The following is a 113976-nucleotide window of genomic DNA, read 5'->3' as shown; positions in this document are numbered from 1 at the left end:
CCCCCGCCACCGGAGTCGAGACGGGCCGACGAGCCGCTCGGTCGCAACACCGACTGGACGAACCTCGACCTCGCCGACGTCATCTCGATGCCTGACGACTGGGAGTACCCATGGTTCGCAGCCTGGGACCTCGCGTTCCACTGCGTCGCCCTGGCCCACATCGACCCTGCCTTCGCCAAGAACCAACTGCTGCTCATGTGCCGCGAGTGGGCCCAACACCCCAACGGCCAACTCCCCGCCTACGAGTGGCGGTTCAGCGACGTCAACCCACCCGTGCACGCCTGGGCGGCCTTCCAGGTCTACCTGGCCGACGGGGCCTGGGACCGTGCCTTCCTGGTGCGGATCATGACCAAGCTGCTGCTCAACTCGGGCTGGTGGGTCAACCGCAAGGACGAGGCCGGCAACAACCTGTTCGAGGGCGGTTTCCTCGGCATGGACAACATCTCGCTGTTCGACAGGTCGACACAGGTACCCGACGGCTGGCGGCTGGAGCAGTCCGACGCCACCAGCTGGATGGCCTTCCACACCCTGGTGATGATGCGCATCAGCCAGGAGTTGGCGCGCACCGACGCTGCCTGGGACGAGACGGCCACCACGCACTTCCACCGTTTCCTGTCGATCTGCCAGGCGATGGAGCGGTTCGGCACCGGCTGCGCCTCGCTGTGGGACGACGACGACGGCTTCTTCTACGACACCCTGGTCGGCCCCGACAACCGGGTGGAGCGGGTACCGGTGCGCTCCTTGGTCGGACTGGTGCCGCTGTTGGCCGTGGCCAACACGCAGTCGTGGGTGGCCGACGAACTGCCGGAGTTCACGCGGCGGCGACGATGGCTGGTCGACAACCGGCCCGACCTCGCCCGCTGGATCCTCACCGAACGATCGGACGACGGCCACCTGCAGACCCTGTCGCTGGTGGACCCACCGCGTCTGCCGCGGGTGCTGGCCCGGGTGTTCGACCCGGGCGAGTTCCTCTCCGACCATGGCATCCGCTCCCTCTCGGCCGCCTACCGCGACGGCCTCACCGTGCGACTGCTCGACCAGGACATGTCTTTGCGCTACCTGCCCGGGGAGTCGGACAGCCGCATGTTCGGCGGCAACTCCAACTGGCGAGGACCGATCTGGTTCCCGCTCAACTGCCTGCTGATCGAAGCCCTCCGTCACCGCGGAGACGGGGTCGGCGGCAAGAACCCGGTGGAGTTCCCGACCGGGTCGGGTCGCCACCTCACCCTGGCCGAGATCGCCGACGAGCTCTCCGACCGGCTGGTGGCCCTCTGGGCCCCCGGCCCCGACGGACGGCCCGCCAGCACCCCCCGTGACCGCGGGGACGGACCGCTCTGGCTCGACCACCCCACCTTCTCGGAGTACTTCGACGCCGACACCGGTGAGGGGCTGGGCGCCAGCCACCAGACCGGCTGGACCGCGATGGTCGCCCACCTGGTCATCGAGCGCGCCACCCACCAGGTGCAGCAGACCGAGACCCGCCACACGGGCGCCGCCCGCACCCGGCCCCAGCCACCCACCGTCCAACCCTCCTGAAGGAGCACCCATGGCAGCCAGGCTCGTCCCCAACGTCTACCCCAGTCTCGCCGGGCGCACGGTCGTCGTCACCGGGGGCAACACCGGCATCGGTGCCGCCATCTGTCGGGCCGCCGGGGGCCAGGGCTGCAACGTGGTCATCGACTTCGTGGGGGACGACTCCCCCAACGCCCGCCTGATCGCCGACGTCGAGAAGGCCGGCGGCCGGGCGATCGCGGTCCGGGCCGACGTCACCCGTGTCGACGACCTGCAACGTCTGGTGGGCGCCGCCGTCGACCAGTTCGGGAGACTCGACGTGTGGGTCAACAACGCCGGAGTCGAGACCCGCAGTTCACTGCTCGAGGCCACGGAGGCCCACTACGACCTCGAACTGGCGGTGAACCTGAAGGGCGCCTTCTTCGGTGCCCAGGTCGCCGCGAAGCGGTTCATCAAGCAACGCAGCCGCGGGGTGATCGTCAACGTCTCGTCCGTGCACGAGGACTGGCCCATGCCCGGCAACGCCATCTACTGCTGCAGCAAGGGAGGCATGCGCATGCTGGCCCGCAACGGCGCCGTCGAACTCGCGGGCCACGGCATCCGCATGGTCAACGTCGCCCCGGGCGCCGTGCGAACGCCCATGAACGCCGTCACCCTCGACGAACCCAAGCTCGCTGAGGCCCTCGAGGAGGCCATCCCCCTGGGGCGGGTGTCCAGTCCGGACGAGATCGCCAGTGTCGTGCTCTTCGCGGCCAGCGACGGCGCCAGCTACCTGACCGCCGAGACCATCACGGTCGACGGCGGCGTGAGCCACGAGTCACCGGGGCTGTGAGGCGATCATGCGACTGAGAAGGGTCTCGAGCCACCAACCCGGCTGGGAGCGCCGCCGATCGGGGCGTGGGTTCCGCTACCTCGACGAGTCGGGTCGCCCCCTCGGCGCCGACGACATCGCCCGGGTGAAGTCACTGGTCATCCCGCCGGCCTGGCGCGAGGTGTGGATCTGCCCTCTGCCCAACGGCCACCTGCAGGCCGTCGGCACCGACGACGCGGGGCGCCGACAGTACCTGTACCACCCCGACTGGAGGGCGGGACGGGACCGGGCCAAGTTCCAGCGCGTCGCAGCCGCGGCCCACCACCTGCCGGAGGCCCGTGCGCAGATCACCCGTGACCTGCGATCCGAGGGCCTCACCAAGGAGCGAGCGTGCGCCACCGCCGTGCGGCTGCTCGACGTCGGCTACTTCCGTGTCGGCAACGATGCCTACACCGATGCCAACGGCTCCTTCGGCCTGACGACTCTCGAGCGGCGCCACGTGCGTCGTCGGGGCGACGACCTGGTGTTCTCGTTCGTCGGCAAGTCGGGGATCGTCCACACCATCGAGGTGTCCGACCCCGACGCGGTCGCAGCCCTGGCCCAGATGCGCGCCCGCAAGGGTGGCATCCGACTGCTGGCCCACCATGACGGCAACCACACCTTGGCCTCGGGTGAAGGCTGGCGCGACCTCACCAGCGCCGACGTCAACTCCTACCTGGCCGACCTGTTCGACGGCGAGTTCACCGCGAAGGACTTCCGCACCTGGCACGCCGGTGTGATCGCCGCCGAGGTGCTCGCCACCACCGACGAACCCGGCACCAGCGAGGCCTCACGCAAGCGCGCCGTCAAGCAGGCGGTGATGGAGGTCTCGTCCTATCTGGGCAACACGCCGGCGATCGCGCGTTCGTCCTACATCGACCCGCGCATCATCGACCTCTACGAGTCGGGCACCACGATCGGGGACGCGGCCCGGGCCAGACACCGCTCCCCGACGGCCCGCCAGACGGCCCTGGAACGGGCCCTGCTCGACCTGCTGGACTGAGTCGCACGACATTCTGGTGAACGCGCCCCACGGTCGGCTCGACTGCACCAGAGTGGGGGCATGAGCAGTGACCAGGACCTCGCCCAGGAATTGTCGCAGTTGAGCGACGACGACCTCGCCACCGTCGACGCGTGGTGGCGCGCCAACAACTACCTCACGGTGGGCCAGATCTACCTGCAGGCCAATCCCCTGCTGCGGGACGACCTGGCACCCGAGCACATCAAACCGCGCCTGCTCGGCCACTGGGGAACCTCCCCGGGCCTGGCCTTCATCTACGCCCACGCCAGCCGGCTGATCCGCCACACCGGTCAGGACATGATCTACCTCGCCGGACCCGGTCACGGTGGTCCCGCACTGACCGGGGCCAGTTGGCTCGAGGGCAGCTACACCGAGTACTTCCCCCACATCCACCGGGACGGCGAGGGGCTGGAGGCCTTCTTCCGCCAGTTCTCGGCCCCCGGCGGCATCCCCTCCCACGCCTCGGTGACCACCCCCGGCTCGATCCACGAGGGTGGCGAACTGGGCTATGCCCTCATCCACGCGTTCGGTGCCGTGTTCGACAATCCCGACCTGATCGCCTGCGCCGTCGTCGGCGACGGCGAGGCCGAGACCGGCCCCCTCGAGGGCTCCTGGAAGGGGATCAGTTTCCTCAACCCGGTGCACGACGGAGCGGTACTGCCGGTGCTGCACCTCAACGGCGGCAAGATCGCCGCTCCCACCGTGCTCAGCCGCAAGCCGCCCGAGGAGGTGCGCAGCCTGTTCGAGGGCCACGGCTACGAGGTGATCGAGGTCAACGGCGGCGACCTTCCCGGTATGCACGCCCGGTTCGCCGAGGCACTCGCCCACGCATGGGGCCGAATCCGCCAGATCCAGGCCGAGGCACGCTCGGGTGGTGGGGGGCGGACGGGTCGTCCACGCTGGCCCATGATCATCCTGCGTTCACCGAAGGGTTGGACGGGTCCCCACGAGGTCGACGGCACCCTGATCGAGGGCACCTGGCGTGCCCACCAGGTGCCGCTGGCCGGCGTCAAGGAAGATCCTGAGCACCTGCGCATGCTGCAGCAATGGTTGGAGTCGTACCGGCCCGAGGAACTGTTCGACGAGTCGGGTGCACCCGTCGAGCTCGTCACCCGCAACAACCCCGTCGGGACGAAGGCGATGAGCCGCCAACCCCACGCCAACGGTGGGCTGCTGACCGAACCCCTCGACCTGCCCGACATCGACGACTACGAGGTGAAGGTGCCCGCACCGGCGACCACCCGTACTGAGTCCACCCGAGTGCTGGGTGCGCTGATGCGCGACCTGTACGAACGCAATCCCCACAGCTTCCGGTTGTTCTGCCCCGATGAGACCAACTCGAACCGGCTGGGTGCCGTCTTCGAGGTGTCCGACCGGGACTGGCAGGAGGCCGTCACCGAGGACGACGTGCACCTCTCCTCGGAGGGCCGGGTGATGGAGGTGCTCTCGGAACACAACTGCCACGGCTGGCTCGAGGCGTACAACCTGACCGGGCGGCACGGGCTGTTCGCCACCTACGAGGCCTTCGCGATGGTGAGCGCCAGCCAGACCATCCAGCACGCCAAGTGGCTCGAGGAGGCCAGTCACCTGTCATGGCGCGCGAAGGTGCCCAGCCTCAACATCCTGTTGTCGTCCACGGCCTGGCGCAATGACCACAACGGGTTCTCCCACCAGGGGCCGGGTCTGATCAACAACGTCATGCAGCACCGGGGCGACGTGGCCCGCATCTACCTGCCGCCGGACGCGAACTGCCTGTTGTCGGTGGCTCGCCACGCCTTCTCGAGCCGCAGCCACGTCAACCTGATCGTGCAGGACAAGCAGCCGCAACTGCAGTACCTCACCCTGGCCGAGGCCAACGAGCACTGCCGCCGCGGCGCCAGCGTGTGGGACTGGGCGGGCAACGAAGACCTGTCGACCGAGGCAGCCCCCGACATCATCCTGGGGTGTGCCGGTGACGTGGTCACCATGGAGACCGTCGCGGCGGCACACCTGTTGCGCACCCGGCTCCCGCAGCTCACCGTGCGGGTGGTGAACGTGGTCAACCTGATGACCCTGGCCCGTCCCAAGGACCACCCCAACGGGATGACCGCCGAACTGTTCCGGGAACTGTTCACCGACAACGTCGACGTGGTCTTCAGCTTCCACGGGTACCCGGGCACCATCCACCAGTTGGTGCACGGACGCCCCGACGTCGACCGGTTCCACTGCCGCGGATTCATCGAGCAGGGCACGACCACCACCCCCTTTGACATGGTGGTGCGCAACCAGGCCAGCCGGTACCACCTGGTGATCGACGCCATCCACAACTCCAAGCGCAAGGTGCGCGGCATGGCCGAGCTGAAGGCCTGGTGCGAGCGCCAGCTCGAGCGGCACTCGGAGTACATCGTCGACCACCTCGAGGACATGCCCGAGGTGCGTGACTGGGTGCTCGACCAGACCAGCTGGGACGAACTGGCCGAGGATCTCTCCGAGCAGTGAGCGCTCGTCCCAGCAGGGGGACGAATCGGGGGCGACCGGCCGGCTGGGGCCTAGGGTGCGAGGCGTGAACCACGCCTTCGACACCCGCCGCAGCTGGTCGGTCTACCTGTTGGCCGTGGTCGTCTACATCTCGGCCATCTGGCAACGGTCGTCCTTCGGGGTGGCCGGCGTGGTCGCCACGGAGCGGTTCCACGTCCTCGCCAGTGTGCTGAGCCTGTTCGTGGTCGTGCAGCTGCTGACCTACGCCGCGATGCAGGTTCCTGCCGGGTTGTTGGCCGACAGGTTCGGGTCGCGGGTCGTCATCGGCTCGGGAGCGGCCATCATGGCGCTGGGCCAACTGAGCCTGGCGAACTCGACGTCGCTGGTTCCGGCAGTGGCTGCCCGGGTGCTGATCGGCATGGGGGACGCCATGACGTTCACCAGCGTCATCCGGCTGCTGCCGTTCTGGTTCAGCGCCCGCCGGGTGCCGATGCTGGTTCAACTCACCAGCATGTTCGGGCAGGTCGGGCAGTTGATCTCGACCATCCCCTTCGCGGCCTTCCTCAGGCAGCGGGGGTGGACGCCCGCCTTCACGCTGTTGGCGGTCGTCTCCCTGGTGGCCGCGGCGACCTCCTGGTCGCTGCTGCGCAACCGGCCCGACGGACAGCGAGTGCACTCCCACGTCGACGGCGACTTCAGCTTCATCGACACTGCCCGGCAGGTGTGGCGCAACCCCGCCACCAAGCTCGGCTTCCTCCTGCACGCAGTCGCCGGTTTCCCCGGGCTCGTGTTCGCCATGATGTGGGGCTACCCGTATCTCGATCGCGGTGTCGGCCTGGGTGCCGGTGAGACGTCGTTGTTGTTCGCGCTGCTGGTCGTCACCGGCATGGTGTGCGGGCCGCTGATCGGCTGGTTGGCGCCGCGCCACCCGCTGAGGCTCTCGAACTTCTCCTTGACCGTGGCAGCGGCCAACGTGGTGGCGCTGGGGGTCGTGCTCTCCTTCGAGCGTCCACCCCTGTGGGCCCTGGTGCTGTGGATGGTGGCCCTGTCGGCCAATGCCGCCGGTTCGAACATCGGCATCGAGGTCGCGCGCACCCGCAACCTGGCCAGCCGGATCGGTACCGCCACCGGTGTGGTGATCATGGGGGCGTTCGTCTTCGGAGTGGCAGGCATGTTGCTGTTCGGGGTGGTGCTCGACCTGGCGGGTGGCTACACCCCCGCCGCCTTCCGGGTCGCGTGGTCGACCCAACTGGTGCTGTTCGCCATCGGTTTCGTCGGCGTCTATGCCCTGCGGCCGAAGGTGCGTCGGCTCAACGCCGCCGAGGGACGAGTGGTGCCCCCGTGGCCCGATGCCCTGGCACGCGAGTGGCGTCGCTGGCGGGAGCGCCTCAGCCGCAGGTGACCGCTGCCATTGGTAGCGTCAAGCATCACGTCCGCCGCGGTCGTGATCGCTTCGAGGAGGATCGGTGTCGCAGTACGGTCAGGACCCCGGCTGGGGTCGGGCACCAGGTTCGGAGGATCCGTGGAACCAGGCCTGGTCAGGCCGTTCCCAGCCCTCGGCCGGTCAGCCTCCCGCAGGTCAGCCCTCGGCCGGGCAGCCGACGTGGGGCCAGGCCCCCTCGGTCCAGCCGCAGTACGGGCAATCGGGCTACGGGAATTCGGGATACGGGCAGCCGACGTGGGGCCAGGCCCCTCCGGTGCAGCCGCAGTACGGGCAACCCGCGTACGGGCAACCGGCGTATGGGCAACAGCCCTACGGGCAACCCACCTACGGCCAACCGACCTACGGGGGTCGGGGGCTGTGGAACGTGGTGAAGCCGGGCATCCTGGCCCTGAAGCCGCTGGAGTTCAGTGACTTCTTCACCGGCCCCGTCGCGGTGATCAGGCACAACCCCAAGGCGACCATCCTGGTCAGCCTGCTGATGCAGGTGGTCGCCCTGCTGGTCGCCGTTCCGGTCACCCTGGGCATCCAGCAGGCGGTCGCCACCTCGTCCGCACTGGGCCGCGACGTCGCCGAGTCCATCGGACTCGTCGTGGGATCCATGGTCAGCGCCGTGCCCATGGCCATCGGTACCGCCTTGGTCGGACCGATGGTCATCCATGCCACCCGCGAGGCCGTCCTGGGCCGCAAGCCCGGCATCTCGCAGGTGTGGGCGGCCGTGAAGGGCCGAGTCCTGCCCTACTTCGGCACCAGTCTGCTGGTCTTCCTTTTGGCCAGCCTGCCGGCCCTCCTCGCCGGGGGTGCGGTGGCAGCGATCGTCGTCGGCTTCGTCCGATCGACCACCCCCGACAGTGGCACCGTGGCGATCATGGTGATGGCCGGCATCGTGGTCCTGCTGCTGGCGCTGGTGGGCACCATCTTCGTGAGTGTCAGGACGGTCGCCGCCGGAACCGAGACCGTCTGGTCGTCCCGTTCCCCGGGTGCCGCCGTCAAGCAGTCCTGGGAACTCACCCAGGGCTACTTCTGGCGGGTGTTCGGTGCCCTCTTCCTCGTGCAGGTGGTGCTCTCGATGGTCACCGGCATGATCTCCTTCCCCCTGCAACTCGTCCTCGGTCTGGGGCTCGAAGGCGTCGGCTCGGCCTCCTCCGGCGACGCCAACCTCGGGGTCTACGGGGTGGCCCAGGTCGCCGCCAACGCGATTCCCTCGATCGTGAGCGCGCCCGTCGTGGCCGCGCTGGTGGCGCTGATCACCCTCGACCTCAAGATCCGCCGGGAGGGCTACGACGTCACCCTGTTGAGCCAACTCGACGACGTCAGCGGCCGCTGAGCCCCGATGCTCCCCCTGCAGGCACCCGTACGTCCCTCGCCCGACGAGGCTCGGCGCTGGCTCGCCGAGGAACTGGCCCACCGCGGGTACGAGCGCCCCATCTCGTGGCTGGAGCGATGGCTGAACGATCTGTTGCGGCGCCTGCTCGACCAGTCCCTGCCGAGCCCCGACACTCAAGGCGTCAGCGTGGTCGTGGCGTTGCTGGTCGTCGCGGTGCTGGCACTGGTGGTGGTGCTGGTCTGGCGGGCGCGTCCCGAAGCCCGGCGTCGGCGGGCCACGGCGGCATCGAGCGCATTGGTCGACTCCACGCTCTCCGCCGACGACTACCGACGCCTGGCAGCTGAGTTCCTGGCACGAGGCGAGGTCGACCAAGCACTGATCCACGCCTTCCGCGCCATCGTCGCCGACATGGTCAGGCGCACGGTGCTCGGGCGTCGTCCGGGTGACACCGCGCAAGAGGTGGCTGCCGCAGTCGCCCGTGTGTTCCCCGCCCATGGCCAGGGTGTCCATCGTGCCGCAGACCTCTTCGACCAAGCGGCCTACCGCCACCGGGAAGGGCTGGCCTCCACCATCACCCCGGCCGACGTCGGCTCGGTGCAGGCGCTGGACGAGGGCCTGGGTTCGGCCCGTCCCCAGCACCACACCGCCGCAGACCTCGCTGCCACCACGGGGGTCGCCCCATGAGTGCCGCCTCCGGGCGGGCGACAGCGCACGCCGGCTTCCTGCGTCGCCACGGTGGGTCACTGGCCTTCTGGTTGATCGCCCTGGCGGCGGCCGCCACCGTTGCCACCGTCCTGTTGTGGCCGGCACCGTCGTGGGGGCCCAACGACCCCGAGAGCCAGAGCCGGGAAGGCATGCAGGCCCTGAGCAAGGTGCTGCAGCACCACGGTGTCGAGGTGACGGTGGTTCGCACCGGTGCCCAGTTGGGTGCGCTCGAGCCCCAGCAGCCGACCACCCTCGTGCTCACCAACCGGTCGGGCTACATGACCCCCGAGACCAGCCGACGGGCAGCGGAGGTGCAGGGTCGCTACCAGCGGGTGGTCATGCTGGGACAGTCGACCGAGGTGCTGCGCGCGTTCGGCGTGACCGGGGTCGGCTCGATCGGTCTGCCCACCCTGACCACGTCGGCCGCCGACTGCGCCGACCCGGCGATCGGGCAGGCGGTGACGGTGGGGGCTGCCAGTGGCCAGACGGGGTGGACGACCGTCTACACCCTCCCGTCGGAGCCCACGCCGGGGGTGCAGGGCTGCTTCCCGGTCGACGCCGGTGCGGGGCGCAGCCACCTGCTCGTCCATGCCCAGGGGAACCCCGAAGTACTGGCCTTCTCCGACGAGTCGATGTTCACCAACGAGCAGGTCCTTGTCGCCGACAACGCGGCCTTGGCCCTCACCCTGCTGGGCAACAACCAGCAGCTGGTCTGGTTCTCCACCGGGGTCGAGTCCGACGACCCCGCGAAACCTGCCAGCACCGGGCTGGCCTCGGTGCTCCCACCCTGGTGGGATGCCGTGCAGCGACTGGTCACCTGGACCCTGGTGCTCGCCCTGGTGTGGCAAGTGCGCCGGTTCGGACCCCTGGTCTCCGAACGGATGCCGGTCGTGGTCAAGGCGATCGAGACGACGCTGAACCGCGGTCACCTCTACCATCGGGCCGGCGCCCGCGACCGAGCCGTGTCGTCACTGCAACGGGGTACCCGCCAACGTCTGCGGCAAGCATTGGCGCTGCCCCGGGACGCTCCCGACGAGACCGTGGCCCGCGCCGTCGCCCTGGCCACCGGACGAGACCCCCGCGAGGTGCAGCGTGTGCTCAACGACGCTGGCGATGTGCACGATGACCAGACCATGGTGCTGCGAGCGCAGACCCTGGCCCAACTGGAAGAAGAGGTACGACACCCATGACCCAGCTCCACGCGTCGGCCCCGCCCGCCACCCGCGGCGACCACGAGGCCCGCGACGCCTTGAGGCGCGTCCGCTCAGAAGTGGCGAAGGTGGTGGTGGGGCAGGACGAAGCGGTCACCGGACTGCTGATGGCGCTGCTGACCCGCGGCCACGTGCTGCTCGAAGGGGCACCCGGAACGGCCAAGACGTTGCTGGTGCGCGCGCTCTCACAAGCCCTGTCGGTCGAGCACAAGCGGGTGCAGTTCACCCCTGACCTGATGCCCGGCGATGTCACCGGCTCGCTCGTCTTCAACGCCTCCACCTCTGATTTCAGCTTCCGTCCCGGACCCGTGTTCACCAACCTGCTGCTGGCCGACGAGGTCAACCGCACCCCACCCAAGACCCAGGCCTCGCTGCTCGAGGCCATGGCTGAGCGCACCGTGACCATCGACGGCCAACCCCGTGACCTGCCCAATCCGTTCCTGGTGGCGGCGACCCAGAACCCGATCGAGTACGAGGGCACCTACCCGCTCCCCGAGGCACAACTCGACCGCTTCCTGCTCAAGGTGGAGTTGCCCGCGCCCCCGCGCGACGCCGAGATCGAGATCGTCTCCCGCCATGCGGCAGGGTTCGACCCCTCCGACCTGCAGGCCGCCGGGCTGCGAGCCGTCGCGACCGCCGAAGACCTGCAGGCCGGCATGGCGGCCGTCCGCCGGGTTCAGGTGCACCCGCAGGTGGTCGCCTACATCGTCGACATCGCCCGCGCCACCCGGCACTCCCCCAGCCTGGCGCTGGGCATGTCACCGCGGGCTGCCACGGCGCTGATGTCGACCGCTCGCGCGTGGGCCTGGCTGAACGGACGCGACTTCGTCACCCCCGACGACGTCAAGGTCATGGCGCCCAGCACCATCGCGCACCGACTCACCCTTCGTCCCGAGGCCGACCTGGAGGGCGTGCGCGTGGGTGCGGTGCTCGCCAGTGCCGTCGACTCCGTCGTCGTGCCCCGCTGACCGTGGTGATCACCGGACGACCGGTGCTGGCCATGCTGGTCGGCGTCGCTGCCTGCGTCGTGTGGCCCTCCTGGACCACCGCAGTGTGGTGGACGGCGGCGGTGCTGCTGGTGGTCCTGGTCGACCTGCTGCTGGCACCGAGCCCGCGAGCGATCACGATCGAGCGGGAACCGTCCGCACCGGTGCGGGTGGACGAACCCACCGAGACCAGCCTGCTGGTCACCAACACCGGACGACGACGGCGACGGGGAATGCTGCGGGACGCCTGGCAGCCCTCCGCCGGGGCCTCGCCGAACCGGCACCGGTTCGCACTGCCCGGCGGGGAGCGCACCCGACTGACCACCCCACTGCTGCCGACCCGCCGGGGCGACCTCGTCTGCCGCCGGGTGACGATCAGGGTGTGGGGTCCCCTGGGATTCGCCGGGCGCCAACTCGGCTTCGACTCCCCCGGCACCCTACGGGCGCTGCCCGCCTTCCCCAGCCGCAAGCACCTGCCCAGCCGGCTGGCCCGCCTGCAGCAACTCGACGGACGTGCGCTGACGCGGACCCGCGGCCAGGGCACCGAGTTCGACTCGCTGCGCGACTGGGTCGACGGCGACGACGTCCGCTCCATCGACTGGCGTGCCACCGCGCGCCGGCAGGACGTGGTGGTGCGCACGTGGCGTCCCGAACGTGACCGCCGGATCATGATCGTGCTCGACACCTCCAGGGTGTCCGCAGGCAGGGTCGGGTCCGTGCCCCGCCTCGACACCGCCATGGACGCGGTGCAATTGTTGTCGGCGCTCGCCGTCAGGGCGGGTGACCGGGTCGACCTGCTGGCCGGCGACCGCGAGGTACTCGCCGCCGTGAAGGGAGTGCAACGCGGCGACGCGTTGCCCCGGATCACCCATGCGATGAGCCAGGTGGAGCCCTCCCTGGTCGAAGCCGACTGGACCAGACTGGCGGCGGCTGTCTCCGCCGCCGGACGCCGCTTCTCGCTGGTGGTGCTGCTGACCCCGCTGGAGCCGGCGGCGGTGGAGGAGTCACTGGCACCGACCCTCGAGGTGCTGGCCAGGCAGCACCGGGTGCTGGTCGCCTCGGTGTCGGACGACGAACTGGTGGCGCTGCGTGACCACCGCGACGACGCCCGCGAGGTGTACCGGGCGGCAGCAGCCGAGGACACCCTCGCCCGCAGGCAGCGGGTGGCGCTCGGGCTGCAGCAACTGGGGGTGACCGTGCTGGACGAGCCTCCCGCGCGGCTGCCGGTGGTGCTCGCCGACCACTACCTCGCCCTCAAGTCGCGCGGACTGCTCTGAGACCAGCCGGGCTCAGTCGACGCTGATCAGTTCCTCGCCGCGGTCCTCGGCATCGAGGTCACCCGTGGCGCCGGTCGCGGCGGCAGCTCGTCCCACCACCAGGGCGTAGTACAGGAAGGCGAGCCACACCACTGCCCCGATCGCCACGCGCGCGAAGCTCGGCAGCGGGCTGGGCGTGATGAACGCCTCGAGCACCGCGCTCACCGCGAACAGCACGACCAGTCCCAGCACCACCCCGAGGCTCTGCCGCCCCACATGGGCCATGGACGACATCCGGGTCCTGGCACCGGGTGCCACCCATGACCAGAACAGTCGAAGTCCCACCCCACCGGCCACGAAGATGCCGGTCAGTTCCAACAGCCCGTGGGGCAGGATCAGACCGAAGAAGAGACCGGCGCGCTGGTGGTTGACCATCACCGCACCGGTGAACGCGACGTTGTAACAGTTCGACAGCAGCACTGACAGGGTCGGGAAGCCCAGCACCCCGTAGGCGATGCACTGGGCGGCCACCCACGCATTGTTGAGCACCAACCGCAGGGCGAAGCTGCGGGCGGGATCAGAGGAGTAGTAGTCCTCGAAGTCGTGGTCGACGAGTCGTTGCAGTTCGGCGGGGGTGCCCAGCCGGACCATCAGCTCGGGATGGGCCACCAGGTAGCCGCCGAGGACGAACGCCAACCCGATCCACGCGAGCCCCGTCAGGATCCACCAGCGACGCATCAGGTACAGCGAGGCGGGAAACGACCGGGTGAAGAAGCGCAGAAGGTCGCCCCAGACGAACGCGCGCCCGGCTCCGGCGCGCCGACGGGCACGGGCCAACAGGTTCGACAGCCCCATCACGAGCTGTGGGTCGGGGCTGCCGGAGCGGATCACCGAGAGGTGGGTGCCGACCCGCTCGTAGAGGTCGACCAGGCGGTCGACCTCGTCGGGCGACAGGCGTGACCTCTTCACCAATTGCTCGAGTTCACGCCACTGCTCGGAGTGCGCATCGATGTAGGCGTCGAGGTCCACGGGGTGAGACTATCCAGCCAGTAGGGTCGTGCCATGGCAACCGAGGTGTTCGTCCCCACGGGCCCGGTCACCGGGGATGCCGTCGAGCTCGAGATCCGCGCCGCGAACCTCGGCGCGCGGATCCTCGCCCAGTTGATCGACGTGCTCGTGCAGGTCGCGCTGTTGGCCGTGCTGATCTTCTGGCTGTTCTCGGTGGGGCGCCACCAGCTCACCGATTCCTCCCTGCGCATCGCGGCTGTGATCGTCATCCTCGTCGGCGTGATGGTGGTCGTGCCGGCCACCGTCGAGACCCTGACCCGGGGCAAGTCCCTGGGCAAGTACGCCCTGGGTCTCCGGGTGGTGCGTGACGACCACGGCACGATCCGCGCCCGACAGGCCATCGGTCGGGCCCTGATCGGATACGTGGAACTGTGGATGACCGCCGGGGTGCCGGCCGTCCTGTCCGCTGTGCTGACCTCGCGCGGCAAGCGCCTCGGCGACCTGGCGTCGGGAACGGTCGTCGTCTCGGAACGGGTTCCCCTGAAGTGGCCCACGCCGATGCCGATGCCGGCGGGGTTGGCCCGTTGGGCCCTCAGCGCCGACATCGGTCCCCTCGACCCGCGCGTCACCCTGGCCGCGAGGCAGTACCTGCTGCGGCGCACCCAGTTGTCACCCACCGCGCGGGAACGGCTCTCGCACCAGCTGGCCGACAACCTGCGCCGCCAGGTCTCACCGCAGCCGCCGCCGTCGACCGCCGACGACCTGATCATGGCGATCATCGCTGAGCGTGGCCGCCGCGACCGCCAGCGCCTGCGACACCATGACGACCTGCGGACCCGGCTGTTCGGTTCCGTCAGGCCTTGACGGTGCGCTCGGCCGCCTCGACGACATTGCGGAAGAGCATGGCGATGGTGGTCGGCCCCACCCCTCCGATCCGCGGGGTGATGGCGGACGCAACCTCGGCGCAGGACTCGTCCACGTCGGGCAGCAGCTTGCGGCCCTCGTAGCGCACCCCGCCACCGACCACCACGACCCCTTCGCTCAGGTGCTCGGGACGAAGGATCCCCGGTACCCCGGCTGCCGCGATGACCACGTCGGCGACCTTGGTGTAGCGGGACCAGTCGGGCACCCCGGTGTGGACCAAGGTGACGGCCGCGTTGGCCGTGGGCCGCTTCTGGGTGAGCAGCATGGCCAGCGGACGACCGAGGGTGGTCCCCCGGCCCAGCACGACGACGTGCCTGCCAGAGATCTCCACACCGTGGAAGGCGAGCAGGGCCTCGATCCCGGCGGGGGTGCAGGGCACCGGACCCGGCATGCCCAGGGCCAGTCGGCCCATGTTGAGCGGGTGGAGTCCGTCCACGTCCTTGTCGGGATCCATCAGGGCCATGGCGGCATCGAAGTCGATCTGGGGAGGCGGCGGGTTCTGCACGAGGATCCCGTGGACGTCGTCGGCCCGGTTGAAGTCGGCGATGACCGCCTCCACATCGGCCTGGGTCGCGTCCTGCGGCAGGTGGACGTGAGGTGCGGTGAAGCCCAACGATTCGGCCTTCTCGATCTTCATGCGGATGTAGCCGGCGCTGGCCGAGTCGTCCCCCACCAGCAGGGTGGCGAGCCCGGGCACCACACCGACCTCGGCGAGGGCGGCGACCCGTGGGGTCAGATCGGCGAAGACGGCGTCGGCGACCGGGCCGCCGGGAAGGAGTCGAGCAGTCATGGGTTGCTTCCTGCCAGTGGGGTGACCAAGTGGTCGTGACCCGCCCATTCAACCAGCCCTCACCCTGCCGGGTCACAGTTCGCCGAGCGCATAGACTCGAGGTTCGAGGAACATCGCCCCGGGTCATCGCGTTGACCTGCTGCGATCGTGGTGAATGTGAAGCCGCCCCTCGCGGGCGTGGTTGATGAGGAAGGACGCCGATGTTGGACCCAGCAAGCCTGTACCAGATCGAGCCGCGGGTCGATCCGCGCACCATGCGCGCCCGCACCCTGGTGGTCACCCTCACGAGCTTCATGGACGCCGGACGAGCCCAGGGCCAGTTCGACCACCACGTGCTGACGACCCTCCCCCACCAGCGGGTGGCGGAGTTCGATCTCGACCAGTTGGTCGACTACCGCGGGCAGCGTCCCCCGATCACCTTCGACGCCGACCACTTCGTCGACTACGAGCCCGGACGCATGCTGCTGCACCACCTGCTCGACGAGCAGGGAGCCCCATGGCTGCTGTTGTCGGGTCCCGAGCCAGACCTGCAGTGGGAGCGACTGGCGAGGTCGATCGCGCAGCTGGTGGAACAGTTCGACGTGCAGACCGTGGTGCTGCTGTCGGCCATCCCCATGGCTGCCCCCCACACCCGTCCCGTGTCGGTCACCCGCCACGCCTCCGACCCCTCGCTGATCCCGGGCAACGTGCCGATGTTCCCGCGGGTGCAGATGAGCGCCTCCTTCCCCAGCATGCTCGAGCTGCGGTTGGCCGAACTGGGTCACAAGGTCGTGGGTCTCACCGCCCACGTGCCGCACTACCTGGCGCAGGCGGAGTACCCCGATGCCACCATCGCCCTGATCAGGGCGCTGTCGGAGACGACCGGCCACATCATCCCCACCACCGCCCTGGCCGTGACCGCCGAGCAGACCCAGGCCCAGGTGGCCGACGAGGTGCAGGGGTCGGACGAGGCCCAGCAACTCGTGCAGGCGCTCGAGGAGCAGTACGACCAGGTGCACCAGCACCGGCCCAGGCGTGGGCTTGCCGCCCAGCCCGAGGACCTGCCCGACGGGGATGCCCTGGCCCGTGAGGCCGAGGCGTTCCTCCGCGCCCACAACGCCGGGGACGAGGGCGAACAACCCGATCGTGACCAGCCCGAAGGATGGGACGGGCCCGGGGTCTGACACCCCGGGGCCCATCCCCCCTCGGCTGATCCCGACGTCCAGGACAATCCTGGCGTCCAGGACGATCCCGGCGACGAGGACTCAGCCCTTCAGACCGCTCGAGGCGACCCCCTCGATGACGTATCGCTGCAGGATCACGTAGAGGATCAGCACCGGTACTGCGGCCACCGTCGCACCTGCCATCACCACGGGATAGTCCGTGACATAGGCGCCCTTGAGGGTCGCCAGTCCCGGGGCGAGGGTCAACTTCTCGGGACTGAACAGGACGAACAGCGGCCAGATGAAGTCGTTCCAGTGACCCAGGAAACTCAGTGTCGCCAAGGTCACCAGCGCCGGTTTGCTGAGCGGCAGGATGATGCGGGTGAAGATCGTCCACTGGTTGGCACCATCGATCAACGCGCTCTCCTCGAGTTCCCTCGGGATCGAGAGGAAGAACTGGCGCAGGAAGAACACCCCGAAGGCACCGGCGGCGCCCGGGACCACCAGCGCCCAGTAGCTGTCGAGCCACTGCAGTTTGTCCATCGTCAGGTAGTTGGGCATCAGGAAGATGAAGCCCGGGATGAACATCGTCGCGATCAGGGTGCCGAACAAGAGGTTCCTGCCACGGAACTGCATCCTCGCCAAGGGATACGCAGCCATGGCCGCCACCACCAGGTTCCAGATGGTGCCCAGTGTCGAGACCACCAACGAGTTCAGGAACCACCGTGGCACCGGATTGGCGCCGGCCGAATCACTGGCCGGGTCGAAGATCATCCGGTAACCCCGCAGCGAGAAGTGTCGCGGGATCAGCTGGATGGGAATGGCCCTGGTCTCCTCCGAGACACGGAACGAGGTCAGGAACATCCACAGCACCGGCACGATGAACAGCAGCGCGATCAGCACCAGCACCACGTAGAAGATCGGTCCGTTGCGGTCGCGGTTGTACGACCGCTTGTGGGTCATCCGTCGGCTGGACTCGGACCCCACCGACGTCTGCTGGGTGGGGTCATCGACGGTCGTGGTCATGAGCGCTCCCTCATCACGAAGAAATTGGCCACCGAGACCACTGCGAGGAACAGTGCGAGCACGTAGCTCATGGCCGAGGCCGACCCCATCCTGAACTGGCGCAGGCCCTCCTCGGTCATCACCATGATCGCCGTGCGGGTCGAGTCCCCGGGCCCCCCGGAGGTGATCAGGTAGGACTGCCCGAACATGTTGGCGCTCGCCAGGATCGTGGTTGTCAGCACGAAGATGAAGACGTTGCGCAGTCCGGGGATGGTGACATGTCGGAACTTGCCCCAGCCTCCTGCCCCGTCCAGTTCGGCCGCCTCGTACTGCTGGGCGCTGATCGCCTGCATCCCTGCCAGGAAGATGATGGCGTTGAAGCCGATCGTCCACCAGATGGTGACGATCACCAGGCCGATCCACGCCGCCGGCTGGGTGGTCAGCCACCCGATCTCGGGCACCCCCACCCAGCTCAGCATCTCGTTGATCAGGCCGTAGCGGGCGTCGAACAGGTAGGTGAACAGCAGCCCGATCACTGAGATCCCCAGCACGAACGGGGCGAAGATCAGCGCCCTGAAAACGGTCCTCCCCGGGAACTTGCGGTTGAGCATCACCGCGAGCGCCAACGGGATCACCACCAGGAACGGCACGCTGATCACGGTGAAGATGAACGTGTTCTTCATGCCGTTCCAGAACGGGTCGTAGGTGGTCGAGGTCGAGTCGAGCAGGTTGGCGTAGTTCTGCAGTCCCACGAAGGGCTTCGAGGCGAGCAGGAAGTCCCAGTCGTGCAGGCTGATCCAGAAGCCGAACACCGCCGGCCACAACACGAACCCGAACAGCAGCACCACGTACGGAGCGATGAACAGGTACGGCGTCAGTGGGTGGTGGTGCCGGAGTCTGGACGAGAGCCTCGCTTCGGCGGCAGCCATCAGTACCCGTACTTCTTCTGGTTCGCGGCCAGGATCTTGTCACCCTTCACGGCTGCCTCCTTGAGGGCCACGTCGACCGGCTTCTTGCCGAGCATGGCGTTGCTGACCGCGGGGCCCCACTCGCTCTCGGCATCGGCGACACCGGGCTTGAGCGGCGGGAACTGCACCCAGTCGATCATCTTCTCGAACTGCGTCACCTCGGAGTACTTCTTGAACTCCTCGCTGTCGCGCACCGAGGTCCGCGCCGGCACCATGCCCGCCTCGGCCCAGCCCACGGAGTGGTTGCCCATCCAGTTGAGGAAGACACGCGCCGCCTTCTGCTTGTTGGCATCGTTCGACTTCTGCACGGGCAGGGTGAAGCAGTGGGAACCGCCCCAGGTTTTCTGGTCCTTGCCCAGGATCGGCACCGGTGCACACCCCCACTTCAACTTGGAGATCTCCTTGCAGGGGGTGACCATCCACGGGCCGTTGATCATGAAGGCAGCCTTGTCGTTCTGGAAGCTCACCCAGTCCGCATCGCCAGCGGCGTTCTTGGGCGAGTAACCCCCGTCGATCAGGGACTTGAAGAAGGTGATGGCGTCGATGGCGGCCTGATCACCGAAGCCGGTCTTGGTGCCGGTCTCGTCCTCCATGTAGCCGCCGTTCTGGAAGATCATCGACTGGGCGACCAGTCCGCCGACGCTGAGCGCCGAGACCCAGTAGCCCTGCACGCCCTTGCTCTTGCAGGCGTCGAGAGCGGCCATGAACTCGTCCTTGGTGGTGGGGGGCTTGGTCGGGTCGAGCCCGACCTTCTCCATCACGGTGGTGTTGTAGTAGAGACCGGCGGGGTGCAGGTCGAGCGGCATGGCGTACTGGTCGTTGTTGTAGAAGGCGGCCTTCCACACGTTCGAGGGGAAGTCGCTCTCGGAGAGGTTGAGGCCCTTGATCACGTCGTCGATGGGCTGGATCACCTTGCGGGCGCCCATGGTGGCGATGTCGGAGACGTGCATCAACGCGATCTCGGGGCCCTTGCCGTTCGAGACGGCCGCGGGCAACTTCTGGAAGAAGTCAGCCCAGGCGATGGCTGTGGTCACCACCTTGATCTTCGGGTTGGCCTTCATGAATTCGCCGACGAGCTTCTTCATGATGGGGCCGTCACCACCGGTCAGGCCGTTCCAGTACTGCAGGGTGACCTCGGGGCCGTCGTAGCCCTCGGCACCACCCGATCCGGATGCGGCGGTCGGACCGGCCTTGCCCGGAGACGAGCTGCCGCCGCAGGCCGAGAGGCCGAGGGCGGCGCTGCCGCCGACACCTGCACCGAGCAGGCCACGCCGGCTGAGCGAGGTGGTCACGGAGGTTGGGAGGTGATTCGTCATTGGATCTTTCCCTTCGGTTGGAGGTGGTCAGCTCGGGTTCGAGGTGAGCCGCAGGCAGTGCCACGACATGGGCGCCAACTGTGTGGTGAGCACCCCGTCCGCGAGGGACGAGGTGCCGGGGACGGGGACGACCCGATCGGGGTCATCGGCAGTGTTGTACCGATCGGGGTCATCGGCGGCCTCGACGGTGACGTGGTCGACCAGTGCTGTTCCGGCGAAGCTTGACAGGTCGAGGGTCCACTCGATCGATCGGTCGACCGATCGGTTGCAGCAGAACACGGCCACGTCGCCGGTCTGCGGATCATGGGTGGCGGTGGCCCACACCTGTTCGACCTGCCCGAATCGGGGCGTGTCGATCAGGGGGCTGGTGCCCGCCAGGCGCAGCACAGTGCCGCGGGCATGGCGCGAGGTCAGCGCGAACGGCTCGAAGATGGCCTGCTTCCACGCTCGTCCGCCCGCCTCGGTGAGGATGGGCGCGATGATGTTGACCAGTTGGGCCTGACAGGCGATGCCGACCCGGTCCGTGTGCCTCATCAGGGTGATCAGCAGCGACCCCACCACCACGGCGTCCATGGCGGAGTAGACGTCCTCGATGAGCGGTGGCTTCTCGGTGATCTCGACACTGTTCTCGCCCTGCCAGCGTTCCTGGAACCAGACGTTCCACTCGTCGAAGCTCACCGTGAACCGCTTGGACGACCCCCGCGCCGCCGCGACGGCGTCCGCAGTGGCGACCACGTCGTCGATGTGGCGACTCATGTCCTCCGAGCAGGCGAGGAAGCTGACCCGGTCACCGTCGATGGGTTCGTAGTAGGCGTGCGCGCTGATGTGGTCGACGTGGTCGAAGCATGCCTCGAGCACGACCCGTTCCCATTCGCCGAAGGTCGGCATGGCGTGGGACGACGACCCGCACGCGACCAGTTCGAGGGACTCGTCGTAGCGCTTGAACGCGTTCCCGACCTCCTGGGCCAGTCGTCCGTACTCCTGGGGAGTCTTGTGGCCGATCTGCCAGGGACCGTCCATCTCGTTCCCCAGGCACCACAGCCGCACGCCCCAGGGCTGTTCCACCCCGTGCTCGACCCGCTTGTCGGCCAGGGTCGTCCCCGCTGGGGAGTTGACGTACTGCAGGTAGTCCATCGCCTCGGTGAGCCCACGGGTGCCGAGGTTGACCGCCAGCAGCGGTTCCATGCCGACCCTGCCGCACCAGGCCAGGAACTCGTTGGTGCCCACCTGGTTGGTCTCGATCGACCGCCAGGCGAAGTCGAGCCGACGAGGACGGTCCTCGACCGGGCCCACCCCGTCCTCCCACTGGTAGGCACTGACGAAGTTGCCGCCGGGGTAGCGAACCAGGGTCGCGCCCAGTTCACGCACCAGGGCTTCGACGTCACCGCGGAAGCCGTGCTCGTCGGCCGTCGGGTGGTCGGGCTCGTGGATCCCGGTGTAGACGCACCGCCCCATGTGTTCGACGAAGGTGCCGAAGATGCGGCGATTGAGGGGGCCCACGGCGAACTCCGGGACGATCCGATGGTGTGATGACATGCGGCCTCCGATTTACAGCGTTGTAAACGTAGGAGCATTCTTGTCATGCCCCGGCGCTCGTGTCCAGCACCGTCCGGGACTTTTCCCGACCTGCGGTCAGTCGGGGATCGGCTCACGCGAGGCGAGGCCGACGAGATTGCCCTCACTGTCACGCACGAAGGCCATCCACTCGTCGACCCCGGCCTCCCCGAAGGTGCCATCGGTGTCGGTGAAGATCACGTCGGGTTCGGTCTCGATGACCACCCCCTCGGTGCGCAGCCGTTCGACTTCCCGACGCACTGACTCGACCCGCAGGTAGACCAGCCCTGAGGGCGCCCCGCGGTCGAGCAACAGTCTCGTCCCACCCAGCCACAGGAAGGAGAGTCCCGGTGGGTCGAACCGTGCGATGGGTGTCGCTCCCAGCGTGGACGACCAGAACTCGGTCGCGCGGACGAGGTCATCGGCACGGAGGGCGACCTGGTGCAGCAGGGGTGCGGGCATGGCGGCATTGTGCACGCTGACGATGCCCCGGCTCGCCCGATGGCGAAGATTGGCAACCCTGGGAACATTGACCCCCTGACGTGCGTTACTTCATGTGTGAAGCAAATGTCCTCCGTCGAACGCCAGCCCGTCCTCTATCTCTCGCATGGGGCTCCCCCGCTCGCCGATGACCAGACCTGGACCCGCCAGTTGGCCGACTGGTCCGGCGCGCTGCAGACAGCCGCCGGCAAGCCCAGCGCCATCCTGATGGTCTCGGCGCACTGGGAACAGGCGCCCCTCACCGTCTCGAGCACGGTGCAGGGCACCCCTCTGGTGTACGACTTCTGGGGATTCCCCGAGCGCTATTACCAGGTGACCTACGACGCACCCGTCGCGCCGGGTCTGGCGACCGACATCTCGAAGCTGATCGGCGGGGAGACGCCCCTCTACACCGACCCGGAGCGCGGACTGGACCACGGCGCGTACGTGCCTCTGGTCGAGATGTTCCCCGAGGCCGACGTGCCGGTGCTGCAGTTGTCGATGCCCACCCTCGCCCCCGAGAAGCTGTACGACCTCGGACGACGGCTGGCACCGCTGCGTGACCAGGGTGTGCTGATCGTCGGTTCGGGGTTCACGACGCACAACCTTCGTGGGTTCAATCCCAACGCCCCCGCCGATGCGCCGGCACCGACCTGGAGCACCGAGTTCGACGCCTGGGCCGCCGAACGCATGGACGCCCATGACGTCGACGCCCTGCTGAACTACGAGCAGCAGGCACCTGCCGCCACGATCGCGCACCCCCGCAGTGAGCATTGGGCCCCGCTCTACATCTCGCTGGGGGCCGCCATGGAGTCCAACCCCTCACCGAAGATCACGTCGACGGTTGACGGCTTCTGGTTCGGGCTCAGCAAGCGCAGTTGGCAGCTCGACTGAGCCTCGTCCCCTTCTGCCTGAAGCCTGAAGGCTTACACTGTGGCAATGAAGGCTGAGAGCTCAAGCGATTCCGCTGGTCGGCGGTGGTGGTTCGCCATCACCGCCGACCAGCGTCGTTCACAGCAGAACACCGACCGGGTGCCCGCCGCCCTGACGACGCTGTCGGGTCTGGACGGGTTGGCCCTCGGCTTCGAGCGCACGGCAGGCGACGAGCTGCAGGGACTGACGGACCAAGCGTCCGCGGTGGTCGCGGCCGTGTCAGCCCTGACCCGCCTCGGCGAGTTCCGCATCGGCGTCGGAGTGGGCACCGTGGAGGAGCCACTGCCCGGCTCCACCCGAGAGGCTCGGGGGGCCGCCTATGTCGCCGCCCGCCTGGCCGTCGACCAGCACAGCCAACCCGTGCGGATACGGGTCTCGGCTGAGGCATCGGAGGCCGAGACGTTGGCCCGCCATGCGGAGACTGCGCTGCTCGCCCTCGTGTCGTGCCTGGCCCGTCGCAGTCCCGAGGGGTGGCAGGTGGTCGACCTCGTCGAGCAGGGTCTCAGCGGTGCCGCCGCGGCGTCGCGTCTGGGTATCACGCCCTCTGCCGTCAGCCAGCGCCTGCGCGCGGCCGAGCACCAGCTCGTCAACCGCCTGGCAGACCTGTGCGAGCATCTGTTGGGTCAGCTGCACGCGGGAGGCACATCATGATCGACTGGGCCCACGTCGGCATCGTCGTGGGAATGGGCCTGCTCGTCACCCTGCTCGGCGGACGGGTCGTCACCGCCGTGTTCCGGATGGCCGACTCGATGTCTGATCGCCACAGTCGGCAGCACCCGGACCCCGTCCGATCGGCACCCCCTCACCCCGAACCGGCCGACCAGCCGCCCCTGGGTGCCCAGGCTGCGGCCGTCACCCTGCGTGGCGGGGCCTGGATCGGCGTGCTCGAACGTCTCGCCGTGTTCGCCTCGCTCCTTGCCCACTACCCCGAGGGCCTCGCCATCGCGTTGGCGGTCAAGGGGCTGGCTCGCTACCCCGAACTGAAGGCGCCGGAGACCGGTGTGGCGGAGCGGTTCATCATCGGCACCTTCGTCAGCGTGCTGTTGGCCTGCGGGGCCGCTGGGCTGACGCTGTGGCTGGTGACGTTGGTGTGAGCCAGGCCCATGCCGAACTGGCCGATCCGGCCCCGGAAGCGGTCGAACTCGTCGTCCGCAAGTCGGTCTTCCGTACCAGCCTGCTCAGGGTGCGCACCGAGGACGAGGCCCGCGCCGCCATCGCCGAGGTGCGCTCCCGCCACCCCCAGGCCAGGCACCACTGCACGGCCTTCGTCATCGGCCCCCGACGAGAACTGCAGCGATCCAATGACGACGGGGAACCCTCCGGCACGGCCGGGGTGCCCATGCTGAACGCCTTGCTGGGTCACACCATCGACGGGCATGCCCCGGGCACGGGCACTGGGGCGCCACCGACCACGAACGTGCTGGCCGTCGTCAGCCGGTGGTTCGGTGGGGTGAAACTGGGCGCTGGTGGCCTGACCCGCGCCTACGGGCAGGCAGTCGGGGCGGCCCTGGCGCAGGCGGCATGGTGTCAGCGGAGCCTGGTGGGGGTCTGTCCCCTCGACCTCGACCTCTCCGACCAGGGTCGCGTCGAGACGGCGCTGCGCGCGCACCGGGTGAGGCTGCTCGAGACCACCTTCGGCCATGACTCCGGTGGCCGCCCCCGGGCCACCATCTGGCTGGCCGTCGCGGACGAGTCGAGGCTCGTGGTCGAGCCTCTCGTGGCGCAGGTGACCGGCGGAGTGCTGATGGGCCAGCCGACCGAACACCGCTGGGTGAGCGTCCCGCTCGACCTCCCGGTTCGGGCGTGACCTGGCCTCGGGAGCGACCAAGCCCCGGGAGCGGCCGGTCTTCGGGGGCTTGACTAGGCTCTGGGGGTGACCGAGACCCGTCCCCCCGCCCGCTGGCGTCGCGCCCCCGTGACCATGGGGCTGATCGTCGCCTGCGTCCTCGTCTGGCTGGTGCAGTTGGTCGTCCCCACCTCCACCGACGCGCTCCTGCTCTCCGCCGACACGGGCTGGAGCCAGCCCTGGCGTTTCGTGACCGCCATGTTCACCCATGACCCCGTGCTCCCCTTCGGGTTCATGCACATCGGGTTCAACCTGTTCGCCCTGTACACCCTCGGACGCAGCCTCGAACCCTTCCTGGGCAGTGGCAGGTTCCTGCTGCTCCACCTCTGGTCGGGGCTGGCGGGCGGCGTCGCGTTCGTCCTGCTGATGCCCAACCCCGGCGGCACCATGCCCTGGGGCGGGGCGTGGACGCTGGGCACCGTCGGGGCGTCCGGAGCCGTCTTCGGGCTGTTCGGAGCCATCTTCATCGCGCAGCGCGCCGTCGGCGGGTCGACCTCCCAGATCCTGGTGGTGCTGGGCATCAACCTGCTGATCACCTTCGGCATCTCGGGCATTGCCTGGCAGGCCCACCTCGGTGGTCTGGCAGCAGGGGTGGCACTCGCCTGGCACCTGCTGCACCGACCGCGGGCCACCTGGCGGTGGCCCGCGGCGCTGACCCTGATGGCGCTCCTGGTCGTCGTCCGCTACACCGTGATGGTCTGAACCGCCCGCACACCGTTCACGGTGACCTCGAGTGTGGCGGTTCCCGGACGCAGGCCGCGCACGGTGCGGGTGGCCGGGTCGAACTCCACCACTGCCGCGGAGGTGTCCCGACCGCGCAGGGCCACCCCGTCACCCGACCAGGTGGCGCTGACGGGCCACGCGACCGGAACCTGCCGGCCACCGTCCTGGGTGAGCGTGGCCGACACGCTGGCACTCCCGCCCACGGACAGCCGCGCCGGAGCCTCCATCGCCAACTGGTCGACCCTGGCCCGCGTCTCGGCCTGCAGCCACCCGAGGCGGCCCGTTGACGAGGGATCGATGCCGAGCATCGTCCAGCCCGTGAACCCGCCCCGGTCGGGACTGCCCGAGGGAGACTTGCCGGAGTTGCCGTTCACGATCCTGGAGACGCCGTCGCGTGCATCGGCGTGGAAGCTGCCGATGTGGCCGTTGACCTGGGCGACCTGCTTGCCCGTCGAGCGGTGCCAGGCGGCGAGTTCCGCGGCCAACGCCGAGGCCTCGTACCGGTCGGTCAGCCTGGAGGCCTGATCCGGTTGGAAGTCGTCGACGGGATGGTGGTTGACCACCAGCACCCCGGTCACGGTCGGATCGGTCGAGGCGTGGGCCAGTTGCTGCTCGAGCATGCGCAACTGCTCCGTCGAGCCGCCCGGGTGCAGGGTCCCCGAGGACGAGTCCAGGGTCACGATCAGGGTGCCCTGCACCACGCGATGGGTGGAGGTCGGCCCGAACACGGACTCGAAGTTCGAGATCGGCGCCCCCATCACCTCATGGTTGCCGGGTACGTAGGTCCAGGGCACCTTGCCGGTGGCCTCCTCGTCGAGCACCGTCCTGGCCAGCTGCAGGTCGGCCATGCCGCCCTCGTCCACGAAGTCCCCCACCACCAACAGCAGGTCGGGCCGGGCCGCCACGATCTCGCGCAGGGTGCGTCGGGCCGCCTGCACGACGGGTCCGTCGGCACCGTTGCGGGCCACGAACTGCGTGTCACTCATCACCGCGATCCTCAAGGGCCGCTGGTCCACGGTGCCCTGGGTGATGATCACCTGGTCGGCTGCGACCGGAATCGGCGCCAGGTCGACCGACACAGGAACCTCGGCGACCAGGTCGGCGATCTCGAGGTGGTCGGTGTAGGTGGCGGTCGAGCGGGTCTCCATGAACCGGATCGCGGTGACCGTCAGTGGGAAGGGGGTACCGGCAGGTACGGGGAAGGTGACCTTGCGCCACCCGGACCACGTGATCAGCGGAGCGTCGAGGTTGGTCGAGGTGCCGTCGCCTCGGGTCACCTGCAGGCGTGGCCATTCACCCTTGCCGGTGCCGTTGATCCACATCGTGACCGCCTGGGGTTGCCCCCCGACGGCGATGGGCGTGACCGGCACCGCGTACATGCCGCGGGTGGCCGTCGAGGTGGTGAAGTCGAGGTCCATCCCCAGTGCTGGTCCACCCTGTGGACCCGTCGCCGGCGACAGGCTGCCGGTGGCGCGGGCCAGACCCACCTTCCAGTCGGCAACGGACGAGAAGTCAGCCAGCGGTACTTCGTCCACACCGACCGTGACGGGAACGGTGACACTCCTGCCGAGCACGGTCAGCACCACCTTCGACGCCTTGGTCGACCCGGTGGCGCTGACGGCGAGCGTCTCGAGGTCCCGGGAGCGCACCATGATGCCCGGTCCCGCATCGACGGCAATGTCACGGGTCTCGACCGGCACCCGGTTGCCGTCGTAGTCCACGGCTGTCACCGTCAGGTCGACGCTGTCGGTGGTGTCGGAGAGGGCCACGACCCGCCGGGAGGGCTCGATCCGGGCAAGCGCGCCGTCGACGTGCAGGGTGAGGTCGTCGCGGGCGGGGGCACCCGTCCGGCTGAGCTTGGCGAAGTACTCCACCTGTGTCTCCCCGCTGGTCAGGGCACGGACGACGCCCGTGGCACCGGTCGGTTTGGTGTTCTCCACCGTCGCCACGGCGGTGTTCTTGGTGACCAGTTTGCCCTCGACCGGCGTCGCTGCGAGGTTGGCGTCGAGTCCGGTCACCGCCATCGTGCGGCTGAGCCCCGGCAGCAGCCGGGTTGCTTCAGGTCGCTCCAGGCCGGCAGCGGGCTGGAGAGCTGGTCTGACGGCGACACCCCCCACGGGTCCGCCGGCGGTCGAGGTGAAGACCAGGGCGTTGGCGTCGAGGCGTTGGTTGCCGTCGGAGGGGCGGTTGACCAGCTGCAGGTCAGAGGTGCCGGCTGCTCGGGCGACCAGGGTCGTCGACCCCCCTCCGTCGAGGTTGAGGGCGTTCCAGACACCCAGATCGCGCATGAACGCCGACAGTTCGGCGATGGCCATGCCGTGGGAGTCCCCCGCCCGCCCGTCGATGGTCACGACCTTGAGCCGGGTACCGTCCTTGGACACGCCGATGGCGGTCCGACCCGCGGTCGCCTCGTCCACGGGGTTCACCACACCCTCGCGGATCATCCACTGGGAGCCACCCACGGCGACGTCCACGGGCGACGAGGTGCCCACGGACACCTCGACGACCGAGCCGACCTGCACCACCGCGAGCCGGGAGGCTGCGGCACCGCGGGCCACCACCACCGACTCGCCTGCGGCGATCGGGGACGACAACGCCAGGGATGACCGCTCCGACGAGGACGCGGTGACCACTCCGCCGGCGATCCGGACCACGCGAAGGTTGGTCTCGCCGACCGGTACGAGGCCTTCGAGGCTGTACCCACCCCACACCTGCGTGAACAACGTCGCCTGATCGGCCGCGACGCCCGGGGAGTTGACGGCGGTCAGCCTCTCGGTGATGTCACCGCTGGCGATCGTCGCGGTCGACATCAGCGCCTGCACTGCCGCTCGACCGTTGGAGACCGTGAACGACGGACGGCCCGAACTCGAGATGGTGCGCACCCCGGCGCTCGACACGTTCGTGCCCACCGGGGCGTCCGTGGCGTTCATGTCGAAGTAGTCGCCGTTGACGGCCGCCACCGCTCGTGCCTGTCTGCCCAGGCTCTCGATGGTCGCGTTCGACCCCGACACGGTTCCCCCGTCGGCCACGTCCACACCGAGACTCGGGGTGGACAGGTCGGCATCCATCACGTGACCGGTCACCCAACCACCGGGCTGCAGCCGGCGGAAACTGGTCAGGTCGAGTCCGGGAGCGATGGCGGTGGTGCGGTCGACCACCAGGGTCGACCCACCGGAGTGCACCGCCTGCACGGTGGCCTGCGAACCGGGCAGGGACGGTGCTGCGTGGGCCGGGGTGGCGATCGGCAGGCTTGCGGACGCCAGCGCTGCAGCAAGGGCCAGCACGACGATGCGGGGGCTCTTCGGCTGTGGGGGGTGTGTCTTCACGGGGGAGTTCCTTCGGGAGGGGACGAGGTGAAGCCGACCATCACCCGAAGTCAGGCAGAAGGCATCCACATGACGTCAGGGTGACGATTCGCACCCAACTCCCGTGCGGATGGGCTCCCGTTCGGATGGGGTTCGGGTGCGGTGTCAGGTCGAAGCGATGTCGGCCGCCCAGCGCTCATGCCGAGCGAGCAGGTCGTCGAAGACCTCGGGTCGTTCCCCCGACAGGTCGCGCTGTTCGCCGATGTCGGTCTCGAGGTCGGCCAGCAGGTATCCCGATCCCAGCGGCGCGTGCTCGGTCGCCCGCAGTTGGTGGGCGGCGGGCGCATCGGGGTCGCACCACGACAGTTTCCATCGGCCACTGCGCACCGCCCACTGGAAACCTGCGTCCCAGTGCAGTTCGTCGTGACCGGTCCCGGCGCCGGTGAGCAGGGGGACGAGGTCTCGTCCGTCTGTCTCGTCGACGGAACCACCGGCGGCAGCGACCAGGGTGGGCACCAGGTCGAGGCTGGATGCCAGGCCGTCGCGGACCTCGCCGGCGGGCACACCGCCCGCAGGCCACCGGACGATGTAGGGCACACGGATGCCGCCCTCGAACAGGGTGTACTTGGTGCCCCTCAGCGGACCGTTGTCGCCGTAGTTGCAGGTGCTGCCGCCGTTGTCGGTGAGGTACACCACGATGGTGTCGTCGGCCAGTCCCCGCTGGTCGAGCCGGTCGAGCAGTCGCCCGATGGCGGCGTCCATCAACTCGAGTTGGGCAAGGTAGTACTCGCGGCCGTGTTCCAGGTTCGGGGCGATGGCGTCGTCGTACCACTCCTCGTAGGGCTGGTCCCCGGGATGCCAGTCCGCGGCGGCCGGCAAGCCACGCTTGCGCAGTTCGTCGGCCGGCAACTGCCAGCAGAAGTTGTGCACCGCATTGAAGGCGACCATGCAGAAGAAGGGGTCCTCGTCATCGGCGTGGTCATCGATGAAGCGGTCGGCCCGCTCGGCCCACAGGTCGGTGAGGAAGCCGGGGGGAGCCACCTGCTCGTCGCCCTCCCACAGGGTTCCCACGCCCATCGGTCCGGCAGCCTGCCCGTACGCGGCCACGTCGTCGGCGCCGCGATGGAGGTAGTTGAGCCGCCCGAGGTGGAACTTCGCCAAGGCGTAGAGGGACTCGTCGAAACCGTGGTGCGGCGGGCAGGGACGGGTGCCGGGGTCGTCGGTCGACCCGTAGTGCACCTTGCCGAAGTACCCGGTGCTGTATCCGAGGTCGTGCAGCCGCTCGGCAAGCGTGGGTCCCGAGGTGGGGAAGGACGAGGACTCGAACCAACGCGCCCCCCACCGTGCCTGGTGGCGCCCCGAGATCAACCCAGCGCGGGAGGGGCTGCAGATCGGTGCGGTGACATAGGCCTCGTCCAGCGTGGTGCCCTCGGCCGCCAGCCGGTCGAGGTGCGGAGTCGCGAAGGCTTCCCCACCGGCCGGTGACCGGCTGCCGCGGTCGGCCCAGCCGTGGTCGTCGGAGAGGATCAGCAAGATGTTGGGCCGGCTCATGGGTGGAGCCTGCCCCGTGACGACGCCCCTGTCAGCGCTCGTACGGAACCGCTCAGCGGTGAGGGTCGGCTGCTCAGGCGGTGGCGTAGCGTTCCGCTGAGCGGGCGCGGGCCTTCGCCGCCTCCACCTCACGGTCCTTGGCGGGCGCCGTGGTGGTGAGGTCGTCCATCAGGTGGTGGGTGATGTGGGCGATCTCGTCGACCGCCCGGTCAAAGGCTTCCTGGTTGGCCTGGCTCGGCTTGCTGAAACCCGAGACCTTGCGGACGAACTGCAGCGCTGCAGCCCGGATCTCGTCATCGTCGGCGGGCGGCTCGAAGTTGTACAGCGGGCGGATGTTGCGGCACACGGGTGGCCCCTTTCGTCTGTCTGCCATGCTGCCCCGACGAGGCCTCCTGCTCAACCCCCCGGGCACGCACCGCTTGGGGCGAAGGACCGCTGGCTCAGCGCAGGAAGCCAACCAGCAGGGAGGCGCCGAGCACACTGCAGGCCAGCGTGGCGCACCCCAACTCCACCAGGATGCCCAGTCCCACCGAACGGATCGCGACCCAGCTGCTCGTGAGGGCGAGTCGGACCTGCTTGACCCTGATCCACTCCAGGGCGAGCAGGGCCACGACGAAGCCCACCACCATGCCCACCACGGGCACGTAGAAGCTGGCCAGCACCCCCACCACCAGCGCGACCACGATCGTCCAGTTGGGTATGCCACGCCGCTTCAGTTCACCGCCGGTCAACACGGTGGACGCGACCGAGCCCGCGACCAGCAGCAGTGCCCCGACCGCGAACCACGCCCAGGGCCAGGGTGCGTTGCCGAAGACCGCCCAGACCAGGAGGCCGATGCCGACGACCAGGGAACCGGGCAGCAGTTGGCTGATGATGCCGACGACCCCCAGCAGGCACAGCAGGACGGCGGCGAGGGCGGCGAGTTCTGCGGGCATGGGCCCAGCCTAGAGGCCCCTCCCCCCGAACCCTCCCTGAGCCGCTCCCCCATCCGGCCACTGATGTTGCCTCCAGCGCCCGGGGACGCGTCGACAATGGGTCCATGAGCAGCCACGATTCCTCCCCCCGCACCATCCGACCCGAGGTCCGCACCGCGGCCGCCCTCGCCCACCTGTCCGCGATCATCGCGATGGTGGTCTCGGCAGGCTGGCTCACCTTCCTGGGGCCATTGACGATGTGGGTGCTCTACCGCGACCGCAACTCCTACGTACGCCGCGCTGCAGCAGGCTCGTTCAACTTCAACGTGTGGAACTGGGTGATCGGCATCGTCGGGTGGATCTGCGTGCTGTCGGTGGTGCTGATGCCGGTGGGCCTGGTGCTGTGGGCGGTCTCGGCGATCCTGACGCTCTGGTGCCACATCCATGCCGCGCTGAGGGCCTTCAGCGGGCGCAGCTACCGCTACCCCTTCGAGATGAAGCTGCTCAGCTGAGTTCGAAGGGCGCGGGGTTCCCCGCCCCGACGCGGAGAACCTCGGGCTCGGCCCCGGTGAGATCGACGACCGTGGTGGGCTCGTGGCCGCATTCGCCGCAGTCCAGGACCACGTCGAGCAGACTGCCCAGCTCGTCCTGCACGGTCCATCCGTCGGTCATGGGCTCGGTCTCGCCGGGCAGGATGAGGGTGCTGGTGAGCAAGGGGGCACCCAGCACCTCCAGCAGCGACAACGGCACCACATGTTCGGGCACCCGCACACCCACGGTCCTCTTCTTGGGGTGCTGCATCAGCTTCGGCACCTCACGGCTGGCCTTCACGATGAAGGTGTAGCGGCCCGGTGTGTTCCCCTTGAGGGTGCGGAACACCCACCTGTCCATGTCGACGTACTCCCCCAACTGGGCGAAGCTCGAGACCATCAGCGTGAAGTGGTGCTTGTCGTCGAGGTTGCGCAACCTCTTGATCCGCTCCAGTGGCTCCTTGGCGCCCATGGCTCCGCACAGGGCGTACCCCGAGTCGGTGGGGATCGCCACCAGCCCACCATCACGGATCGCTTCGGCGGTCTGGTTCAGCAGCCTCGGCTGCGGGTTGACCGGGTGAACATCGAAATAGCGCCCCATGGCGGCGATGCTAGTCGCATCAGCGTTGGCGCAACTGCGCCGCCGCCTCACCGTCGGACGACAACTCCGTGATGCCGACCAGGGTCAGGAAGGTCGTGGGGGTGCGGTGATGCACCTGGACGCTCAGCACCCCTGAGGCCAGCATGGTCACCGACCCTTCCCTTCCCTGCTCGCGCAGGCTGGCTCGGGCGGCGGCCACGACCTGCGTGGCGCCCGGACGACCCTGGATGCCCGCCACGGCCCCCGCGTCCACGCCCACACGGGCCGCCCGGGCGGCGATGGCCTCCGACTCGCGTTGGTCGGCCGCCTTGGCACCACCGTCGACCACCAGCCCCGCCATCAACAACACCGCGACCGCCACGACCGCCGAGAAGGCCGACAGGCTGACCCCCCGGTGGCGCAACCGTACGTGCGCCGGGGACGGGACTGGGTGCGGCAGGGGTGGGTGGGGCATGGCGCCACCCCACCACGGCACGGGTGCACCCTGCGGCTGATTGGCCGAGTCTGTGGACAACCACTGTGCCAAGAGCCACAGTGAACACTCGCTCAGTTCGGTGCATCCGGAGGCCGGCCCTGCTATAGCCTCAGCCCATGTCCTCCATCGCTTCACCCGATGAGCCAACGGCGGCCCGTCGGGGTGGGCGCCCCAGTCGGCGCACCGAGATCGTCGTCGCGGCCATGGAGGCGTTCGCGGCGACCGGCTACCACAACACCTCGCTCAACGACATCGCCGACCAGCTCGACATGACGGCCGCCGGGATCCTGCACCACTTCAAGACCAAGGAGAACCTGCTGGTCGAGGTGCTCGGACAGCGGGACCTGGTCGCTCCCCCGCCCGCTGACCCCTCCGGGAAGGCCCTGCTGGAGACCCTGCTCGCCGTCACCGAACGCAACGAGCGCAAGCCCGGCCTGACCCAGCTCTACGCCGTGTTGTCGGCGGAGTCGCTCACCCACAACCATCCGGCCCAGGAATGGTTCCGTGACCGCTATCGCAGGGTGCGTGGCGACATCCGCGCGGCACTGATCGACGTGGTCGGTCCTGACGCCACCAAGGTGCCCGAGCTGGTCGAGGACGCCACCCGCGCCCTCATCGCTGTCATGGACGGGCTGCAACTGCAGTTCCTGCTCGAGCCCGACAGCCAACCGATGGTCAGCTCCCTGAGATTGACCATCGACAGCGTCGTCCGCGAGCTGACGCGGGCTGCAGCCGAGGCCTGAACCCCCACCCGGCGGGTGGGTGGCCGTGCCCTAGGCTGGCTCCGACATTCCACACGTCGGGTCCCGAAAGGTTCACACATGGTCAACAAGGTTGCTCTGCTCACCGCCGGGGGTTTCGCCCCCTGCCTGTCGTCAGCGATCGGCGGCCTGATCCAGCGCTACACCGAGGTCGCCCCCGAGGTCGAGATCATCGCCTACCGCCATGGCTACCAGGGGCTGTTGTCGGGTGACTACCTCACCGTGACCGATCAGGTGCGCCAGCATGCCGAGCTGCTCCACCTGTTCGGCGGCTCGCCGATCGGCAACTCGCGGGTCAAGCTGACCAACGCCCATGATCTCGTCAAGCGTGGTCTGGTGCAGCAGGGTGACGACCCCCTCAAGGTGGCCGCCGACCGGCTGGTGGCCGACGGTGTCGACGTGCTGCACACCATCGGCGGTGACGACACCAACACCACCGCCGCTGACCTGGCCGCCTACCTGGCCGAGCACGACTACGGACTGACCGTGGTGGGTCTACCCAAGACCATCGACAACGACGTCATCCCCATCAAGCAGTCCCTCGGCGCCTGGACCGCCGCCGAACAGGGCGCGCTGTTCGCCCGCAACGTGGTGGCCGAGCACAACTCGGGCTCGCGCATGCTGATCGTCCACGAGGTCATGGGGCGCCACTGCGGCTGGCTCACGGCCGCCACGGCGGCCAAGTACCGCGAGTGGCTCGACACGCAGACCTGGCTGCCCGAGATCGGCCTGTCCCGTGAGGCCTGGGACGTCCACGCCGTCTACGTGCCCGAGGCCGTCATCGACATCCACGCCGAGGCCGAGCGCCTCCACAAGGTGATGGACGAGGTCGGCAACGTCACCATCTTCCTGTCGGAGGGTGCGGGCCTCGACTCGATCGTTGCCGAGCTCGAGAAGTCGGGCAAGGAGGTGCCCCGCGACCCGTTCGGCCACGTCAAGCTCGACAAGGTGAACCCGGGCGCGTGGTTCGGCGCCCAGTTCGCCAAGCTGCTCGGTGCCGAGAAGGTCATGATCCAGAAGTCGGGGTACTTCTCCCGCTCGGCCGCCGCCAACCAGGCCGACCTCGACCTGATCAAGCAGTGCACCGACCTGGCCGTCGACTCGGCACTAGCCGGCACCCCCGGTGTCATCGGTCAGGACGAGGAGAACGGCGACCAGCTGTCTGCGATCGCCTTCGACCGGATCAAGGGTGGCAAGCCCTTCGACATCACCCAGCCGTGGTTCACCGAGATGATCGAGGCCATCGGCCAGCCCGCCCCCGTGGCGGGCGCTGCGCACTGATCCACCCGTCGTCCCCCGCTGCTGCGGGGAGCCCGTGGGCCGTCCTGGTGGCGGCCCACGGGCGTCTACGCTTCACCCATGCACCGCCTCGCCATCGCCAGTCTCGGCAACCGGGCCCTCATCGCCCTGATCACCGTTTTCGTGATGGCCTACGGCATCATCGCGACCAGCGGGCTGAAGCAGGAACTGCTGCCCTCGATCCAGTTCCCGCAGGTCTACATCATCGCCAGCTACCCCGGCGCCAGCCCCACGGTGGTCGAGGACAAGGTGACCACCCCCATCGAGCAGGCCGTCCTGGGGCTGCAGGGGCTGGAGTCGTCCGAGTCGACCTCGAGCACCGGGCAGTCGGTGGTCATCGCCACCATGAAGTACGGCAGCTCCATGAATGCGGTGCAGCAGGACGTGCAGGCGGCCATCTCCAGGATCGCCGGCGTGCTGCCGGATGGTGTCGACACCCAGGTCATCACCGGGTCGTTCGACTCCATCCCCGTGCTGGTGCTGTCGGTCGCCGACTCCACCAACGCCCCAGACCTGGCCCAGCGACTCAATGACCTGGTCGTGCCCCGTCTCGAGCGTCTCGACGGGGTGCGTTCGGTCGAGGTGTCGGGGGCGCCGGCCCGACAGGTGCAGGTGACCCTCGACCCCGTGGCGCTGGGGCGCGCCGGGTTGTCGTCCGTCGACGTGGTCACCGCCCTGGGCACCAACGGGCAGCTCTCGTCCAGCGGTGAGATCACCGACGGCGACACCACCATGTCGGTCACACTGGGGCAGCGCTACACCACTGTCGACCAGGTCAAGCAGGTGATGGTCACGCCGTCGTCGGCCCGGGCTGGATCTTCGGCCCCGCCGACAGCCCAGCGTCTCGACAGTGTCGCCACCGTCGAACTCGCCCCTGCCGCCGCACGCTCGATCTCGCGCACCAATGGGGCGCCCTCGGTGACGGTCAACGTGTTCAAGGTGCCCGACGCCAACACCGTCGCGGTCGCCGACGCCATCAAGGCCCAACTGCCCGAACTCGGGGCCGAACTGGGCCACGACGCACGGTTCACCGCCGTCTTCGACCAAGCCCCCTTCATCAGTCAGTCCATCCACGACCTGTTGGTCGAAGGTGGACTGGGACTGACCATGGCGATCGTGGTGATCCTGGTCTTCCTGCTGTCGCTGCGCTCCACCCTGGTCACGGCGGTGTCGATCCCGGTGTCGGTGCTGGCCACCCTGATCGGGCTGCAGATCGCGGGATACTCCCTCAACATCCTCACCCTCGGCGCCCTGACGATCGCGATCGGGCGGGTGGTGGACGACTCGATCGTGGTGATCGAGAACATCAAGCGTCACCTCTCCTACGGAGAACCGAAGCTGACCGCGATCATCACCGCCGTTCGCGAGGTTGCGGTCGCCGTCACCTCGGCAACGATCACCACCGTCGCCGTGTTCCTGCCCATCGGGCTGGTGCAGGGCCAGACCGGTGAACTCTTCCGGCCCTTCGCCATGACGGTCGCGCTCGCCCTGGTGGCCTCCCTGGTGGTCTCGCTGACCATCGTGCCCGTGCTGGCCCACTGGTTCCTCGCCACCCCCGGGGCCGGGGACGCCGAGACCGCCCGCCTCGCCCGGGAACGGGCAGAGGCCCGCGAGCACTCCGGCCTGCTGCAGCGGATCTACCTGCCCGTCCTGGGCTGGTCGCTGCGCCACCCCGTGGTGGTGTTGGTGGTCGCCGCCCTGCTGCTCGGAGCCACCGGGGCCGCAGCCACCCGCATGAAGACCAACTTCCTCGACGACGCCGGCCAGAACACGATGTCGGTCAACCAGCAGTTCCCGCCCGCACTCAGCCTGGCCGAGAAGGATCGGCGGGCCGCCCAGCTCGAGTCCCGGCTGCGCGACATCCCCGGACTTCAGGCGGTGCAGTTGACGGTCGGGTCGGAGGGGTTCAACTTCGGTCTGGGTGGCAGCCAGGACTCGGCCACCTTCAACCTCACGCTCGACCCCGACACCGACAAACCGACCGTCGAGGCACGCATCCGGCAGGTGGCCAAGGACCTCGCCGACACCGGCGACATCACCGTCGCGGCAACCGCCATGGCGGGCTCCTCACAGGTCACGGTGATCGTCCGCGGGCCCGACTCCGAGCGGCTCAACCGGGCAACGGCCGACATCCAGGACGCCATGAAGAAGGTGTCGGGGGCCAGCGACGTCTCCTCCTCCCTCACCGACGGACGACCCCAGATCCAGGTCGTCCCCACACCGCAGGCAGCCCGGCTGGGCGTCTCGACCGCCCTGCTGCAGCAGTTGGTCTCGCAGTCTCTGAGCACGCGCACCGTGGGACGGGTGGAGCAGTCCGGGGGCGCCAGCCTCGACGTCGTGGTGATGCCGACCGGCACACCCGCCAACGTGGCCGAGCTGAACAACCTGCCGGTGCCGACCGCGACCGGGATGGTGCCCCTGTCACAGGTGGCAAGCATCACCCGCACGACGGTTCCCACCAGCATCGCGCACCACGACGGCCAGCGCAGCGCCACCGTTTCGCTGACCCCCACCGGCAACGATCTCGGGGCACTGACCAGCCGGGTCAACATCGCCCTGGCCGCGGTGCAGTTGCCGCCCGGGGTGACGGCCGACGTGGGTGGCGCCTCCGCCGACCAGGCCGATGCCTTCAGACAACTGGGGCTGGCCCTGCTGGTGGCGATCGCCATCGTCTACGTGGTGATGGTGGCCACCTTCAAGTCGTTGGTGCAGCCACTCATCCTGGCCGTCTCGATCCCCTTCGCCGCCACCGGAGCCCTGGCCGGACTGTTGATCACCGACACCCCGCTCGGGGTGCCCGCGCTGATCGGGGTGTTGATGCTGGTGGGCATCGTCGTCACCAATGCCATCGTGCTGATCGACCTGGTCAACCACTACCGCGGCGCTGGTGACAGCGTCGACCAGGCCCTGCTCGACGGTGCCCGGCGCCGATTGCGTCCGATTCTGATGACGGCGGTCGCCACGGTGTTCGCGCTGGTCCCGATGGCACTGGGACTGAGTGGGGGTGGGGTGTTCATCTCCAAGCCGCTGGCGATCGTGGTGATCGGGGGCCTGACCTCGTCGACCCTGCTGACCCTGGTGCTCGTCCCCGTGCTCTACCACCTCGTCGAGGGAGGGCGGGAGCGCCGACGGGCCAGGCGCCGACCCGCGCCAGTCACCGCACCGGACGATGCCCGCGATGCAGCCGTGGACGAGAGCGGGACCCCCGTCCCGCCCCGCCGGGCAGCCGACTGAGGTCGCTCAGCCGCGGTCGCGGTTGAGCCAGCCCACGAGCATGCCCAGCCCGGCCCCGGCCCCCACTCCCAGGGCGAACCCACGCCGCAGGGGGCGCTCCGGGTCGAGCGGCGGGGGTGCTGTCGGCGGGCGCTGGAGGGCGCTGAGGGTGGGGTTCGCCTCCCGCGACGCGTCGGCGATGAGCTGGGCCGGCAACGGTTCCAGACCACGCCGGTCGCGGTCAGCCAGCTCCCAGTGGCCGGGGGCCACGTCGGCCCGTGGGTCCTCCCGCAAGGGCTCGTCGGCCGCGCTGTGGTGGAACGCGACGGCCGGCTGGGTGGAGGTCGCGATCCAGGCGCCCACCAGCAGCACCAGCCTGCCGAACAGGTTGAAGAACAACATCAGGATGATCACGGGCCCGAAGAGGGCAGCTGCCTTGTTCCTCGAGAAGACCCCGATCAGCAGGCCAGCCGTCAACTGCAGGGCCGTGAACGCCACCGCGGCCATCAGGGCGCCGCGGGCCCGGGCCGACCAGGGAGCCGGCTCACGCGGGAGCAACCAGTAGACGAGGGTGAACAGCAGCCACGCGCTGGCCACGGTCAGCACCAGCGCCAGCACCCGCATCAGCATCCGGCCCACCCAGGACTGGTCCAGACCGATCCACCCCGCGACGGTGGACGACAACGTGGTGCCAGCCTGGCTGAGGCCGAAGGTGAGCCCGACCCCGAGCAACAGCGCCAGCAGCATGCCGGTGTTGCGCAGGGTCTTCACCAGGATGTTGGCCTTGTCGTCGTCGTTCTCGAACTCGGGACGCCACTGCGCCCGGATGGCCGTGCGCAGGTTGCCCACCCAGCCCGAGCCGGCATACATCAGCGACAACAGACCGACCACGCCGACCGAGCGCCAGCTGCGCAGGTACTCGTCGATGAGCGAGATCACCTTCGGGTCGGAGACCTGCTGCCCCACAGCACGCTTGACGGCGCCGAGCCAGTCAGGTCTCAACACGGTCAGCGTCATGCCCAGCATCGAGAAGGCGAACATCATCACCGGCACCGCGGCCAACACCGAGAAATAGGTGATGGCGCCGGCGAACTGGTCACCGAGCCGGTTCGCGTAGCGTTCGCGGGCCCTCATCAGGTGCGCCACCACCCGGTTGGCCATCAGGCGCTCCAGACGCTTCTTCATGCACCCTCCTGGGTCAGTCGTCCTTCCATACTGTCAGGCCCGGTTGGCGCCATCAGGCAAAGAGCACCGCTGGTCAGTCCTCGTAGGCCTCCGGCGGGGGGCAGGAACAGACCAGGTTGCGGTCGCCGTAGACGTTGTCGATGCGCGCCACCGGCGGCCAGTACTTGTCGTGGCCGTGCCCGGCGATCGGCCCCCGGTGCTGACCCGAGGGATAGGCCGCCTGACGCCGTGAGTAGGGGTGGGACCATTCGTCGGAGGTCACCACGGCCAGCGTGTGCGGGGCGTTGCGCAGCGGGTTGTCGTCGGCCGGCCACTCGCCGGCACGCACCTGGTCGATCTCGGCGCGGATGGCGATCATCGCATCACAGAACCGGTCGAGTTCGGCGAGGTCCTCGGACTCGGTCGGCTCGACCATCAGGGTGCCCGCCACCGGGAAACTCATGGTGGGGGCGTGGAACCCGTGGTCGACGAGTCGCTTGGCGACGTCGTCGACCGTGACGCCAGAGGCCTTGGTGAGTGGCCGCAGGTCGAGGATGCACTCGTGGGCCACCAGACCGCCGGATCCGGCGTAGAGCACCGGATAGTGCTCCCTGAGCCGAGCGGCAACGTAGTTCGCGTTGAGCAGCGCGATCTGGGTGGCCTCACGCAGGCCGTGCGGGCCCATCATCGCGATGTAGCCGTGGCTGATGGGCAGCACACCGGCCGAGCCCCACGGTGCGCCGGAGATGGCGCCCGAACTGGTGGCGGGGCCAGCAGCCTCGACGACCGGGTGGTTGGGCAGGAACGATGCGAGGTGCTCCCGCACCGCCACCGGACCCACACCCGGGCCACCCCCGCCGTGGGGGATGGCGAAGGTCTTGTGCAGGTTCAGGTGGCTCACGTCGGCACCGAAGGCACCGGGACGGGCGAGACCCACCAGCGCGTTCATGTTGGCACCGTCGACGTAGACCTGGCCGCCGGCGGTGTGCACCGCCTCACACAACTCCGTGATGGTGTCCTCGAACACCCCGTGCGTCGAGGGGTAGGTCACCATGATGGCGGCCAACTCGTGGGCGTGCTTGTCGATCTTCGCGCGCAGGTCGTCGAGGTCGACCGAACCGTCGTCGGTGGCCTTGACCACCACCACCCGCATGCCAGCCATGGCGGCCGACGCGGCATTGGTGCCGTGGGCCGAACTGGGGATGAGGCAGACCGTGCGCTGGTTGTCCCCACGACTGCGGTGGTAACCCCGGATGGCGACCAGTCCGGCGAACTCGCCCTGTGAGCCGGCATTGGGCTGCAAGGAGACCCGGTCATACCCGGTGATCTGGACCAACCACTGTTCGAGTTCGGCGATCAGGATGGCGTAACCGGTCGCGTCCTCCGCCGGGACGTACGGGTGCAGGTCGGCGAACCCGGGGTAGCTGATCGGCTCGAGTTCTGCTGCCGCGTTGAGTTTCATGGTGCACGAACCCAGTGGGATCATGCCGCGGTCGAGGGCGAAGTCCCGGTCGGCGAGGGTGCGCAGGTAACGCATCATGCGGGTCTCGGAGTGGTGGGAGGTGAAGACCTCGTGGGTGCAGAAGGGGCTGGTGCGGCGGTGGCCGGCCAGGCCCCCGGTGACCTGGTCGCCCAGGCGGGCACCGAAGGCCTCGGCGACGGCCACCAGGTCGGCCTCGGTCGCGTCCTCACCGACACTGATGCCCACATGGGTGTCATCGGCGTGACGCAGGTGCACCTGCGCTGCCCGGGCGGCGGCCACCACGCTGGCGGCGTCCGGCACCTCGACCGTCAGGGTGTCGAAGAACTGGTCGCCGGCCAACCGGTGCCCGGCGGCCACGAGCGCGCCGGCCAGCCTGCGGGTGTTCTGGTGGATGGTGCGGGCGATCCTCGTGAGTCCGTCGGGGCCGTGATGGACGGCGTACATCGAGGCACACACCGCCAGCAGCACCTGGGCGGTGCAGATGTTCGACGTCGCCTTCTCCCGGCGGATGTGTTGTTCCCTGGTCTGCAGCGCCAGACGGTAGGCCTGCACCCCGGCCGCGTCGACCGAGACACCCACCAGCCTGCCCGGAAGACTCCGCTCCAGCCCGGCCGCGACCGAGATGTAGCCGGCGTGAGGCCCCCCGTAGAACAGAGGCACACCGAACCGCTGGGACGAGCCCACCGCGATGTCGGCACCCCACTCCCCCGGCGGCACGACCAGAGTCAGCGCCAGCAGGTCGGCCGCAGCCACCACCAGGGCGCCGTTGTCATGGGCCAGGTCGGCGATGGCGCGCAACTGCTCCGGCGGGCGCAGGGAGCCGTCGAGTCCCGGCACCTGCACGAGCACGCCGAAGACCTCGTGGGTGCGCAACGACTCGAGCAGGTCGTCGCCGGCCACCACCACCTCGATGTCGAGGGGCGTGGCGCGCGTCCGCAGCACCGCAAGGGTCTGCGGCAGCACCTGGGAGTCGACCAGGAAGACCGCACCCTTCTTCACCTGTCGCCGGCACAGGGCCATCGCCTCGGCGGCGGCGGTGGCCTCGTCCAACAGGCTCGAACCGGCCGTCGGCAATGCCGTCAGGTCGGCGACCATCGTCTGGAAGTTCAGCAGGGCCTCGAGTCGTCCCTGACTGATCTCGGGCTGGTAGGGGGTGTAGGCCGTGTACCACGCGGGGTTCTCGAGCACGTTGCGTCGGACCACCGCCGGGGTCACGGTGCCGTACCACCCCATGCCGATCATCGAGCGGCCGGGGTTGTTCAGCGCCGCCAGTTCTCGCATCCGGGCAAGGTGGGCCGCTTCGTCGAGCGCCTCGGGCAGGTCGAGGGGACCATTCATCGCGATCGCCGCGGGCATCGCCTGGTCGACAAGATCGTCGAGGGATGCGACCCCGACCACGTCGAGCATGTGCTCCAGATCAGTCTCGCGGGGGCCGATGTGACGAACGGCGAAGCTCAAGGCAGGCTCACTTTCAGCGGGGATGCCGCCACATTATCCCGAGCCCGCGGGAGCCGTCTCCTTCAGCCGACGCGGCGCTGGCGGCGGCGTCGAGCCAGTTCGTCGTCGGCACTGTGGGCCGCGTCGGACGAGCGTTCGCCCGGCAACTGCAGCAGTGCTCCCTCGAGGTCACGCCACACTCCGCCCAGCGCGATCGCGAACATGCCCTGGCCGCCGGCCAGCAGGTCGATGATCTCGTTGTCGGAGGTGCACTCGTAGACCGAGACACCATCGCTCATCAACGTGACCTGCGACAGGTCGTTGACCCCACGCACGCGCAGGTGGTCGACGGCGATCCGGATCTGCTGCAACGAGATGCCCGCGTCGATGAGGCGCTTGATGACCTTGAGCAGCAGGATGTCGCGGAACGAGTAGAGGCGCTGGGTACCGGAGCCCTCGGCCCCGCGGATCTCGGGCACGACCAACCCGGTGCGGGCCCAGTAGTCCAGTTGCCGGTAGGTGATGCCGGCAGCGGCGGAAGCCAGCGGGCCTCGGAAACCCAGGTCTTCGGGGAGCGGTGAGAACTCGCCCTCGAACAGCGCGTCCTGTCCCAGGTCGAGGTCGGACCGGGACAGCTCAGCGTGGGTGAGACCCTCTGCCTGCTCGTTCACGTCCGCTCCGTTCACTCGGTGGCCCCATTGTCACACGGATGACCGTGGCCCCACTGTTCTGCCAGCCGATTGGCTCGCTGGTGGGCACCAACCTACGGCCGCCGAATCACACCGACGTGACTGACACGCCGGGCGCGGCCCCCGGCCCGACGGGAATCTGGGCAAGTACGCTGCCACTAGGGGCGATGCACCTGCCCGCCGACGCTGAACCTTCAAGTGGAGGTTCAGCCCCCGGGCTCACACGGGGTTCGGGGGCTCCTCTCCCGACTCGAAGTCGTCGGGGGTGACGTTGTCGAGGAACTCCCTGAACTTCTCGACCTCGTCGTCGCCCTCGGTCTCGAGCACCACCCCGACCTCTTCGAGCAGGTCTTCGGGGCAGGTCACCACGATCCCGGCCCGGATGGCCAGGGCAACCACGTCGGAAGGCCGGGCAGAGATGATGTGACCGTCGATCTCGAGTTCGGCCATGAAGGTGCCGTCCGTCACGGCCGTGATGCGGCCGGCCAGTTCGGTGTGACCCAGTTCGGTCAGCACCTCGGCGAACAGGTCGTGGGTGAGTGGGCGCGGTGGCACCAGCCCCTCCATGGCGCTGGCGATGGCGGACGCCTCGGCCGCACCGATCCAGATCGGCAGGCATCGCGCCCCACCCGATTCCCGCAGCAACAACATGGGTCGCGACGGCAGGTCGAGACGGACTCCGAGGATGTCGAGCTCACGCATGGCACCAGAGTAGTCCGGCCGCGAGTGCCCGATCAGTCACCGCCCGATCCCTCAGCGCTCAAGCATGGAGTGCATCATCGCCGCGTGGGCGTAGATCACCAGTTGGGTGACCTCCGCTGCCGCCTCCGAGGCCCCGTCCTTCCTGCGGACGAACGGTGCGATCGCCTGCTCGACGAGACCCGCCTCACGTTCGGCGGACTGCTTGATGGCGCGCAGGTGGCGCGAGTCCATGCCATAGGGACGAAGCTTGCGGGCCACCACGCAGATCGTCAACGCCTCCCGCCCGTAGTAGCCACCCCCGCGACGGGGGAACACGAGTTGCAGCCGCTCCAGTTCCACCAGGACGGCCTCGCTCAACCCGCTGGCCGCGAGCAGTTCACGACGGCTCAGGCGGATCGGCTTGCGAGAGACCTGACGCTGCCCGGTCGCCACCGGACGCGGCTCAGGCATCACCTCCTCGGCCGGCAGCACCACCTGGGCGGGAGGGGGCGCGTCGAGATTGGGGGGCTCTCCCCCGCGATCCATCTCGTCGAGGTGGTCCTTGATGACCTTGAGCGGCAGGTAGTGGTCTCGCTGCACCCGCAGGATGTAGGTCAGGCGCTCGATGTCGACCTGGGCGTAGCGGCGGTACCCCGACGGGGCGCGCTCGGGCGACAGCAGGCCCTCCGACTCGAGGAACCTGATCTTCGAGATGGACACGTCCGGGAACTCCGCCTTGAGCAGGGCCAGGACCTGTCCGATGCTGCGCACGGGTGAGGGCATCAGTTCCGACCGGTCTCGCTCTCGGGCGCGCAGTAGACCATGCGGTACTTGCCGATCTGCACGTCGTCCCCGGTACGCAGCGGGGTCGGGGCCTCGACCAGCTTGCGATTGACGTAGGTGCCGTTCAGACTGCCCAGGTCCTGCACGCTGTAGCCGCGCCCCGCTCGCACGAACGTGGCGTGGTGGCGCGAGACGGTGACGTCGTCCAGGAAGATGCCGGAGTCGACGTGACGGCCGGCCGTGATCTCGTCGGTGTCGAGCAGGAACCGGGCACCCTCGTCCGGGCCCTGGTCGACGACCAGCAGAGCGCTGCCCGAGGGCAGGTCGCGGATGGCGTTGCGCACCTCGGTGGGGAACTCGTGTGCCGGCCGGGTGTCATCGGTCACCGCCGCGATGGTGTGCGTGGCCTCGCCGGACGAACCGGGCACCAGCTTGGCGCCGCAGTTGGGGCAGAAGTTGTTGGCCGAATCGCACTCACGTCCGCACTGGGGGCATTCGATCATTGCTCACACTCTCCTCTGGGGCACTCCCTCTGGGGGATGCCCATCGTATGCGGCCGAGGGGGCCCGACGGGTGGGACGTGTCCGGCGCGTCACTCGCCGACGTGGCTGGCGTACTCGTCGGCGTCGAGCAGGTCGTCGTCCGCCTCGTCGGGGGCGAGTTCCACCTCGAACAGCCAGCCGTCCCCGAAGGGTTCGGCGTTGACGGTCGCCGGGTTCTCGGTGAGCGCGTCGTTGACGGCGGTCACCACGCCCGAGACCGGGGAGAAGACGTCGGAGACACTCTTGGTCGACTCGAGTTCCCCGCACGAGTCGCCGGCAGCGACCTCCTCGCCGACCGTGGGCAGGGAGACGTAGACGATGTCGCCGAGGGCCTCGGCGGCGTAGTCGGTGATCCCGATGCGTACGGTTCGACCGTTGCCCTCGCGCACCCACTCATGCTCACGGCTGTACTTCAGGTCTTCCGGAAAGCGGGACACGGGTCGCTCCTCAGTGACGGTGCCTACGATCGGGGGAGTCGTCGGCAGGACGGTGTGGACAGGCTTGTCGTGAGTGGGTGGCAATCCCACGCGCTCACCCTAGTGAACATTCGGGAGTCACGCACGAGGGCCCCCGACCAAACTGTTCCGACACAGGTGGCACAGCGGTCGTGCAGGTCAGCGGGTCGGCTGGGCGAACCGCGGCTGCTTCGGCTGGGTGGTCGAGGTGATCTCGACCGAGTCGCGGGTGGAGATGTCGACCCGGGCGCCGACCTGCGGGGCCTGCACCTGTGAGACGAGCCCTCCGCGGAACCGGGCGCCCTCCTCGAGGGCGTGCGGTTCGCCGATCACCGTGATGACGTAGGGCGGCTGCAGCGGTGCCCCGTTCACCGTGACGGCACCGGCGGACCCTCCGAACCACGTCTGCGCCACCACCCTCACCCCGTTCACGTCGACCGCCTCGGCGCCGGCGTCACGCATCTCCTCGACGGCATCCAGCACCATGTCACCGGTGACCTGGTGTTCGGGGTCGACGACGGTGATGACGATGCCCGGGCCGGTGGCGGCCACGGTGCCGGCCAGCACCTGCAACTCCTTCAGCCGTGCGTTCGCCTTCTCCTGGGCCACCTTCCTGGAGTCGGCGCCGGACTGCAGGTCACGCTGTGCGGCCTCCTCGTTGGCGATGTCCTGCCGCAGTTTCGTGGCGTTGGCGTTGAGTTGGTCGAGGATCTGCACCAGGTCGGCGCGACGCATGCCGGCGTAGGTGTCGTCGGCGGATCGGACCCTCACCTGCCAGATGATGGCGGTGGTCAGCAGGCACAGCACGATGGCCATGAAGGCCTGGGCCCGTGAGGGGCGCACCAGGTCGGAGAGCATGCGCCGCCAGGTGAGGCGGGGTGCCGTCGGTGGCGTCGTCGTCGCGGCGCCCGCCGTCCCGCCGGTGTTGGTCTCTTCGGGGCTGGTCTCTTCGGGGCTGGCCTCGTCAGGCATGCAGCAACGCCCGCCTGATGGCCGCGCTGTTGGTGAAGATGCGGATGCCCAGCACCACGATCACCCCGGTGGCCAGTTGGGACCCGACCCCGATCTGGTCACCGACCCACACGATGAGCGCCGAGATGACGACGTTCGAGACGAACGAGACGACGAACACCCGGTCGGAGAAGACGCGCTCCAAGTAGGCCCGCAGGGCCCCGAAGAGCGCATCGAGGGCTGCGACGATCATGATCGGCAGATAGGGGGCCAGCACGGTCGGCAGGGTGGGTTCGAGCACCAGGCCCAGCACCAGGCCGAGCAGCAGGCCCAAGATGGCGATCATCGCCGTCTCCTCTCGTCGACGTCGACCACCCTAACCCGCGCCGTCATCGGCCAGCCTTCGCCGTGCGCAGCCCCAGACCGGCGTCGGCCGGAAGGGTGAGTGACTCGGAGGTGGACAGGTCGTACCTCATGCCGTAGTTCTGCTTGAGCAGGTTCCACAGCCCCCCGCCGGGGGTGGAGTTGAACCGCGCGGGCATCGTCTTCGGGTCACCGATCGCCTCGACCCGGTAGGGACGGTTGAGCGAGACGTAGTCAACGGTGATGGCCGTCCCCGCCCCACGGATCGCAGTTCGCGAGGTGATCCGGTGACCGTTGATGGCGATCGCCTCGGCGCCCACTTGCCACAAGGAGTTGACCAGTCGGCGCAGGTCGGTGTCGACCACGATCGACTGGGAGTCGTTGGTGCCCGACAGGCCGCCGGCGTCGTCGACCACGACCACGACCCCCGGACCGGTGACCGGCACCGCCCCGGTCAGGACCCCCAGCCGGTCGACCCCGGTCTGCACGCTGGAGTCCGCCCCCAACTGCGCGGCCTGCAACCGGTCGACCTCGCTCTGCCGCTGCTGCAGGGTGTGGGTGAGGTCGAGGTTGGCGGACTGGGCCTGGTTGATCTGGTCGATCAGGGTGGCCCGCTCCTTGGCCATCTCGGGGGCCTGCTGGGTGGTCTGGAAGGCGGCCGTGCCGAACAGCGTTCCCGCCAGCACCAGCGCCACCACCACCATCCACCGCCGCCCGGCGCGGCCCGGTCGGGCCGCCGCCTGCCGGTATCCGGGCTCGAGGGCCGTGCCCACCAGGTCGGTGAGCAGGCTCATGCTCGCGTCCGGTCGGCGCGGTGTCACACTCACACCGGTGCCCTGCGCAGCAGTTGGCGGGTCTGCCAGACATAGACGATGCCGGCCCACCAGTACAGGCCGACCCCCCAGGCCGCGAAGGCCCAGCCGATGATGCGAACCAGTCCGGCTGCTGGGAAGTCGACCTGGGCCAACAGCACCAGCGGGAAGGCGTAGAGCAGACAGAACGTGCCGGCCTTGCCCATCAGGTGCACCGGCAGTGAGGTCCATCCGCGTCTGCGCAGCAGGGGCACGAGAGCCACCAGCATCAGGTCACGCAGCAGCAGCGCGACCACCAACCACCACGGCACGAGGCCCCGGACCGCCATGGTCACCACCACGGTGAGGATGTACAGCCTGTCGGCCGCGGGATCGAGCATCTGGCCGACCCTGCTGGTCTGGTGCCAGCGACGGGCGAGGTGACCGTCGAGCCAGTCACTGGCTCCGGCGAGCGCGAGCAGCGACACGGCGACGAGGTCGTGCCCACTGAGGACGAGCCACCCGAAGACGGGGACACCCACCAGTCGCAGCAGTGACAAGACGTTGGGCAGCGTCAGCACCCGGTCGGTGTCATAGCTGGCCACACGGCCATGCTAGGCGATCTGGAGACCCGGGTCAGCGACCGCACCGGGCAGGACCGAGGTGTAGACCTCTTCGATGCGTGGTGCGATGTTGCTCCAGTCGAACTGTTCGGCGCGGGCCCTGCCCCGCCGCGGGTCGTGCTCCTCCTCGGCGAGAGTGGCGCAGATCGCGCCCGCCAGGGCCAGGTGGTCGCCGACGTCGACGATCCGGCCGATGGGGCCGTCCCCGTCGTCGAGCACCTCACGGAACGCGGGCAACGCGCTGGCGACGACAGGGGTGCCCGAGGCCATCGCCTCGAGCAGCACGATGCCGAACGACTCCCGACCCAGGTGGGGTGCGACGTAGACGTCAGAGGTCGAGAGCAGCAGGTCACGGTCGGCGTCGTTCACCCGCCCCAGGAAGCGCACCCCGGGCACGCTGCGACGGGTGCCCCCGCCGGCCACGACGACGTCGACCAGCGGGTGGCGTCGGCGGACGAGTTCCACGGCCCGGCAGAAGACGTCGAACCCCTTGCGTGGCTCGTCGTAGCGACCGATGAACGCGATCCGCGCCTGCTCCCCTCCCCGCCAGCCCTGCCACGGCAGCCGAACCGGATGGTCGGCGAGGGTGATGCCGTTGCCGATCACCACCGGCTCGATGCCGATGTGGCTGTGGACGACCTCGCGGGCGATGGTCGAGACGGCGATGCCTGCGGAGATGCGGCTGATGGTGCGGGTGAGGGTGCGCCCGGCGAGGCGCATGGTCCTGGATCCTGGGGTGGCGGTGTGGAAGGTGGCGACCACCGGCACCCGGGCCCGCCACAGGGCCAGCAGTGAGGCGGACGGGGTGATCGGCTCGTGCACGTGCAGCACGTCGGGCGAGACCTCGGCCAGCCAGTCGTGCACGCGGTGGTGGGTCAGTGGACCGAAGGTGACCCGGGCCACGGAGCCGTTGTAGCGGACGGGTACCGCTCGTCCCAGACCCGTGAACTGCTCCGACGACAGCCCGTGACGCACCAGCAGGGCCGGGTCGGGTCGTCCGGGACCGAGGATGGAGACCTCATGGCCGGCAGCCCCCAGCCACGCCGACAACCCGAGCACGTGGTTCTGCACCCCCCCGGGCTCGTCGAAGGAGTACGGGCACACCATCGCGACCCTCATCACGACTCCCCTTCAGCGAACATCGGTTGCAGCATGTGCCAGTCCTCAGGGCGTTCAGTGATCCGCTCGTGGAAGAACACACAGACCTGCTGCATCATCGACTGGTAACGGCTGACCCTACTTCGTGCCCCCGGTTCGGCTTCGATCGGGTCCGACAATTGCAGCCTCAGCCTGCCGCCCTCGAAGGTCGACGAGAGGGCCAGCAACATCGACCCCGACTCCAGGGCCACGTGTGCCGGTCCGATCGGCATCAAGGAGCGCACCGGACGAGGTGCCGGCCACTCCACCGGCACCCCGCCCCGGGACAGGTTGCGGTCGACCAGCAGGCAGACGAGCTTCTTGGCCCGGGCGTCGGCGATGAGTTTCTGCCCGACCAGCGGATCGCGGTGCCCGTGCACGGTGAATCCCAGCCGGCGCCGCTCCCGCAGGAACAGTTCGAACTCGCTTCGCCCCAGTTGCTCGGCGACGGTCGACACGGGCATGCCGACGGCGCAGGCCCAGGCGCCGGCGAGATCCCAGGAACCCATGTGCGGAAGTGCCACCACGGCCCCGCGGGTGGCGGAGACCGTGCGCAACCGCTCCTCCTGCTCGGGGTCCATCACGATCCGACTGATCACCTGCTCGCGGGTGAAGTGCCCCAGACGCATCGAGAGCGCATTGTTGTGGGCCCAACTGACCAGCGCCCGACGACGAAGGGACCGGCCCACCGGTCGACCGGTCAGCGCCGTGACGTTGGCCTGCCACTGCCTGAGGCCGCGGTTGGGGTGCAGGGCCAGGGCAGTGCCGGTCAGTTCGGCGACCGGCCGCCACACGGGCCACGGGACCCCACCCGCCGCACGCAGGCCGGCCGCGACCGCCCGCGAGCGCAGCTCGGCGCCGCCGATGGTCGCGGTACGACCTGGGGACTCAGGGACGGGAGAGCCCGGCGGAGGGGGCTTCATGGGGTCGTCGAGCGTGCGCTGTCGAACTCGCGCGCCTGACGGTGCACCTGGGCCATGCGCTGCCCCACGGTGATCGCCCCGGCCACGAACAACCAGGTGCAGGCGAGGGGAAGGGCCCAGTGCAGGCCGAGACCCGCGAGCAGGGCACCCAGCAGCAGCGCCAGGATGCGGTCGGCTCGGGCAGCCAGCCCGCCCGCGACCCGGAACGACAGCGACTCGCCTCGCGCCTTCACGTAACTGGTCACCTGGCCCATCACCAGCGCCCCGAGGGCCACTCCGGCCCACAGCAGCGAGTCGCCCGGGCCCGCGTAGTAGAGCATGATGCCGCCGAAGACGGCGCCGTCGCCGATCCGATCGAGGGACGAGTCGAGGAACGCTCCCCACGTCGAGGTGCGCCCCGTCATCCGCGCCATCTGTCCGTCCACCCCGTCGGAGAGCATGAACACGCCGAGGGCCAGCGCTCCCTGCCAGAGCCACCCCTGACTGAAGCACGTGATGGCCAGCGCCACCGTCGCGAGGGTGCCGACCCAGGTGATCACATCGGGGCTGACGCCCCACCGGATGAACAGGCGAGCCGGTGGGGTCATGGCCATCGACCAGTAGCGGCGGAACCTCTCCAGCATCAGGCGACCCACCCGTCGGCCAGCAGCTGGCGAGCCTCGCCCAGCAGTTGGGGCAGGGCCCGGGTTCGTCCGATGATGGGCAGGAAGTTCGAGTCGCCCTGCCAGCGGGGGACGACGTGCTGGTGCAGGTGGGCCGCGATCCCGGCGCCGGCGACCACTCCCTGGTTGAGACCGAGGTTGAACCCTGCGGGGTGGCTCACCGCACGCAGTGTGGTCATCGCCCGCTGGCTGAGCAGGGTCAGCTCCGCTGCCTCACTGGTGGTCAGCTCCGTCAGGTCGCTGACGTGCCGGTAGGGGCAGACGAGCAGGTGTCCGGAGTTGTAGGGATAGAGGTTGAGCACCACGAAGCACCGTTCCCCGCGCCGCACGACCAGCCCGTCCTCGTCGGTTCCGTCGGGGATGCGACAGAAGGGGCACTCACCCACCGACGAGTCGGCCGGCTTGTTCTCCCCCTGGATGTAGGCCATCCGATAGGGCGTCCACAACCGTTGGAAGGAGTCGGGTACCCCGGCGAACTCGTCGGTTGTCCCCGGGTCGTGGGCATCGGGTGGATCGAGGTGGTCGGTCACCGTCACCCCTCAGGCGTCGAAGCTGGCCGCGGTCGGCGAATCGTTGCGCCTGCTCGCGACCCAGTCCGCGATCTCGGCCACTGCCTGGTCCACCGGGATGCCGTTGCGTTGGGAGCCGTCGCGGTAACGGAAGCTCACGGCACCCGCGTCCCGGTCCTCGCCGCCGGCGATGACCATGAAGGGCGACTTCTGCTTCTGTGCGTTGCGGATCTTCTTGGGGAAGCGGTCGTCGGAGTCGTCGACCTCGACACGCACCCCCGCCCGCTTGAGCCGGTCGGCGACCTCGTACAGGTAGTCATCGAACTCGCCGGCCACCGGGATGCCTGCCACCTGCACGGGCGACAGCCAGGCCGGGAAGGCACCCGCGTAGTGCTCGACCAACACACCGATGAACCGCTCGATGGAACCGAACTTGGCCGAGTGGATCATCACCGGCTGCTGGTGCGAGCCGTCGGGTGCGGTGTAGGTCAGCCCGAAGCCCTGCGGCTGCGAGAAGTCGTACTGCACGGTCGACATCTGCCAGGTGCGGCCGATGGCGTCCTTGGCCTGGACGGAGATCTTGGGACCGTAGAACGCAGCGCCCCCCGGGTCGGGGACCACGGCGATGCCGTGCTGGGCGCCGAACTCGTCGGCGATCTGCTGCAACAGGGCGGTGGCATCGGCCCACTGCTGGTCGGTGCCGATGAACTTGTCCTTCTTCTTGCCGTCCTCGTCGCGGGTCGACAGCTCCAGGTAGAACTCGTTCAGCCCGAAGTCCTGCAGCAGTTCCAACACGAAGCCCAGCAGGTGGCGCACCTCGTCGGGTGCCTGCTCGGGGGTGCAGTAGCTGTGCGAGTCGTCCTGGGTGAGGGCCCGCACGCGGGTGAGTCCGTGCACGACGCCCGACTTCTCGTTGCGATAGACGGTGCCGAACTCGAAGAACCTGAGCGGCAGTTCACGGTAGGAACGCTGTCGCGACTGGTAGATGAGGTTGTGCATGGGACAGTTCATCGCCTTGAGGCGGTACGGCTGGCCGTCGTCGTCCAGGGCGGGGAACATGCTGTCGCCGTAGTAGGGCAGGTGCCCGGAGGTGTGGAACAGACCCTCCTTCGACAGGTGCGGGGTACCGACATAGAGGAATCCGTGGTCCAGGTGGGCCTGGCGCACGTAGTCCTCCATCTCGCGCTTGATGACACCGCCGTTGGGGTGGAAGACCGGCAGCCCCGGGCCGAGTTCCTCGGGGAAGCTGAACAGGTCGAGTTCGGCCCCCAGCTTGCGGTGGTCGCGCTTGGCGGCCTCCTCGAGTCGGTGCTGGTGAGCCTGCAGGTCCTCCTTGGTGGCCCACGCGGTGCCGTACACCCGCTGCAGGGAGGCGTTCGCCTGGTCGCCCCGCCAGTAGGCGGCCGACGACCTGGTCAGGGCCACCGCCTGCAGATAGCCGGTGTGGGGCACGTGGGGGCCGCGACACAGGTCCTTCCACGCCACCTCGCCGTTGCGACGCACGTTGTCGTAGATGGTGAGCTCGCCGGCGCCGACCTCCACCGACGACCCGTCGTCGTCGGAGGAGTTGCCCTTGAGCCCGATCAGCTCCAGCTTGAAGGGCTCGTCGGCGAGCTCGGCGCGTGCCTGCTCATCGGTGACCACCCGGCGGACGAAACGCTGCCGCTCCTTGATGATGCGCACCATGGCCTTCTGCACCTCTTTGAGGTCGTCGGGCGTGACCGGCTCGGTCTGGAAGTCGTAGTAGAACCCGTCCGTGATGGGCGGGCCGATGCCCAGCTTCGCGTCCGCACGCAGCGACTGCAGCGCTTGCGCGGCCACGTGGGCCGAGGAGTGACGCAGGATGGCCAGACCCTCGGCCGAGTCGATCGCGACGGGCTCGACGACGTCACCGTCGTGGAGTTCCCGCTGCAGGTCGAGCACCTCGGAGTTGACCCTCATGGCGACCACACCACGGTCGTCTCCGAACAGGTCGAACCCGGTCGTGGTGGTCTCGCGCGTCTCCTGGCTGGACTGGCCGTGACGGTGGACGCTGAACGAGATGGACACCACGGTGCCTTTCGCTGGGTGGGGTTCACGCCCTGCTGGGCGGACCGGGACTCATTCTGCCCGATCCGCCCAGCTGGCCGGAAACCAGATTCGGTGTTCGTTCGATCAGGACAGCGGATCGTCCTTGATGTCCCAGTCGTCGTCATCGGCATGCTTGGTGGCCTCGATCCGGGCCACCACCACTCCGGCCACCACCATCAGCAGCGAGATGATGATGGAACCGGTGTCAGCCCACCTGCTCGCTTGGCTCCTGATCGCCGGACGAACCACCAAGGCCAGGATCAACATCCCGATTCCCAGGCCGATCATCCCTCTGGCCGCCACCGACAGTTGCGACATGGTGCTCCTTGAGGACTCGTTCCTTCTGCACGTGGGTGAGCGGTTCCACGCGCTCGGGGAACAGGCAGGCACTGCGCCGGGGCCGATCCCCGGACGCACCAGGGGTCGGTGCCAGCGGTGGCATCGCCGTCCGGCACTCGGGCTGCACCATCGGGCAACGGTTGGCGAACACACAACCCTTCTGAGCGGGGGTACCGATCAAGCGCTCGGCCTGGTCGAGGTGCCGTTCCCGGGCCAGCACCGGGTCGGGGATCGGGATCGATTCCAGCAGCATCCGCGTGTAGGGGTGGGCCGGCGAGATGATCACCTCGTCGACGGGCCCTTCCTCGACGATCCTGCCGAAGAACATCACGGCGATCCGACCACCGCGGGCGAAGTAGCGCACCACCCCGAAGTCGTGGCTGATGAACGCGTAGCCGAGACCTCGTTCCTGCCGGAACTTGATCAGCAGATCGAGGATGGCCACGCGCATCGACACGTCGAGCATGCTGGTCACCTCGTCGGCGACGATCAGGTCAGGCTCCAGCCCGATGGCACGGGCGATCGAGACGCGCTGGCGCTGACCCCCGGAGAGTTGGTGCGGGTATCGGTTCAGGAATGCCGGCGTGGCATCGAGGCCCACCTGCTGCAGCAGGTCGATCATCGTCCTCTCGACCGTGCGATGGGTGGCGACCTTGTGCACCAGCAGCCCCGGAGCGAGCGTGCCCGCGAGGGTGAGGCCCGGGTTGAGGGAGCCGTAGGGATCCTGGTGCACCATCTGCACCCTTCGGCGCCACTGCTTGCGTTCACCGCCCCTCAGCGAGTTGATGTCCTTGCCGTTGAACTCGATCGTCCCCTCGCTGGGCTGGTGGAGGCCCGAGATGAGCCGACCCAGGGTGGTCTTGCCACACCCGGACTCCCCCACGATGGCCACCATCTCGCCTTCGGGGATCTCGAGGTTCACGTCGGTCAGCACCCGCCGCGGGCTGGTCGGGTAGGAGTGGGTGACGTCGCGAACGCTGAGGGTACTCATGCATCCTCCTTGCTGCTGGGGAAGGTCGTGGTGTCGGGGCCGGTCTCGCGGGCGATGACGTGGCAGGCCACGCCGTGGTCACCCCGCACGGTGAGGGCCGGTTCCACCTCGGTGCAGTGGGGCTCGGCCAAACCGCAGCGGGGGGCGAACCGGCACCCGGGCGGGAGTTGCGCCAGGTTCGGCACCTGCCCACCGATGGGCTTCACGGTCAGACCGGCCTCGAGCACACTGGGGATGGCGCTGATCAGTGCCTTGACGTAGGGGTGTCGGAACTCCCCGGCGAAGATGGCATCGACGTCGCCGACCTCGACGAGGCGGCCTGCGTACATGACCGCAACCTTGGTCGCCAGTTCGGCCACCACGGCCAGGTCATGGGTGACGAAGATGATGGTCAGGTCGAGCTCGCGGTGCAGGTCCTTGAGGATCTCGATCACCATCCGCTGGTTGAGCACGTCGAGCGCGGTGGTCGGTTCGTCCAGGATCAGCAGGGCCGGCTTGAGCAACAGCGCCACCGCGATGGCCACGCGCTGCTTCATGCCGCCCGAGAGCTGGCTCTCGAACGACTTCACGATGCGTTCGGGAGACAACTGCACCAGCGACAACAGCTCGGCGAAGTACTGCCGGCCGGCCTGTTTGGTGGGGTGCACGTCCGGATGCGCCTCGAGGATGTGGTCGACCTGGGTGCCGATCGTCAACACGGGGTTGAACGCGTTCATCGCCCCCTGGAAGACCATCGACATCTCGGCACCACGCAGCTTGTTCAACTGGTTCTTCGACATCGAGGTGATCGGGTTGCCCTGGAACTCGATGGTGCCGCCCACCACCTTGCCGGGTGGGGGGACGATGCCCATCAGCGCATAGGCGAGGGTCGACTTGCCGCAGCCCGACTCACCGACCAGGGCACACAGTTCACCGCGTTCGAGGGTGAGGCTCACCTCCTCGACCGCCTTGACCTGGCCTGGGCCTCGTCCGAACTGCACCGTCAGGTCATCGACCTTGAGCAGCGATGCCGACCGCGATGCGGTGGGCGCGACACGGGGGGTGGTGATCGTCATTGGACACGCAACCTCGGGTTGAAGACGGTGTCGAGCGCACGGCTGAAGAACACGAACGCGACCTGCAGGATGACGATGGCAGCCATCGGTGAGAGCAGGTAGAAGACACTGTCGGTGGTGTACAGGGCGCCCTGGGCCATGGCCAGGTTGATCATGATGCCCCAGTTGGTGCCGCTGATGGGGGCGATGCCCAGCATGAACAGACCGACCTGGGCATAGATGGCGCCCGTGATGGCCATCAGGAAGTGGATCGCGACATAGGGCCCGACGTTGGGCAGCAGTTGTCGTCCGATCATGTTGTTCAGCGACACCCCCTGCAGGGTCGCGGCCTCGACGAAGTCGGACGACCTGAGGCTCAGCGCCTGCGACCGGATGGCACGAGCAAGTCCGGCCCACGCGGTGATCGAGAGCACGCACGCCAGCACGAACGGGTTCGTGGTGCGGATGACCGCCGACAACACGATGATCAGCGGGAGGCCGGGAATCGTCAGGAACACGTCGGTGACGCGCATGATGGCTTGGTCGGTGATGCCACCCACGTAGCCCGACCAGAGGCCGACGATGACCCCGATCGCGACGGTGACGACGGCCGCCAGCACCCCGACGATCATGATGGGTCGGGTGCCGATGATGATCTGCTCGAACACTCCCTGACCGAGGGCGTCGGTGCCGAGCCAGTGCTGGGGCGAGGGTGGCAGGTAGGCCTTGGTGGGGTCCTGCTCCTGGTCGAGGTGCACGAACGTGGGCCCGAAGATGGCCACCAGCACGTAGATGAGCACGATCACACCGCCGATCAGGGCGGCGATGTCGTGGCGCAGGATGCGCCACAGGTCCTTGAACCAACTCATGCGATGGTCCCTCCTGCCGGGATGACGTCGGTCGACGGGTCGGTGTCGACGGTGTCGTCACGACGCTTGCGAGCACCAGGACGAGCGATACGGGGGTCGATCAGGGGGTACAGCAGGTCGACCAGGAAGTTGGTCACCACCACCGTGACGGTGATCAGCAGGAACGCTCCCATCATCAGGGAGTAGTCGCGCTGGTTGACCGATTGGATCATGTAGTAGCCCACGCCGGGGTACTGGAAGTAGGTCTCGATGAACACCGACCCACCGAACATGAACCCGATCGAGAGGGCCAGCTGCGTGATCATCGGCAACATCGAGTTGCGGCCGATGTAGGAGCGGGTGATGACCCGGTCCGACAGACCGCGCGACTCCGCGGCGCGCACGTACTCGGCGCCGAGCACCGACACGGCGCTGCCCTTCATGCCCAGGGCCCACCCACCGAACGAGGTGACCACGTAGGCGACGATGGGCAGGGCGGCGTGGTGCAGCACGCTGAGCACGTAGTCGAGGTTGGGGCCAGGCGCCACGTCGACGGAGTAGGCGCCACCGGTCGGGAAGACCCGGTAGATGCCGGTCAGCACGTAGAGCAACAGGATGGCCACCAGGTAGCTGGGCACCGCGCTGAGGAAACTGACGGTCAGCGTCATGATGCGGGCACCGACGCTGCTCTGGTGGGCGGCCATGGCCTGCCCGACCGCGCAGCCGATGATGAAGCTGAGCAGCAGCGAGACACCGACGATCATCAGCGTCCAGGGCAGGGCCTCGGCGATGACGGCGACCACGGTGGTGCCGGGATTGGTGAGGGGACGACCGAGGTCACCGCGCAGCACATTGCCCAGGTACTGCAGGTACTGCTGCCCGACGGGCGAGTTCGGCTGCAGGCCGTAGATGGCATTGATGCGGTTCTGGATCTCGATCTCGGTGAGGCCACCCTGCATGCGCAGTTGCGACTCGAGGGCTGCCATCGGGTTGCCCGGCATCAACCGGACCATGAAGAACGACAGCGTGACGACGATGTAGATGATGACCAGCGACAAGACGAGCCGCTGGAGGATGTACTTGACCATTCAGGTGCACTCCTGGGTGTGGGCTGTGCCCCAGCCCTCCACAGGCCTTCCGGTGCCGGGCATCGGAAGGCCTGCGGAGGGTGGGACGGGTTGGCGTCCTTCAGTGATCGATCACTTCGGGACGATGTAGCCCTGCTGCATGGCCAGCGAGAGACCGCCGGTCATGTTGTTGGAGATGATGTCCCAGAGCTCGCTCGAACCGTTCTGGTCGGCAGGCGGCCAGTTGTCGAAGTGCTTGGTCGAGTACGAGAACTGGTACACCTTGGTGGCGTACCACAGGTACGGCATGTCTTCGTTGACGAGCTGCGCCCAGGCCCAGGTGGCCTTCTTCATCTCGTCGTTCGGGGGGACCGTGCGCTCCTGGTTGGCAATGGTCGAGGGGATGTCGACGGTACCGAGACCGGGGACGTCCATCTTCGGGCCGAACCCGATACCGCGCTTGCCTGCGTAGTTGCCCTGGTTGGTGAAGTTGTAACCGGGGCCGAGCAGCGAGGCGTAGTTGCTGATCGGGTTGTTGCCACCCACGAAGGCCATCCCGATCTCGAAGTCACCGTTGTGCTGGTCAGCGTCCTGCTGGGCACCGGAGGTGGCCTTCACCTCGGACTTGATGCCGAACGCCGTCAGGGCAGTCGCAGCCGCGTTGAACGAGGTCACGATGTCGGAGGTGTCGGCGTTCACGGTCAGGGTCAGCGTGAACGGCTTGCCGTCAGGCTTGATCCACTGGTTGCCCTGCTTCTTGAAGCCCTTGCTGGTCAGCAGGTCGCTGGCCTTCTTGGCGTCCACGGGGTAGGGGTTCAGCTGCTTGAGCTGCTCGGGGGTCAGGTACAACTTGTCGAGCGTCGGCGACAGACCGGTCGGGATCTCCTTCCAGGCGCCACCTGCTCCCTCGACGTTGCCGTACGCAGCCTCGGCCAGCTTCTGCCGGGGGATGACGTAGGCGAGGGCCTGACGGACCTCCTTGATGTTCAAGGGGGCCTTGTTCGAGTTGAACGCCATCACGAACCCGAAGGCCAGCGGCAGGGCCGTCTTGGCGCCCTCGGTGTCACCCCAACGCTTCAGGATGGGCGGGGGCAGGTAGACGTTCGAGAAGTCCGCACCGTCGCTGAACAGCTGCGGGTAGATGGTCTGGTTCGACCCGTTGAGGTAGTCGATGCCGGCCACCTTGATCTTGTCGGCGGCCCAGAAGGTGGGCGACTTCGAGAGCTTCGCCTCCTTGGTGGTGATGTTGTCGAGCTTGAACGGGCCGTTGCCGATCAGCTTGTCGACCTTGAGGGCCGCGAGCTTCTGGAAGACGGCGCCCATGCGCTTGAACTCCGCCATCGAGGTGGCGCCCTCGGGGTCGGTCGCGGCCTTGGCGAAGTACGCCTCGGCGTCCTTCTTCAGTTCGTCGGTGACGAAGGAGCCGTACACGCTGGAGGGGTACACGACGATGTTGGGCAGGATGGCCAGCTTGGCCAGCGACATGTCCTGGCCCTTGGCGAGGGTGAACTCGACGGTCGAGTCGTCCTTGGCGGTGGCCGACTGGATCGTGCGCCAGAAGCCGTCGCCGCGGGTGGCGTCGAGGTAGACGGTGTCGACCAGGTCCTTGGCGGTGACGGGGGTGCCGTCCTCCCACTTGGCCTGCTTCTGCAGGTGGACGACGAGCTTGTCACCGCTCTCGTCCCAGCTCTCGGCGAGCTGCGGAACGAAGTCGGTCAGACCCGGCGCCTTCAGGATCGCCAGACGCATCGAGACGAAGTCGTTCTGGATGCCGAGCCCGTTGACGTTGTAGGGGTTGAACGACCACGTGGTGTTCCAACTGCAGCAGGGCGACAGCTTGATGTATCGGTTCGAACCGGCGGCGGTCTTGCCACCTGAACTGTTGTTCGGTTGCGTGTTGCCGGTGCTGCCCTGACCTGCTGTTCCCGCCGTGCAGGCGGCCATCAGTGACATCAGCACGGCCACGACCAAGGCCATTGCGGCGGGCAGACGCCCGCCCCGCCAGCCCGGGGTACCTCTGCTCATGGATCCTCCTTGATCCTCAGCGCCCAGTTGCGCCATGTGCCATGACTATTCCAGCGCCGGAGCAGTTAGTCCCGAACTTGGACGAAATACACCGTTTCGTTACACAACTGGTGGCCAAGGATCACGGTCGTCGTCCTGACAGGCCCCGGGCGTCCGGGCTGACCCGTTCGTCCAACACCATCGTTGCGGCCCCGATGGCGATCGCCTCGTGCATGGCCCGCGAACTCTGCACGTGCACGGGTCGAGCCGTCCGCAGCACCGCCCTCTCCCCCAGCCGACGTGCCATCGGCGACTGGACGAGATCGGCGTACCTGGCCCAGGAGTGGCCACCGATCACCACCTCGTTCACGTCGAGCAGGTCGGTCAACGGGGCCAGTCCAGCTGCCAGGTCGTCGGCCAGCGCATCCAGCACGCGGGCGCTGGCGGCGTCACCGTCGCGGGCCTGCTGGGCCAGCACCGCAACCAGCGCGTCACGGCCGGTCGGGCTGTTCTTGGCCGACTCCACCTCTGCCGGATCGAGGGCACCCACCTCGGCCGCCGCATGGATCAGGTGGCGGGGTGAGATGCGGTGCGCGAACGAGCCCGGCACCACACAGCACGACAGGGTCGGCTGCGAGGTCTGGACGATGAACATGTTGACCTCGCCGAAGTTGTGCGACACCCCGTGCTGCACGGCCCCGTCATGCACCAGCCCGAAACCCAGCCCGGCGCCCAGGTAGACGTAGAGGAAGTCGGGAGCGGTGGAACCCTGCCGCAGCCACGCCTCGCCGGCCGCCGCCGCGATCAGGTCCTTCTCGACACAGACCGGCAGTCCCAGTCGCGACCGCAACAGGGTGGCGATGGGCACGTCGCGCCAGGTCTGCAGCAGCGGAGGATTGATCATCACCCCGCGGGCGACGTCGATCGGACCCGGCACCCCCACCCCGACGCCCATCATCCTGCCCAGGGCAGCCGGGTGCCCGGCCGTCACCCGCTCGACCGCGGTGACGATCCCGTCGAGCACGCAGGCCGGGTCGGCGTCGTCCTCCAGCACCACTGTCGTGCGCTCGACCACCTCGCCGGCGAGGTTCACCATCAGGACGGCGACACTGACGGGGTCGAGGTGGATGCCGATCGAGAACATGCCCTCGGAGTTGAGCCCCAGCATGGTTCGGGGCTTGCCCGGACCGTTGACCTCCCGGCCCAGTTCCACGACGAGTCCTTCGTCGAGCAGCCGTCGGGTGAGGTTCGAGACGGTCTGCTCCGACAGGCCCGTGAGCCCGGCGATCTCGACCCGACTGATGCCCACGGTGGTACGCCGGATGCAGTCGAGCACCACCCGTTGATTGAAATCCCCCAGCCGCGGCACGTTTGACCCACGTTGCATGGAGGTCATTGAACCAAATGACCAACCTCCCCACCTGATCGGGTTGGTCTCAGGCGCGTCGCGATCGACCAGCGTCAGTCGGCGTCGAGCCATTCGACGTCGTCGACACGACGCCCGATGGCCTGCTTGAGTGGCGAGGTCGCATCCCAGTCGTTGAGGTGCATGCCAGCCACCACCGTGCCGTCCCGCACCCACAGCACCCGCATCGTGCGGGCCGCACGATCTCCGGTGACCACGGTCTGGTCGTCCGGCTTCGACCTGCCGACGTACTCCATGCCGAGGTCGTACTGGTCGGTGAAGAAGTAGGGCTGCCGCTCGTAGGGGGAGTCGTCGCCGGTGAGCTGCCTCGCGACGTACTTGCCCTGCTGCAGCGCCGTGTCCCAGTGCTCCACCCGCAGTCGTCCGAGCCGGGGGTGGTCGTGGTTGGCGATGTCGCCGATGGCGAAGACCTTGGGGTCGCTGGTGCGCAGGTGCGCGTCGACGAGCACACCGTCGTCGACCTTCAGACCGGCGCCCCGGGCCAGGTCGACGTTCGGCTCGGCACCGATGCCCACCAGTACGAGGTCGGCCTCGACCTGGGACTTGTCGTCCAGGGTCAGCACAGCCCCCTGGCCGTAGGACGAGATCGAGGTCACGTTCACCCCCGTGCGCAGGTCGACGCCGTGCTCGCGGTGCAGGTCGGCAAAGACCTGTGCCATGTCGTTGCCGAGCACTGCCTGCAGGGGCAGGGCGTCGCGGACGAGGACGATCGCCTGACCGCCCGCCTGTTGCACGGCTGCTGCCACCTCGAGCCCGATCCAGCCGCCGCCGATGATCGCCACCCGCTCGGGCAGGTGCGCCAGCAGGGCGTGGGCGTCGTCCAGGGTTCGAAGGTAGGCAACGGGCGCACCGGAGTCGTCTGCCATGGGCAGGGGACGGGGGCTCGACCCGGTGGCGAGCACGAGCTGGTCGAACGCCAGCCTGCGGCCATCGGGGAGCACGACCTCGGCAGCGTCCAGGTCGACCTCGTGCACCGTCGTGTCGGTCAGCAGTTCGACGTCGTGCTCGGAGTACCACGTGTCGTCGTGCACGAAGGCCTTGGCCTCTGCATCCTGCTTGCCGAGCAGCAGGTCCTTCGACAGCGGTGGCCGCTCATAGGGCAGGTGGGGCTCAGCGCCGATCAGGGTGATCGGGCGGGTGTCGCCTCGCTCACGCAGTTCTGTCGCCACACTGGCTCCGGCCAGTCCTGCACCGATGATCACCACGGACATCGCAATCCCTCCTCGACGAGTGTGACCACCCTAGTTGAGCAGGCATGACGGGGGCAGGAGTCGTGTGAGGTGATCACGCGGCAGGGACGCGAAAGGCTCCTGACCAGCGTTTCCGCTCGTCAGGAGCCTGTTCGTTCGGTGGGCGATACTGGGTTTGAACCAGTGACCTCTTCCGTGTCAGGGAAGCGCGCTACCACTGCGCCAACCGCCCGAGGTGGAGACGGGATTTGAACCCGTGTACACGGATTTGCAGTCCGTTGCCTCGCCTCTCGGCCACTCCACCAGGGAGAAGTGACCTCAAGCCTCGACTGGGCTGAGACCCCTCCGAGCGGACGACGAGATTCGAACTCGCGACCCTCACCTTGGCAAGGTGATGCTCTACCAACTGAGCCACGTCCGCATGCCCCCGGCCCGGATCTTCCCTTGCGGGATCCCGTTCTTGGGGCGTTGAAAACCATAGCGGACTCTTCAGCGGATGCACAAACCGGACGACGACCGAGCGTGTCCGGGCGGCGATGTGCAAACCGGGCGCGGCTGCTGCTACGGTTGCTTCTCGCACGGGCGATTGGCGCAGTGGTAGCGCGCTTCGTTCACACCGAAGAGGTCACTGGTTCGAACCCAGTATCGCCCACCCGTCTGGACGGCCCCTGACTCGCGGAAACGCGGTCAGGGGCCGTTCGCGTGCGATCAGTCCCCGAGCGCGTGGTCTCCACCGGTCGTCCAGCTCGGGAGGAAGGGCGGCCACCCTTCCCTTGGCGCGCACCTCCTGAATGGGGGGATGGAGGGCGCAGCGTGAAGGGTGACCAACGTCGGCAACGCTACAGAGCGCTCCTTGCCACGCATCGGCGCCCCCCTGCATTGGCGTCGGGTGCGACCCGGCGGAGCGTCGCCCGTTCCTGCGGGCAGACCCGTGGCACCATCGTGGGGTCAGTCCTTCCCCCTGGCACTTCCCCGCTCGAAAGCTCCTCCGTGCATGCTCACCGGATCCGTTGTCGTCATGCCCCAGCCTTGGCGTGAGCGCCTGCTCGACGTCAGCCGCCACCCTGCGCTGGCCCGTCTCGCCCTTGCCGCGAGGGTTCCGTGGCGCACCATCCAGGCCGCCATGCGCTACCGGGTCATGGGTCTGGCCGCCGAATCGGCCTTCTTCGCCGTGTTGTCACTGCCCCCGCTCTTGTTCGGCCTGGCAGGGTCGGTCGGCTTCGTCGCCCAGCGCTTCAGCGTCCAGTCGGTCGAGGAGTTCAAGACACGCATCGTCGACGTCGCCAGCCCCCTGCTGACCACCTCGGCCATCGACCAGGTGCTGGTGCCCACCCTGAACGAGGTGCTCGGGTCGGGGCGTGTCGACGTCATCTCCATCGGCTTCCTGCTCGCCCTGTGGTCGGGGTCCCGGGCCATGAGCGTCTTCATCGACACCGTCTCGATCATGTACGGACACGCGGGCAAGCGAAGCATCATCCACGCCCGAGCCCTCAGCCTGGGCATCTACCTGGTCGTGCTCCTGCTGACAGCCGTGATGCTCCCACTCGTCCTCGCCGGGCCGAGCCTGGTGGCGCGACTGCTGCCGACCCAGGTCGCCTGGGTCGCCGGCGCCTACTGGCCCACCGTGCTGATCGGGTCGACGTTGTTGCTCACCACGTTGTACTGGCGAGCGGTGCCGCTTCGTCGCAAGTGGCGGGCCGATCTACCCGGCGCCCTGCTCACTCTGGCCCTGTGGTTGGCAGGCTCGTGGGTCATGCGTCGTGTGCTCGACGAGTCCCTGGGGGGATCGTCGTTGTATGGCCCCCTGAGCGCGCCGATCGCGCTGCTGCTGTGGCTCTACCTGACCTCGCTCGCGGTGCTGATCGGGGCGGCCTTCAACGCAGCCCTGGAGTCCGTGTGGCCCGAGTTCTCCGGGATCAGCGTCATCCAGGCCGAACTGATCCGTGAGGGCGTGGCCGAGGGCGGCTCCACCCTGTCGTGAGAGGTTCAGCGCGGCCCCCCACTCGGACGACAGCCGCGTTCACATCGCCGGTCTGATGGACGTCCGTCCCGAAATGTGGGATTTGCCCTTGCGGATTGTCCACATGGCGAGAAGAGTACGCATCACGGCAACGGCGCCACCCTTCCATTCAATTCGGAAAGGCAGATCCATGACTGCTCCGGCCCTGGTGCTCGCCGCTGTCGGCGGCGACGACGCGCACGTTCGTCAGGTGGTGCACACTCTCGCCACGCGCATGATGAAGCTCCGTCCGACGGTTTCGGTGCAGACCGCCATGGTGGACGGTTCTGGGTACCAGCTGCGGGCTGCGGTCGAGCGCCTGTCCCAGCAGGGTGCCGACGAGATCGTGGTGGTCCCCCTCGACGTCACCAGTGCCATCGACGCCCACCCGGATCTGGCAGGTGAGCTCGGGGACCTCACGGCGACCTATCCCCTGCTCCGGATCGCGATGGCTCGTCCGATCGGCCCCGCTGCCGAGCTGCTGAACATCCTCGACGACCGGCTGCGTACCGCACTGCGAGCCACCCGGACCGTGGAACTCGACGCCCTGGTGCTCTCCCTCCCTGCCGGTGGCGACGTGCGCGGACACGGACTGGTGTCCCGCCGGGCCCGTCAGTGGGCCACTCACCACAAGCTCCCCTGCGTCGTCGCGGTCGCCGACGGCTCCGGCCCCAACGTGGCCCAGGCCATCGCCACCCTGCGGGGCCAGGGACGACGCCACATCGCCGTCGGTTCCCTGTTCCTCGCCGAGGGCCCCCGCTGGACGGCCCAGGCCGAACTGGCCCTGCACAGCGGTGCAGTCGCCGTCAGTGGACCCCTGGGTGCCGACGAACGCGTGCTCGACCTGGTCATGGCCCGCTACGCCTACGCGGCGATGGACCTGCTGGAACCGGATTCTGATGCGCCGCTCACCGACGTCGAACTGCACACCGAGGACGCCCTGATCGAACTGCTCGCGCACAGCTGATCACCCGAGCGCGGCGTCAGCGCAGCTTGGCCAACTCCTCCAGTTGCTCGGCTGCGCTGAACTCACCCACGGGCCACCCGAGGTTGAACGCCCGCAGGTGTTCGAGCAGGAGCTGGGCCACGGCCCAGTTGCGGTACCACTTGCGGTCGGCTGGCACGACGTACCAGGGGGCCACGTCGGTGTTCGTCCGCGAGATGGCCTCGCTGGCGGCTGTCTGGAACTCGGCGAAGTGTCGTCGGGTGTCGAGGTCACCGGGGTTGTACTTCCAGTGCTTGTCGGGATTCTCGAGCCGCTCCGCCAGCCGCTCGTACTGCTCGTCCCACGACACGTGGAGCCAGCACTTCAGCACGGTCGTGCCCGACGCGGCCAGGTCGGCCTCGAATGAGTTGATCTCGTCGTAACGGGCCTCCCACGTGGCCTTGTCGATCCAGCCGTTCACACGGGTCACCAGCACGTCCTCGTAGTGGGAGCGATCGAAGATGCCGATCATGCCGCTGGTCGGCAGCGCCTTCTTGATGCGCCACAGGAACGGGTGCGACTTCTCCTCGTCGGTGGGTGCCTTGAACGCCTTCAGTTGCACGCCCTGGGGGTCGACCATGCCGATCGCCTTCCGGATCACCCCACCCTTGCCGGACGTGTCGAGGCCCTGCAGCACCAGCAGCAGGCTGCGGGGAGGGGCCTCGTCCACCCGGGATGCTGCGTAGAGCCGCTCCTGCAGGTCCGACAACTCCGGATCGATGATGGCCATGTGTGCCGCCGAGTCCCGCTTGCCACGCCCTGGGTAGCCCAGTCGACCTCGGGGATCGACGTCGTCGAGGTTGAGCGCTCCAGCGGGCACCCGGAGCAGGTCGGTGAGATTCAGCTCTGCGTTGATCGGTTCTGCATTCTTCGTGGCCATCCGGGCATCATAGGAGGATGACCAACCCCACCACCCCCCGCGTGACGAAGACCTCGGACGAATGGCGTGCCCAGCTCAGTGATCTGGAGTACCACGTGCTGCGGGAGAGCGGCACCGAGCGTCCGTTCACCGGGGAGTACACCGACACCACCACGACGGGCGTCTACAGCTGCCGGGCGTGCGGTGCGGAGCTGTTCACCTCGACCGAGAAGTTCGAGTCCCACTGTGGGTGGCCGAGCTTCTACGCCCCGTCCGACAACGACGCGATCCGCTACCTGACCGACGACTCCCTGCCGGGGCGGCCCCGCATCGAGGTGCGCTGCGCAGCCTGCGACTCCCACCTGGGCCACGTCTTCGAGGGTGAGGGATACGACACCCCGACCGACCAGCGGTACTGCATCAACTCCGTCAGCCTGAAGCTGACCCCCCGATCCTGAGGGCAGGCCGGGGTGGGCCGCCGAGGTGGCGACCCGCTCCGGGTCAGGACCAGCTGGCCACGATCTGGGCCAGGTCGCGACGGCGCCCGGTGAAGAAGGGCACCTCCTCGCGGGTGTGACGGCGCGCCTTGGCGGCACGAAGGTTGCGCATCAGGTCGACGATCCGGAAGAGCTGGTCGGCCTCGAAGGCCAGCAGCCACTCGTAGTCACCGAGGGCGAAGGCTGACACGGTGTTGGCGCGCACGTCGGCGAAGTCCTTGGCCAGCATGCCGTGTTCGCGCAGCATCTCGCCGCGCTCCGCGTCGGGCAACAGGTACCACTCGTAGGAACGCACGAACGGGTACACGCACACGTAGGCTCGCGGATCGTCGCCCATCAGGAAGGCGGGGATGTGTGACTTGTTGAACTCTGCGGGACGATGCAGGCCCACCTGCGACCAGACCGGGTCGAGCACCGAACCGAGCGCTCCGCGACGAAGGGCCAGGTAGGCGTCCTGGAGCACCTCGGTCGAGTCGGGTGCACTCCACCACACCAACAGGTCGGCGTCGGCACGGAAACCGGCCAGGTCGTAGAACCCACGGATCACCAGTCCGCGACCTGCATTGGCCTCCTCGATGGCCCGCAGCGTGGCGGCCACGTCGTCGGCGCCCACTGAACCGGTCCTGCGGAAGACTGCGTACTGGGTGTAGTGCAGGCCGGCGTTGATGGCCTCATGGTCGACGGGGGTGGTGGTCGTGTCGTTCACGACAGGTCCTTCCTGATTCGGGGGCCCTCGGTGTGCACCAGCTCCACGATCCGGGTGAGCACATCAGGATCTGTGGTGGGGGGCACACCGTGTCCCAGGTTGAAGATGTGGCCGGGGGCCTTGGCCCCGGCACTGATCACGGCGCGCACCCGTTCGGCGAGCACGTCCCACGGGGCCAGCAGCAGGGCTGGGTCGAGGTTACCCTGCACCGCCGTGCCGCCCCCGACCCGGTCGGATGCCACATCGAGTGGGGTACGCCAGTCCACCCCGATCACCCGGCTTGGCACCTCGTCGGCAGCGGGGACGCCCATCGCCTCGGTCATCGCCGGCAACAGTTCGGCGGTGCCGACACCGAAGTGGATGCGGGGCAGGCCCTCGGGCAGAGAGGCGAGCACGGCCGCGCTGTGGGGCAGCACGCGGGCGCGGTAGTCCTGTTCGTCCAGCGAACCGGCCCACGAGTCGAAGAGTTGGACGATCCTGGCCCCACCGGCGATCTGCGCCGCCAGGAAGGCTGACGAGATCCCTGTCAGCCACGCGCACAAGCGCTCCCACAGCTCGGGCTCCCCCACCATGAACGCCTTCGCCACGGCATGGTCCTTGGACGGGCCCCCTTCGACGAGGTAGCTGGCCAGGGTGAAGGGGGCTCCGGCGAAACCGATCAGGGGCACCGACTCGTCCAGTTCGGCCACCGTCTGTCGGGCGGCCCTGGTGATCGGCTCGAGCGCCGCCGGGTCGAGCTCGGGCAGCCGGTCGAGATCGGCGGCCGTGCGCACGGGGTGCGCCACCACCGGGCCGGTGCCGGCAACGATGTCGAGGTCCACGCCTGCCGCCTTGAGCGGGACCATGATGTCGGAGAAGAAGACTGCGCCGTCGACCCGGTGGCGTCGAACCGGCTGCAGGGTGATCTCGGTCACCATGTCTGGGTCGAAGCAGCTGTCGAGCATGCGGGTGCCTGCCCTCGTCTCGCGGTATTCCGGCAACGATCGACCCGCCTGCCGCATGAACCAGACCGGCAGACGGTCCGCCTGCCTCTGGTGTGCCGCCGCCAGCAAGGCGGGCTCAGCCACCCCCGAAGGGAGGAACCCGTGGGAGGGGGCGACGGGGGTGTGGTGGGCCAAGGGCTTGGGGACGGTCACCCAACAATCCAACCACACCCCTCCAGACCCGCAGGGGCGGCCGGGGAGCCGCTGGCCGCCCGGGGTCGGCGTGGCAGCAGCCCCCCGACGGCTGGCACGCCGTACCGTGTGGGGGTGAGCGCGATTCCTCCCATCCGGGCTGCTGCGGACAGCTTCGCTCTGGTCGAGCGCCAGCTTGCCGAGTTCCGCTGGCGGCCCGAGGTGCAGGTGACCGAGATTCCCGCCCCGAACCGGATCGCGCCTCGCGCGGCGGCCGTCCAGGCGGTGGTGATGGGCGACGGGGACGAGATCGGCAACGGGCGCCTCGTGCTGCTCCATGACCCAGCCGGCAACGAGGCATGGGCCGGCACCTTCCGGCTGGTGTCGTTCGCGCGCGCCGACGTCGACGAGCAGATGGTCGCCGACCCCCTCCTGCCCGAGGTCGGTTGGTCCTGGCTCACCGACTCGCTGACCCAGCGTCACGCCGACTTCACGGCCGCCTCCGGCACGGTCACCTCGGTCGCGAGCCGCAGCTTCGGTGAGATGGCCGACGACCCGGCTCGCAGCGAGGTCGAGATCCGGGCGTCGTGGACCCCCGTGTTCGCCGATCCCGCCGATCTGGTGCCGCACCTGAGGGCATGGCAGGACCTGCTCTGCACCACGGCGGGGCTGCCCTCGCTGCCGGACGGGGTCGTGCAACTCGCCCCGCGCAGTGGTCTGCGGCCGCTGTGAAACGAGAACCCGAGGAATCATTGACCGTGACCCCAGAACCCCCCGCAGAACCCCCCACGGACGGCGCATCCCCCGACACCCCGGGGACGCCCGACAGCCCCGCCTCGCCGAGCCTGCCCGTGCTGCGGGAGCCGGCCGACGGCATCCCACTCGTGGTCGACACCCCTGACGCCTTGGCCGACACCATTCGCGCGCTGACGGCCGGCGAGGGTCCGATTGCCGTCGACGCCGAACGGGCCCAGAGCTTTCGTTACTCGTCGAAGGCCTACCTGCTGCAGCTGCGTCGTTCAGGTTCGGGAACCCACCTGATCGACCCGGTCGCGTTCGAGGACGCCGCCGGGACCCCCCAGCTTGCGCAGTTGCAGGCCGCCATGGCCGACGCCGAATGGGTCATCCACGCCGCCAGTCAGGACCTGCCGTCCCTGGCCATGGCGGGACTGGTGCCCACGAGGGTCTTCGACACCGAACTCGCCGGTCGCCTGCTGGGGCTGCCCCGCGTGGGCCTGGGGGCCCTGGTCGAGGCCGAGTTCGGGGTGCAGTTGCTCAAGGAACATTCGGCCGCCAACTGGTCACAACGGCCGATTCCCACGGAGTGGTTGGCCTACGCGGCCCTCGACGTGGAACTGCTGGTCGAGTTGCGGGAGCGGATGGAACAGCAACTGCGCGAGGCGGGCAAGCTGGAGTGGGCCCACCAGGAGTTCGCCTTCGGCATCGTCAAGGCCTTGGAGCCCGTCGCCGACAAGGGCGACCGCTGGCGGCGGACGAACGGGTTGCAGCACGTTCGCAGCCGCTTGGGACTCGCGCTCGTCCGCGAATTGTGGGACGAACGAGACCTGCTCGCCGAACGCTACGACCTCGCCCCGTCCAAGGTGCTGCCCGACAAGGCCATCACGGAACTGGCCGCGTCGATGACCTCTGGCCGGCAGAGCGCGTCCAATCCTGCGACCAGGCCCGATCCGGTGCTGCCCACCCGGGCAGACCTGCGCACGATCGAGGGGTTCAGGCGACGCAACGCCCGCCGTTTCGAGAACAACTGGCTGGCAGCGATCGAGCGGGTCTCCCAGCTCCCGAGCCGGGAACTGCCTCCCCTCAAGGTGCCGCCCGTGGGTCCGCCCAACCCGAAGAGTTGGGAACAGCGCGACCCCGAGGCATGGGCACGGTGGAACCGGGTTCGACCCGCCACGCAGCAGGTTGCCGAGGTGCTGGGGATGCCACCCGAGCAGTTGATCCAACCGGAGGCGCTCAAGCGAATCACCCACCGCCCGCCGAGCCCGTTGACCGAACAGAGTGTGGACGAGGCTCTGGCCACCCTGTCGGTGCGCCCCTGGCAACGGAGCCACCTGGTGGCGACCTTGCTCGAGGGTCTCACTCCTCGCCCGGAGGACTCGCTGCCCCCGGGCTGACCTGGCGGACGGTCAGCCTCGGGACGCGTTGACGTCCTCGGACTGCTCCTCGGGCTGCATCCGCAGCCACCGTTCGGTGACCTGCCGCGCAATCGTCTGGGGCGTCAGGCCGCAGTGTTCGAGCACTTGTTCGCGTGAGGCATGGTGCAGGTACTCCAGGGGAATGCCCAGGTCCATGACGACGGTGGACGATTCACGGCCGCGAAGCAGTTGGGCGAGTCGTGAGCCCACTCCCCCGTTGACCAGGTTGTCCTCGATGGAGACGACCAGACGGTGCTGGCCGGCCAGTTCGACCAGGCCCTCGGCGACGGGCAGTGACCACAGCGGATCGACGACGATGACACCGATGCCCTGTTCCTCGAGGCGCCTGGCAACCTCGACCCCGAGACCGACGAACTGGCCGTGGGCCACGACGAGCACCTGCTGGTCACCGGAGAGGTGGACGACGTCGCAGCCTTGGCGGTGGGCGAGGGCCGGGATCGGGTCGGGGAGCTTCTCCTTCGAGTAGCGCACGACGGTGGGAGCGTCGGTCACACTGATGGCTCGCTCCAAGGCGGCCTTCAGCCGATCGGCGTCCCGTGGCGCCGCCAGTTGCAGCCCGGGGACCAGACCGAGCAGCGACATGTCCCACATGCCGTGGTGACTGGGCCCGTCCGGACCGGTGATGCCCGCCCGATCGAGCACGAAGGTGACGCCTTGGCGGTGCATGCCCACGTCGAGCAGGGTCTGGTCGAAGGCCCTGTTGAGGAAGGTGGCGTACAACGCCACGACCGGATGGAGGCCGGCCGAGGCAAGCCCTGCCGCGGAGGCGACGGCGTGCTGCTCGGCGATGCCGACGTCGAACGTGCGATCGGGGAAGGCTGCGGCGAACCGGGCCAACCCGACCGGGTGCAGCATGGCGGCGGTGAGGGCGACCACCTCGGGGTGGGCGTCACCGATCCGCACCATCTCGTCGGCGAAGATGTCGGTCCACGTGGCGCGGCCACCCTCGGAGAGGGACTCGCCCGTGATCTCGTCGATCTTGCCAACGGCGTGGAAGCGGTCTTCCTCGTGGTTCTCGGCAGCGTGGAACCCGGCACCCTTGCGGGTGATGCAGTGGACGATGACCGGACCACCGAAGCCCTTGGCTTGTTCGAGGGCGCGTTCTGTTGCCGCCTCGTCGTGACCGTCGATGGGGCCGATGTACTTGATCCCCAGATCGGAGAACATGCCCTGGGGCGCCAGCACGTCCTTGATGCCGGTCTTGACCCCGTGCAACAAGTCGTAGGCGGGACGCCCCACCAGTGGGGTGTTGTTGACCCCCCGCTTGACGAACCCCAGGGTCTGTTCGTAGCGCTTGTGGGTGCGCAGTCCCGACAGGTGTTGGGCCAGCCCCCCGACGGTGGGGGTGTAGGAGCGGCCGTTGTCATTGACCACGACGACCAGCCTCAGGTCGGGCTCCGCGGCGACGTTGTTGAGTGCCTCCCACGCCATTCCACCGGTGAGGGCACCGTCACCGATCACGACCACGACAGTGCGATCCTGGTGCGTGACCCGGAAGCCCTTGGCCAACCCCTCACCCCACGAGATGGAGGTTGAGGCGTGGGAGTTCTCGACCCAGTCGTGGGGTGACTCGGCCCGCTGGGGGTAACCCGCCAGTCCCCCGCGCTGCCGCAGTCCCGGGAACTGGTCGAGTCGTCCGGTCAACATCTTGTGCACGTAGCTCTGGTGCCCGGTGTCGAAGATGATCGGGTCGTCCGGGGAGTGGAAGACCCGGTGGATCGCGAGGGTCAGTTCGACGACTCCCAGGTTGGGGCCCAGGTGTCCGCCCGTGCGGCTGACGTTCGAGATCAGGGCTCCCCTGATCTCGGCTGCCAACGTCTCGATCTGGCCCCGTGACAAGCCTCGGAGGTCGTCGGGGCCACTGATGCGCTCGAGCAGTGACATGTCGACCAGTCTAGGTCCAGCGATTGAAGGTTCACGCATTCAGCACGGGAAGGTCTCCACCCCAGGCAGGTGACGGTGACCTCACAGACGGCTCACGAAGATCTTGCCGCGCAGCGTCTCCTCGACCAGCATCACCGCTCGACGCAGGCGCACCAGTCGCGCCTCCTCGGTCTGCAGCAGTTCCACGGTGCCGTCGAGCACCGGCGTGTCGACGTACTCCTGCAGCCCGGCCCGCGCCTGCATCAGCCCCTCTCGGGTCGCTCGTACCTGCGACTCGACGTACTGAGCGGCCAGCCGCGCCAGCACCACGGGTTGGCGTCGCAACAACGGGTAGCCACGGTACTCGTGGGGGCAGCAGTCCAGCAGGAAGGCAGCAGCCGACTGCTCCCAGTCGGGCTCGCAGGCAGGCAGCACCGATTCGGGCCAGCCCGGCGGCACGAACATGCGGTCCTCGTCACGGATCGGCTTGCGACGCTCCCCCGATCGGGCACGCGGCTCCCGCCGGGGTTCCCAGTCGGGACCCTGCTCGACCTTGGCCCAGTCATGGCGAAACACGGTGGTGCTCATGGCTCGTCCCCTCACTCCCGCCCCGTGGGGCCTCGTCTCTGTTCGATTCTAAATCGAACACGTGCAGGAGTCTAGGGGCGGCGTCCGACAATTCGGGCCCTGGCCCGAGCCACCATCCGAACGACGAGCGGCCGGTCCCCACTGGGGGCCGGCCGCTCGTCGTCCGATCAGGCGGGACGGTGACGTCTCAGGTCACGCCTTGGCGAGGTTCCGCAGGACGTACTGCATGATGCCGCCGTTGGTGTAGTAGGCGCGCTCCCCGGGGGTGTCGATGCGCACCACTGCCTCGAACTCGGTCACCGAGCCGTCCGGCTTCGTGGCGGTGACGTGCATCGTCGAGGGCGTCGCGCCGTCATTCAGACCGGTGACACCCGAGATCGAGAAGGTCTCGTCCCCGGTCAGACCGAGGGAGTCCGCGCTCGTGCCTTCGGGGAACTGCAGCGGGAGCACGCCCATGCCGATCAGGTTGGAGCGGTGAATGCGCTCGTAGCTCTCGGCGATGACCGCCTTCACACCCAGCAGGGCCGTGCCCTTGGCCGCCCAGTCACGCGACGAGCCCGAGCCGTACTCCTTGCCGGCCAGCACCACCAGGGGCACACCGGCGGTCTGGTAGTTCACCGATGCCTCGTAGACCGTGGTGACAGGTGCACCCTCGACGGTGAAGTCGCGGGTGAAACCGCCCTCGGTACCCGCGGCGATCTGGTTGCGCAGGCGAATGTTGGCGAACGTGCCCCGGATCATCACCTCGTGGTTGCCACGACGCGACCCGTAGGAGTTGAAGTCCTTGCGCGCGACCCCGTGCTCGGTCAGGTACGTACCAGCCGGGGAGTCCGCCTTGATCGAACCAGCAGGTGAGATGTGGTCGGTGGTCACCGAGTCGCCCAGCTTCAACAGCACTCGAGCACCCTCGATGTCGCGAACCGGATCGGGGGTGGCGGGCATGCCCTCGAAGTAGGGGGGCTTGCGCACGTAGGTCGAGTCCTCGGCCCACTCGAAGGTGTTCCCCCCGGGCGTGGGCAGCGAGGTCCAACGCTCGTCGCCCTTGAAGACGTCGGCGTACCGATCGGTGTACATCTGGGAGTTGATGGACGAGGCGATCACCTCGTCGATCTCCTCGGGGGTCGGCCAGATGTCGCGCATGAACACGTCGTTGCCGTCGCGGTCCTGACCGATCGGGTCGTTGAACAGGTCGATGTCCATGGTGCCCGCGAGGGCGTAGACGATGACCAGCATCGGGCTGGCGAGGTAGTTCATCTTCACGTCGGGGCTGATGCGTCCCTCGAAGTTGCGGTTGCCCGAGAGCACCGCAGTGACGGCGAGGTCGTTGTCATTGACCGCCTGCGAGATCTCCGGGATCAGCGGGCCGGTGTTGCCGATGCAGGTGACGCAGCCGTAGCCGACGAGGTTGAACCCGATCTGGTCCAGGTAGCGCGTGAGATCGGCCTTGTCGTAGTAGTCGGTCACGACCTGCGACCCGGGAGCCAGCGAGGTCTTGACCCACGGCTTGCGGTTGAGCCCACGTTCGGCTGCCTTCTTCGCCACCAGCCCGGCCCCGATCATCACGCTGGGGTTGGAGGTGTTGGTGCAGGAGGTGATGGAGGCCACCGTCACGGCGCCGTGGTCGAGGTTGAACTGCTCACCCGTGGCCAACGTGATGGGCACCCCAGCCTCGGGACGTGACTGTTCGCCCCCATCACCCATGTGGACGGGTCGGGCCGAGTCGTCATGGTCGGCCGGGTTCGAGCCGGTGGGGTCGGAGGCGGGGAAGCTGTCGGCGACGGTCTTGTCCCAGTCGTCCTTCTCCTCCGCGCCCCCCGGCAGCTGGTTCGCGGGCGCATACGCCTTGAGGGCCTCGCGGAACGCACTCTTGGACTGGTCCAGGCGGATCCGGTCCTGCGGGCGCTTCGGGCCAGCGATGGAGGGCACCACTGTGGACAGGTCGAGCTCGAGGTACTCGGAGTACACCGGCTCGTGTGCTGCGTCGTGCCACAGTCCCTGTGCCTTGGCATAGGACTCGACGAGGGCGATCTGGTGAGCCTCGCGGCCGGTGAGGCGCAAGTATTCCGTCGTCTTCTCGTCGATCGGGAAGACGGCGATGGTCGAGCCGTACTCGGGCGACATGTTACCGATCGTGGCGCGGTTGGCGACCGGCACAGCCGACACCCCCTCGCCGTAGAACTCGACGAACTTGCCGACCACCTTGTGCTCGCGCAGCATCTCGGTGATCGTGAGCACCAGGTCGGTGGCGGTGGTGCCCTCGTTGAGCTTGCCCGTGAGCCGGAATCCGACCACGCGCGGGATGAGCATCGAGACGGGCTGGCCGAGCATGGCGGCCTCGGCCTCGATGCCGCCCACGCCCCAGCCAACGACGCCGAGCCCGTTGACCATGGTGGTGTGCGAGTCGGTGCCGACGCAGGTGTCGGGGTAGGCCTGCAGCACGCCGTCGACGGTGCGGGGGAAGACGACTCGGGCGAGGTGCTCGATGTTGACCTGGTGCACGATGCCGGTGCCGGGGGGAACCACCTTGAAGTCGTCGAAGGCAGTCTGGCCCCAGCGCAGGAACTGGTAGCGCTCGCGGTTGCGCTGGTACTCGATGTCGGTGTTCTGCTGGAACGCCTCGGGGGTGCCGAAGACGTCGGCGATGACCGAGTGGTCGATCACCAGTTCGGCCGGGGACAAGGGATTCACCTTGTCGGGGTCGCCGCCGAGGTCGGCGACGGCCTCACGCATCGTGGCGAGATCGACCACGCAGGGAACGCCGGTGAAGTCCTGCATGATGACGCGGGCCGGGGTGAACTGGATCTCACGGCTCGGCTCGGCGCTCGGATCCCACTGGCCGAGGGCGCGGATGTCGTCCGCTGTGATGTTGGCCCCGTCCTCGGTGCGCAGCAGGTTCTCCAACAGCACCTTCAGGCTGTAGGGCAGCTGCTCGTGACCGGGAACCGTGTCGAGACGGAAGATCTCGTACTCGGTGCCCTGCACGTCGAGGGTGGACCTGGCTCCGAAGCTGTTCACGCTCATGGTGTCTCCTGTGGCTCAAAGTCTCTTGACGTCAAGATATCACGCGGTCCGACGCCGTCCCCGTCAGTCTGCCGCAATCGGCGCGACGAGGGGCGGGGAGGGGGCTCAATGCTCGGTCGGACGAAGGCTGGCGACCGCTTCGAGGTGCTGGGTCATGCCGAACAGGTCGAAGCCCCGGATCCACTCGGGTTTCCAGCCCTGCTCGGCGAAGAGGGCGAGGTCACGGGCGAACGATGCGGGGTCGCAGCCCACGTGCACGATCGCTCGAGCGCCGAGCCCCGCCACGTGCCCGACGACCTTGCGTCCCGCGCCCTGACGGGCGGGGTCGAGCACCACCAGGTCGACGTGGTCGGGCAGCCGTCCGAGTGCTCGGTCGAGGGGGGCCGCGATGAAGCGGGCGTCGGGGACGTTCCGCCTCGCCTGCGCCACCGCGTGCTTGTTGATCTCCACCCCGGTGACCCGGACGCCGCGGTCGCTCAGTGCGCCGGCGAACAGTCCGACACCGCAATAGAGGTCGAGCGCGGTCTCCCCCGCCCGAGGGTCGAGCCCGTCGAGCACCACCTCGGTCAGCAGTTCGGCTGCTCGGGGGTGGACCTGCCAGAAGCCGGCGGGGTGCACCCTGAACCGGTGGCCCAGCACGGTGTGCTCGACCAAGGCCGGTCCGTGGATGACCCGCCCGTCGGAAACGGCCGAGACCCCGGACTCGCCGACCGCCAGGCGCAACTCGTCACCCTCGGCGCGGGCCACGAGGTCGTCCAGCAGGTGACGGTCACGCAGCGCGGGGTCGGCGATCAGGCACCCCTGGGCTGGCAGGTCGACCAGGTGGTGGCTTCGATGGGCCAACAGTCCCAGTCGGGTGCCCGAATGACGCAGGTCGAGTCGGGTGCGCCAACCCAGCAGGTCACCGGCGGACTCGACCGTGCCCGACCACTCGATCCCGGCCAGACGGAGCAGTTGCTCGGCGAGCACGTCGGTCTTCCAGCGCAGTTGCCCGGCCTGGCTGACGTGCTGCAGGTCGCAGCCGCCGCACTCACCGGCCACCGGACAGGGAGGGACCACGCGGTCGTCCGAGGCGACCAGCACCTCGGTGACCTCGCCGCGCCAGAAGGCCTCTCGCGTGTCGTCGGTGATGCGCACCATCACCCGCTCGCCCGGGAGGGCACCGCGGACGAAGACCACTCTCCCCTCATGGCGGGCGACGGCATGGCCACCGTGGGCCACCCGCTCCACCTCGAGGGGTCCCACGACAGCCATCAGTAGGTGGCCCGGTCGTGCTCGACCTCACTGCGCCACGCCAGCGGGTCGTCCTGCGAGAAGCGTTCGCGGGAGGACTTCAACTGGTAGGGCACCGAGGTCACCATCACCCCGCTCATGAAGTGCAGCCGGGTCCTGATCAGCAGCGCTGTCTGGTTGTGCAGCAGTTGCTCCCACCAGTGCCCGACCACGTACTCGGGAATGAAGACGTTCACCACGTCGCGGGGGTTGTCGGAGCGCAATCCGCGGATGTACTCGATGAACGGGCTGGTCAGCTCCCGGTAGGGCGAGGCGAGCACGCGCAGCCGCACACCCAGCTCGGCGGCGTCCCAGTCCTCGATCAACTGCTGGGTCTCGGCGGTGTCGACCGAGACGGTGACGGCGTCGACCGACGACGCACGGGCCGCCTTGGCGAACATCAGGGCGCGCACCGTGGGCTTGTTGAGCTGGTGCACGAAGACCACGTTGCGGATCCTGCTCGGCAGCACCCGGTCGCTGTTCGACTTGATCCGGGTCTCCTCGGTGACCATGTCGTAGTGGTGGCGCACCAGCTTCATCGCCGCGAACACCAGGGCCATCGCGATGATCGCCAGGTACGCCCCGTGGGTGAACTTCGAGACGAGCACGATGACCAGCACGACACCGGTCATGGTCAACCCGATGGCATTGATCACCCGCGAGCGCTGCATGGTGGCCCGGCGGGCCGGATCGGTCTCGGTGCGCAGGTGCCTCGTCCAGTGTTTGAGCATGCCGGTCTGGCTCACCGTGAACGAGACGAACACCCCCACCACGTAGAGCTGGATCAGGGCCGTCACCGAGGCGTTGAACGCCAGCACCAGTCCGGCAGCCGCGCAGGCGAGCAACACGATGCCGTTGGAGTAGGCGAGTCGGTCGCCTCGGCTGTGCAACTGCTTGGGCAGGTAGCTGTCGCGCGCCAGGATCGAGCCGAGCACGGGGAATCCGTTGAAGGCGGTGTTCGCAGCCAGGAACAGGATGATCATCGTGGCGATGATGACGAAGTAGAACGCAGGTCTGAAATCGGAGAAGACGGTGGTGGCCAACTGGCCCACGGCGGTGCTCGCCTGCTCGTGGCGTTGGGTGCCGTCGGGCAGCACGTAGTAGGAGCCGCCGTGCTCGTCGATCAGGCGCACGCCCACCTTGTTCGCGAGAACGATGGTGCCCAGCAGCATCGTGACCGCGACCCCGCCCAGCAGCCCCAGGGTGGTGGCGGCGTTGCGGCTCTTGGGTTCGCGGAACGCCGGCACGCCGTTCGAGATGGCCTCGACACCGGTCAGGGCGGCACAACCGGACGAGAAGGCCCGGGCCAGCAGGGCCACCATGGCGAAGCCGGTCATCGCCGTGTACTGGGGGTTGGTGCCGATCACCTGCCAGTCGGCGGTGGGGGCCCGCAGTTCCTGTCCCAGCACGAAGATCTGGAACAACCCCCACGCGGTCATGCCGAGGATGCCCACCATGAAGCAGTAGGTGGGGATCGCGAAGATGGTGCCGGACTCCTTCACCCCGCGCAGGTTCAACAGCATCAGTACCATGATCATGACCGCGGCGATCGGCCCCTCGTGGCCCTGGATGAAGGGCAGCGCCGCCTCGGCATTCTGGATGCCCGACGAGACCGAGACGGCCACGGTCAGCACGTAGTCGACCATCAGGGCACTCGCCACCGTGAGGCCGGCATTGGGTCCGAGGTTGACCGTGGCCACCTCGTAGTCGCCACCGCCGGAGGGATAGGCGTGCACCGTCTGGCGGTAACTGGTGACCACCACCAGCATCACCACGGCGACGACGATGCCGATCTTCCACGAGAACCCGTATCCCGCCATGCCGGCCAGCGACAGGGTGAGCAGGATCTCGTCGGGGGCGTAGGCCACCGATGACAGGGCGTCGGAGGCGAAGACGGGCAGCGCGATGCGCTTCGGCAGCAGCGTCTCGCCCATCTGGGCGCTGGCCAGCTTGCGTCCCACCAGTAGGCGTTTCAGGGCATCCAGCGCGTTCACGAGCGCTCACAATACGCCCCGCAGGGCGCGCCCGGGCATTCGCCGGATCGGCCTCACGGCCCGGCAGGCGACGGGGTGCCGTTCAGCGTAGGCTGACCCGCGAACGGCCCACCAGGAGTGGGCCGCCGCCGGAGTCGAACGAAGGGACAGCGCGTGCACGTCGTCATCATGGGTTGTGGACGAGTGGGCTCGACCTTGGCCAAGAGCCTCGAGAAGCGCGGGCACACGGTGGCGATGATCGACATCGACGTCGACGCCTTCCGCCGTCTCGGCCCCGACTTCCGTGGCGACACCGTCAAGGGGGTCGGCTTCGACCGCGAGGTGCTCCGGCAGGCCGGCATCGAACACGCCGGCGGGTTCGCTGCCGTCTCGTCGGGTGACAACTCCAACGTCCTGGCCGCCCGCACGGTGCGCGAGGAGTTCGGGGTCGACAACGTCGTGGCCCGTATCTATGACCAGGGCCGCGCCGAGGTCTACGAGCGACTGGGCATCCCCACGGTGGCCACCGTCAGGTGGGCCGCGAACCAGGTGCTGCGTTCCCTGCTGCCCGAGGGGTCGGAGCCCGTGTGGCGCGATCCCGCCGGTGGCGTCCGGTTGGTGCAGATGCACCACCACGAGGACTGGGTGGGCAAGCGGGTGTGGCAGATCCAGGAGGCGGTGCGCACCCCGCTGCCCATCGTCATGCGATTCGGCAAGGGCATGATCCCCGCCGAGGACACGGTGCTGCAGGATGGCGACCTGTTGTACGTCGCCGTTGCCTCCGACCGCCTCGACGAGGTCGAATCGGCCCTGGCCAACCCGCCGGTCAAGCACTGAGCGTCGACCACCACCCCACCACCAGTTTCTGGAAGAAGGACAGACATGCGTGTCGCCATCGTCGGAGCCGGCAACGTCGGGCGATCGATCGCCCGCGAACTGCTGGCCAACGGCCACTCCGTGCTGCTGATCGACCGTGACCCCAGGGCCATCAAGACCGAGTCGGTGCCGGACGCGGAGTGGCTGCTGGCCGATGCGTGCGAGCTCGACACCCTCGAGGAGGCCAGGCTCGACAGTTGCGACGTCTCGATCGCAGCCACCGGCGACGACAAGGCCAACCTGGTGCACTCGCTGCTCGCCAAGACGGAGTTCGCCGTCCCGCGCACGGTCGCTCGCGTCAACCACCCGGGCAATGAGTGGATGTTCGACGAGGTGTGGGGGGTGGACGTTGCCGTCTCCACCCCGCGGTTGATGTCGGCACTGGTCGAGGAGGCCGTCAGTGTCGGCGACCTGGTGCGGCTGCTGACCTTCAAGCAGGGATCGGCCAACCTGGTCGAACTGACCCTTCCCTCGTCGTCACCGGTGGTCGGCACCCAACTGCGCGACATCGTGTTGCCCGGGGACGCCGTGCTGGTCGCACTCATCCGCGACGGGATCGCGACCGCTCCCGAACGTGACGGTGCCCTGGAGGGCGGGGACGAGTTGCTCTTCGTGGTGTCGCCGGAGTTCGAGACCACCCTGCGCGACGTGCTGGCCCCCCGCGAGAAGGTCGAGGGCGACAAGCGGGCCTTGGGCTGAGCCCTCGTGTCAGCCGACGATCCGGTACTCGGGGTTGAAGATGACCTTGCGTCCGTGGTCGTTGGCGAGCCGTCCCTGCACTCGCAGACGGCGCCCGCTCTCGATGCCGGGGATGTGGTCACGTCCCATCCAGACGAGGGTGACCTTGCCGGTGCCGTCGGTCAGTTCGGCCTCGAGCCAGCGCCGGTCACCGCGAGGTTCGATGGTCAGGCAGTTGACCATGCCCTGCAGGTTGACCCGGTCGCGCACGTGGCAGTCGGTGACCTGCGTGCAACCCGACCTCTTCGCCTCCTGTGCCAGCACCTGGTCGGCGGCCTCGGCGTCCGACTGGAACAGACGCCGCATGGCCTGCCGGAACCCTCCGCGTCGCTCGCCCATCGCCGTCAGCCCTCCACGGGAACCATGGACTCGGGCAGTGACATGGGAATGAGGTCACCGGGCACCTTGGGGTCGGTGCCCCGGCGTACCACCGTGTTGCGGAAGACCTCGAGGAGCAATTCGGCGTCGGGGCTGGAGAAGTCGTCGGCCAGGGCCGCCTGGCCCATCAGCGTTCCGCGCAGCAGCCACCGTGGGCCCTGGGCGTACCAAGTGCGGGACACATGCATGAGTTGCTCACCCTGCTCGTTCTGCACGGGCACCGTGCGACGCACGTCCGGCCCGTAGGGGCCCTCCTGCACCTGTGTCTCGCCCCCTTGCTGGGGGGTGGCGTTGACCACCTCCGCCACCACCTCGTCGACCATCGAGGTCGTCAGAGGGGCCGCGAACAGGGCCAGCTCCAGAGCGGACTGGCCCGCCATGATGAGCGCGCTCTGCACCTCATTGGTGGTCTGGTCGGCCTGCAGTTGCATCTGCATGTCCTCGAACGGGGTGATGATCAGGGTGCCGAAGTCGAGCCGGTCGACCTCGTCGGCGTCCAGGTCGACCTCCTCGATGTCGAAGGGGCCGTCGGCCCGCAGGGACGAATCGACCGGCCGCCCCCGGTCGTCATCATCGTCGTCTTCTTCGAGGTCGTCATCCTCGTCGTCGTCTTCCTCGAGGTCGTCATCGTCGTCGAGGTCATCGTCGTCGAGGTCATCGTCATCGTCGAGCTCATCGTCATCGGGGGTGTCGGGGTCGTCGAGGCGGACGCGGTCACCCTCGTCGTCCAGGAGCTCATCGGCATGCGCCTGCGGGTCGACCCCGTGCTGCACCTCATCGGCGCCCTCGTCAACCTTCTTCTTGCGTCCGAAGATCATCGCGCATCCTTCCATCGGCACGTGGTCAGCCCGCACGAGCGTGCGGGCACACAGCACAAGTCTAGACACCCCCGCACGGCTTGGGTCAGCCGGTGAATCCGCCCGTCGAGCCGAACCCGCCGCTCCCCCGGTCGCTGGGGGGCAGCACGTCGACCTCCACGAGGTCGGCCAGCCCGACCCTCTGGAAGACGATCTGCCCGGCCCGGTCGCCCCGCGCCAACTCGATGGCTCGGTGGGGGTCGGTGTTCAGCAGGCACAGCTGCACCTCGCCGCGGTAGCCGGCATCGATGGTCCCGGGTGTGTTGACCATGGTCAGGCCCTGACGAGCAGCGAGACCCGACCGGGGGTGGATCAGACCGACCCACCCCTCGGGGATGGCCAGAGCAACACCCGTGGGCACCAGCACGCGTTCCCCGGGCGCAATCGTGACATCCACAGCCGTGACCAGGTCCATCCCGGCATCCCCGGGCCGTGCGTAGCCCGGGGTCGGCAACTCCGGGTCCAGCTTCTGGATGAGAACCACCGGGCGCTCGACCTCAGTCATCGCTGCCACCACCCGTCGGACCCTGCTCGTTGACCGCCCGGGCCAGTTCGTCGGGTCGACGGCTGGCCACCAGCCAGGTGCGGTGCCGGTCGGCCGGGTCGTGCAACTGGATCCGCACCGATCGCGACAGCCAGGGACGAAGGTGCAGCCACTCGTCGGGACGCCCCGACCGGAGAGCTGACTTCGTCTGGGTGGCTGTCAGCGCGGAGGCCGTGCCGAGCCAGGTCGTGTCGACCCAGGCACCGCCCACCTGCAGGCGGCCCCCGTCCACCCGGATCACCGTCCGACCCCAGGCGTACAGTCCGCCCACGGTGAGCACCATCACCACGACCAGGCAGCCGAGTCCCCAGGTGGTGCCCAGGAAGGCCCAGACGGCCACCACGAGTGAGCACGCCAGCAGGAGCAGTCCGGCGGACCAGGACAGCGGGACCCATTGTCTCTCCCGGTAGGTGACGGGCGGGTGCCCCTTCGACGGGGTGGTGGGTTGGATCACGGCCCCCACGCTAGTCGCCGCGATCAGCGCTCGCACCAGACCCTCGCCCCTAGGATGGTGCCCATGAAACTCACCGACAAGGTTCTGCTCAAGGTCTACGCGGCCGTCCTCGCTTCGGTGTCGACCGTGGCCACCCAGAAGCTGCTCGCCGCCGGCTGGGAGTTCGTGACGGGCGAGAAGCCACCGGAGCCGGGTGACCCCGAGGTCTCGGGCGCCGCCGCGTTCACCTGGGTGCTGGCCAGCGCAGTCGGTTACGGGGTCAGCCAACTCGCGGTGCAGCGGGCCACGGCGCGGATGACCGTCAAGCGCGGCGGTCTTCGCCGCTCCCACCCGTTGCAGATCAAGATCTGAGGACGACGAGGGGCCCGACACCGAAGGTGTCGGGCCCCTCACGTTCGTCCCCGGAATCGCTCGGGGCGCGGGTCGCGCTCAGACGCAGTCGACGCAGATCGGACCCTTCTTGGTCTCCTCGGCCAGTTGGCTGCGCTGCTTGACCAGGTAACAGCTCACGCAGGTGAACTCGTTGGCCTGCCGGGGCAGCACGCGAACCGTGAGTTCCTCGTGCGAGAGGTCGGCCCCGGGGAGTTCGAAGGCTTCGGCAGCCTCGACCTCGTCCTCGTCGACCTTGCCTGAGTTCTTGTCGTTGCGGCGAGTCTTGAGCTCCTCGAGGGAGTCCTCATTCATTTCCTCGTCGGTCTTGCGTGGGGCGTCGTAGTCAGTCGCCATCGGTGTCCTCTCCCGGTCACGTCCATGCCTGCGGCCCCGCTCCGGGCGGGGTGTCGCGGCATTCCTATCACAGCTGTCAAGGCGGCCGCGACCGGGGTTGTTCCCATCGGCCGTCCGCCGAGGGCTGAGCGGTGCCTTCGCTCAACCCCTGCGTCAGTGCACGGCCTCGCGATCGGGCTCCCGGAGGTTGCTGCAGCACCCCAGCCCACCGCAGCCCGGGGGCGTCTCGGTGGGGTCCCGGCGCGCCGCCGCCGCTTCGATCCGGTCGACCAGAGTGCGGACGAACGCGGGGTCGACTCCGGCGGTCGCCGAGCGAGCCATGCTCAGGCCGAGCCTGTCGCAGGTCTGTCGGGCCTCGCTGTCGAGGTCGTAGATCACCTCCATGTGGTCGGAGGTGAATCCGATGGGAGCCAGCACCACGGAGCGCACTCCTCGTTCCGCCAGCGCCTCGAGGTGGTCGTTCACATCGGGTTCGAGCCACGGCTGGCTCGGCGGGCCCGAGCGCGAGCAGAAGGCCAGGTCGAAGTCCTCGACCCCCAGCAGGGCGCAGACCCGCTCGGCGACCCGCTGGTGCCAGGCCACGTAGGTGCCGGGCTGACCCGCCGGCCCGGAGGCATCGTCCATGGCGGTGGGGATGGAGTGGGTGACGAAGACGACCCTGGCACCCGGCTCGACGCTCGCCAGGGCCGCGGCCACCGCGTTGGCGTTGGCCTGGACGAAGCCCTCGTCCAGCGCGTAGTTGCCGACCCGCAGGAACTCGAAGCCCTCACCCTCGCCGTCGTCGAGGTCGGCGGCCGCCTCGGCCAGCGCCTCGCGGTAGCTGCGGCACCCCGAGTAGCTGGGGTAGGCAGCCGTGGTGAGGACGACCAGTCGGCGTCGTCCCTCCTGCTTGGCCGCGCGAAGGGTGTCGGGCAGCAGAGGGTGCCAGTGGCGGTTGCCCCACAGCAGGGGCCAGTGGTGTCCGCGGGCCGCGAACTCCGTCTCGATGGCTGACAACAGCTCACGGTTCTGGTCGTTGATCGGGCTGCGGCCGCCGAACAGGAAGTAGTGCTCACCCACCTGGCGGAGCCGCTCCTCGGGGATGTTGGCACCCCGGGTCACGCTCCTCAGGAAGGGCACGACGTCATCAGGCTGCTCGGGTCCCCCGAAGCTCACCAGCAGTACCCCGTCGATGGGGCGATCGGGCTCGTTCGCAGGTGCGGTGTCCATGCGCAGCATCGTCGCACAACGCGCCAACTCGGTCATCGGCGGAGGTGGACCGGGCGCCCCTGGATTCCTGCGGCCGGGGTCGCCGGGAGCGAGGGCGCCAAGCATCAAGTGCTGGTTCAGCGGCACGAGGCGCGGCGCAGTGGCCTCGCGGTAGTGTCGGGCGGAAGAATGGTGAGGACGATCATGTCTGCGAACGAGCCAGGACACCCTTGTCACATTCCCGCCCGTAACCAGGACGCATTGGAGATCCCCATGGAGAGCGCGCTCAGTCCCCGCGACATCCAGGCACGCATCCGGGCGGGCGAGAGCCTCGAGCAGGTCGCCCAGGCAGCCGGCGTTCCGATGGAGAGGGTCGAGGTCTTCGCGGCTCCGGTGTTGGCCGAGCGGGAGCACGTCGCAGGGGCTGCCCAGGCCGCTCCTGCCCGCAGAACGGGCGAGTCGTCGACCACCCGCTCCCTGCGCTCGGTGGTCACCGAGAGGCTGCAGCATCGGGGCATCGACATCGATGACGTCAGCTGGGACGCCTGGCGGGAGCCCGACCGTAGTTGGACGCTGGTGGCCCGTTACCACTCCGGCAGCGCCGAGCACGAGGGCCGCTTCCGATTCGACCAGCGGGCCCGGTTCAGCGTCGCCCGCAACGACGAGGCCCGTTGGCTGATCGGGGACGTCTCGCCCCTGCACGGGCCCCAGCCGGGGCGGCACACCGGGCGACACGGTGACCCCGACCAGGAGCCCACGGTCGACCTGAACGACGAACTTGCCCTGGTGCGTGCCGTGCAACCGGGTGGTCGGACTGCCAACCCTGCCCCGACCCCCGCGGCCCCGACCTCCGGTACACAGGTCGAGCCGGCAGTGTCGAACCCCGAGCCCGATGACTACGCCGAGGCCGACCTGCAGGAGGTCGACGGTGTCTACGACATCGTCCCGCAGCAGTCCGAACTCGACGTCCTCTACGAGATGCTCTCGTCGTTCAACGAGGACTCGGTGAACATCTACGCCGGTCTCACCCAGCCGGTGGTCGACGAACTGCTCGAGGGCGACCAGCCCCCGACCTCGTCCGACGTGGACGAGGCCCGCGCCGAGGAGGTCGAGGAGGCGGAGGTCGAGCACGAAGCCCAGTCGCACCAGTCAACCCAGTCGCACCAGTCAACCCAGTCCCATCGGGGAGACCAGTCACCGGGGACCGGCCCGAGTCTTCCCCCCGGGCAGCCGGAGGGCCTCGAGCAGGATCCACTGATCGCCCCGCACCTGATCCACGGCTCCCAAGCCGAGACGGAGTCCCCACAGGGCCCCGCCGAAACCGAGCCGGACGGGACCGAAGCGGCAGAGACCGAAGCGGAGTCCATCCCGGCCGAGTCGAAGGAGCCGACCCAGCCAGCACCCCGCAAGCGCACCCCGCGCAGGAAGTCGGGCCGGGCGCAGGTCCCGAGTTGGGACGAGATCATGTTCGGCGGGCCCAAGGACTCCTGACCGGCCGACCGGTCAGCACGGGCGCCGATCAGGCGTCCGGGTTCGGACCCGTCGCAACCGGCCGTGTGGGATCGGAGATCCAGTCCGACCAGGAACCGGGATAGATCGACAGCCCGGTCAGCCCGGCGGACTCCGCGGCCAGCAGCGCCAGGCTGGCGGTGACGCCCGATCCGCAGCTGAACGCGTCACCGGGGCCCAGCCCGGCGAAGTAGGCTCGGATCTGGTCGGGGGACGCGAAACCGTCGGCGGTGGCAACCTCGGTCACTGGTTTCGAGACCGATCCCGGGATGTGTCCCGCCACCGGGTCGATGGCCTCGTTCTCGCCCCGGTAGCGATCAGCGGCCCTGACGTCGACCACGGATCGTCCGGCTGCGATGGCGGCGGTCACGCCTTCGGCATCGAGTTGGGGCAGCTGGCCACTGCGCAGGACCACGTCGCCGAGGTGTGGCTGGGGCACACGATCCGTCACCTCGCCACCCGCTGCGATCCAGGCGCGCAGCCCGCCGTCGAGCACCCGCACGTCCGCCTGGCCGGCATCGCGCAGCAGCCACCACAGGCGCGCGGCCGCCAGTGACGAGCCCTGGTCGTAGACCACGACCTGACTGTCCTCGTTGACCCCGGCACGGCGCATGGCCTGCTGCAGGCCGACGGTGTCGGGCAGAGGGTGGCGACCCCCACGTCGGTCGGGTCGGAGGTCACCGGTGAGGTCGCTCTCCAGGTCGACGAACACTGCTCCCGGCAGGTGTGACTGCTGGTACTCGGAGCGGCCCCGCGTGGGGTCGGGTAGGTACCACCGCACATCGAGCAGCACCAGATCGGTGTCGCTCGGGTCGTCGGCGAGCAGCGCTCGCAGGTGCTCGGCACGGATCAGTGGGCTCATACGTCCTCCTCGAAGGGCAGCACGTCGGGACTGAGGGTGGCCATGGCGACGTGTTTCGACATCTTCAGACGGTGGTGCTTGCGACACAGCACCTCGTACTGCACCACGTGTGCGGGTTGCGTGCCAGCGGTGTCACCGACCACCACCTGCGACCCCTCCGTGACCATCACCCCGTCCAGGGTGCGGGCGTTGTGCGTGGCGCGGGCGCCACACCAACACAACGGACGAACCTGCAGGGTCTCCATCCGGTCGGCCAGTTCGACCAACCGCCGTGACCCGGGGAACAGTTCGGTGCGGAAGTCTGCGAGGATGCCGAAGCACAACACATCGATGTCGAGTTCATCGCAGACCCTGGCCAACTGGTCGATCTGGTCAGGCGAGTAGAACTGCGCCTCATCGCAGATCACGTAGTCGATCCTGCGACCTGCGGTGAGCCCCGAGACCACGTGGTCGAAGAAGTCGAACTGCTCGCCCACCTCGGTGGCAGCACTCGACAGGCCGATCCGTGAGGTGATCACGGCGTGGCCCGACCGGTCGTGGCAGGTGAACAACTCACCTTGTCGATCGTGGGCCGACTGGGTGTAGTCCATCTGCAGTGCCAAGGTCGACTTGCCGCAGTCCATGGGTCCGGTGAAGAAGACGAGTTCAGCCACGGGCCGCTGCCCCGTTCGACGTGGCGGGATGGTCAACCAGGAGCGGCACCACCATCTCGTCACCGGTCAACGAACCGTGCATGCCGACCAGGGTGAACTCGCCGGGAAGCGTCGTGCTCATCACGGCCCACCGATCCCGGGCGGCGACCAGCACGTCACCGATCCGGTCGACCACGGTGTCGTCCACCGCCCCGAACCACCCTTCCGCGATGGCCTCCTCACGGGTTCGCACCCAGGCCCGTTCACCGAGCACGGACGACCAGCGCCTCGCCACCGCCTCGGGTTCGTCGGTGTAGAGCTGACGGAGTCTGGCCTCACCGGCCAGATCGTCGACCCCTCGTTGCAGTTCGGGCTCCTCCTCGAAGCACAGGCGGTTCTCGAAGGGCACGTCGACCATGCCGTGGTCGCCGGTGACGACCAGACAGGTGTCATCGTCGAGTCGGGCGCGCAGGTCGGCGAGCCACGCGTCGGTGCTCTCCAGCGCGATCAACCAGGCCTCGCTCCCGACTCCCTGACCGTGACCGGTGTGGTCGACCGATCGGTCATAGACGTAGACCAGGCTGCGGTCGCTGGAGCGACTGGCAGAGACCGTGCGCTGGGTGCGCGACTCCAGGTCGTCCTCGTGACGGATGCCGATGAACTCGCCCCCACGCAGACCCGATTCGGTCAGTCCGGAGCCCTGGTGACGGGCTGGCATCACCCGAGCCACTGCCACTCCCTCGTCGTGCAGACGCTCGAGGACTGTGGGGTGCGGCTGCAGGTGGTGGGGGTCGACGTCGGAGTCCCAGGTGAGCGCGTTCATCACGGGACGGCCCACCTCGGGGCGAAACATGTACCCCACGATGCCGTGGGCGCCCGGCACGAGTCCCGAACCCAGCGAGGTCAGCGAGGTGGCGGTGGTCGAAGGGGCCCCGACAGTCACCGGGCGAGCCTGTGCGAACCGCTTGCCCAGCCAACGGGCATGGCCCAGGGCCGAACGGGTGATCGACCAGCCCAGCCCGTCGACGAGGGCGACGACGTAGCGCTTCGCCGGGGGTAGCCCCAGCACGTCGGCCTGGCCCGTCACTCCCATGGCGGCGGCCACCGAGGGCAGGACATCGGTCAGCGAGGCGCGCCCGTAGGCGGGCAGGACCAACTGGCCCGCCGCGGCTTCAGCCAACAGGTCGCGGTGTTGTGCAGCAGCGGTCATCGACCGACGGCCCGCTGCAGTCGGGTACCGAACTCGACGAGTTCGGCGACCTTCTCGACCCCGTCGGCGGTCGGACTCATCCGCACCGTGATGTCGTCGTTGACGAGCGTTCCGCTGAACCCGTGGTCGGCATCGCACTCGGGGTCGGCGCATCCCGCCGGCTCGAGGTCGACGCGCCGCATCGTTCCCCAACCCAGGGTCAACCAGGTCTCGACGACGGAGCGATGCGCCTCCTCGGCGACCTTGAAGCGACTGGGATTCTGGATCACCCGCGTGAGCGACACCGCCGACACCTGCCGCAGCGGGATCACCTCGGTCGACGTGATGGCCGTCGCCCCCTGGTCAGGACGATCGCTCTGCTCGTCGGTGTGCCCCACGATCAGTCGCGCCTCGGTGAGCACCAGCACGGTGAGGTGACGGAGCACCTCCTCGGAGGTGAAGGTGGCCTCGTGGTGGACGAGATGGGCCAGCACCGCATCGTCACCGATCGCTCGCGCAACGGCGTCCGACACCACCTCGGGGTAGTAGCCGGCGTCGAAGATCTGTGCCCGCAGTGCCGGGGTCAACGCGTTCGCTGCAGAATCCACCCGCCCATCTTGACACTTGCGGGCCCGCGACACCGAGTTGGCTAGGGTGCTGCTCATGAGCAACCGCCCCTTCATCGGCGCCCGCGCTGAAGAGGTCATGATCCGACGGATCGTGGCCCGCCTGCGCAAGCGTGGGTGGGTCGAGACGATCACCCCGTACACGGGGTACGGGTCGACCGACCAGTTGCGCATCCTGGGCCGGGTGGTGCTGACCCCCCGCAACCCCCACACCGACCTGCTCCGCGCGGCCGACAAGTTCCTCAGCCAGCGTGGTTGGCGCAACTTCATGGCGGTGCCCATCCCGTTGGCCACCGTCAGCGTCACCAGCATGGACCAGACCCTCGAGATCCAGGCGGACCGCACCGGGCACATCGACGTGCGCATCAAGAACCCCGGACTGCCCGCGGGGCTGCAGCACATCGACCTGCGCACGCCCGACTCGCACCTGGTCCAGGCGCCGGTCCACGTGGTCTCGGACGAGACGGACTTCGGACTCATCTCCGACATCGACGACACGGTCATCTCGACCTGGCTCCCGCGCCCCTTCATCGCCGCCTGGAACAGTCTCGTGGTCACCGAACAGGCACGCGAACCGGTGCCGGGCATGGCCAGGCTCTACCAGCGCCTGCTGGCCGAGCATCCCGGTGCGCCGATCATCTACGTGTCGACCGGCGCCTGGAACACCTATCCCTTCCTGCAGCGGTTCTTCAAGCGCCACGGTCTGCCGCTGGGCCCCCTGCTGCTGACCGACTGGGGGCCCACCAACACCGGTTGGTTCCGCTCGGGCCCCGACCACAAGCGCATCGCCCTGCGTGAACTGGCCCGCGACCTGCCCAAGGTCAGATGGGTCATGTTCGGCGATGACGGGCAGCACGACCCCTCCCTCTACAGCGAGTTCGCCAATCTGCAGCCCGAACACGTCCGCGCCATCGCGATCCGTCAGCTCACCCAGGCCCAGCAGGTGCTGGCACACGGCACGGCCACCGTGCTGCACGACGACGACCACCTGCAGTGGCAGCCCGACGCGCCGCCCGAGATCCGCGGGGCCGACGGGGACGACCTCTCACCGAAGCTCACCGAGGTGCTGGCCCAGGGGTGAAACCCACCGTGGGCGGCGTGTACGGTGCCCAGCGTGCCCGCAGCGCGGGACAATGAGGGGTCGTGCGCCGCGGAGGTCGCGGCGTGACCGGTGAGGAGTGAGAGTGGCGAAGTCGGACGGACCCGACGAAGAGGTCGTCGAACGGATCATCGACGTCGACGTCTCGGCCGAGATGGAGGCCAGCTTCCTCGAGTACGCCTACTCCGTGATCTACTCCCGCGCCCTGCCCGACGCGCGCGACGGGCTGAAGCCCGTGCAGCGGCGCATCCTCTACTCGATGGACGACATGGGCATCCGACCCGATCGGGCGCACGTGAAGTCGGCGCGCGTGGTCGGCGAGGTGATGGGCAAGCTGCACCCGCACGGCGACTCCGCGATCTACGACGCGCTGGTTCGCACGGCCCAGCCCTGGGCCATGCGCCTGCCCCTGATCGACGGCCACGGGAACTTCGGCTCGCTCGACGCCGGCCCCGCCGCCATGCGCTACACCGAGTGCCGGATGGCCGCCTCGGCGGTCGCGATGACCGCAGGCCTCGACGAGGACACGGTGGACTTCCGTCCGAACTACGACGGCAAGGAGACCGAACCGTCGGTGTTGCCGGCCGCCTTCCCGAACCTGCTGGTCAACGGCACCACCGGGATCGCGGTGGGCATGGCCACCAACATCCCCCCGCACAACCTGGTCGAGGTGGTGCAGGCGCTCAAGCACCTGCTGGCCCATCCCGACGCGACCCTGGACGACCTCATCCGTTTCGTGCCGGGACCAGACATGCCCACCGGCGGCACCATCATCGGTCTCGACGGCATCAAGGACGCCTACGCCGCCGGTCGCGGCAGCTTCCGCATCCGGGCCACCGCCAGGATCGAGCAGGTCACACCCCGTCGCAAGGGCATCGTGATCACCGAACTGCCCTACATGGTCGGGCCCGAGAAGGTGATCGAACAGATCAAGAACCTGGTGCAGTCGAAGAAGCTGACGGGCATCGCCGACGTGAAGGACCTGACCGACCTCACCCGCGGCATGCATCTGGTGATCGAGGTCAAGAACGGCATCAACCCCGAGGCCCTGCTCGAGCAGTTGTACCGGCAGACCAAGCTCGAGGACTCCTTCGGCATCAACGCCGTCGCCCTCGTCGAGGGACAACCCCGCACACTCGGTCTCAGGGAACTGCTCGAGGTCTACCTCGGCCATCGGCTCGAGGTCACGCGACGGCGCACCCAGTTCCAGCTGGCCAAGGCCCAGGACCGGTTGCACCTGGTCGAGGGACTGTTGCTGGCGATCGTCGACATCGACGACGTGATCGCCATCATCCGCTCCTCCGATGACGTGGCCGAGGCACGAACCAGGCTGATCGAGGCCTTCGAGCTCTCGGAGATCCAGGCCAACCACATCCTCGACATGCAGTTGCGACAGTTGACCAGACTGTCGTCGATCAGGCTCGAGTCCGAGCGGGACGACCTGCGGGCGCGGATCGCGCGCCTCACCGAGATCCTCGACAACGACCATGTGCTGCGCGGTGTCGTCTCCGACGACCTCGACTCCGTCACCCGCGAGTTCGGGACCCCCCGCCGCACCGTGCTGCTCGAGGGGTCCGGAGCCGTGGCAAAGGCCTCGTCCACCCCCCTCGAGATCGCCGACGACCCCTGCTGGGTGATGCTCTCGTCCACCGGGCTGCTGGCCCGGCTCGACCAGCGCGACGCGCCCGCCAGCACAGGTCCGCGGGGGCGCCACGACGTGATCATCTCCGCGGTCCGCGTCAGCGCCCACGCGGAATTCGGGGTGATCACCTCCGCGGGCCGACTGGTCAAGGCGCGCGCCATCGAACTGCCCACCGTCCCCGTCACGGCGAACGCCCCGCACCTTCGTGGTGGGTCACGGCTGACCGAACTGGTCGCCCTCGAGAAGGACGAACGTCCGTTGGCGCTGACCACCCTGTCCCCCGACTCATTGGGGTTGGCCCTCGGCACCAGCGCCGGGGTGGTCAAGCGCGTCAACGCCGACGTGCTGGCCCGCGACTCGTGGGAGGTGATCCGTCTCGACGCGGGTGACCGCCTGGTCGGGGCGGCGGAACTGCCCGCCGACGATGTCGAGTTGGTCTTCGTCACCGCCCAGGGGCAGCTGCTCCATTTCCCCGCCAGCGCCGTCCGTCCGCAGGGACGAGCAGGCGGTGGGGTCGCCGGGATCAAGCTCGGGGCCGGCGACAGCGCCCTGTGGTTCGGGATCGCCCCGGCGCAGGGAGCGCAGGTGGTCACCGTCTCCGGCACCTCCGCGTCACCGGCGGGCACGCAGAGCGGCTCGGCGAAGATCACTGCCTTCGAGGAGTACCCCGCCAAGGGAAGGGGCACCGGTGGCGTCCGCGCCCACCGGTTCCTGAAGGGCGAGGACACCCTGCTGCTCGCCTGGGTCGGCGCTTCGCCGGTGGTGGCGTCAGCCAGTTCGGGATCCCCCGTCGACCTGCCCCCGGCCACCGGCAAGCGGGACGGGTCGGGAGTCCCGCTCAGTCAGCCCGTCGCCGGTGTCGGGTCGCGCCACTTCGTGACTCCCCCGGCCGACGCCGGCAGCGTGTCGACGGCCCCCTCGTCGGCGGACGAACCCGAGCCGATGGACGAAGGGGTTGTCGACGAGGACGAAACGCTGTTCTGAGCCTCGATCGGTCGGCGGAGGTGCAACGCAGTTGATGGAGGGCGGCCGCGCCCGATTGACTGGTGTCACATCCCCATCCCCCAGCGGAGTCAGTCTCCCTGAAAGGAACGATCGATGAAGATCGGCATGGTCGGCGCCGGCCAGTTCTCCCCCAGCTTCACGGGTCTGTGGCAGTTGCACCCCGACGTGGACGAGGTCTGGATCACCGACGTTGTCCCCGAGCGGGCCGAGAACCTGGCGAAGAAGTACGGTCTGGCCGGTACCTACCCCAGTTTCGAGGCGATGCTCGAGTCGGACCTCGACGCGGTCGCCCTGCTGACCCAGCGGTGGACCCACGCCCCGCAAGCCATCCAGGCCCTGCGGGCGGGCAAGCACGTCTACTCCGCCGTCCCCATGGCCACGCGTACCGACGAGATCGCCGACATCATCCAGGCGGTGCTCGACACGGGCAAGGTCTACATGCTCGGTGAGACCCACTGGTACTACCCCCAGGTCATCTGGGCCCGTCAGGCGCAGGCAGAGGGCAAGTTCGGCCGCCTGTTCTACGGCGAGGGCGACTACGTCCACGACATGGACCACGGCTTCTACGCCGCCTACCAGTACTCCGGCGGCGACCAGTGGAAGTCGACGGCCTCCTACCCGCCCATGCTCTACCCGACCCACTCCACGGGCGGCGTGCTCGGTGCGTGGCCCGACGCGGTGCCGGTGAGTGTGAGCGCCCTCGGCGTGGTCGACAACCGCGGCGACGGTGTCTTCGACAAGGACGTGTCGATGTTCGGCAACGACATGTCGAACATGTCAGCGCTGATCGAACTCTCCGACGGTGGCATGGTGCGCATCAACGAGTTCCGACGTGTCGGCATGGCCGGGCAGATCGACGAGTCGACCCACCGCTGGTACGGCACCGACGGCATGTTCGACCAGGGGGCGCGGGTGAACAAGTTCTACTCCCGGGACGAGACCATCGACCTCACCGAAGACCTGCGCATCGGCAGGGCCGACCTGTCCGCCGAGGAACTGCAGGGCATCGACCCCGCGCTGGTGGAGTCGTTCGCCTCGGGTGTGGCACGCGTGCATGACCGCAACCGCCTCCCGGTGGAGTACGACGGCGCGCACAACGGCCACAACGGTGCACACCACTACCTGGCCGACGACTTCGTCCGCGCCGTGAAGTCGGGGCTGCAGCCGCCGCTGAACGCCTGGAATGCCGCTCGGATCAACCTCGGCGGCATCGTCGCCTGGGACTCCGTGCGCCAGGCTGGCGCCCGCCTGCCCGTGCCGCAGTTCGGTGCCTGCCCGCTGCCGATCGTGGACGTCACCACACCGGCACGCTGACCCGCGAACTGGCCTGTGGCCGGGTGCACTCGTGGCCAGGACCCGGAAACTCGTCACCAGATCCCCTGCTCCGCCCCTGATGGGCTGGTTGCGGCGGACTGGTGACGACTTTCCGGGTCCACCGGCACCCCGAGCGGTGGTCTCGGATCCGCAGAACGCTCCGCGGACCGCCCGACCGAGGCGCCCCGACGGCCCTACAGTGGCAGGCATGTCTGACTTCGATGATCTGCTCGCAGCCAACCAGTCCTACGCCCAGGGCTTCAGCGACGGCGGGTTCGACGGCATCGCCCGCGCCGGTGTCGCCGTCGTCACCTGCATGGACTCCCGCATCGAACCGCTGGCGATGCTCGGCCTGAAGCTCGGTGACGCCAAGATCCTGCGCACCCCCGGCGGACGCATCACCCCCGACGCCCTGATCGGCTGCATCCTCGGCGTGCACGTGCTGAACGTCGACCGCATCATGGTGGTGCCGCACACTCGCTGCGCGATGGCCTCGGGCACCGATGCCGACATCGCCGAGCGGATCCTCGCCCAGAACAGGGTCGACATCCGCGGTATGACCTTGGGTGCCAACCCCGACCAGGAGCGCACGCTCGACTTCGACGTGCGCCTGCTGACCTCGCACCCGCTGATCGATGGACGCGCCCAAGTGGGTGGCTTCCTCTACGACGTCGACTCCGGTTTACTGACCCAGCTGCACTGACCTGGACGACCCCGCCCGGAGGGCCCACGGATGCCGTGGGCCCACCGATGGCGTCACAGCGTGTGGTGGGTGTGCTCCTTGACGGGCGCCATCACGGCCAGCCCGGCCGCCAGCACGACCACGATGCCCAGGATGCCCCAGTACTGCGTGTTCTCCGCCTTGGTCAGGGCCGCCCCCAGCGTGATCGCCAGTCCGAACATGGCCGGTGACAGGAAGCTGACGACGCGTCCGGTGGTCGCGTAGAGACCGAAGATCTCACCGGACTTCCCCTCCGGGATGAGCCTCGCCAGGAAACTGCGGGAGGACGACTGCGCCGGCCCCACGAACATGCACATCACCAGACCGGCGGCCCAGAAGACGCCTGCCCCCCGGTCGTGGAAGAGGAAGACGACCAGGCCGGTGATCACGAGCCCCACCAGCGAGGTCATGATCACCACCTTGGGGCCGAGCCGGTCATCCAGCAGACCGGCCAGCATGGCCGACAGGCCGGCGACGACCGAGGCGGCTGCACCGAAGATGATCACCGAGCCGGCGCTGAATCCGAAGGTGCCGGTCGCGATGACCGCGCCGAACGCGAACACGCCGGCGAGCCCGTCCCGGAACAGGGCCGAGGCCAGCAGGAAGTAGACGGTGTGCGGGGAGGTGCGCCACAGTCTCCTCACGGTGCGCCAGAGCAACACGTAGGAGCGCACCAGCGACTCTCGCCCACCCGGCTGCGCCGGCTGGTCCTTCAGCACCACGAACGCCGGGATGGTGAACACCAGGGTCCAGACCATGCACACGAGCATCGAGACCCTGATGTCGAGACCGTTGGCGCCGGTCACACCGAACAGGCCGACCTCCGGGCCGATGAAGGCGAAGTAGATCAGCAGCAGCACCAGGATGCCGCCGAGGTAACCCGCGCCCCATCCGAAGCCCGAGACCCGTCCCACATTGGAGGGGGTGGCGACCTGCTCGATGGTGGCGTTGTAGTTGACCCCCGCGATCTCGGCGACGATGGAACCGACCGCCAACAACGACAAGCCCACCCACAGGTGCGAGGGGCGCGGCTCCACGAAGAACAATGAACCAGAGATGAGCGCCAACGCCCAGGTCAGGTATTTGAGCACCGTCACCAACCGCCCGGAACGGTCCGACATCTGCCCCAACACGGGAGCCAGCAACGCGATCAGCAGCCCCGCGAGGGTCGTCGAGACCGACAGCGCCTGCGAGGTGTGATTGGTGTCACCGAACGGTTTCGAGGTCAGGTAGACCGCGAACACGAACGTGGTGATGACCGTGTTGAACGGCTGGGTCCCCCAGTCCCAACTCGCCCAGGCCGCGATCTTCCTGCCGGACGACGGGGGCGCCTGCTCGAGTGCCGTGGGGGGCGGCGGGGCCGAATGGCCCGTGGTGGCTGCGGTGGTCACGACCGCACTCTAGTGGTCAGGCGTCGATTGCCTCGGCATCAATGGTGTACGCGCCGTCAATGATGAACTCCTTGCGCGGGGCCACGTCATTCCCCATCAGCATCTCGAAGGTGCGTTCCGCGGCCGCCGCCTCGTCCACCGTGATCCGGCGGAGGGTGCGGTGCAACGGGTTCATGGTCGTCTCGTTCAACTGGCCCGCGTCCATCTCACCCAGCCCCTTGTACCGCTGGGGCTCCTTGAAGTTCTGGCCCTTCTTGGTCAGTTCGGCCGCCTTGCGCTGGTATTCCGCATCGGAATAGGTGTAGATGAACTTCTCGTAGCCACGCTTCGGGTTGACCAACTCGAAACGGTGAAGGGGAGGGACGGCCGAGTACACCCGGCCGGCCTCGACCAGCGGCCGCATGTAGGTGAAGAACAGGGTCGCCAACAGACAGCGGATGTGCGCACCGTCGGAATCGGCGTCCGCCATGAAGATGACCTTGCCGTAACGGGCAGCGTCCAGGTCGAAGGAGCGGCCCGACCCGGCTCCGACCACCTGGATGATGGAGGCGCACTCCGCGTTCTTGAGCATGTCGCCGACCGAGGCCTTCTGCACGTTCAGGATCTTGCCCCGGATCGGCAGCAGCGCCTGGAACTCGGAGTTGCGGGCCACATTGGCCGTTCCCAGCGCCGAGTCACCCTCGACGATGAACAGTTCGGTGCGATCGACGTCGGACGAGCGGCAGTCCTTCAGCTTCGGCGGCAGCGAGGACGACTCCAGTGCGTTCTTGCGGCGCTGGTTGTCGCGGTGCATCCGCGCCTGGATCCGCGCCCGCCCGGCGTTCGCCACCTTCTCCATGACCAGACGCGCCTGCGCCTTGGTGGCGGCCTTGTTGCTGGTGAGCCAGTCACCCAGTTCGGTCTCAACCACCTTGGCCACGAGACGACGCACGGGCGGGGTGCCGAGCACTTCCTTGGTCTGTCCCTCGAACTGTGGTTCGGGCAGTCGGACGGTCACCACCGCCGTCATCCCCTCGAGGATGTCGTCCTTGATGACCTCCTCACCGGCCTTGAGGATGCGGGTGCCCTGCATCGAGTTGACGAAGGCCTTCGTGATGCCCTGCTCGAACCCGGCCACATGGGTGCCGCCCTTGGGGGTGGCGACCACGTTGACGAACGAGCGGGCGACCGTCTCGTAGGCGTTGGTCCAGCACAACGCGATGTCGACGTCGAGGCGGCGTTCGACGTCGGTGGGGGTCATGGCACCGTTGTCATCGAGCATTGGCACTGTCTCGGTGAACTCGCCGCTGCCCTGCAGGCGCAGGATGTCGGAGACCCGTTCACCGGTGGCCAGGAAGTCGGCGAACTCGGCGATGCCGCCGTCATGCTTGAACGTCTCGCTCACCTTCTCGGCGGTGCGGGAGTCGTTGACCACCAGCTCGAGGCCGGGCACCAGGAAGGACGTCTGGCGGGCCCGGTTGAGCAGGTTCTCCAGCGAGAGTTGGGCGTCCTTGAGGAAGATCTGGCGGTCGGGCCAGTAGGTGATGGTGGTGCCGCTGGTGCCTCGCTTGGCGCGCCCGATCTTGCGCAGTTCGTGATCGGGGGTGAACGGGGCGTCCGGTCCGTCACCGTCGAAGACCCCAGGCACCCCGCGCCGGAAGCTCATCGCCCAGACGGCCGAGTTGCGGGTCACCTCGACGTCGAGCCTGCTCGAGAGTGCGTTCACGACCGAGGCCCCGACCCCGTGCAGGCCGCCGGTGGCGTTGTACGAACCGCCGCCGAACTTGCCCCCGGCATGCAGCTTGGTGAACACCACCTCGACACCAGACAAGCCGGTTCGGGGCTCGGTGTCGACGGGGATACCAGCCCCTTGGTCCGACACCCGCACCGAACCGTCGCCGAGCAGGTCGATGTCGATGCGGTCACCCGAACCCGCCAGTGCCTCGTCGACCGAGTTGTCGATGATCTCCCACAGGCAGTGCATCAGACCCTTGGTGTCGGTCGATCCGATGTACATGGCGGGGCGTTTGCGGACGGCTTCGAGGCCCTCCAGCACGAGCAGGTGCTTGGCCTCGTAGTCGCGGCCCTGCGCCGGGACGGCCTTCTTCGCGGCTGCCGTCTTGGGGGTCGTCAACAGTGCTTCGGTCACCGAACGAGGTTACAGTCTGGGCACGACACGCTCACGCAGGCTCTCCGCCCGCACCTGGGTTGCGCTGAGTCGGTACGGTGGGGGTCAGGCCAACCGGAATGTCCGGGCCCCCTCGGGCGTTCCATGAGGCGAGAGTGATCAGTACGCGCCAGCTCGTGGGCACGCCCGGATGGGCGCGGAACCCTCATTCATGTGACATCACGACAGAAGGAGTAGCCATGAGCACCACCGTCACCGAGGACCGCAGCCTGACTGCTGCCGACCGTTGTGACCGCTGCGGCGCCCAGGCCTACCTGCGCGTCACCCTCCCCTCGGGGGGCACCCTGTTGTTCTGTGCGCACCATGGGCGCGCCCACCAGGACAAGCTGCAGCAGGTTGCCCTCAAGATCCAGGACGAGACCTCGGCCCTCTCGGAGAAGAACCCCACCTGAGGTGCCGACCGACCCGACGAGGGCCCGAGCCGATCCGGCTCGGGCCCTCGTCCGTTCAAGGGGAGCTGTCGGCGGCAGAATGTCAGCCATGGACGATTCCCTCACCCACCTGCTGGCCACCACCGACCAGTCCGACCCCACGCGCTGCTGCTTCCTGTTGCAGGTCCGACCGGAACGGCTGGCCGACTACGTGGACGAGCACCAGCGGGTGTGGCCCGAGATGCGCGAGGCACTCAGCCGCTGCGGTTGGCGCCGCTACTCGTTGTTCCTGGACCCCGACAGCGGGCTGGTGGTCGGATACTTCGAGGCGGACGACACGGCCGCTGCCATCCAGGCCATGGGTGAGGAGCCCGTCGACGAGCGCTGGCAGGCAGAGATGGCCCAGTACTTCGTCCAGCCGAACGGTGGCACACCGCGGTTGCTGCCGCAGTACTTCCACCTCGCCTGAACCGGGCCATCCCCCGCACACAGGGGAACGCCCCCGGGACCGAGGTCCCGGGGGCGTGCCGTGGAGTGGAGTCGTCCCGGATCAGACCGGTTCGATGGTTCCGTCCATGATGCCGATCACGACGAAGTTGTCGGAGTAGGCCGGGTTCTTCAGAACCGGGTTGTCGTCCGCCGGGAACTTCTTGACCCGCACGCCCTCGACCGCGGCGTTGTTGCCGTAGCGCTCGAACAGCGGGATGATCGGCAGCTCCTCGTTGAACAGCTGCGCCAGGATGCCGATCTGCACCTTCTGCTTGTCCAGGTCGAGGCCCTCACCGCACGCGGTGATCTGCTCCTCGATGTTGTACTTCTTGCCATCCGGGCCGGGAACCGCGGACAGGTCGTAGTCGATGCCACGGCCTCCGTTGTTCTTGGCGATCGGGTAGTTGTGCGTCAGGTAGTCAGCCTGGTACGCGAAGTACGGGTGCGGGTGCGAGTTGGCACCCCACGCCTGGATGATCAGCTGGAAGTTGCCCTTGTCGGCGTCCACCGGCACCTGGGCGAAGTTGACACCACGAGGGGTCACCTTGATGCCGAAGGTGGTCATCTGCTCGGCAACGTTCTTGCCGGCGGCCGACCAGTCAGCGAACTCCGCCGGGAACTCGAGCTCGTAGGCAGCGTCCTTTCCGGCGGGGGTCTTCCAGGTGTTGCCCGACTTGGTCCAGCCGGCTTCCTTCAACAGGGACTCGGCCTTGGCGTCGTCCTTGTCGTAGGTCTTCAGCTTGTCCTTGACACCGGCGGGCAGCCACTCGTCCACCGAGTTGTCGGTGAAACCGGCCATGTACTTCACACCCACACCCGACTCAGCCAGCGACACCTTGCCGACCACGGCGCGGTCGATCAACGTGGCGAAGGCCTGACGGACGCGCTTGTCCTTCAGCTCGGGCTGCTTGGCGAAGTTCATGAACAGTGCCGGGCCCGACAGGTTCGGCGGGCGCAGGATGCGGATACCGGCAGCGATGAACGACTTCTCGGTGCTGGGCGGGAAGCCGTGGGTCGCGTAGTCGACGGTCTTCGACTGCACGAGCGGGGTCACGTCCGGGGTCTCGCCGTTGTAGATGACGACCTTGTCGAACTTGATCTTGTCGGCGTTGACGCCCTTGTCGTTCTTCACCAGGGTCAGCTGGGTGTTGGTGATCGACCCGGTGTCGAACTTGAAGGGGCCCGAGGTGATCGGATCGGCAGGCTTGAGCTTCTGCAGCTCGGCCAGCAGCGCCGAGGGCTCGGGATCCGAGGCGGTCTTGCCGGCCTTGATCAGCGGCCCGACCTTGTCGGCGATCGCGCCGTAGGTCTGGGTGTCGGAGATCTTGAGCTTCAGGATGTAACGCTCGAGCACCGTCGAGGGGTTCTTCAGGGTCAGGACGAAGGTCTTGTCGTCCTTCGCCTCGACGTCCTTGACGTACTTCCACACCGGCTGGCTGGTGAGCCAGGCGCAGTAGAAGGAGGTCACGTAGTCCTTGGCCGTCAGCGGCTTGCCGTCCGACCAGGTGAGGCCGTCCTTGACCGTGACGGTGTAGGTGTTGGACGCCTCGTCCAGCTTGTAGTCGTCGATCAGGAACTTGATCCACGACTTGTCGGCCCACAGGTAGTAGGCGGACGGCATGTGCAGCATGTCGCCATAGGGAACACCGACCGCGTCGATGATCGTGTTGGCCGGCGCGAACATGTTGAACGTGCCCTCGGGAGGAGCGGTGAACGGGTAACCGACGTGGATCTCACCGCCACTCTTGGTTCCTCCGCCGGTGCTCCCCGAGCCGCTGGGCTTGGTCGAGCTGGTGTTGCCGTTGTCTGCGGTACCCGGTGAGCACGCGGCCAAAGCCCCGGCGCCCACCACGCCGACTGAAGTGATGCCCATGATCTGCAGCATTCTGCGCCGCGAGACCGAGATGGGATCGCTCATCGTTCTTCCTCCTTGAAGTTGGGCCGTTGGATGGTCCAACGCGCCACCAGGGTTGCACCGACCACAGCGACCAGGGAGACCCCCAGGCTGAGGACGGTGACAACGAACTCCGCCGTGCCGGGTTCGACCATGAACATCAACATGATCGAACCGACCAAGACGAAGCAGCTGACCGCCAGCATTCCGCGGGCGACAGCGTTCATCCGGCCAGCTCCCGGGTGGGAGAGTCCGTTTGGCTTCGGGTGTCGCGCCCCGTGACGTGGCAGGCCACCTCACGGTTCGGACCGATCTCAGCCAAGATTGGGACCACCTTGTCGCAGCCCGCCTCGAACAGCGGGCAGCGCGGGTGGAAGGTGCAGCCGGTCGGCAGTTCGCGCAGGTTCGGGATCTCCGAGGAGCGCAACCCACCGTTGGGCAGCTTGGTGCGGGTGAGGTCCGGGTCCGGCTCCGGGACCGCGTTCAGCAGAGCACGGGTGTAGGGATGCTGCGGATTGTTGATCACCTCGGGCGTCGGGCCGATCTCGACCACCTTGCCCAGGTACATCACAGCGGTCTTGCCCGACCAGCCGAAGTACTTCGCGATGGCCAGGTCGTGGGTGATGAACAGGAACCCGACGTTGAGCTCGTCACGGAGCTTGCCGAGCATCTTGAGCATGCCCACTCGGATCGAGACGTCGAGCATCGAGGTCGACTCGTCGGCGATGATCAGCTTCGGGTTGAGGGTCAGCGCACGAGCCACCGCCACACGCTGACGCTGGCCACCCGAGAGCTGGTGGGGGAACTTCGACAGGTACGCCTCGGGGGGCGTCAGGTCGACCCGACGGCACAGTTCGGCGGCCTGCTCCCAGGCTTCGTGGCGGTTCTTGGCCAGGCCGTGCTTGAGCAGGGGGGCCGTCAGCGTCGCCGCCACCGAACGAATCGGGTTCAGCGAGGCGTACGGATCCTGGTGCACGTACTGCACCGAGCGCCGGTAGTCGATGAACTCCTTGGAGTCCATGTCCCAGATGTTCTTGCCGAGGTAGGCCACCTCTCCGCCGGTCGGCTTCAACAGGCCGCCCGCCATCCGAGCGCTGGTGGTCTTGCCACAACCCGACTCCCCCACCAGGCACAACACCTGACCGGGCCCGACCTCGAAATTGACGTCCTGGACCGCCGGGACGTCACCCTTCTTGGTCTTGAAGGTCTGGTCGACGTGGGTCATCCGCAACAGCGGGGTGTCTCCGGACTCAAGCACGTGCAATCACCTTTCGCTCATGGTGCACCTCACGCCAGTGAATGCAGCGGACTTCGTGGGACTGACCTTGGTCCCGGGCCTCGATGGTCTCCTCGGGGGGCTCGGCGGCCCGGCACTCCGGGGTCGCGTACGAACACCGCGGTGCGAACGAGCACCCGACCGGCAGGTTTGCCAGTGACGGGGGCGAACCCGGGATGGACGCCAGTTCGGGAAGGTCACCCACCACTGGGGGCACCGCGTTGATCAGACCTGAGGTGTAGGGGTGGCGAGGCTCGTAGAAGATGTCGTGGAGTGACCCGCGCTCGATGATCTGCCCCGCATACATGGTCGCCACCCGGTCGGCCAGTTCGGCGGCCAGCGCGAGGTCGTGGCTGATGAAGATCATCGCGAAGCCGCGCTCCTCGCGCAGTTCGGCGAGCAGGTCGACGATGCCGCGCTGGGTGAGGATGTCGAGGGCGGTGGTCGGCTCGTCCAGCACGAGGAAGCGAGGGTCGAGCAGCAGGCTCATGGCGATCAACGTGCGCTGCCGCATGCCGCCCGACAGCTCGTGGGGGTAGGACCCCAGCACCCGGGACGGGTCGAGCCGCACCCGCTTGAGCATGTCACCGGCGCGCTGGATGCCTTCCTTCTTGTTGTACCGCTCCCCCTCGCGCACGTGGGCCTTGAGGGTGTCGGCCATCTGGTCGCCGATGGTGATCACCGGGTTGAAGGCGCTCTGGGCACCCTGGAAGACCATGGCTGCCTCGGCCCAGCGCCACCGGCGCAACTGGCGCGAGTTCAGCTTGAGCACGTCGATCGGGGTGGCGCCGGGCTGCCGCCGGTAGGTGATGGAGCCGGACGGGATGTGCCCCAGTCGCGGGAGCAGCCGCAGCAGCCCCAGACCGAGGGTGGTCTTGCCACAACCCGACTCCCCCACCAGGGCGAGCGCCTGGTTCGGGTAGAGGTCGAAGCTGACGCTGTTCACCGCGTCGACGGTCGTGCCCGAGCCGGTGCGGTACTGCACCACGAGGTCGCGCACGGAGAGCACGGGCTCGTCGGTTCGCTTGGCCGTCCTGGTGGACGAAGGGGATGCCACGCTTGTGTCGCTCATCGGTCACGCAACCTCGGGTTGAGGATCTCTTCGAGAGATCGGGTGAGCAGGATCAGGCCCAACTGCAGCAGCACGATCATCGCGACCGGGGCCAGGATGTAGGGCAGGGCGTCGGGGTTGAACATGGCGCCGTTGGTCCAGCCGTCCTGCACCATGATTCCCCAGTTGACGCCGGCCAGCGGGGCCAGACCCAGCAGGTAGAGGCCGACCATCGCGTAGATGGCGTTGGTGACGGCGATGATGAAGTTGATCAGGATGAAGCTGGCCATGTTCGGCACGATCTCGACGAACACGATCCGCAGGGTGCCCAGGTCGAGCAGGCGGGCTGCCTCGACGAACTCGCGCTCCTTGAGGGTGAGCACCTGTGCACGGATCGAACGCATCAACACCGGCCACGAGAGCGCACCGACGATCACCGCCAACCAGAACGGCGAGTCGAACCGGAACAGGGAGCCCATCACGGCCAGCAGCACGATCTGCGGGATGGTCATGAACAGGTCGGCCACCTGCAGCATCAGGGCGTCGAACCAGCCACGGAAGTAGGCGGCCAGGGAGCCGATCACGACAGCGATCAGCACCGTCAGCGCGGCAGCTCCGAAACCGACCAGCAGCACGGTCTTGCCACCGTTGACGACCATCGCCAGGGTGTCGATCCCCTGCCCGCTGGTCCCCAGCGGGTGGGCGGCCGAGAAGGGCGCCCAGTAGTCGGTGGTCGGCTTGAGGTTGCCCCGCAACAGCGGCGCGAAGATGGTCATGGCGACCAACAGCACGACGATGATGAAACCGATCAGCCCCGAGGTTGATCGAGCCAGTTCCCGGAAGAACCCACGGATGGGCCCGACCCCTTTGGCCTTCACGACCTCCTCGGAGACGTGCGGCTCCTCGCCCTTGGCGGGTTCGAGAGTGGCGTCCGCGACGTTGATCCCCATCTCAGTCCTCCGTTCGCTCGTCGGTCCGGATGCGGGGATCCAGGAAGCTGTAGATGAAGTCGGCCAACAGGTTGGCGAAGATGACCACGATCGTGATCATCAGCAGGATTCCCTGGATGATCGGGTAGTCGCGGAAGTTGATCGACTTGTAGAGCTGGATGCCGATGCCGTCGTAGGCGAAGGTCTGCTCCACGAAGATGGCACCGCCGACCACGAACCCGGCCTGGGTGGCGATCTGGGCCACCAGCGGGAGCACCGCGTTGCGTCCGACATAGGTGCCGGCGATGCGTCCACCCGAGAGCCCTCGGGCACGCGCGACGGTGACGTAGTCCTCACCGAGCACCTGCGTGGTGGACGACTTCATCACCAGTGCCCAGGTGCCGGCCGTGGTCAGCACGTAGGTCAGGATCGGCAGGGCCGCGTGGTAGAAGATGTCCTGGATGAAGTTGATGTTGAACCCCGGCTGCACCCCCGGAGTGACGCTCCCGCGCATCTGCGCGAAGTCGAACCACTTCAGCTTCACACCCCCGACCACGACGATCAACATGGCCAAGAGGTAGTTGGGGATGGCGTGCAGCAGCGAGCCGATCACCGAGACCGCGTGGTCGACGATGCCGCCGCGGCGGTAGGCCATCAGCATGCCGAGCACCAGCCCGAGGCCGATGGCGATCACCATCGAGATGCCCACCGAGAACATCGTCCACGGCAGGTGTGCCGCGACCTTCGAGGCGACGGTCGTGCCCGACGAGACGATGGAGCTGCCCATGTCGCCGTGGAGCAGGTTGTTCAGGTAGTCGACGTACTGCAGGATGAGCGGCTTGCTCGAGTCGAACTGGAACAGCGTGGCGGCCTGGGCCCTGGCCTGCTCGTACGAGAGGCCCTGTTCGGCGATCAGCTTGTTGGTGTAGGTGTCGACGGGGTTTCCGGGCATCAGTCGCACCAGGAAGAAGATCGCCGAGGTCACGACCCAGATCATGATCAGTGCGCGCACGACCCGCCGCAGGAAGTAGTTGCGCCAGATGCGCAACCAGATCGAGGGCGTCCGTGGGCGGTCCGGGTTCGCGACGGGCACGGATTTCACTGCCACTGCCGTCATCGCCACCTCCTGCCGGTGTCACACCGGGACACTGCGTCCCGCTTGGTGGACCCAACCTAGGGCCGGGGTGACCAATCGCGCGCAATTGCAGCGCCGCCACTTGTGCAACGATTCGGTAACAGCGGATTGACAAGGCATGACACGGCTGAGCGATGCGTTCATTTCGCGCACCTGAACTGCGCAATGGTTGTGCGCGGGCGGCGCCGAACCCGCCCTTGCACGAAGCCCGGACGACAGCCGGACGTCAGTCCCGGACGAGCCGTGTCTCCGAGCGTCCGGCGGGCACGCTGCCAGCGGGTCGGGTCACCCCGTCCGGACGAAAACCGTGGCGCCCCAGGAAGGCCGCGGCTCGCGGGTTGTCGACCTGCAGCCACAGATACGCAGGAGCGTCACCGATGGCCATCTGCAACAGCCGATCGGCGATCCCGGAGCCCCGGGCCACCTCGAGCAGGTGCAGGACCGCCAGCTCCAGAGGTGCCGGGGCACCCTCCTCACAGGCTGCCCGGGCATGGGCGACCCCCACCCACACGACACCCTGATCCGCCGGGACACGGGAGTCGACCACACCCCAGTAGTAGCCACCGCGCTGGGCCTCCCCGAGCCACTGTCTGGCAACCCGATCGATGTCCGCGTCACAGAGGTTCGGGCTGGGGGCATTCTCGTCGCAACCGGGCCACCACGCCCGTGCCCTCACCCGGGCCAGCTCCGGCAGGTCCGCCAAGGCGGCCTGCCGGATCCGGAAGCGCCCGTCGAGCCGACGGGCGTCTCGTGGCGACATCAGTCGAGGTAGTCGCGCAGCACCTGGGAACGCGAGGGGTGACGCAGCTTCGACATCGTCTTCGACTCGATCTGCCGGATGCGCTCGCGGGTGACCCCGTAGACCTTGCCGATCTCGTCGAGCGTCTTGGGCTGACCGTCCGTCAGGCCGAAGCGCATCTGCACCACACCGGCCTCGCGCTCGGAGAGCGTGTCGAGAACGTCGTGCAGTTGCTCCTGCAACAGCGTGAAGTTGACGGCGTCGGCCGGCACGATGGCCTCGGAGTCCTCGATCAGGTCACCGAACTCGGAATCCCCGTCCTCGCCCAGGGGGGTGTGCAGCGAGATGGGTTCACGCCCGTACTTCTGCACCTCGACGACCTTCTCGGGGGTCATGTCGAGTTCCTTGGCCAGTTCCTCCGGGGTGGGTTCACGTCCGAGGTCCTGCAGCATCTGCCGCTGCACACGAGCCAGCTTGTTGATGACCTCGACCATGTGCACCGGAATGCGGATGGTGCGGGCCTGGTCGGCCATGGCCCGGGTGATGGCCTGCTTGATCCACCAGGTCGCGTAGGTCGAGAACTTGTAGCCCTTGGTGTAGTCGAACTTCTCGACCGCGCGGATGAGGCCGAGGTTGCCCTCCTGGATCAGGTCGAGGAAGAGCATGCCGCGCCCCGTGTAGCGCTTGGCCAGGGACACGACCAGACGAAGGTTGGCCTCGAGCAGGTGGTTCTTGGCCTTGCGACCGTCGGCCGCGATCCACTCGAAGTCCTCGAGGTCGGCGGCAGAGACGACCGTCTCGGGATCGTTCAGTTGCTCGTCGGCGAACAGGCCGGCCTCGATCCGCTTGGCCAGTTCCACCTCCATCTCGGCGTTCAGCAGGGCGACCTTGCCGATCTGCTTGAGGTAGTCCTTGACGGGGTCGGCAGTCGCACCGGCGGTGACCACCTGCTGCTCCGGCTCGTCGGCGTCGTCGGCGTCCGAGAGACTGAAGCCCTGGTCCTCGGTCAGCTCCTTCTCGAGGGGAGCCTCCTTCTCGGGCACGAACTGCGCGTCGTCGACGTCGTCGAGATTGCGCTTCTTGCCCCCGACGGTCAGCACCAGGTCATCGCCGTCACGCTCTGCGACGACCTCGATCTCGCGGTTGGCAACCTGCTCGACGGTCTCGGCCACGGTCGGGGCGGCCTTTGCTGCTCGGCTGACCGACTTGCGGGGGGCGGCCTTGGTGGCGGCCGTTGTCTTGGGGGCAGCCTTGGTTGGGGCAGTGGTCCCGGTTGCCGCAGTGGTCTTGGTGGCCGCAGTGGTCTTGGTGGAGGGCGCAGCCTTGGCCGAGGCGCCGACGGGTGCGGACTTGGCTGTGGTGGCCCTCGTCCGTCGGGTCGTCGCCGGTGCCTCAGGGGTGATGTCTTCGGCGGGCTTCTGACCGGTGGAACGTGGCGTCACTGGGGATCCTCTTCAGTCTCGCGAATCGCTTCGAGGGCGCAGGAAAGCCGGTGGCTGTCAAGACCCGTGTCGTCCATCATGCCACGCCACGTTCGCTCACCCAAGCTGCCACTAGCCTTGGCACATGTTTGACCAGTCCTCCCGTCCCCAGCCGCCCGTCGCCGATCGCCGTCCTCACCCGCGCCGCCACCACGGTGACGTCTTCGACGACCCCTACGAGTGGCTGCGCGACAAGGCCAACCCCGAGGTGATCGAGCTGCTGAATGCCGAGAACGCCTACGCGGACGCCATGACCGCTCACCTGGAGGGCTTGCGTCAGGAACTGTTCGACGACATCAAGGTGCGCACCCAGGAGACCGACCTGTCGGTGCCCTCCTTCACCCGCCACCGCGGCGGCGACGCATGGTGGTACTACAGCCGCACGGTCGAGGGCAGTGCCTACCAGCTGTACTGCCGCGCGCCGGCCACCGACCGCGACCACGCCCCCCAGCTCGGGGAGGCCGAGATCCCGGGCGAGCAGGTGCTGCTCGACGCGAACCTCGAGTCCCAGGGGCACGAGTTCTTCTCGCTGGGAGCGCTCACCGTCTCACCCGACGGCACCCTGCTCGCCTTCTCGGTCGACAACTCCGGTGACGAGCGCTACGACCTCTGGGTGCGACGCCTCGACCTCCAGCAGATCGGCGACGGCGGGCACCCCGATGCGCTGGGGGCCAGTCATCCGGGCGGACCGGTCGTGACCGACATCGCCCACGGGGCGACCTGGGCAGGGCAGCAGCACCTGTTCTACCAGCGGGTCGACGAGGCCTGGCGTCCCCACCAGGTCTGGCTCCACACGTTGGGCAGCGACCCCTCGTCCGACGTGTTGGTCTTCGAGGAGACCGACGAGCGCTACTGGGTCGGGGTCGACGCCTCCCGCGACGAGAACTGGATCATCATCCACAACGGCTCGAAGCTCACCAGTGAGGCCTTCCTGCTCCCGGCTGCGCAGCCGACGGCGAAGCCGGTGCGGGTCGCCGAGAAGGTCGAGGGCGTCGAGTACGGGGTCGAGGTGGGAGACGGTGTGCTCTACCTGCTGCACAACCAGAACTCCCCCGACTTCGAGGTCTCGTCGTGCCCACTGGTGTGGGACGAGTCGGCTGCGGAGTTGGCGCCTCGGCACCGATGGACGAGCGTCGCCGCCCCCGCGGAGGGGGTGCGCTACACCGCGGTCGAGGCCTACCGCGACTTCGTCGTCGTCTCCCGTAGACGCGACGGCATCGCCGGGGTGCAGGTGCACCGCGGTGACGGCGTCACCGACCTGGAGTTCCCCGAGCAGGTCTACGACGCCCAGACCACCGGCTCGGAGGACATCGACACCGATCGGTTCCAACTCACCTACACCTCCTTGGTGACACCCACCACGGTGCACGACTACCTCGTCGACCGCGGTGAACTGGTGCAGTTGAAGCAGACGCAGGTGCGCGACCACCCCGTCCGCGGCGCCTACCGTCCTGAGGACCACGTCTCGGAACGGCAGTGGGCGCGGGCCACGGATGGCACCCTGATCCCGCTGTCGATCGTCCGCCGACGCGACACTCCCCTCGACGGCACGGCGCCTTGCCTTTTGTACGGCTACGGCTCCTACGAGATCTCGATCCCGCCCGCCTTCGCCGTCAGTCGGCTGTCACTGCTCGACCGTGGCTTCGTGTTCGTGATCGCCCACATCCGTGGCGGCGGCGAGATGGGACGAGCCTGGTACGAGAACGGCAAGACCCTCACCAAGAAGAACACGTTCACCGACTTCGTCGACTCGGCCAAGTGGCTCGTCGACAACGGTTACACCTCGAGCGATCGGCTCGTGGCCGAGGGGCGCAGTGCTGGTGGTCTGCTGATGGGGGCCATCGCCAATCTCGCACCCGACCTGTTCGCGGGTGTGCACGCCGGCGTCGCCTTCGTCGACGCGCTCACGACCATCCTCGACCCCTCGCTCCCCCTCACGGTGACCGAATGGGAGGAGTGGGGCGATCCCCTGCACGACCCCGAGGTCTACGCCTACATGAGGGGCTACAGCCCCTACGAGAACATCGCACCGGTGCAGTACCCCGCGATCCTGGCGACAACGGGCCTCAATGACACGCGCGTCTACTACGTCGAACCCACCAAATGGGTGCAGCAGTTGCGGCACACCATCCCGAAGAAGCTGGCTCGTCCCGTCCTGCAGAAGACCGAGATGGTGGCCGGCCACGCGGGGGTGACCGGCCGGTACGACCAGTGGAAGGAACGTGCCTGGGAGCTGGCCTGGATCATCGATGTGGCGGGCCAGCACCCAGGGCACGACTGATTCAGCGGGTCAGCACCTCATCGAAGGACGGTCCTGGCCATGGGCACGCCGTCCTTGATCTTCACGATGGTTCCCGGCATCGGCGGCTGCGACGGGTCGAGACTCATCGTCGTACCCGCCCACAGGGATCCGTCGCGACCGGACTCGACGGCCACGACGTTGGGAAGGTCGAGGTAGTGGGACTTCTTCCCGCTCGCCTTGACCAGGGTGATCCGACCGGCGAAGTACTCGGCCACGAAGATCTGGCCCGACTTGTCGATGGCGAGGTTGGTGGCTCCGAGGAATCCACCGGCCAGCTTCATGGCTGCGCCAGTGCCCGGGTTCAGCTTCCACAACGAGCCCCGTGCACCCAGCACGTCACTCTCGGGCCCCCCGGGCAGCGTGGTGACGTAGAGCATGCCGTCACGACCCACCTCGACGTCGGTCGGGACCGGTTCGAAGTTGTAGGTCAGGCCGATCGCGCAATCCGGCAGTCCCAGGGCTGAGGCCGCGCCTGCGGTGATCACCGTGGGCTGGGGAGGCAGCACCGCCAACGTGCTGATGTCGCCGGTGGGACTCACCTTCCACAGTGCGTTGGCGCCAGCATCGGCGACCACCCAGGAATGGCCCAGCGCGGTCACCGAGTACGCATGCGAATCGATCGCACCGGTGTAGGAGGCCGGAATGCCCATCTCGGCAAAGGCGTCCAGGGCGCACTGGTTGGGATTGACCAGCCCGTAGTGGTTCACCTGGTCGGGGTTGTGGGCCGATTCGTAGGCGAACGTGTCGGCGTAGACGCTGCCGCCGCCGGGCACCCAGAGGTGGAGCCCGCTCGCGGTGTTGGTGAACGTGCCCATGTCGGTGACGGTGGTGGTCCACACCAGCGCTGAACCGTCGGACGAGGTGGCCACTCCCGCGGCACCAGGCTGGTCGACAGCCACCGGGATGAGGGACCCGTTGGGCCCCAGCGTCGCCACCATGTTGGCGAATCCGTCTGCGACGTACACCGTGTCGCCGCTGACGGCCAGGTTGAAGGGTGCCGCCAATTGGCTGGAGGCCACCCGTGGATCGGGTTTGGGTTGAGCGGTCGCTGCCACCGGCGCGGCCAGGGTGAGTCCGGCCATGGTCAGGCCGGCGACTAGCAGATGTGCTGCACGCATGTTTCCCCCTTGGTTGTCTGGGCCCGCCCCCCGCGGGCTCCCCCGACCCGGCGGAGGCGTCGCTGCCCCGGGGTCGGCGGGACGCCTGCGTCAGCGTCCCTGCCGCCCATCGTGCGCTTCCGGGTACCCCACGGTCAATGGGGTCGATCTCGCCGGTCCTCTCGGGGTCGAGTACGACCACGGTCTTACTCGCTGATCGCTGTTGGCGTACTTGGGGCCAACCGCGGTGGTGGCGCGCAACATTTCTCGCCTTCCGGGCGTTGAACAGGGTGAATGTCGCATGAAAGGGGCACCCGGATGATCACCACCAGGACGCGCACTCGAAGCAGTGACGGAATCGACGGCAAGGACGCGGTCGGGCTCTACCTCGAGTCGATCGCGAAGACACCTCTGCTCAATGCCGAGGAGGAGGTCGAACTCGCCAGCCGGATCGAGGCCGGTGTGTTCGCGCAGGCGCTGCTCGACGGAACGGTGACCAGCCGGATTGATGCAACGACCGAGGAGTTGCAGGCCATCGCCGACGACGGCGACCGCGCCATGCAGCACTTCGTCCGGGCGAACCTGCGACTGGTGGTGAGTGTCGCCCGCAAGTACTCGCGTGCCCCCATGCCCCTGCTCGACATGGTGCAGGAGGGCAACACGGGTCTGATCCGCGCCGTGGAGAAGTTCGACTACACCAAGGGATTCAAGTTCTCGACCTACGCCACCTGGTGGGTGCGGCAGGCCATCAGCCGCGGTATCGCCCAGCAGGGCCGCATCGTCCGGCTGCCCGTTCACGTCGCCGAGCAGGTCAACCAGGTCTCGGCCGCACGCCGCAACCTCGAGCGCCAACTGGGTCGCGAGCCCGAGGTCGAGGAGATCGCTGCCGAACTCGCGCTTGAGCCGGAGCGAGTCGTCGAGCTGATCCGCTACAGCCGGGAACACGTCTCGCTCGACGCCCCCGTCGACGAGGACGGCGACACCGCGCTGGGTGACCTGATTGCCCGCGAGAACGCCCCCGGCCCCGACGAGGAGGTGCTCAACGGGCAGGACCGTGGAGTGCTGGAGGGCATGTTGAAGAACTTGGACGCGCGCTCGGCCGATGTGGTGCGGCGTCGCTACGGCCTGCTGGACGGACGACAGGCCAAGCTGGCAGACATCGGGGCAGTCTGGGGCATCACCGCTGAACGGGTGCGCCAGATTGAACGCAACGCCTTGGCCGCCCTGAGGACCACGGCCGCCTGAGGCACGTCCAACACCGGCACCCGCCGTCGGCTCCCGTTCTCCCGGGGGGCCGGCGGCGGTGCTGTGTCCCCGCCCGTGCCGCCTGCACGTTCACCCGACCCGCTCAGCGCCCCCACCGATCAGTGACGTGCGGTTCCGGGCACGACCCGGATGAGGCCCTCCTGGTTGCAGGTGGCCACCTGGAGTCCGTCCTGCAGGAGTCGGCCCATCGAGAAACCGAGCGCGTTCGATGCGGACGGGCTGACCTGGTCGTAGAGGATCCACTGGTCGGCCCTGATCGGTCGATGGAACCACATCGCATGGTCGATGCTGGCGGCCTGCAGCTGCGCCGACAGGAAGGCCACCTCGTGGGGCACCGTCGAGACACCCAGCAGGGTCATGTCCGACAGGTAGGCGGTGACGGCCTGGTGGAGGCGGTGGTCGTCGGGCAACCCCTCGGTCGTCCTCACCCAGACGCGCATGTGTGCCCGGTGGGAACTGGGGCTGATCTCCCCCGATCGACCCGAGTCACCGGCGAAGCGGACGTCGAGAGCGTCCCACTCGTGGAACAGGCTGCTCTCCGACCCGAAACGCTCACTCATCACCTCGCTGAGGCGGCGGCACTGCTCGGGTGCCGGGACGTTCACCGGCGTCGGGTCGGAGTGCTCGAGTCCTTCCTCCAGTTCATGGAAACTGGCGCTCAGGGTGAAGATGACGGTGCCCCGCTGGCGGGCGAGCACACGTCTCGC

105 protein-coding genes and 4 tRNA genes (2 of these 109 running past the window's edge) are annotated in these 113976 nt (G+C 68.3%); 39 read left to right on the top strand and 70 right to left on the bottom strand.

The genetic code is table 11. The features are described 5' to 3' along the window. From H507_RS15485 to H507_RS0107570, 10 genes are all read left to right on the top strand, one after another. Nucleotides 1-1536, top strand: partial view of an MGH1-like glycoside hydrolase domain-containing protein gene (locus tag H507_RS15485; RefSeq protein ID WP_022910126.1) — the 3' portion only. The gene continues 1206 nt to the left of window position 1, outside the view; 1536 of the gene's 2742 nt are visible here — the last part of the coding sequence; its start codon lies off the left edge, out of view; its stop codon occupies nucleotides 1534-1536. Between the two features lie 10 nt (nucleotides 1537-1546). Next, the gene (locus tag H507_RS0107610) at nucleotides 1547-2344 is read left to right on the top strand and encodes an SDR family NAD(P)-dependent oxidoreductase (RefSeq protein ID WP_022910125.1); all 798 of its coding nucleotides are present in this window, start codon (nucleotides 1547-1549) and stop codon (nucleotides 2342-2344) included. Nucleotides 2345-2351: 7 nt separating this feature from the next. Then, a complete protein-coding gene (locus H507_RS0107605; protein WP_022910124.1) occupies nucleotides 2352-3365 on the top strand; it encodes a DNA topoisomerase IB in 1014 nt (337 codons plus the stop codon). A 60-nt stretch (nucleotides 3366-3425) separates the two neighbouring features. Continuing rightward, nucleotides 3426-5861 (top strand): phosphoketolase family protein, encoded by a 2436-nt coding sequence (locus H507_RS15480; protein WP_022910123.1) that lies wholly within the window; start codon nucleotides 3426-3428, stop codon nucleotides 5859-5861. Nucleotides 5862-5925: 64 nt separating this feature from the next. Next, nucleotides 5926-7242, top strand: a complete 1317-nt coding sequence (locus tag H507_RS0107595) for an MFS transporter (RefSeq protein WP_040438026.1) — start codon at nucleotides 5926-5928, stop codon at nucleotides 7240-7242. A gap of 64 nt (nucleotides 7243-7306) precedes the next feature. Then, nucleotides 7307-8608 carry a hypothetical protein gene (locus H507_RS0107590; RefSeq protein WP_022910121.1) on the top strand — a complete coding sequence of 434 codons (1302 nt, stop codon included), beginning with the start codon at nucleotides 7307-7309 and terminating at the stop codon, nucleotides 8606-8608. A gap of 6 nt (nucleotides 8609-8614) precedes the next feature. After that, complete coding sequence (locus tag H507_RS17280) at nucleotides 8615-9292, top strand: DUF4129 domain-containing protein (RefSeq protein ID WP_022910120.1); 678 nt, start codon at nucleotides 8615-8617, stop codon at nucleotides 9290-9292. Continuing rightward, nucleotides 9289-10503, top strand: a complete 1215-nt coding sequence (locus tag H507_RS0107580; RefSeq protein WP_022910119.1) for a DUF4350 domain-containing protein — start codon at nucleotides 9289-9291, stop codon at nucleotides 10501-10503. Before H507_RS17280 ends, H507_RS0107580 begins: the two co-directional genes overlap by 4 nt. After that, nucleotides 10500-11492: an AAA family ATPase gene (locus H507_RS0107575; RefSeq protein ID WP_022910118.1), complete on the top strand. Its 993-nt coding sequence runs from the start codon at nucleotides 10500-10502 to the stop codon at nucleotides 11490-11492. Before H507_RS0107580 ends, H507_RS0107575 begins: the two co-directional genes overlap by 4 nt. 5 nt (nucleotides 11493-11497) lie before the next feature. After that, complete coding sequence (locus H507_RS0107570) at nucleotides 11498-12787, top strand: DUF58 domain-containing protein (protein WP_245558873.1); 1290 nt, start codon at nucleotides 11498-11500, stop codon at nucleotides 12785-12787. A 12-nt stretch (nucleotides 12788-12799) separates the two neighbouring features. On the opposite strand, the gene H507_RS0107565 is transcribed toward H507_RS0107570, so the two are convergent. Then, a complete protein-coding gene (locus H507_RS0107565) occupies nucleotides 12800-13795 on the bottom strand; it encodes a stage II sporulation protein M (RefSeq protein ID WP_022910116.1) in 996 nt (331 codons plus the stop codon). A gap of 33 nt (nucleotides 13796-13828) precedes the next feature. Here H507_RS0107565 and H507_RS15470 point away from each other — a divergent pair, with 33 nt between their 5' ends. Continuing rightward, complete coding sequence (locus H507_RS15470) at nucleotides 13829-14638, top strand: RDD family protein (RefSeq protein ID WP_022910115.1); 810 nt, start codon at nucleotides 13829-13831, stop codon at nucleotides 14636-14638. Here the strand turns inward: H507_RS15470 and H507_RS0107555 are convergent. After that, on the bottom strand, nucleotides 14628-15488 hold the full coding sequence (locus H507_RS0107555; RefSeq protein ID WP_022910114.1) for a bifunctional 5,10-methylenetetrahydrofolate dehydrogenase/5,10-methenyltetrahydrofolate cyclohydrolase: 861 nt from the start codon (nucleotides 15486-15488) through the stop codon (nucleotides 14628-14630). The genes H507_RS15470 and H507_RS0107555 overlap by 11 nt on opposite strands. Nucleotides 15489-15688: 200 nt before the next feature. Between H507_RS0107555 and H507_RS0107550 the strand changes: the two genes are divergently transcribed. Beyond that, on the top strand, nucleotides 15689-16651 hold the full coding sequence (locus H507_RS0107550) for a PAC2 family protein (RefSeq protein WP_022910113.1): 963 nt from the start codon (nucleotides 15689-15691) through the stop codon (nucleotides 16649-16651). Nucleotides 16652-16732: 81 nt separating this feature from the next. Here the strand turns inward: H507_RS0107550 and H507_RS0107545 are convergent, their stop codons facing one another. From H507_RS0107545 to H507_RS0107525, 5 genes are all read right to left on the bottom strand, one after another. After that, nucleotides 16733-17656, bottom strand: a complete 924-nt coding sequence (locus H507_RS0107545; protein WP_022910112.1) for a carbohydrate ABC transporter permease — start codon at nucleotides 17654-17656, stop codon at nucleotides 16733-16735. Then, nucleotides 17653-18564, bottom strand: a complete 912-nt coding sequence (locus H507_RS0107540) for a carbohydrate ABC transporter permease (RefSeq protein WP_022910111.1) — start codon at nucleotides 18562-18564, stop codon at nucleotides 17653-17655. The genes H507_RS0107545 and H507_RS0107540 overlap by 4 nt, the downstream gene beginning before the upstream one ends. Then, the gene (locus H507_RS0107535; RefSeq protein WP_051139716.1) at nucleotides 18564-19919 is read right to left on the bottom strand and encodes an ABC transporter substrate-binding protein; all 1356 of its coding nucleotides are present in this window, start codon (nucleotides 19917-19919) and stop codon (nucleotides 18564-18566) included. The genes H507_RS0107540 and H507_RS0107535 overlap by 1 nt, the downstream gene beginning before the upstream one ends. A 27-nt stretch (nucleotides 19920-19946) precedes the next feature. Further along, entirely contained in the window at nucleotides 19947-21455 is a 1509-nt protein-coding gene (gene arfA, locus H507_RS0107530) for an arabinosylfuranosidase ArfA (RefSeq protein WP_022910109.1), read from the bottom strand. 96 nt (nucleotides 21456-21551) lie between these two features. Then, on the bottom strand, nucleotides 21552-21935 hold the full coding sequence (locus H507_RS0107525) for a VOC family protein (RefSeq protein WP_026377933.1): 384 nt from the start codon (nucleotides 21933-21935) through the stop codon (nucleotides 21552-21554). A 105-nt stretch (nucleotides 21936-22040) separates the two neighbouring features. Between H507_RS0107525 and H507_RS0107520 the strand changes: the two genes are divergently transcribed. The 5 genes from H507_RS0107520 (at nucleotide 22041) to H507_RS0107500 (ending at nucleotide 25434) form a co-directional block, all read left to right on the top strand. Then, entirely contained in the window at nucleotides 22041-22847 is an 807-nt protein-coding gene (locus H507_RS0107520; protein WP_022910107.1) for a dioxygenase family protein, read from the top strand. Between the two features lie 45 nt (nucleotides 22848-22892). Further along, a complete protein-coding gene (locus tag H507_RS15465) occupies nucleotides 22893-23537 on the top strand; it encodes a LysR family transcriptional regulator (protein ID WP_022910106.1) in 645 nt (214 codons plus the stop codon). Next, nucleotides 23534-23980, top strand: coding sequence for a hypothetical protein (locus H507_RS17675; protein ID WP_211217321.1), 447 nt, complete (start codon nucleotides 23534-23536; stop codon nucleotides 23978-23980). Before H507_RS15465 ends, H507_RS17675 begins: the two co-directional genes overlap by 4 nt. Next, a complete protein-coding gene (locus H507_RS15455) occupies nucleotides 23959-24693 on the top strand; it encodes an IMPACT family protein (RefSeq protein ID WP_211217320.1) in 735 nt (244 codons plus the stop codon). Before H507_RS17675 ends, H507_RS15455 begins: the two co-directional genes overlap by 22 nt. A 66-nt stretch (nucleotides 24694-24759) precedes the next feature. Then, nucleotides 24760-25434 (top strand): rhomboid family intramembrane serine protease, encoded by a 675-nt coding sequence (locus H507_RS0107500; RefSeq protein WP_022910104.1) that lies wholly within the window; start codon nucleotides 24760-24762, stop codon nucleotides 25432-25434. Here H507_RS0107500 and H507_RS0107495 read toward each other — a convergent pair. The 4 genes from H507_RS0107495 to H507_RS0107480 form a co-directional block, all read right to left on the bottom strand. Further along, nucleotides 25416-28781, bottom strand: a complete 3366-nt coding sequence (locus H507_RS0107495) for a phosphodiester glycosidase family protein (RefSeq protein ID WP_022910103.1) — start codon at nucleotides 28779-28781, stop codon at nucleotides 25416-25418. The two genes, H507_RS0107500 and H507_RS0107495, sit on opposite strands and share 19 nt — an antisense overlap. Nucleotides 28782-28925: 144 nt before the next feature. Further along, on the bottom strand, nucleotides 28926-30311 hold the full coding sequence (locus tag H507_RS0107490; protein WP_022910102.1) for a sulfatase family protein: 1386 nt from the start codon (nucleotides 30309-30311) through the stop codon (nucleotides 28926-28928). 73 nt (nucleotides 30312-30384) lie between these two features. Then, complete coding sequence (locus H507_RS0107485; protein WP_022910101.1) at nucleotides 30385-30657, bottom strand: DUF2277 domain-containing protein; 273 nt, start codon at nucleotides 30655-30657, stop codon at nucleotides 30385-30387. Between the two features lie 94 nt (nucleotides 30658-30751). Further along, nucleotides 30752-31246: a DUF456 domain-containing protein gene (locus H507_RS0107480; protein WP_022910100.1), complete on the bottom strand. Its 495-nt coding sequence runs from the start codon at nucleotides 31244-31246 to the stop codon at nucleotides 30752-30754. Nucleotides 31247-31350: 104 nt separating this feature from the next. Between H507_RS0107480 and H507_RS0107475 the strand changes: the two genes are divergently transcribed. Beyond that, the gene (locus tag H507_RS0107475) at nucleotides 31351-31737 is read left to right on the top strand and encodes a DUF4870 domain-containing protein (protein ID WP_022910099.1); all 387 of its coding nucleotides are present in this window, start codon (nucleotides 31351-31353) and stop codon (nucleotides 31735-31737) included. On the opposite strand, the gene H507_RS0107470 is transcribed toward H507_RS0107475, so the two are convergent. Continuing rightward, complete coding sequence (locus tag H507_RS0107470) at nucleotides 31730-32356, bottom strand: L-threonylcarbamoyladenylate synthase (protein WP_022910098.1); 627 nt, start codon at nucleotides 32354-32356, stop codon at nucleotides 31730-31732. The two genes, H507_RS0107475 and H507_RS0107470, sit on opposite strands and share 8 nt — an antisense overlap. 19 nt (nucleotides 32357-32375) lie before the next feature. Beyond that, nucleotides 32376-32810, bottom strand: a complete 435-nt coding sequence (locus tag H507_RS0107465) for a hypothetical protein (RefSeq protein WP_157438921.1) — start codon at nucleotides 32808-32810, stop codon at nucleotides 32376-32378. A 137-nt stretch (nucleotides 32811-32947) separates the two neighbouring features. On the opposite strand from H507_RS0107465, the gene H507_RS15450 reads away from it, so the two are divergent. The 3 genes from H507_RS15450 (at nucleotide 32948) to H507_RS0107450 (ending at nucleotide 38125) form a co-directional block, all read left to right on the top strand. Further along, nucleotides 32948-33574 carry a TetR/AcrR family transcriptional regulator gene (locus H507_RS15450; RefSeq protein ID WP_022910096.1) on the top strand — a complete coding sequence of 209 codons (627 nt, stop codon included), beginning with the start codon at nucleotides 32948-32950 and terminating at the stop codon, nucleotides 33572-33574. Between the two features lie 78 nt (nucleotides 33575-33652). After that, nucleotides 33653-34873, top strand: coding sequence for a pyrophosphate--fructose-6-phosphate 1-phosphotransferase (locus tag H507_RS0107455; RefSeq protein WP_022910095.1), 1221 nt, complete (start codon nucleotides 33653-33655; stop codon nucleotides 34871-34873). Nucleotides 34874-34951: 78 nt separating this feature from the next. Further along, the gene (locus H507_RS0107450) at nucleotides 34952-38125 is read left to right on the top strand and encodes an efflux RND transporter permease subunit (protein WP_022910094.1); all 3174 of its coding nucleotides are present in this window, start codon (nucleotides 34952-34954) and stop codon (nucleotides 38123-38125) included. A 6-nt stretch (nucleotides 38126-38131) separates the two neighbouring features. Here the strand turns inward: H507_RS0107450 and H507_RS15445 are convergent, their stop codons facing one another. The 27 genes from H507_RS15445 to H507_RS0107315 all read right to left on the bottom strand — a co-directional run bounded on the left by H507_RS15445 (nucleotide 38132) and on the right by H507_RS0107315 (nucleotide 62687). Then, nucleotides 38132-39289, bottom strand: a complete 1158-nt coding sequence (locus H507_RS15445) for a YhjD/YihY/BrkB family envelope integrity protein (RefSeq protein WP_022910093.1) — start codon at nucleotides 39287-39289, stop codon at nucleotides 38132-38134. Between the two features lie 73 nt (nucleotides 39290-39362). Further along, entirely contained in the window at nucleotides 39363-42209 is a 2847-nt protein-coding gene (gene gcvP, locus H507_RS0107440; RefSeq protein WP_022910092.1) for an aminomethyl-transferring glycine dehydrogenase, read from the bottom strand. A gap of 62 nt (nucleotides 42210-42271) precedes the next feature. Continuing rightward, nucleotides 42272-42859 (bottom strand): MerR family transcriptional regulator, encoded by a 588-nt coding sequence (locus H507_RS0107435; protein ID WP_026377927.1) that lies wholly within the window; start codon nucleotides 42857-42859, stop codon nucleotides 42272-42274. A gap of 237 nt (nucleotides 42860-43096) precedes the next feature. After that, on the bottom strand, nucleotides 43097-43579 hold the full coding sequence (locus tag H507_RS0107430; RefSeq protein WP_022910090.1) for a bifunctional nuclease family protein: 483 nt from the start codon (nucleotides 43577-43579) through the stop codon (nucleotides 43097-43099). Nucleotides 43580-43630: 51 nt separating this feature from the next. Further along, nucleotides 43631-44341: a transcriptional regulator FtsR gene (gene ftsR / locus H507_RS0107425; protein WP_022910089.1), complete on the bottom strand. Its 711-nt coding sequence runs from the start codon at nucleotides 44339-44341 to the stop codon at nucleotides 43631-43633. Further along, on the bottom strand, nucleotides 44341-44844 hold the full coding sequence (locus H507_RS18375) for a double zinc ribbon and FHA domain-containing protein (RefSeq protein WP_026377926.1): 504 nt from the start codon (nucleotides 44842-44844) through the stop codon (nucleotides 44341-44343). The genes ftsR and H507_RS18375 overlap by 1 nt, the downstream gene beginning before the upstream one ends. Before the next feature lie 89 nt (nucleotides 44845-44933). Then, nucleotides 44934-45320, bottom strand: coding sequence for a glycine cleavage system protein GcvH (gcvH, locus tag H507_RS0107415; protein WP_022910088.1), 387 nt, complete (start codon nucleotides 45318-45320; stop codon nucleotides 44934-44936). A 177-nt stretch (nucleotides 45321-45497) separates the two neighbouring features. Then, nucleotides 45498-46310, bottom strand: coding sequence for a DUF881 domain-containing protein (locus H507_RS15440; RefSeq protein ID WP_022910087.1), 813 nt, complete (start codon nucleotides 46308-46310; stop codon nucleotides 45498-45500). Then, a complete protein-coding gene (locus H507_RS0107405) occupies nucleotides 46303-46635 on the bottom strand; it encodes a small basic family protein (protein ID WP_022910086.1) in 333 nt (110 codons plus the stop codon). The genes H507_RS15440 and H507_RS0107405 overlap by 8 nt, the downstream gene beginning before the upstream one ends. Nucleotides 46636-46678: 43 nt before the next feature. Beyond that, nucleotides 46679-47446, bottom strand: a complete 768-nt coding sequence (locus tag H507_RS15435) for a DUF881 domain-containing protein (RefSeq protein ID WP_040438023.1) — start codon at nucleotides 47444-47446, stop codon at nucleotides 46679-46681. Nucleotides 47447-47475: 29 nt separating this feature from the next. Next, the gene (clsA, locus tag H507_RS0107395) at nucleotides 47476-48048 is read right to left on the bottom strand and encodes a cardiolipin synthase ClsA (protein ID WP_022910084.1); all 573 of its coding nucleotides are present in this window, start codon (nucleotides 48046-48048) and stop codon (nucleotides 47476-47478) included. Between the two features lie 9 nt (nucleotides 48049-48057). Further along, nucleotides 48058-49185 carry a glycosyltransferase family 4 protein gene (locus tag H507_RS15430; RefSeq protein WP_022910083.1) on the bottom strand — a complete coding sequence of 376 codons (1128 nt, stop codon included), beginning with the start codon at nucleotides 49183-49185 and terminating at the stop codon, nucleotides 48058-48060. After that, nucleotides 49185-50126, bottom strand: a complete 942-nt coding sequence (locus H507_RS17275) for an LpxL/LpxP family acyltransferase (RefSeq protein ID WP_022910082.1) — start codon at nucleotides 50124-50126, stop codon at nucleotides 49185-49187. Before H507_RS17275 ends, H507_RS15430 begins: the two co-directional genes overlap by 1 nt. Further along, nucleotides 50123-50749 (bottom strand): phosphatidylinositol phosphate synthase, encoded by a 627-nt coding sequence (gene pgsA / locus H507_RS15420; protein ID WP_040438135.1) that lies wholly within the window; start codon nucleotides 50747-50749, stop codon nucleotides 50123-50125. Before pgsA ends, H507_RS17275 begins: the two co-directional genes overlap by 4 nt. Further along, entirely contained in the window at nucleotides 50749-51318 is a 570-nt protein-coding gene (locus tag H507_RS0107375; RefSeq protein WP_040438134.1) for an HIT family protein, read from the bottom strand. Before H507_RS0107375 ends, pgsA begins: the two co-directional genes overlap by 1 nt. Nucleotides 51319-51327: 9 nt before the next feature. Next, the gene (gene thrS / locus H507_RS0107370; protein WP_026377925.1) at nucleotides 51328-53346 is read right to left on the bottom strand and encodes a threonine--tRNA ligase; all 2019 of its coding nucleotides are present in this window, start codon (nucleotides 53344-53346) and stop codon (nucleotides 51328-51330) included. A 105-nt stretch (nucleotides 53347-53451) separates the two neighbouring features. Further along, complete coding sequence (locus H507_RS17825) at nucleotides 53452-53634, bottom strand: hypothetical protein (protein WP_157438920.1); 183 nt, start codon at nucleotides 53632-53634, stop codon at nucleotides 53452-53454. Continuing rightward, the gene (locus H507_RS15415; protein WP_022910077.1) at nucleotides 53573-54697 is read right to left on the bottom strand and encodes an ABC transporter ATP-binding protein; all 1125 of its coding nucleotides are present in this window, start codon (nucleotides 54695-54697) and stop codon (nucleotides 53573-53575) included. The genes H507_RS17825 and H507_RS15415 overlap by 62 nt, the downstream gene beginning before the upstream one ends. Then, nucleotides 54694-55752, bottom strand: a complete 1059-nt coding sequence (locus tag H507_RS15410) for an ABC transporter ATP-binding protein (RefSeq protein WP_022910076.1) — start codon at nucleotides 55750-55752, stop codon at nucleotides 54694-54696. Before H507_RS15410 ends, H507_RS15415 begins: the two co-directional genes overlap by 4 nt. Further along, on the bottom strand, nucleotides 55749-56600 hold the full coding sequence (locus H507_RS0107350) for an ABC transporter permease (RefSeq protein WP_022910075.1): 852 nt from the start codon (nucleotides 56598-56600) through the stop codon (nucleotides 55749-55751). The genes H507_RS15410 and H507_RS0107350 overlap by 4 nt, the downstream gene beginning before the upstream one ends. Further along, entirely contained in the window at nucleotides 56597-57667 is a 1071-nt protein-coding gene (locus H507_RS15405) for an ABC transporter permease (RefSeq protein WP_022910074.1), read from the bottom strand. Before H507_RS15405 ends, H507_RS0107350 begins: the two co-directional genes overlap by 4 nt. 111 nt (nucleotides 57668-57778) lie before the next feature. Beyond that, nucleotides 57779-59671, bottom strand: a complete 1893-nt coding sequence (locus H507_RS0107340) for an ABC transporter substrate-binding protein (RefSeq protein ID WP_169512694.1) — start codon at nucleotides 59669-59671, stop codon at nucleotides 57779-57781. A 121-nt stretch (nucleotides 59672-59792) separates the two neighbouring features. Next, nucleotides 59793-60989, bottom strand: coding sequence for an ROK family transcriptional regulator (locus tag H507_RS0107335; protein ID WP_026377923.1), 1197 nt, complete (start codon nucleotides 60987-60989; stop codon nucleotides 59793-59795). Nucleotides 60990-61111: 122 nt separating this feature from the next. Next, nucleotides 61112-62287 carry an NAD(P)/FAD-dependent oxidoreductase gene (locus H507_RS0107330; RefSeq protein ID WP_022910071.1) on the bottom strand — a complete coding sequence of 392 codons (1176 nt, stop codon included), beginning with the start codon at nucleotides 62285-62287 and terminating at the stop codon, nucleotides 61112-61114. Nucleotides 62288-62426: 139 nt separating this feature from the next. Then, nucleotides 62427-62498: transfer RNA gene (locus H507_RS0107325), tRNA-Val, on the bottom strand. Nucleotide 62499: 1 nt separating this feature from the next. Continuing rightward, nucleotides 62500-62570: transfer RNA gene (locus H507_RS0107320), tRNA-Cys, on the bottom strand. A 44-nt stretch (nucleotides 62571-62614) separates the two neighbouring features. Next, a tRNA-Gly gene (locus tag H507_RS0107315) sits at nucleotides 62615-62687 on the bottom strand. A gap of 159 nt (nucleotides 62688-62846) precedes the next feature. Between H507_RS0107315 and H507_RS0107310 the strand changes: the two genes are divergently transcribed. The 3 genes from H507_RS0107310 to H507_RS15395 all read left to right on the top strand — a co-directional run bounded on the left by H507_RS0107310 (nucleotide 62847) and on the right by H507_RS15395 (nucleotide 65232). Continuing rightward, a tRNA-Val gene (locus H507_RS0107310) sits at nucleotides 62847-62918 on the top strand. A gap of 342 nt (nucleotides 62919-63260) precedes the next feature. After that, nucleotides 63261-64247: a YihY/virulence factor BrkB family protein gene (locus H507_RS15400; RefSeq protein WP_022910070.1), complete on the top strand. Its 987-nt coding sequence runs from the start codon at nucleotides 63261-63263 to the stop codon at nucleotides 64245-64247. A 169-nt stretch (nucleotides 64248-64416) separates the two neighbouring features. After that, nucleotides 64417-65232: a sirohydrochlorin chelatase gene (locus H507_RS15395; protein ID WP_022910069.1), complete on the top strand. Its 816-nt coding sequence runs from the start codon at nucleotides 64417-64419 to the stop codon at nucleotides 65230-65232. Nucleotides 65233-65248: 16 nt separating this feature from the next. On the opposite strand, the gene H507_RS0107290 is transcribed toward H507_RS15395, so the two are convergent. Next, the gene (locus H507_RS0107290) at nucleotides 65249-66130 is read right to left on the bottom strand and encodes a PPK2 family polyphosphate kinase (protein ID WP_022910068.1); all 882 of its coding nucleotides are present in this window, start codon (nucleotides 66128-66130) and stop codon (nucleotides 65249-65251) included. Nucleotides 66131-66147: 17 nt separating this feature from the next. Between H507_RS0107290 and msrB the strand changes: the two genes are divergently transcribed. Beyond that, nucleotides 66148-66567 carry a peptide-methionine (R)-S-oxide reductase MsrB gene (msrB, locus tag H507_RS0107285; RefSeq protein WP_022910067.1) on the top strand — a complete coding sequence of 140 codons (420 nt, stop codon included), beginning with the start codon at nucleotides 66148-66150 and terminating at the stop codon, nucleotides 66565-66567. Between the two features lie 43 nt (nucleotides 66568-66610). On the opposite strand, the gene hemQ is transcribed toward msrB, so the two are convergent. Together hemQ and hemE are read right to left on the bottom strand one after the other, a co-directional pair. Further along, entirely contained in the window at nucleotides 66611-67312 is a 702-nt protein-coding gene (gene hemQ, locus H507_RS0107280) for a hydrogen peroxide-dependent heme synthase (protein ID WP_022910066.1), read from the bottom strand. Then, nucleotides 67309-68379 carry a uroporphyrinogen decarboxylase gene (hemE, locus tag H507_RS15390; RefSeq protein WP_040438128.1) on the bottom strand — a complete coding sequence of 357 codons (1071 nt, stop codon included), beginning with the start codon at nucleotides 68377-68379 and terminating at the stop codon, nucleotides 67309-67311. The genes hemQ and hemE overlap by 4 nt, the downstream gene beginning before the upstream one ends. Nucleotides 68380-68562: 183 nt before the next feature. Between hemE and H507_RS0107270 the strand changes: the two genes are divergently transcribed. After that, nucleotides 68563-69159 carry a DUF3000 domain-containing protein gene (locus H507_RS0107270; protein WP_051139747.1) on the top strand — a complete coding sequence of 199 codons (597 nt, stop codon included), beginning with the start codon at nucleotides 68563-68565 and terminating at the stop codon, nucleotides 69157-69159. A gap of 26 nt (nucleotides 69160-69185) precedes the next feature. After that, nucleotides 69186-70562 (top strand): HRDC domain-containing protein, encoded by a 1377-nt coding sequence (locus H507_RS0107265; RefSeq protein ID WP_022910063.1) that lies wholly within the window; start codon nucleotides 69186-69188, stop codon nucleotides 70560-70562. Between the two features lie 12 nt (nucleotides 70563-70574). On the opposite strand, the gene dxs is transcribed toward H507_RS0107265, so the two are convergent. From dxs to H507_RS0107240, 5 genes are all read right to left on the bottom strand, one after another. Next, nucleotides 70575-72488, bottom strand: a complete 1914-nt coding sequence (dxs, locus tag H507_RS15385; protein ID WP_022910062.1) for a 1-deoxy-D-xylulose-5-phosphate synthase — start codon at nucleotides 72486-72488, stop codon at nucleotides 70575-70577. An 81-nt stretch (nucleotides 72489-72569) separates the two neighbouring features. Next, nucleotides 72570-73055, bottom strand: a complete 486-nt coding sequence (locus H507_RS0107255; protein WP_022910061.1) for a hypothetical protein — start codon at nucleotides 73053-73055, stop codon at nucleotides 72570-72572. Nucleotides 73056-73247: 192 nt separating this feature from the next. After that, nucleotides 73248-76076 (bottom strand): aconitate hydratase, encoded by a 2829-nt coding sequence (locus H507_RS0107250; protein WP_022910060.1) that lies wholly within the window; start codon nucleotides 76074-76076, stop codon nucleotides 73248-73250. A 105-nt stretch (nucleotides 76077-76181) separates the two neighbouring features. Continuing rightward, entirely contained in the window at nucleotides 76182-77330 is a 1149-nt protein-coding gene (locus H507_RS0107245; RefSeq protein WP_022910059.1) for a class I SAM-dependent RNA methyltransferase, read from the bottom strand. Then, a complete protein-coding gene (locus H507_RS0107240; RefSeq protein WP_022910058.1) occupies nucleotides 77330-79342 on the bottom strand; it encodes an APC family permease in 2013 nt (670 codons plus the stop codon). The genes H507_RS0107245 and H507_RS0107240 overlap by 1 nt, the downstream gene beginning before the upstream one ends. A 168-nt stretch (nucleotides 79343-79510) precedes the next feature. On the opposite strand from H507_RS0107240, the gene H507_RS0107235 reads away from it, so the two are divergent. Both H507_RS0107235 and H507_RS0107230 read left to right on the top strand, forming a co-directional pair. Next, nucleotides 79511-80158, top strand: coding sequence for a potassium channel family protein (locus H507_RS0107235; RefSeq protein WP_211217331.1), 648 nt, complete (start codon nucleotides 79511-79513; stop codon nucleotides 80156-80158). A 45-nt stretch (nucleotides 80159-80203) separates the two neighbouring features. Continuing rightward, nucleotides 80204-80896 carry a potassium channel family protein gene (locus tag H507_RS0107230; protein ID WP_022910056.1) on the top strand — a complete coding sequence of 231 codons (693 nt, stop codon included), beginning with the start codon at nucleotides 80204-80206 and terminating at the stop codon, nucleotides 80894-80896. Nucleotides 80897-80905: 9 nt separating this feature from the next. On the opposite strand, the gene H507_RS0107225 is transcribed toward H507_RS0107230, so the two are convergent. The 4 genes from H507_RS0107225 to H507_RS17670 all read right to left on the bottom strand — a co-directional run bounded on the left by H507_RS0107225 (nucleotide 80906) and on the right by H507_RS17670 (nucleotide 83168). After that, nucleotides 80906-81274, bottom strand: coding sequence for an OB-fold nucleic acid binding domain-containing protein (locus H507_RS0107225; RefSeq protein ID WP_022910055.1), 369 nt, complete (start codon nucleotides 81272-81274; stop codon nucleotides 80906-80908). Nucleotides 81275-81279: 5 nt separating this feature from the next. Continuing rightward, nucleotides 81280-82131 carry a DUF3710 domain-containing protein gene (locus tag H507_RS0107220; RefSeq protein ID WP_022910054.1) on the bottom strand — a complete coding sequence of 284 codons (852 nt, stop codon included), beginning with the start codon at nucleotides 82129-82131 and terminating at the stop codon, nucleotides 81280-81282. Between the two features lie 85 nt (nucleotides 82132-82216). Then, nucleotides 82217-82675, bottom strand: a complete 459-nt coding sequence (gene dut / locus H507_RS0107215) for a dUTP diphosphatase (protein ID WP_022910053.1) — start codon at nucleotides 82673-82675, stop codon at nucleotides 82217-82219. Continuing rightward, nucleotides 82668-83168: a DUF3093 domain-containing protein gene (locus H507_RS17670; protein ID WP_022910052.1), complete on the bottom strand. Its 501-nt coding sequence runs from the start codon at nucleotides 83166-83168 to the stop codon at nucleotides 82668-82670. Before H507_RS17670 ends, dut begins: the two co-directional genes overlap by 8 nt. A gap of 63 nt (nucleotides 83169-83231) precedes the next feature. Here H507_RS17670 and H507_RS17820 point away from each other — a divergent pair, with 63 nt between their 5' ends. Further along, nucleotides 83232-83519, top strand: a complete 288-nt coding sequence (locus tag H507_RS17820) for a DUF4235 domain-containing protein (protein WP_051139714.1) — start codon at nucleotides 83232-83234, stop codon at nucleotides 83517-83519. A gap of 78 nt (nucleotides 83520-83597) precedes the next feature. Here H507_RS17820 and H507_RS0107200 read toward each other — a convergent pair whose 3' ends face one another. Then, complete coding sequence (locus H507_RS0107200) at nucleotides 83598-83894, bottom strand: DUF4193 domain-containing protein (protein WP_022910051.1); 297 nt, start codon at nucleotides 83892-83894, stop codon at nucleotides 83598-83600. A gap of 153 nt (nucleotides 83895-84047) precedes the next feature. Beyond that, nucleotides 84048-85103 (bottom strand): ferrochelatase, encoded by a 1056-nt coding sequence (locus tag H507_RS15375; protein WP_169512693.1) that lies wholly within the window; start codon nucleotides 85101-85103, stop codon nucleotides 84048-84050. A gap of 168 nt (nucleotides 85104-85271) precedes the next feature. On the opposite strand from H507_RS15375, the gene sepH reads away from it, so the two are divergent. Then, nucleotides 85272-86573 (top strand): septation protein SepH, encoded by a 1302-nt coding sequence (gene sepH, locus H507_RS17270; RefSeq protein WP_084707706.1) that lies wholly within the window; start codon nucleotides 85272-85274, stop codon nucleotides 86571-86573. 28 nt (nucleotides 86574-86601) lie between these two features. Here the strand turns inward: sepH and H507_RS0107185 are convergent, their stop codons facing one another. The 4 genes from H507_RS0107185 to H507_RS0107170 are packed head-to-tail and all read right to left on the bottom strand — an operon-like array spanning nucleotide 86602 to nucleotide 89882. Next, nucleotides 86602-87453 carry a sulfurtransferase gene (locus tag H507_RS0107185; protein ID WP_022910048.1) on the bottom strand — a complete coding sequence of 284 codons (852 nt, stop codon included), beginning with the start codon at nucleotides 87451-87453 and terminating at the stop codon, nucleotides 86602-86604. After that, entirely contained in the window at nucleotides 87450-88106 is a 657-nt protein-coding gene (locus H507_RS0107180) for a thymidine kinase (RefSeq protein ID WP_022910047.1), read from the bottom strand. Before H507_RS0107180 ends, H507_RS0107185 begins: the two co-directional genes overlap by 4 nt. Continuing rightward, nucleotides 88099-89295, bottom strand: a complete 1197-nt coding sequence (locus H507_RS15365) for an alkaline phosphatase family protein (protein ID WP_022910046.1) — start codon at nucleotides 89293-89295, stop codon at nucleotides 88099-88101. The genes H507_RS0107180 and H507_RS15365 overlap by 8 nt, the downstream gene beginning before the upstream one ends. Continuing rightward, nucleotides 89292-89882: a DUF5998 family protein gene (locus tag H507_RS0107170; RefSeq protein ID WP_022910045.1), complete on the bottom strand. Its 591-nt coding sequence runs from the start codon at nucleotides 89880-89882 to the stop codon at nucleotides 89292-89294. Before H507_RS0107170 ends, H507_RS15365 begins: the two co-directional genes overlap by 4 nt. A 55-nt stretch (nucleotides 89883-89937) precedes the next feature. Here H507_RS0107170 and H507_RS0107165 point away from each other — a divergent pair, with 55 nt between their 5' ends. The 4 genes from H507_RS0107165 (at nucleotide 89938) to H507_RS0107150 (ending at nucleotide 95663) form a co-directional block, all read left to right on the top strand. Further along, nucleotides 89938-90981: an App1 family protein phosphatidate phosphatase gene (locus tag H507_RS0107165; RefSeq protein ID WP_026377915.1), complete on the top strand. Its 1044-nt coding sequence runs from the start codon at nucleotides 89938-89940 to the stop codon at nucleotides 90979-90981. A 103-nt stretch (nucleotides 90982-91084) separates the two neighbouring features. After that, nucleotides 91085-93625 carry a DNA gyrase/topoisomerase IV subunit A gene (locus tag H507_RS0107160; protein ID WP_022910044.1) on the top strand — a complete coding sequence of 847 codons (2541 nt, stop codon included), beginning with the start codon at nucleotides 91085-91087 and terminating at the stop codon, nucleotides 93623-93625. Between the two features lie 114 nt (nucleotides 93626-93739). Continuing rightward, nucleotides 93740-94960: a Gfo/Idh/MocA family protein gene (locus tag H507_RS15360; protein WP_022910043.1), complete on the top strand. Its 1221-nt coding sequence runs from the start codon at nucleotides 93740-93742 to the stop codon at nucleotides 94958-94960. 208 nt (nucleotides 94961-95168) lie between these two features. Next, complete coding sequence (locus tag H507_RS0107150; RefSeq protein ID WP_022910042.1) at nucleotides 95169-95663, top strand: beta-class carbonic anhydrase; 495 nt, start codon at nucleotides 95169-95171, stop codon at nucleotides 95661-95663. Between the two features lie 53 nt (nucleotides 95664-95716). On the opposite strand, the gene H507_RS0107145 is transcribed toward H507_RS0107150, so the two are convergent. Beyond that, a complete protein-coding gene (locus H507_RS0107145; RefSeq protein WP_026377914.1) occupies nucleotides 95717-96988 on the bottom strand; it encodes an MFS transporter in 1272 nt (423 codons plus the stop codon). A gap of 100 nt (nucleotides 96989-97088) precedes the next feature. Beyond that, nucleotides 97089-99188, bottom strand: coding sequence for a DNA gyrase/topoisomerase IV subunit B (locus tag H507_RS0107140; protein ID WP_051139743.1), 2100 nt, complete (start codon nucleotides 99186-99188; stop codon nucleotides 97089-97091). 230 nt (nucleotides 99189-99418) lie between these two features. Between H507_RS0107140 and H507_RS0107135 the strand changes: the two genes are divergently transcribed. Together H507_RS0107135 and H507_RS0107130 are read left to right on the top strand one after the other, a co-directional pair. Then, entirely contained in the window at nucleotides 99419-99631 is a 213-nt protein-coding gene (locus H507_RS0107135; RefSeq protein WP_022910039.1) for a DUF7455 domain-containing protein, read from the top strand. 88 nt (nucleotides 99632-99719) lie between these two features. Then, entirely contained in the window at nucleotides 99720-100079 is a 360-nt protein-coding gene (locus tag H507_RS0107130) for an L-rhamnose mutarotase (RefSeq protein ID WP_022910038.1), read from the top strand. Between the two features lie 81 nt (nucleotides 100080-100160). On the opposite strand, the gene H507_RS0107125 is transcribed toward H507_RS0107130, so the two are convergent. The 8 genes from H507_RS0107125 to H507_RS0107090 all read right to left on the bottom strand — a co-directional run bounded on the left by H507_RS0107125 (nucleotide 100161) and on the right by H507_RS0107090 (nucleotide 108526). Then, nucleotides 100161-102017, bottom strand: a complete 1857-nt coding sequence (locus tag H507_RS0107125; protein WP_022910037.1) for an ABC transporter substrate-binding protein — start codon at nucleotides 102015-102017, stop codon at nucleotides 100161-100163. Then, nucleotides 102014-102220: a hypothetical protein gene (locus tag H507_RS0107120; RefSeq protein ID WP_157438916.1), complete on the bottom strand. Its 207-nt coding sequence runs from the start codon at nucleotides 102218-102220 to the stop codon at nucleotides 102014-102016. The genes H507_RS0107125 and H507_RS0107120 overlap by 4 nt, the downstream gene beginning before the upstream one ends. Further along, nucleotides 102217-103251, bottom strand: coding sequence for an ABC transporter ATP-binding protein (locus H507_RS15355; RefSeq protein ID WP_245558871.1), 1035 nt, complete (start codon nucleotides 103249-103251; stop codon nucleotides 102217-102219). Before H507_RS15355 ends, H507_RS0107120 begins: the two co-directional genes overlap by 4 nt. Next, entirely contained in the window at nucleotides 103244-104341 is a 1098-nt protein-coding gene (locus H507_RS0107110) for an ABC transporter ATP-binding protein (protein ID WP_026377912.1), read from the bottom strand. The genes H507_RS15355 and H507_RS0107110 overlap by 8 nt, the downstream gene beginning before the upstream one ends. Continuing rightward, entirely contained in the window at nucleotides 104338-105270 is a 933-nt protein-coding gene (locus tag H507_RS0107105) for an ABC transporter permease (RefSeq protein WP_022910033.1), read from the bottom strand. The genes H507_RS0107110 and H507_RS0107105 overlap by 4 nt, the downstream gene beginning before the upstream one ends. 1 nt (nucleotide 105271) lies before the next feature. After that, nucleotides 105272-106366, bottom strand: a complete 1095-nt coding sequence (locus H507_RS0107100; protein ID WP_022910032.1) for an ABC transporter permease — start codon at nucleotides 106364-106366, stop codon at nucleotides 105272-105274. A 244-nt stretch (nucleotides 106367-106610) separates the two neighbouring features. Next, on the bottom strand, nucleotides 106611-107144 hold the full coding sequence (locus H507_RS17265; RefSeq protein WP_022910031.1) for a GNAT family N-acetyltransferase: 534 nt from the start codon (nucleotides 107142-107144) through the stop codon (nucleotides 106611-106613). Then, entirely contained in the window at nucleotides 107144-108526 is a 1383-nt protein-coding gene (locus H507_RS0107090) for an RNA polymerase sigma factor (RefSeq protein WP_245558890.1), read from the bottom strand. The genes H507_RS17265 and H507_RS0107090 overlap by 1 nt, the downstream gene beginning before the upstream one ends. Nucleotides 108527-108689: 163 nt before the next feature. On the opposite strand from H507_RS0107090, the gene H507_RS0107080 reads away from it, so the two are divergent. Further along, nucleotides 108690-110885, top strand: a complete 2196-nt coding sequence (locus tag H507_RS0107080; protein WP_022910029.1) for a S9 family peptidase — start codon at nucleotides 108690-108692, stop codon at nucleotides 110883-110885. 17 nt (nucleotides 110886-110902) lie between these two features. Here H507_RS0107080 and H507_RS15345 read toward each other — a convergent pair whose 3' ends face one another. Beyond that, nucleotides 110903-112024 carry a ScyD/ScyE family protein gene (locus tag H507_RS15345; RefSeq protein WP_022910028.1) on the bottom strand — a complete coding sequence of 374 codons (1122 nt, stop codon included), beginning with the start codon at nucleotides 112022-112024 and terminating at the stop codon, nucleotides 110903-110905. Nucleotides 112025-112324: 300 nt separating this feature from the next. On the opposite strand from H507_RS15345, the gene H507_RS0107070 reads away from it, so the two are divergent. After that, a complete protein-coding gene (locus H507_RS0107070) occupies nucleotides 112325-113248 on the top strand; it encodes a sigma-70 family RNA polymerase sigma factor (protein WP_026377909.1) in 924 nt (307 codons plus the stop codon). Nucleotides 113249-113367: 119 nt separating this feature from the next. Here H507_RS0107070 and H507_RS0107065 read toward each other — a convergent pair whose 3' ends face one another. Further along, nucleotides 113368-113976, bottom strand: the 3' portion of a protein-coding gene (locus H507_RS0107065) for an acyl-CoA thioesterase (RefSeq protein ID WP_022910026.1). The gene runs 264 nt beyond the window's last position; the window shows 609 of its 873 coding nt (coding positions 265-873); the start codon falls outside the window, past its right edge; the stop codon is at nucleotides 113368-113370.

This window comes from Aestuariimicrobium kwangyangense DSM 21549 (assembly GCF_000421525.1).
GTDB lineage: Bacteria > Actinomycetota > Actinomycetes > Propionibacteriales > Propionibacteriaceae > Aestuariimicrobium > Aestuariimicrobium kwangyangense.
Note: the sequence above shows the minus strand (reverse complement) of the source record. Positions and strands in the feature narration are given on the sequence as shown.

What these genes read in the sequence shown, in the direction of transcription:
- H507_RS0107480 (WP_022910100.1), bottom strand. Translation starts at nt 31,246, where the DNA reads ATGCCCGCAGAACTCGCCGCCCTCGCCGCCGTCCTGCTGTGCCTGCTG.
- H507_RS18375 (WP_026377926.1), bottom strand. Translation starts at nt 44,844, where the DNA reads ATGATCGAATGCCCCCAGTGCGGACGTGAGTGCGATTCGGCCAACAAC.
- H507_RS0107525 (WP_026377933.1), bottom strand. Translation starts at nt 21,935, where the DNA reads ATGCCCGCACCCCTGCTGCACCAGGTCGCCCTCCGTGCCGATGACCTC.
- H507_RS0107450 (WP_022910094.1), top strand. Translation starts at nt 34,952, where the DNA reads ATGCACCGCCTCGCCATCGCCAGTCTCGGCAACCGGGCCCTCATCGCC.
- H507_RS15480 (WP_022910123.1), top strand. Translation starts at nt 3,426, where the DNA reads ATGAGCAGTGACCAGGACCTCGCCCAGGAATTGTCGCAGTTGAGCGAC.
- H507_RS17825 (WP_157438920.1), bottom strand. Translation starts at nt 53,634, where the DNA reads ATGTTGATCCTGGCCTTGGTGGTTCGTCCGGCGATCAGGAGCCAAGCG.
- H507_RS0107575 (WP_022910118.1), top strand. Translation starts at nt 10,500, where the DNA reads ATGACCCAGCTCCACGCGTCGGCCCCGCCCGCCACCCGCGGCGACCAC.
- H507_RS0107120 (WP_157438916.1), bottom strand. Translation starts at nt 102,220, where the DNA reads ATGAACGCTGTCGCCCGCGGAATGCTGGCGGTCAGCTGCTTCGTCTTG.
- H507_RS15365 (WP_022910046.1), bottom strand. Translation starts at nt 89,295, where the DNA reads ATGACCGCTGCTGCACAACACCGCGACCTGTTGGCTGAAGCCGCGGCG.
- H507_RS0107225 (WP_022910055.1), bottom strand. Translation starts at nt 81,274, where the DNA reads ATGGGCGAGCGACGCGGAGGGTTCCGGCAGGCCATGCGGCGTCTGTTC.
- H507_RS0107465 (WP_157438921.1), bottom strand. Translation starts at nt 32,810, where the DNA reads ATGCCCCACCCACCCCTGCCGCACCCAGTCCCGTCCCCGGCGCACGTA.
- H507_RS0107235 (WP_211217331.1), top strand. Translation starts at nt 79,511, where the DNA reads ATGGGTTGTGGACGAGTGGGCTCGACCTTGGCCAAGAGCCTCGAGAAG.
- H507_RS15440 (WP_022910087.1), bottom strand. Translation starts at nt 46,310, where the DNA reads ATGCCTGACGAGGCCAGCCCCGAAGAGACCAGCCCCGAAGAGACCAAC.
- H507_RS0107475 (WP_022910099.1), top strand. Translation starts at nt 31,351, where the DNA reads ATGAGCAGCCACGATTCCTCCCCCCGCACCATCCGACCCGAGGTCCGC.
- H507_RS0107350 (WP_022910075.1), bottom strand. Translation starts at nt 56,600, where the DNA reads ATGAGTTGGTTCAAGGACCTGTGGCGCATCCTGCGCCACGACATCGCC.
- H507_RS0107550 (WP_022910113.1), top strand. Translation starts at nt 15,689, where the DNA reads ATGTTGGACCCAGCAAGCCTGTACCAGATCGAGCCGCGGGTCGATCCG.
- H507_RS0107255 (WP_022910061.1), bottom strand. Translation starts at nt 73,055, where the DNA reads ATGAGCACCACCGTGTTTCGCCATGACTGGGCCAAGGTCGAGCAGGGT.
- H507_RS0107580 (WP_022910119.1), top strand. Translation starts at nt 9,289, where the DNA reads ATGAGTGCCGCCTCCGGGCGGGCGACAGCGCACGCCGGCTTCCTGCGT.
- msrB (WP_022910067.1), top strand. Translation starts at nt 66,148, where the DNA reads ATGACCAACCCCACCACCCCCCGCGTGACGAAGACCTCGGACGAATGG.
- H507_RS15435 (WP_040438023.1), bottom strand. Translation starts at nt 47,446, where the DNA reads ATGAGCCTGCTCACCGACCTGGTGGGCACGGCCCTCGAGCCCGGATAC.
- H507_RS15450 (WP_022910096.1), top strand. Translation starts at nt 32,948, where the DNA reads ATGTCCTCCATCGCTTCACCCGATGAGCCAACGGCGGCCCGTCGGGGT.
- dxs (WP_022910062.1), bottom strand. Translation starts at nt 72,488, where the DNA reads ATGTCACTGCTCGAGCGCATCAGTGGCCCCGACGACCTCCGAGGCTTG.
- H507_RS15430 (WP_022910083.1), bottom strand. Translation starts at nt 49,185, where the DNA reads ATGAGGGTCGCGATGGTGTGCCCGTACTCCTTCGACGAGCCCGGGGGG.
- H507_RS0107135 (WP_022910039.1), top strand. Translation starts at nt 99,419, where the DNA reads ATGAGCACCACCGTCACCGAGGACCGCAGCCTGACTGCTGCCGACCGT.
- H507_RS0107470 (WP_022910098.1), bottom strand. Translation starts at nt 32,356, where the DNA reads ATGGGGCGCTATTTCGATGTTCACCCGGTCAACCCGCAGCCGAGGCTG.
- H507_RS0107105 (WP_022910033.1), bottom strand. Translation starts at nt 105,270, where the DNA reads ATGGGGATCAACGTCGCGGACGCCACTCTCGAACCCGCCAAGGGCGAG.
- H507_RS0107125 (WP_022910037.1), bottom strand. Translation starts at nt 102,017, where the DNA reads ATGAGCGATCCCATCTCGGTCTCGCGGCGCAGAATGCTGCAGATCATG.
- H507_RS0107245 (WP_022910059.1), bottom strand. Translation starts at nt 77,330, where the DNA reads ATGGCTGTCGTGGGACCCCTCGAGGTGGAGCGGGTGGCCCACGGTGGC.
- H507_RS0107610 (WP_022910125.1), top strand. Translation starts at nt 1,547, where the DNA reads ATGGCAGCCAGGCTCGTCCCCAACGTCTACCCCAGTCTCGCCGGGCGC.
- H507_RS15445 (WP_022910093.1), bottom strand. Translation starts at nt 39,289, where the DNA reads ATGAAGAAGCGTCTGGAGCGCCTGATGGCCAACCGGGTGGTGGCGCAC.
- H507_RS0107540 (WP_022910111.1), bottom strand. Translation starts at nt 18,564, where the DNA reads ATGGCTGCCGCCGAAGCGAGGCTCTCGTCCAGACTCCGGCACCACCAC.
- H507_RS17675 (WP_211217321.1), top strand. Translation starts at nt 23,534, where the DNA reads ATGATCGACTGGGCCCACGTCGGCATCGTCGTGGGAATGGGCCTGCTC.
- sepH (WP_084707706.1), top strand. Translation starts at nt 85,272, where the DNA reads ATGGTGAGGACGATCATGTCTGCGAACGAGCCAGGACACCCTTGTCAC.
- H507_RS0107405 (WP_022910086.1), bottom strand. Translation starts at nt 46,635, where the DNA reads ATGATCGCCATCTTGGGCCTGCTGCTCGGCCTGGTGCTGGGCCTGGTG.
- H507_RS0107520 (WP_022910107.1), top strand. Translation starts at nt 22,041, where the DNA reads ATGTCCTCCGTCGAACGCCAGCCCGTCCTCTATCTCTCGCATGGGGCT.
- H507_RS0107100 (WP_022910032.1), bottom strand. Translation starts at nt 106,366, where the DNA reads ATGACGGCAGTGGCAGTGAAATCCGTGCCCGTCGCGAACCCGGACCGC.
- H507_RS0107605 (WP_022910124.1), top strand. Translation starts at nt 2,352, where the DNA reads ATGCGACTGAGAAGGGTCTCGAGCCACCAACCCGGCTGGGAGCGCCGC.
- H507_RS15415 (WP_022910077.1), bottom strand. Translation starts at nt 54,697, where the DNA reads ATGAGTACCCTCAGCGTTCGCGACGTCACCCACTCCTACCCGACCAGC.
- H507_RS0107150 (WP_022910042.1), top strand. Translation starts at nt 95,169, where the DNA reads ATGTCTGACTTCGATGATCTGCTCGCAGCCAACCAGTCCTACGCCCAG.
- H507_RS0107110 (WP_026377912.1), bottom strand. Translation starts at nt 104,341, where the DNA reads ATGAGCGACACAAGCGTGGCATCCCCTTCGTCCACCAGGACGGCCAAG.
- ftsR (WP_022910089.1), bottom strand. Translation starts at nt 44,341, where the DNA reads ATGCCCTCACCCGTGCGCAGCATCGGACAGGTCCTGGCCCTGCTCAAG.
- H507_RS0107490 (WP_022910102.1), bottom strand. Translation starts at nt 30,311, where the DNA reads ATGAGCCGGCCCAACATCTTGCTGATCCTCTCCGACGACCACGGCTGG.
- H507_RS0107165 (WP_026377915.1), top strand. Translation starts at nt 89,938, where the DNA reads ATGAGCAACCGCCCCTTCATCGGCGCCCGCGCTGAAGAGGTCATGATC.
- H507_RS15470 (WP_022910115.1), top strand. Translation starts at nt 13,829, where the DNA reads ATGGCAACCGAGGTGTTCGTCCCCACGGGCCCGGTCACCGGGGATGCC.
- H507_RS15405 (WP_022910074.1), bottom strand. Translation starts at nt 57,667, where the DNA reads ATGGTCAAGTACATCCTCCAGCGGCTCGTCTTGTCGCTGGTCATCATC.
- H507_RS15345 (WP_022910028.1), bottom strand. Translation starts at nt 112,024, where the DNA reads ATGCGTGCAGCACATCTGCTAGTCGCCGGCCTGACCATGGCCGGACTC.
- H507_RS0107430 (WP_022910090.1), bottom strand. Translation starts at nt 43,579, where the DNA reads ATGCGTGAGCTCGACATCCTCGGAGTCCGTCTCGACCTGCCGTCGCGA.
- H507_RS15410 (WP_022910076.1), bottom strand. Translation starts at nt 55,752, where the DNA reads ATGACGATCACCACCCCCCGTGTCGCGCCCACCGCATCGCGGTCGGCA.
- arfA (WP_022910109.1), bottom strand. Translation starts at nt 21,455, where the DNA reads ATGTCATCACACCATCGGATCGTCCCGGAGTTCGCCGTGGGCCCCCTC.
- H507_RS0107185 (WP_022910048.1), bottom strand. Translation starts at nt 87,453, where the DNA reads ATGAGCCCACTGATCCGTGCCGAGCACCTGCGAGCGCTGCTCGCCGAC.
- H507_RS15400 (WP_022910070.1), top strand. Translation starts at nt 63,261, where the DNA reads ATGCTCACCGGATCCGTTGTCGTCATGCCCCAGCCTTGGCGTGAGCGC.
- H507_RS15465 (WP_022910106.1), top strand. Translation starts at nt 22,893, where the DNA reads ATGAAGGCTGAGAGCTCAAGCGATTCCGCTGGTCGGCGGTGGTGGTTC.
- H507_RS17275 (WP_022910082.1), bottom strand. Translation starts at nt 50,126, where the DNA reads ATGAAGCCCCCTCCGCCGGGCTCTCCCGTCCCTGAGTCCCCAGGTCGT.
- H507_RS17280 (WP_022910120.1), top strand. Translation starts at nt 8,615, where the DNA reads ATGCTCCCCCTGCAGGCACCCGTACGTCCCTCGCCCGACGAGGCTCGG.
- H507_RS0107130 (WP_022910038.1), top strand. Translation starts at nt 99,720, where the DNA reads ATGGACGATTCCCTCACCCACCTGCTGGCCACCACCGACCAGTCCGAC.
- H507_RS0107555 (WP_022910114.1), bottom strand. Translation starts at nt 15,488, where the DNA reads ATGACTGCTCGACTCCTTCCCGGCGGCCCGGTCGCCGACGCCGTCTTC.
- H507_RS0107340 (WP_169512694.1), bottom strand. Translation starts at nt 59,671, where the DNA reads ATGAGCAGAGGTACCCCGGGCTGGCGGGGCGGGCGTCTGCCCGCCGCA.
- H507_RS0107330 (WP_022910071.1), bottom strand. Translation starts at nt 62,287, where the DNA reads ATGTCCGTGGTGATCATCGGTGCAGGACTGGCCGGAGCCAGTGTGGCG.
- pgsA (WP_040438135.1), bottom strand. Translation starts at nt 50,749, where the DNA reads ATGCTGGAGAGGTTCCGCCGCTACTGGTCGATGGCCATGACCCCACCG.
- H507_RS0107250 (WP_022910060.1), bottom strand. Translation starts at nt 76,076, where the DNA reads ATGAGCGTGAACAGCTTCGGAGCCAGGTCCACCCTCGACGTGCAGGGC.
- H507_RS0107200 (WP_022910051.1), bottom strand. Translation starts at nt 83,894, where the DNA reads ATGGCGACTGACTACGACGCCCCACGCAAGACCGACGAGGAAATGAAT.
- H507_RS17265 (WP_022910031.1), bottom strand. Translation starts at nt 107,144, where the DNA reads ATGTCGCCACGAGACGCCCGTCGGCTCGACGGGCGCTTCCGGATCCGG.
- H507_RS0107535 (WP_051139716.1), bottom strand. Translation starts at nt 19,919, where the DNA reads ATGACGAATCACCTCCCAACCTCCGTGACCACCTCGCTCAGCCGGCGT.
- H507_RS0107290 (WP_022910068.1), bottom strand. Translation starts at nt 66,130, where the DNA reads ATGGCCACGAAGAATGCAGAACCGATCAACGCAGAGCTGAATCTCACC.
- H507_RS0107545 (WP_022910112.1), bottom strand. Translation starts at nt 17,656, where the DNA reads ATGACCACGACCGTCGATGACCCCACCCAGCAGACGTCGGTGGGGTCC.
- dut (WP_022910053.1), bottom strand. Translation starts at nt 82,675, where the DNA reads ATGACTGAGGTCGAGCGCCCGGTGGTTCTCATCCAGAAGCTGGACCCG.
- H507_RS15360 (WP_022910043.1), top strand. Translation starts at nt 93,740, where the DNA reads ATGAAGATCGGCATGGTCGGCGCCGGCCAGTTCTCCCCCAGCTTCACG.
- H507_RS0107080 (WP_022910029.1), top strand. Translation starts at nt 108,690, where the DNA reads ATGTTTGACCAGTCCTCCCGTCCCCAGCCGCCCGTCGCCGATCGCCGT.
- H507_RS0107220 (WP_022910054.1), bottom strand. Translation starts at nt 82,131, where the DNA reads ATGATCTTCGGACGCAAGAAGAAGGTTGACGAGGGCGCCGATGAGGTG.
- H507_RS15375 (WP_169512693.1), bottom strand. Translation starts at nt 85,103, where the DNA reads ATGGACACCGCACCTGCGAACGAGCCCGATCGCCCCATCGACGGGGTA.
- H507_RS17820 (WP_051139714.1), top strand. Translation starts at nt 83,232, where the DNA reads ATGAAACTCACCGACAAGGTTCTGCTCAAGGTCTACGCGGCCGTCCTC.
- H507_RS15395 (WP_022910069.1), top strand. Translation starts at nt 64,417, where the DNA reads ATGACTGCTCCGGCCCTGGTGCTCGCCGCTGTCGGCGGCGACGACGCG.
- H507_RS0107455 (WP_022910095.1), top strand. Translation starts at nt 33,653, where the DNA reads ATGGTCAACAAGGTTGCTCTGCTCACCGCCGGGGGTTTCGCCCCCTGC.
- H507_RS0107230 (WP_022910056.1), top strand. Translation starts at nt 80,204, where the DNA reads ATGCGTGTCGCCATCGTCGGAGCCGGCAACGTCGGGCGATCGATCGCC.